Origin of the sequence: Curtobacterium sp. MCPF17_011, assembly GCF_003234145.1 — a bacterium.
Lineage (GTDB): Bacteria > Actinomycetota > Actinomycetes > Actinomycetales > Microbacteriaceae > Curtobacterium.
On the sequence record NZ_QKSK01000008.1, the window covers coordinates 55568 to 168801 of the forward strand.

A 113234-nucleotide genomic window follows, 5' to 3' on the forward strand; every position below is an offset into this window, starting at 1 on the left:
AACGCCATGGCCACCTCGGTGGCCACGGGTGCCCTCAAGCCCCGCACCGCCGTCCTCATCTCCGCCGTGCTCAACCTGGTCGGCGCGTTCCTCTCCACCGAGGTCGCGAAGACCGTCTCGCAGGGGATCATCCGCGAGGGCCAGGACGGCATCCACATCTCGCCGACGATGATCTTCGCGGGGCTCGTCGGCGCCGTGCTCTGGAACCTGGCGACGTGGTACTTCGGCCTGCCGTCGTCGTCCACGCACGCGCTGTTCGGTGGGCTGATCGGAGCGTCGATCATCGGTGCCGGGCTGCAGTCGGTCGACTGGGCCACGGTGGTCTCGAAGGTCGTGCTGCCGGCGCTGCTCTCCCCCGTCATCGCGGGCGTGATCGCCCTCGTCGCCACCTTCGTGGCCTACCGGCTGACGAAGAACGCCACGACGCACGGTGCCGCGACGGGCTTCCGGCACGGGCAGACGATCTCGGCGTCGCTGGTGTCGCTCGCGCACGGGACGAACGACGCGCAGAAGACGATGGGCGTCATCACGCTGACCCTGATCGCCGCGGGCTACCAGGGGCCGAGCACCGGCCCGGAGCTCTGGGTCATCCTGGCCTGTGGGCTCGCGATCGCCCTCGGCACGTACATGGGCGGCTGGCGGATCATGCAGACCGTCGGCAAGAAGATCTCCGACGTGCAGTCGCCGCAGGGCTTTGCGGCGGAGACGAGCTCGGCCGCGACGATCCTGGTGTCCTCGCACCTCGGCTTCGCGCTCTCGACCACGCACGTGACGAGCGGGTCGGTCATCGGCTCGGGCCTCGGCAAGAAGCTGGCGGACGTGCACTGGGGCGTCGTCGGCAAGATCGTGATCGCCTGGGTCATCACACTGCCGTCCGCCGCCGTCGTGGGCGGTCTCGCCACCTGGTTGGCCTCCACCTCGTCGATCGGCCTGGTCGTCGTGGCGCTGCTCGCCCTGGTCGGCGGGCTGACCTTCTTCGTGCTGGCCCGCCGCAAGCCGATCAGTGCGGACGACGTCCACGAGGGCACCACGGAGCGCGAGCCCGTGGCCGCCGGGAACCGAGGGAGGAACCGATGAGCATCGACTTCACCGCCATCGGCACCGTCGCGGGGGTCGGCTTCGTCGCCGCCGTCGGCGTGGTGCTGCTCTACACGCTCGGACTGCGGCTGCTCGGGACCGGCCAGCCCGCCGACTCCGGCGGCGAGCGCACGCAGTACTCCGAGGAGACACCGCGCTCCGGCACGACCCCGCCGGCGGCGTACCTCGGCGCGGGCGTGTGCTTCGCGGTGTGCATCGCGGCCGTCCTCACCGGCATCTGGATGACGATCCCGCAGTTCCACTGAGCGCCGGTACCCGTCCGAGACGCCGCGCCGGCGCCGCCCGCCCGGGGCCGCGCCTGCGATGATCGCCGGGTGACCCACCACCGCATCGACACCACTCCCGACACCGCCGTCGACGTGCTCACCGCCGAACGCAGACCGGTGCTGACCGTCGCTCCGGGCGACACCGTCACGGTGCACACCCTCAGCGCCGCCGGCTACACCGAACGCCTGCCGGCGCCGGGGGTCGAGGTCCCGACGCTCATCCCCTCCCGCCGCGGCCACTGCCTGCTCGGTCCGATCGCGGTCGCCGGTGCACGGCCCGGTCAGGTGCTCGCGATCCGGTTCGACGACCTGGTGCCGGACGACTGGGGCTACACCGGCTCGGGCGGCGTCGACACCCCGCTCAACCGCGCCCTCGGCCTGGCCGACCCGTCGACGCGCGGCCCGCTCCTGTGGGACGTCGACCCGACCGCTGGCACCGCACACAACCAACTCGGGCTCGGCGTGCGGACGGCCCCGTTCCTCGGCCTCGTCGGGCTCCCACCGGAGGCCACGGGCGAGCACTCCACGATCCCGCCGCGACCCCTCGGTGGCGGGAACATCGACTGTCGCGAGCTCGTCGCCGGAGCCACCCTGTACCTGCCGGTGAAGGTCCCGGAGGCGCTGCTCTCGCTCGGTGACGGCCACGCGGCACAGGGTGACGGCGAGGTCTCCGGCACCGCGGTCGAGTGCGGCATGACGACCACGATGACGCTGACGCTGCTGGACGACGTACCGGTCGCGGGCATCCACGCCGACACCCCTGCGGGACGCATCACGTTCGGGTTCGACGCGGACCTCAACGCCGCGACCACGACGGCCCTCGACCGGATGGTCGACTGGGTCGCCGGCTCGTACGGCATCACACGCGCCGAGGCGCTCGGCATGGCGAGCGTCGCGGTGAGCATGCGCGTCACCCAGATCGCGAACCGCACCTGGGGTGTGCACGCGCTGCTCCCGCGCGACGCGGTCCTGACGCGGTAGGCCGACCGGGTCGACCGGATGACGGACGGGAGGCCCGGCGGACGTGAGCGGGTCTGCTCACGTCCGCCGGGCCTCCCGTCCGGTCCCCGCGTCGCGCGGGTGCGCGGGTCAGTGCGCGGAGTACCCGCCGTCGACCAGGTGGTAGCTGCCGCTGATGAACGACGCCTGGTCGCTGAGCAGGAACAGGACGAGCGCGGCGACCTCGGCGTCGGTGCCGAGGCGTCCGGCGGCGTGCTGCGCCTCGAGCCCGGCGAGCTCGTCGCCGCTCAGCGAGGAGCGGACGAGCGGGGTGTCGATGAAGCCCGGGCCGACCGCGTTCGTGCGGACACCCTTGGCGGTGTACTCGAGCGCGGCGACCTTGGTGAGGCCGACGAGGGCGTGCTTCGACGCCACGGAGGCGGCGTTGTCCGCGATGCCGACGGAGTCGAGCACCGACGACATGTTCACGATCGCGCCGCCACCCGCCGCGAGGATCGCGGGGATCTCGTAGCGCAGCCCGGAGAAGACACCGTCGAGGTCGACGGCGCGGACGCGGTCCCACGCCTCGACGTCGTACTCGCCGATGGGCTGCGGCGCGGCGCCGATGCCGGCGTTGTCGACGGCGAGGTGCAGTGCCCCGTAGGTGTCGACGGCGAACCGGACCGCGCGCTCGTTGTCCGCGGCGATCGCCGAGTCGGCGGCGACGGCGGCTGCGGTGCCACCGGCCTGCTCGATCTCGGCGGCGACTCGCTCGGCGGTCCCCTGCCTGATGTCCGTGACGACGACGGAGGCTCCCGCCGCCGCGAGCTCCTTCGCGATCGACTCGCCGATGCTGCTGCCACCACCGGTGACGATGGCGACCTTGCCCCTCGAACCCGTTCATCCGTCCTGCTCCTCCCGTGCCTTCCTGCCCGTGTCGATTGGACGACACCCGTTGCCCAGAGCCCCGCTGTACGCCCGTCACGCCAGGGGTCGAGCGGACGTCGGACCGCGGATCTCCGCGTGGTCGGGTCAGGATGATTCGTTCGCTGAACTAATGAGTTAGGCTGATGACTCGTGACCGTCATCGACCCGCTCCCCACCACGACCCGTCGTCGCCGATCGCCCGATCCCTCTCTCGCCAGCGACGTCCGGATCGCCGTGAACCGGTTGTCGCGGACACTGCGGGCGCAGAAGGCCGACACGACCGTCAGCGATGCCCAGTTCTCCGCGCTCGCCCTGCTGCACCGCGAGGGCGCGATGACCCTCGCCGACCTCAGTCGTCACGAGGGCGTCACCCCGCCCTCGATGACGAAGACCGTCACCGCACTGATCGACCGCGGCCTGCTCACCAAGGACGACCACGGCGACGACCGCCGGAAGGTCCTGCTCTGCCCGACCGCCGACGGCGACGGCCTGGTCGTCGAGACCCGGCAGCGACGCGACGGCTGGCTCACCCCGCGTCTCGCTGCCCTCACCCCGGCGGAACGGAAGACGCTCACCGCCGCCACCGACATCCTCCGGAGGCTCGCCGCCCAGTGAGTGCCATGTTCCGGTCCCTCTCGGGACGCAACTACCGCATCTGGTTCGCCGGTGCCCTCGTGTCGAACATCGGCACGTGGATGCAGCGCACCGCCCAGGACTGGCTCGTCCTCACCCAGCTGACCCACGACGACGCCGTGGCCGTCGGGGTCACCATGGCGCTGCAGTTCGGTCCACAGCTGGTCCTGCTGCCCTGGACCGGCCTGGTCGCCGACCGCTTCGACCGACGCCGGATGCTCATGCTCACGCAGGGGCTGATGGGGTTGCTCGGCCTCGGGCTCGCCGTGATGGTCCTGACCGACACCGCGACGCTCTGGTCCCTCTACGGGTTCGCGCTCGCACTCGGCGTGGTCGCCGCGTTCGACACCCCGGTCCGCCAGGCATTCGTCTCCGACGTCGTGACGGGCGAGCAGGTCTCGAACGCCGTCGCGTTGAACTCGGCGTCGTTCAACGCCGCCCGGCTCATCGGACCCGCGGTCGCCGGTGTCCTCATCGCGGCGATCGGGTCCGGCTGGGTGTTCGTCATCAACGCGGGGTCGTTCCTCGCCGTGCTCCTCGCACTGCGGTTCGTCGACCCGCGACAGCTCGCCGACCGGGCGCGGCCCCCACGCGGCAAGGGACAGCTCGTCGCGGGCTTCCGGTACGTCCGGACCCGGCCGGACATCATCGTGGTGCTCTGCATGATCTTCGTCGTCGGGACGTTCGGTGTGAACTTCCCGATCTTCACCTCCACGATGGCACGCGTCGAGTTCCACCGCGGCGCGGGCGAGTTCGGGCTCCTCAACTCCGTGATGGCGGTCGGGTCGGTCCTCGGCGCGCTGCTCTCGGCGCGTCGGGAGGTCCCACGGATGCGCACGTTGACCATCGCGGCCGGCGGGTTCGGCCTCGCCTGCACCGCCGCGGCCGTCGCACCGACGTACTGGACCTTCGCGGTCCTGCTCGCCTTCGTCGGGCTGGCGTCCCTGACGTTCATGACCACCGCGAACGCCCTCGTGCAGACCACCACCGCGCCGGCGATGCGCGGCCGCGTGATGGCCCTCTACATGGCGGTCTTCGCCGGCGGGACACCGCTCGGCGCCCCGATCGTCGGCGCGGTCGCCGACGCCTGGGGCCCGCGCTGGGCGATCGGGGTCGGCGCCGCCTCGGGCTTCGTCGCCCTGGCGGTCGCCCTCGTGTGGCTCGTCCGGTTCCAACACGTCCGTCTGCGGTACGACGCTGACAACCGCCTGCACCTGGCCGTCACGCGGTCACTGCCCGTGGTCACCCCGGCGCCCGGCACCCGCGCAGCACGGGCAGCGGTGCGGCGTGACCTGGAGCACGACGAAGCGGTCGTGGAGCGCTCGAGCGCGGTCTGAGCCGAGGCGGCTCCGGGGATCCTGACCGTGACCGCTGCGTCAGTGCGCCGGTTCGGGCGCGGTGAACACCCGGCGGTCGAGCGCAGCCGTGATCGTCATCGCCGCTGCCGCCAGCCGGGAGCCCGCCGACCGTGCAGCGTCCACCGCGGTCTCCGGCGTCACCGTCTCGAGTTCGGCACGTGCCTCGCCGAACGCCCGGACCTCCGCCGCCAGGTGCACCCCGACCAGGTCGTCCAGGCACCCCTCACTGCGACGGGCCAGGAACAGCAGCGACCGGGGGCTGTGCTCGTCGAGCAGGAGGAACGTGGCCGCATCCGCGGTGGTGCTGCCGTGCCGGAACTCCCGGTGGAAGGCCTCGCCCGCTCCGCAGGCCCGCAGCGCGGTGGACCAGGAGGTCGCCGATCCGGGGTCGAGCAGGTCCGAGGCGAGCATCCGCGCGGTCACGGTCAGCCGGGTCAGCGACCGGCCGAGCGTGAAGAACTCCCACACCTCGTCGCGGCTGACGTCCCCGTCGACCACGCCGACCGCCAGGGCGCTGCGCTCGCGCACCCAGCCGAGGAACTCGTGCGCCTTCTCGCCGACGACCTTGCGGGGCAGCCGGGAGCGCGTCGTGTTGAGGCAGTCCCACAACTCGGTGGACACGACATCCCGGGCACGACGGGCGTCGTCCCGAGCGACGGCGACGGCTGCAGCGATCGAGGCCGGTTCGTGGCGGTCCAGGGCCAGGGCGTCGAGGGTCGCCGAGGGGCTGAGGTCCGTGTCCGGCATCACCGCCGCACCGACCACCGCCCGGAGGTCCCGACCGAGCCCCGGGTCGTCGTCGGTCGAGGGATCCCGCCGGGCCAGGTGCACGTCGAGCAGGCGCGCGACGACATCCGTCCGCTCGACCGCGCCCCCGACACTGTGGACGCTCCTGGCGAGTCGGTTCAGCACGGCGACACCTGCATGCGCTGAACCTACTGACGGCTCGTTGCCGGGGTGTTTCCGAGCCGCGTCACCGGTGTTGCGGGGGACACCGTCTGATGACTCCCTGGACGCTGAGCGTGCAACGCATCACGCTCGCTAGACAAACTAACTAGAGCGTCTAGCATTGCCCGTATGACTTCCGAGGTGACGACAGCAGCCCCGGGGTTCTGGTACGGCGAGGACTCCCGGGTCGACGCAGTGGACGTGTTGAACGCCCTGCGTCGCTACCGCACTGCCGAGAGCTCAGCCCAGCGTCGCGTGCGTGAAGAACTCGGGATCGGTGAGAACGCGTTGACGGCCCTGCGGGTGCTCGTCGACGCCGAGACCTCGGGGCGCACGGTCAACTCGAAGGAACTCGCGGAGCGCCTGGGCATCACCGCGGCGTCCACCTCGGCGCTCGTCGACCGCCTCGTCCGCTCCGGTCACGTCGAGCGGCACGCGGACCCGGCCGACCGTCGGGGTGTCATCCTCACCGCGACGGGCAAGTCGATGCGCCGGGCACTCGCCGTGATCGGTGACCTGGACTCCCGCGCCGTCGAGGTCGCGCAGCACCTGCCGCCCGAGGACATGGCCGTCGTCGTCGCGTTCCTGCAGCAGATGGCCGGCGCGGTCGACGAGACCGACGGCGACGAGTACTGACCGAGCGCCCGGCGTACGCTGACACGATGCGCGAGCCCGAGGACGACATGCCCGCCTCCGAACTCGACGCACGCGCGCGTGCGGACGCTGCACTCCGGCGGATCCGCGACGGGGCCGACCCCACTCGGGAGGCCTTCGACCTGGCGAACACGCTGAACGACGAGTCGGTCAGCCGGTTCGCTCGTCGCCTTCGGGACGTGTTCCGCCGGTCCTGACGAGCGGTCAGAACGCGGTGCCGACCGCCGCAATGTCGTCGCCGCCGTGCCCGGCAGCGCTGGCGTCCGCGTAGACCCGGCCGAGGGCGTCCAGCAGGGTCGTGTCGACGTCCGAGTCGCGCGCGGCGTCGGTGATCAGGCCGATGTCCTTCCGGAGGCCGTCGAGCGCGAACTGTGCCGGGAACTCCCCCGAGATCATGGCCGCGCCCTTGGTGTGGGCGTAGGCCGAGTCGCTGGCGGAGCCGTCGATCGCGTCGAGGAACAGCTGCGGGTCGAGCCCGAGCGCGCGGGCGATCGCCAACGACTGACCGGTCGCGGCGGTGATCGAGGCGATCCAGGCGTTCGCGGCCAGCTTCAACGCCGTGCCCTGACCGACCTGGTCCCCGGCACGGACGACCTTGGCACTGACGGCATCCAGCACCGGCTCGACGACCGAAACCGGGTCGTCCGCACCGGCGACGAGCATGGTCAGCTTGCCCTGCTCTGCCGGTGCCTTGGTGCCGAGCATCATCGCCTCGACCAGGGTGATGCCGTACTTCTGGGCGAGCTGCACGACGGTCTCGGTGCCGGCGACACCGATGGTCGACGCCTGCACCCACACGGCGTCCTGCGGAGCGTCCCCGGCAGCGTGCTCGAGGACGTCGACCACCGCGTCGGTGTCGAACAGGGTCAGCAGGACGACCTGTGCCTGCGACACGGCGTCGGCAGCGTCGGCGGCCACCGCTGCCCCGGACTCGGCGAGCGGCCGTGCACGCTCCTCGGTCCGGTTCCACACCGTGACGTCGTGCCCAGCACGGAGCAGCGACTGTGCGACGCCTGCTCCCATCGCTCCGGTTCCCAACACCGACACGCGCACCGTGGTCTCCTCACCGTGTGGCTCCCTGCCACGACGAACTCGACGGTACGCGGCTCCCCGGGGTGCTGGCGCAGCGCCGGCCAGGTCGTGGACGACGGCGGCCTGACCCCCGTCCGTGCAGGAGGAGTGTCAGCGGAGGAGCCCCCGTGCGGAGAGCCACGGCTCCGGGTCGACCGGGTGGCCGCCGAGGATCACCTCGAAGTGCAGGTGTGGTCCGGTGGAGACCCCGGTGCTGCCCACTGCGCCGAGGTGTTCCCCCACGCTGACCGACTGCCCGGGTCGCACACCGATGACCGACAGGTGTCCGTAGCGGGTCTCGGTGCCGTCCGGGTGTCGGAGCAGCACCTGGTTGCCGTAGCCGCCCAGCACCCCCGCGGACACGACCGTGCCGGACATCACCGCGAACACGGGCGTCCCGGTCGCCGCGGCGAAGTCGGTGCCCTGGTGCCTCGTGGAGCAGGCAACACAGCCGGCGACGTTCCGCCCACCGAAGTTCCCCGCCGACGGGATGGTGCCGGCGACCGGGCGGGCCGCCGCCTGGGTGGACCCGGGCAGTCGGGTGAGGACCACCCCGTCCGTGGTCCGTCCGACGACGGTGAAGTCCGAACGCGTCAGGGCGTCCGGCGAGGTGCCGACCACGCGGAAGTCCTGGGACCGCGGAGCCGGTACGACCACCACGGTCGGCGCGGCGACGGCCGACTGCGGGGCTGCCTCCGTGACGAGCAGACAGGTCGTGATCGCGACCGACGTCACCGCCAGCCTGCGCCGCCCCCACCAGTGGTCACGGACGTCCTGCACGGCGGAGACGGCCGAGGCGTGGACGAGGGCGACGGTGAGCGAGACACGTGGCCGGAGCGGTCGCCGGGTCACGGCCGAGCCGGACAGCCGGACCACGGAGGACCGGGCGGCGCGGAGCGACCCACCCCGGGCGGCGGCGACCTGAGCGGCCTCTTCGGCAGCCCGACGTGCTCGGCGGGATCCGTACTGGATCGGGGACGTCGGGCTGGCCAGGGACGTCGGGCTGGCCAGTGACGTCGGGCTGGCCAGGGACGTCGACCCGGTCGAGGACACGTCGCGGAACGCCCGATCAGACCCGGACGACACCGGTGGCGACGATCCGCTCGACCTCGACCGCGACGGCGTCGACCACCGCGCGGGTGACAGCGTCGACGACCGCCTCGACCAGGGGGAGCTGCTCGCGGCAGACGACGTGCTCGCGTGCGAGCGAGGCTCGGAGGCTGGCGGGGATCCCGTCGATGACCTCCACGAGGTCAGCGGGGACGACGGCAGCGGCGGGGGCGACGGGAGCCTCCGGAGCCTCGGCCGGCTCCGGAGCGGGGGCGTCGAGCGGTGATGCGGGCGTGCTGGCGACCGACACGGCAGCGCTCGCCATGGTGAGGCCGGCGGGAGCGTCCAGACGAGCGGTCGGTGCTGGTCCGGAGCGCTCGCTCCGCCGGGCGATCGCGTCGAAGAGGGGCGTCGAGGACATGGTGGGCCTTTCCCTGGAGGAGTTCGGGTGACCCGCCGATGCTGATCCGGACGAGCCGGATCGAGCATAGTATTTGTATTTCACATCCGCAATAGCGCTCTCAGTCGGGCTGCCCGTCCCCGCGGTCGTCGTGCTGCAGCATCCGCTTCACCCGCTCGACGATGGTCGCCGGCGGCTCGTTGTACACGCCGGCAGGCTCCTGTCCGCTGAGGGCCTGGATCGCCGCGGTCACCGCGTCGGTCGCCTGCCGCCGTGCGCGACCCGAGGTCGCGGCACCGAAGCCGGAGAGGTCGATCGGCTCGCCGAACTCGATCCGCACCCGAGCGAGCCTGGGCAGGCGCGACCCGACTGGCTGCACGTCCTCGGTCCCGGTGAGCGCGACCGGGACGACCGGGGCTCCGCTCGTCAGGGCGAGCCAGGCGACACCGGTCCGCCCCTTGTAGAGACGACCGTCGAGCGACCGGGTGCCCTCGGGGTAGATCGCGAACGCCTCACCCGCCTGGAGACGGGCGAGACCGAGGTCGAGGGCCTGCTGCGCTGCGGCTCCCGCGCCCCGCTCGACGCCGATCGCGCCGATCCCCGAGAAGAACGCCCGCGAGAGCGCACCCCGGAAGCCCGTCCCGGTGAAGTACTCCTGCTTCGCGAGGAACGACACCTTCCGTGGCGCCAGCAGCGTGATCGTCGGCGAGTCGACGAAGGACCGGTGGTTGCTCGCGAGGATCACCGGACCGCGCTTCGGGACGTTCTTCCGGCCGACCACCTCAGGCCGCCACAGCAGTCGTGCGAGGGGCGCCACCACGGCGCGCCCGAGCACGGTGGCGGACTTCGTCGAACCGGTCACACGGCCTCCTGTCGGACGGGAGTTCCCGAGTGTAACGACGGGCCCGGGGGCAGCATGCCCCGAGCGGCATGGGTCAGACCATGGCCGCCACGACGTCCAGGACGGCCCGACCGTAGGACTCGAGCTTCGCCGCACCGACGCCGGAGATCTCGGACAGTTCGTCGAGGTCGGACGGCTTCACGGCGGCGATCCCGCGCAGGGTGGCGTCGTTGAACACCACGTACGCGGGCACCCCCTGCTCGCGGGCCTGCCCGGCACGCCACTGCCGCAGGGACTCGAAGAGCGGCATGGCTTCCTGCGGCATGTCCGACACCACGGCAGAGCGCCGACTCCGACCGGCACGCGGGGCCTTCACCGGGTCGCGGCGCATCCGGACCTCGACCCGTCCGGCCAGGACCTCGGCGCTCGTCGGGCTGAGGACGAGCGTGCCGTACCCGTCACCGGACACGGCGACGTACCCCTGCGCGAGCAGCTGCCGGGCGACGGCCTTCCAGTCGGCGTCGGACAGGTCCTGGCCGATCCCGAACGTCGCGAGGGAGTCGTGTCCGAGCTCGGTCACGCGGGGCGACTGCTTGCCGGTGAGGATGTCCACCAGGTGGGCGACGCCGTAGCGCTGCCCACGCTCACGGTCGAGCCGCACGATGGTCGAGAGCAGCTTCTGCGCGGGCACCGTGCCGTCCCACGACTCTGGCGGGGCCAGGCACGTGTCGCAGTTGCCGCACGCGGACGACTCCTGCCCGAAGTACGCGAGCAGGCGCACTCGACGGCACTCGATCGTCTCGCAGAGCGCGAGCATGGCGTCGAGGTGCGCGCTGAGCTGCCGGCGGTGTGCGGCGTCGCCCTCGGACTGGTCGATCATCCGCCGCTGCTGCACGACGTCGTTCAGTCCGTACGCCAGCCACGCGGTGGCGGGCAGGCCGTCGCGCCCGGCACGTCCGGTCTCCTGGTAGTAGCCCTCCACCGACTTCGGCATGTCGAGGTGCGCGACGAAGCGGACGTCGGGCTTGTCGATGCCCATGCCGAACGCGATCGTGGCGACCATGACGATGCCGTCCTCGCGGAGGAACTGCGCCTGGTTGCGCTCGCGCACCCGGGCGTCGAGACCGGCGTGGTACGGCAGCGCGGCAATGCCCTGCTGCACGAGCGCGGCGGCGGTCCGTTCGACCGAGTTGCGGGACAGGCAGTAGACGATGCCCGCGTCACCGCTGTGCTCGGTGCGGATGAAGGTCAGGAGCTGCTGCAGCGCCCCGGTCTTCGGCTCGATCCGGTACTGGATGTTCGGTCGGTCGAAGTCGGCGACGAAGTGCGCGGCGTCGTCGAGTCCGAGCCGGGCGGAGATCTCGCGGTGGGTCTGCGGGGTCGCCGTCGCCGTCAGGGCGATCCGGGGGACGTCCGGCCAGCGCTCGTGGAGCACGCTGAGTTCCAGGTAGTCCGGACGGAAGTCGTGCCCCCACTGCGCCACACAGTGCGCTTCGTCGATCGCGAAGAGTGCTATCCGGGCCCGGTCGAGCAGGGAGCGGGTGGACTCGATCTTCAGTCGCTCGGGAGCCAGGTAGAGCATGTCGACCTGGCCGGTGACGACGTCACGCTCGACCCGGGCACGCTCGTCCGGAGCCTGCGTGGAGTTGAGGAAGGCGGCCCGGACACCGTTGGCGGCGAGGGCGTCGACCTGGTCCTGCATGAGGGCGATCAGCGGCGAGACGACCACCCCGATGCCGTCGCGGACGAGGGACGGGACCTGGTAGCAGAGGGACTTGCCGCCACCGGTCGGCATGAGGACGAGGGCGTCGCCGCCGGCGACCACGCGGTCGATGATCCGGGCCTGTTCGCCGCGGAACGCGTCGTACCCCCACACCCGGTGGAGCACGTCGAGGGCAGCAGACCGGGAGCCTGCCGACTCGACGCCGGGCACAGCGACACCAGTCGAACTCATGCAAGGAGCCTACGGCCGCGGGCCGACACCACCGGACTTCTCCACAGGCGCACCGACACCCGCCAGCACCGGGTCGCCGGACGTGCCCGTCTCGTCGCTGCGGGCGGGCGCGATCGACCAGCCCGCGCCTCCCGGCCGGAGCCACTGGCGGCCACCCGCCCAGAGCGGCGTGCGCCCGCGGAACCGCGGCGCCTCCTGACCCGGGAACCGGCGGTCCAGCCGCCGCCAGTGCGCCATCAGCTCGACGAGCCCCCAGTACCCGACCGAGGTCGCGAGCGTCACGACGAAGCCCTGCCACGTGCCCTGCGCCCCCTCGCCGGTGAGGTCCACCTTCGACCACCCTGGCGCCTGCAGCACGAAGATCATGATGTTGTTGAGTGCGTGCTGGAGGACCGTCGCCTCGAGCCCCCCGGTCCGCAGCACGATGATCGCGGCGACCAGGCCGAACGAGCCGACGTCGAGGATGCCCCAGATGTTGTAGCCGTTCGGCACGTGCAGGACGGCGAACAGCACGGTCGACACCGCGACCGCGACGACCGCGCCGACGGCGCGGACCGGGATCCAGGAGCCGATCGTCTGCATGAGGAACCCGCGGAAGACGTACTCCTCGGCCGCGGCCTGGAACGGCACGAGCAGGACCACCAGCAGGATCGTCAGGGTCAGCGTCTGCAGCGTCACGGTCGACTGCCCGAGTTCAGCGGTGTTCCAGTGCAGGCCGCCATCGAACGCCAGGTACCCGAGGCCCTGGACCGCGAACATCACGATCGCGAGCACCAGGAGGGGCAGCAGGCACCAGCCGAGCCATCCCCAACGGATCCTGGTGCGCACCGACGACAGGAGCCCGTACGGACCGAGTCGGGCGATCTTCGCGGACAGCATGACCGCCGGCAGGAGCACCACGAGCGACACCAGCGTCAGCGACAGGACCAGCGGATCGGTCGGGTCGAGCGCGCCGGCGGACAGCTTCTCCGTCAGGTCGGTGAGCCCGGCCTGTCCGCGCTGCGCGCCGATCGGCACGAAGTACGCGATCGCGATGACGAACTGCGACGCCAGGTAGAAGCCGAGGAACACCGCCACCGCGACCAGTGGCCGCCACCACCGCCAGTTCGCATCGACACGGGGCAACCGGTGGTAGGGAACGCTCACGCCGTGCAGAGTACCGGTGCGGGCAGGATGGGACCCGTGATCACCGTCTTGCTCGGCCTCGGCGGCGCCCTCGTCTACGGCGCCGCCGACTTCCTCGGTGGGCTCGCGTCGCGCCGGGTCCGACCCGTGACCGTCGCGGCCGTCGCGGCCCTGGTCGGCCTGGTGCCGCTGCTGGTCGGCTTCGCGGTCCTCGGCGGGCGGTTCTCCGGACCGGCCACGGTCGCCGGCGTGGTGGCCGGGGTCTCCGGCGGGGTCGGCGTGCTCCTCCTCTACGCGGCGCTCGCGATCGGACCGATGAGCGTGCTGTCCCCGCTCACCGCCGTGTTCTCCGCGGTCGTCCCGGTCGTCGTCGCCCTGTTCCGAGGCACCGTGCTGTCACCGCTCGGGGTGGTCGCGCTCGTCGTGGCGGTGGTCGCGGTGGCGCTCGTCGCGGCCGTGCCCGATCCGGGAGGCGCTCGACTCACCCTCCGCGGTGTGGTCACCGCTGCGGTGGCCGGGTGCGGCTTCGGCGGTGTCGTCCTCGGCTACGACGCCGCACCCGCGGACTCCGGCGTCGCCACCCTGCTGGTCGCGCGGACGCTGCAGGTGGTGCTGCTCGGCACGGCGGCGCTGGTCACGCTGTGGATCCGGAAGGGAGGCTCGCCCGCCGTCACGACGACCACCGACGTCCGCCCCGCGGCCGGTCGGGTACGACCTCCGCGTGCCCTGGTGCTCGTGCTCGTCGGGTGCGGTGTGCTCGACGCGATGGCGAACGTGTTCATCCAGGCGGGGCTGCACTCGAGCGACGACCCCTCGACGCTGCCGGTGATCAGCGTCCTCAACGCGCTGTACCCGATCGGCACGGTGGTGCTCGCCGGCATCGTGCTCCGCGAACGGCTCACCGCACTGCAGACCACGGGGATCGGGCTGGCGTTCGCGGCGTCGGTCGGGCTCGCGCTGTCCTGACGGACCGGTTCCGCGCGATCCCGCCTGACCGTCCGCCTGCGGATCGGCTCAGGCCAGGTCGTCGCGGATCAGGCGTTTGCCCAGCGACACGGTGTGGTCGTCGGCGTACCCCAGCGACTCGTAGAACGCGATCACCCGCTCGTTCCCGGCGCGCACCTGCAGGTTGAGCTTGGGGCAGCCGAGGTCGGTGAGCAGCCGCTCGAACTCGCCCATCAGTCGCCGACCGAGTCCGCTGCCCTGCCGGTCCGGCGACACCGCCAGGTAGTTGACCCAGCCCCGGTGCCCGTCGAAACCGGCCATGCCGGCGGCGACCACGGCCTCCCGGTCGGTCGCCACCAGGAACAGCTCGGGCTGCACGGTGGCCTTCCGCGCGATGTCACGGCGTGGGTCGTTCCACGGACGGACCAGGCCGCAGGCCTCCCAGAGCGCGACGACGGCCTCGGTGTCGGCGGGGCGGAACGGACGGATGACGGACTCCATCTGCGCAACGGTACCGAGCATCCCGCCGTGGATCAGACGCCGATGCCGGACGGAGTTGTGGAAGGTGCCCGCAGCACGCCGTCGTCGTGGTCTGATAGACCTACTGCGCCGACCTCATCGATCCGGAGCCCCTGTGACCTCTCACGACACGCTGCCGTCGCGGCGCGATGCCCGCGACGACGACGGCACCGGACAGCCCCGACGTCGGCGTCCACGCCAGACCGTCGGCGGGACGCTCGTCGCCCTGCTCGCCGAGCTCCTGATCATCGCGGGTGCCGGGACCGGGCTCTACGTGATCTGGACCGCGTGGTGGACCGACGTCGTCGCGGTGAACGAGCAGACGAAGCTCGTGCAGACGCTCGACCAGCAGGAAACGAAGAAGGTCGTCGGCACCGAGCGCCGTGACGCAGCCCCCGTGCTCAGCGAACCGCCGGGGCTCTCCACGGTGTTCGGGACGATGCAGATCCCGCGCTTCGGCACCGACTACAACCGGCCCATCGGTGAGGGCACCGACCGCGAACAGGTCCTCAACACCATCGGCCTCGGCCACTACCAGGACACCGCGATGCCCGGCGCCGAGGGCAACTTCGCCGTCGCCGGCCACCGCGTCACCTACGGCAAGCCCCTGAACCAGATCGCCGACCTGAAGTCCGGCGATCCCATCGTCGTCCGGGTCACGGACGCGAAGACCAAGTTCGACGTCTGGTACGTCTACAAGGTCACCGACAGTCAGATCGTCACGCCCGACCACATCGAGACGATCGCACCGGTCCCGAACAAGCCCGGCGTGGAACCCTCCGCCGAGGACCGCTGGCTCACCCTCACCGCCTGCCACCCGATGTGGTCCGCCGCCCAGCGGTACGTCGTGCACGCGAAGATGGACTACTGGATGCAGGCGTCCGACGGCACGCCGAAGGAACTGACGGAGGCCGCCAAGTGATCTTCCCCCTCGTCTGGCGCGTGCTGCCCGGCCCCACCGCCGTGAAGGTGTTGGAGCTCCTCGTGCTCCTCGTCGCCATCGTCTTCGTGCTCTTCACGTGGGTCTTCCCGTGGATCGCGGCCGACATCCTGCCGCCGCCCGACGGGACCGTGGACGCGACACCGCACCCCTGACGCCCCCGCGGGTGCTCCGGTCAGACCGTGGTCGTGACGCGTGAGCCACCCTCGGGGGTCCGACGCACCGCGATGCGCTCCGGGATCCGCTGCTTGAGCTCCTCGACGTGACTGACGATGCCGACCTGGCGTCCGCCGGCGGTCAGGCGGGACAGCTGCCCGATGACGTCATCGAGGGTCTCCGGGTCGAGGGTGCCGAAGCCCTCGTCGACGAACAGCGTGCCGAGCGACACCCCGCCGGCCTCGGCCTGCACGACGTCGGCGAGCCCGAGCGCCAGGCAGAGCGAGAACGTGAAGGTCTCGCCGCCGGACAGGCTCCGCGGGTCCCGCGTGCTGTCGGTCAGGTGGTCGCGGACGGCCAGCGCCAGCCCGGTCCGGCGAGCCCGGGTGCCGGACTCCCGCTCGTCGGAGGTCTCGAGGGTGAACCGACCGGCGAGCATCGCCCGAAGTCGGTCGTTGGCCGCGGCGACGACGTCCTCGAACCGGCGCATCAGCACGTAGGTGCCGAGCGTGATGCCGGTCGGGTTGACGTGGCCAGCGGCGGCGGCGATGTCGGCGAGGCGGACCACGGCCCGGCTCTCGGCGCTCGTGGTCGCTCGCGCGTGCACGGCCCGGGCCAGGCCGGTGGCGCACTCGTCGGCTGAGCTCGCTCGGTCGGCTGCGGCCGCGGCGGCCCGGGTGGCGTCGTCGAGGGCGACGGCAGCGGCGTCCCGTGCGCCCTGCGCGGCGTCCCGGTCGAGCACGGTACCCGGGCCCGTCCCCGTCGACGAGTCGGCGGCGGCAGCGACCACCGCGGGCTCGGCGAGCCCGGCCTCCACCACGGCCTGCTCGCGGTCCGCCGCGGCGACGATCCCGCGCAACCGGTCGGCGTCGGTCCGGCTGAGCGCGGCCGCGCGGGCAGCGGTGACGTCGGTGAAGCCCTGGGCCTGCAGTGCGGCGTCGACCTCGGCCTTGCGGTCGGCGACCTCGCGCTCGGCGGCGGTCACGCGGTCGTCGAGGTCGGCCACCGTGCGGAGGACCGTCGCAGCGGCGGCGACCCGAGCGTCGACCTCGGCGAGGGTGGAGCCGTCGCGGGCGTCGATCTCTGCCGCGGCCCGCGCCTCGGTCCCCGCACCCGCCGCGACGGCCTGCTCGAGCACGAGGCGGACGCTGCGCCGGGCCTCGTCGACACGGGCCCGGTCCTCGTCCAGGCGGGACCGGTCGCCCTCGATCCGGTCGGCGAGCAGTCGGCTCCGGGTGACCAGGTCCGTGTGGTCGTCCTCGAGCGCGCGGGTCGCGCGGTCGTGGGCCTGCAACCGTCGCTCGTGCTCCTGGACCGCGGCGGCCGCAGCACGGGCGGTGGCCAGTCGCGCGTCGGCGTCGGTGCGCTGCCGGGCGACCGAGTCGTCGTCGTGCTCACCGACGGCCTCGGTCAGCCGGAGGAGTTCCGCCCGGGCGACGGCGTGGTCGGCGGTCGCAGCCGCGAGGCCCCGCTCGGCGTCGGCGCGTGCCGCGGCGGCGACGTCGATCTGTTCGGCGCTCGGGTGGTCGTCCTGCGGCCGGGCCACGGCCGGGTGCTCGATGGCACCGCACACCGGGCAGGGGTCCCCGGCGACGAGCGCTGCACCGAGTTCGCCGGCGAGCCCGGCGATGCGTCGGGCGCGCAGGTCGTTCTCGGTGGCGAGGGCGGCAGCGGCCGTCGTGGCGGCCTCCGTCACCGCGGCGGCCAGGTCTGAGGTCCGTCCGGACGCGACCCGGTGTGCGGCGAGCAGGACGGCCAGCTCCTGCGCCGTCTCCACCGCACGCGCGGCGGCGGGCGCGTCGGCAACGGCTCCCGCGGCCCGTCCGGCGGCCAGGACGATCTCGGCACGCTCGTCCGGGCGCACCCCGAGCGCGGTGGCGGCCTCGGCGAGTCGGGTCTGCGTCCGCTCGAGGTCGGTGGTGGCCGTCCGCACGGCGGAGACCCGCTGGTCGATGGACTGCTCGAGGTCGACCGGGTGCCGGACCTCGGACCGGACCGCCGCGAGCCGGTCATGCGTTTCCCGCGGAGTGGGATCGGTGACCTCGTGCCGGTCGCGCACGGCGGAGCGTTCCCCGACCAGCGCGGTCAGGCGGTCCTCGGCTGCGGCGGCTCCGTCCGCGACGGCGACGACCACCGCGGCGTGGTCGGCGAGGCCCAGGGCGGTGCGGTGTCCGGCGACCGCCGCGGCGTCGGCGGCGAGGGCCTCCTGACGGGCGAGCAGTGCGCGTCGTCGGTCGACGGCGGCGAGCCGCGTGGTCACGTCGTGCAGGTGGGCGACGGCGTGTTCGGCATCGGCCCGGGCACGCGTCCGCGCCTGCTCGAGCTCGGTCGCCGTCCGGTGCAGCGTGGCGACCACGTCGGTGGCGGTGGACTCGTCGGCATCGTCGTCCCCGGACGCTTGCCGGAACCGCCCGAGGGCGTCCCGTACCCGGGCGTCGGCTGCCTCGACCTCCGCGACGGCCGTGCGGCGCCGGGCGGCGAGCTCGTCGGCGGTCCGGTCGTAGATCGCGGTGCCGAACAGCGACTGCAGGAGTTTCCGGCGGTCTTCGCCGGGGGCGCGGAGGAACCGCGCGAACTCCCCCTGCGGCAGGACCACGGTCTGCAGGAACTGGTCCCGGTTCAGCCCGACCACGCGGGCGATCTCGACGCCGATCTCCGGCGCCCGGTGCGACATCGGCTCGCCGACCAGGTCGGACGGGTCGGCCAGCCGGAGGAGTTGCGCCGAGGACTGCTGCCGGATCGTGCCGGTCCCCCGCTGCTTCGGGCGGTCGTACGGCGGGGTGCGGCGGACGCGGTACACCCCGGCGCTCGTCTCGAAGACCAGGTCGACGAAGGGCTCCACCCTGGGGTCGGCGTGCTGGCTGTGCAGGCGGTCGGTGCTGGCGTCGCTGCCGGCGAGCCCGCCGTAGAGGGCGTAGACGACGGCGTCGATGATGGTCGACTTGCCGGAACCCGTCGGCCCCTCGAGCAGGAACACCCCCGAGGCGGCGAGGGACGCGAAGTCGATCGACACCAGGTCCGGGTAGGGACCGACAGCGCGGAGTTCCAGGCGGTGCAGGTACATCAGCGCGCCCCCTGCTCGGCGAGCGCGGCGGCCGCGGACTCGTACGCGTCGCGGAGGATCGCGAGCTCGACCTCGTCCGGCGCACCACCCGTCGCGTAGGTGACGAAGTCGGCGGCGACCTCCACCGGGTCGCTCGTCGCACTGACCGTCCGCGCAGCCGAGCGCTCCGGGGCGACCGCGGGCTCGTGCGTGATCGCGAGCGCGTGCGGGAAGCGGTCCTTCACGCGGGCGTACAACCGCTCCGGGTGCACGGTGTCGGTGACAGCGACCCGGACCCAGGCGTCGACGTGTTCGGCGAAGGCCCCGGACTCGATCTGCCCGATGCTGCCGCGGACGTCCACGAGCCGTCGGGGCACCGGGGTCGGCAGGAGGTCCACCGTCACGGACCCGTCCGCTGCCAGCTCGACGAGGGTCACGGACTTGGTGTGGTTCCGCTCGCCGAACGAGAACGCCAGCGGCGAGCCCGCGTACCGGATGCGGTCCCCCGTACCGACCCGCTGTGGTCCGTGCAGGTGTCCGAGGGCGACGTAGTCGATGCCGTCGAAGGTGGACTCGGCGACCCGGTCGACCCCACCGACCCGGATGTCCTGCTCGCTGTCGCTGGCCAGGGCTCCACCGACGAAGGCATGCGCGACGACGACCGAACGCGTGCCCGGGCGACCGGCGAGGTCGGCTCGGACCAGGTCCGTCGCGGCCCCGACGACCGCCTGGTGCGAGCGGGCGAGTGGCTCGTCCGGCACCGGGGCGAGCGCGTAGCGGACCATGTCGGGCTGCAGGTAGGCCAGGCCGTACACGGCGACCGGGCCACCCCCGTCGGCGGCGTCCACCAGCACCGGTTCCGCCAGTCGGGACGGCTCGGCGAGGATCCGCACGCGGTCGCTCATCACGCCGGCGCCGAACCCGAGTCGGACGGCGGAGTCGTGGTTGCCGGGCGTCACGACGACCGTCGCCGTCTCGGACAGGCGTTCGAGCACACGCGAGAGCATCCGGACCGCCTCCACCGGCGGGATGGCCCGGTCGTAGACGTCACCGGCGACCACGACCAGGTCGACCGCGCGCTCGCGGACCACCTGCACGAGGTGGTCGAGGAACGCCGCCTGGTGCTCGAGCAGGTCCGCCCCGAGCAGCGTGCGTCCGAGGTGCCAGTCGCCCGTGTGCAGGATCCGCATGCGAGCCACGGTAACGGCCGCCGGGGACATCGCCGGGCGCCCCCTCCTGTTGGGGGTGGAACGCACAGGCACGAAGGCGCAGCATGATGACCACGGCGACTGTCCCGAGTCGCCCGTCGACCGTCCACCGCGGTCCCTGGCGAGAAGAGCGACACCCCCGCATGCGCGACTCCCGAGCGCCCGTCCCCATCGTGCCTGAAGTACTGCCCGACGCGCTGCCCGATCCGCTGTCCGGTGCCCTGCCGGTGCCCGTGAGCCCGGACGTGCAGCCCACCCCGCCGGTCCCCGCCGCCGCCGAGGACGACCTCGCCGACCTCATGGTCGCGTTCCGCTCGTTCCAGATGCACCACGCCCGTGTGCTCGCCCGCGAGAGCGCCGCGCGCGGACTCAACGCGACCGACACCCGCTTCGTGCTCTTCCTGGCCGCCACCGGCACGGGCGTCACCCCGAAGCAGGCCGGCGAGCACCTGGAACTGTCCACGGGCGCGATGACCTCGCTGATCGACCGGCTCGAGCGGCACGGGCACATCCGCCGTGGGCCGAACCCGGACGACCGCCGCAGTCTGCTGCTCCGCCTCACCCCGTCCGGCGCCGCGGTCGCGCAGCAGATCGGTGGCGTCTACTCGGCGGCTGCCCGGGAGGTCGTCGCCCCCGCTGACCGCGCCCGCCTCGCCACCCAGTTCACGCTCCTCGGCGAAGCCCTCGCCCGCCACTCCCGAGCCGCCAGCCTCTGACCGAGGTGCGGCGTACGGTCGGACTCATGACCACTCCCGCCGAACTCCTCGTCGAAGCGTTCTCCCGCGTACCCGAGACCGTCGGACGTGCCGTCGACGGCCTGTCGGAAGACCAGCTCGCCTCCCGCCCGGCCGCCGGTGCCAACACGCTCGCCTGGCTCGCCTGGCACATCGCCCGCGGTCAGGACTCGCAGATCGCCGCTCTCGCCGGCACCGAACAGGTCTGGACGGCCGACGGCTGGGTCGAGCGCTTCGGCCTGCCGTTCCCCGCCGAGGCGCTCGGGTACGGCATGTCCCGTGACGACGTCGGCCGTGTCCGCGCGTCGGCCGAGCTCCTGACCGGGTACCTCGGCGCGGTGCACGAGCGCACCGTCGCCTACCTGCACACCCTGTCGCCCGAGGACTTCGAGACCGTCGTCGACGAGGCCTGGGATCCGCCGGTGACCGTCGGCGTGCGCCTGGTCAGCATCCTCGACGACTGCGTCCAGCACGCCGGACAGGCGGGCTACGCGCGCGGCGTGCTGTTCTTCAACCGCTGACACGACGGACGGGAGGCACGGTACCAGCTGGTACCGTCCCTCCAGGCACGGCCGCCACGCCGCTGGCGCGTCGTGTCGGAACCGGCTGGTGGGGCCCACCTCCCGTCCGTCGAGTGGTCGTTCCGGACGCCGCGTCGTGGTCGAGACGCCGCCGTTCCCGGCGGCGTCTCACGAGTTCGGCGGTGTCTCGCAGAGACGCCGGCGTCTCACGAGCTCAGCGCGCGGCGAGCTCCGCGAGGATGCGGTCGCCGGGACCGCTCTCGACGAGGTCGGCCTGGATCTCGGCGTGCTCGAGGATGCCCTCGATCTTCCGGCGACGGCTGCGCGGGACGATGGTGACGACCGTGCCCTCCTTGCCGGCACGACCGGTACGACCGGAGCGGTGCATGTACGCCTTGTAGTCGTCCGGCGCGTCGGCCTGCACGACGAGCGAGATGTCGTCGACGTGGATACCGCGCGCCGCGACGTCCGTGGCGACGAGCACGTTCACCCGGCCGCTGGTGAGCAGCGACAGGTTGCGCGTGCGGCGTGACTGGTTGAGGTCACCGTGCAGCGAGGTCGCGCGGATGCCGGCGTCCTCGAACTGCTCGGCGAGACGCTCGGCGTAGGCGCGGGTGCGGGCGAAGACGATGGTCTTGCCCTCGCCGGCGACGAGCTCCTCGAGGACGCGGTCCTTGTCGCGCTGCTCGACCACGAGCACGCGGTGGTCGATGGTCGAGGACGCCTGATCCTCACCCGCGACCTCGTGGACGCTCGGCTCGTGCAGGAACTGCTCGACGAGCGCGGCGACCTGGGTGTCGAGCGTCGCGCTGAACAGCAGCTTCTGGGCGCGGTTGCCCTGCGGGGTGACCTCGGCCGTGGCGCGGAGGATCTCCTGCACCGGCTCGAGGAACCCGAGGTCGCACATGTGGTCGGCCTCGTCGAGGACGGAGATGACGACCTCACTGAGGTCGAGCTTCCCCTTGTTCAGGAGGTCCTGCACACGACCCGGCGTGCCGACGATGATGTCGACGCCACGCTCGAGAGCACCCTCCTGACGGCCGTACGGGACGCCGCCGTAGATCTGCGTCGTGAAGAGGCCCACCGAGCGGGCGATCGGCTGCACGGTGCGGTCGATCTGCAGGGCGAGTTCGCGGGTCGGCGCGAGGATGAGCGCACGCGGAGCGCGGCCCATCTTCCGCTTCATGCCGCCGCCGTGCTCCATGAGCTTCTCGACGAGCGGGGCGCCGAACGCGATGGTCTTGCCGGAGCCCGTGCGACCGCGGCCGAGGACGTCCTTGCCGGCGAGCACGTCGGGGATCGTCGCCGCCTGGATCGGGAACGGGCTCGCTGCGCCGAGCTCGGCCAGGGCACGGGAGATGTTCCCGCCGATGCCGAGATCGCCGAAGGTCACACCGTCGACGTCGGCGGCGATGGTCGCCTCGGCCTGCAGCTTCTCGAGCTTGACGTCGTCCGCGGGGACGAACGGGGTGCGCTCGGTCGAGCGGTCGGAGCTGCGCGGGGCGCGCTCGTCACGGTCGAAACGGCGCGGCGCACGGTCGTCCTCACGACGAGGGGCGCGGTCGTTGCGGTCGAACGAACGGGGTGCACGCTCGTCACGGTCGAAGCGACGCGGACGGTCGTCGCTGTCACGACGAGGGGCACGGTCGTTGCGGTCGAACGAACGGGGTGCACGCTCGTCACGGTCGAAGCGACGCGGGGCACGGTCGTTGTCGTCACGACGAGGGGCACGGTCGTTGCGGTCGAACGAACGGGGTGCGCGCTCGTCACGGTCGAAACGACGCGGCGCACGGTCGTTGTCGTCACGACGAGGGGCACGGTCGTTCCGGTCGAACGAACGCGGCGCGCGCTCGTCACGGTCGAAACGACGCGGCGCACGGTCGTTGTCGTCACGACGAGGGGCACGGTCGTTGCGGTCGAACGAACGCGGGGCACGGTCGTCGCCGCGTGCGGGACGGCCCGCACCGCGGGGTTCCCACGCCGGACGGCTGCCGCGGCTGTCACGCGGCTCCCAGTTCGGGCGCTCGCCCGACGAGGGACGGGAGCGACGCTCTTCGGCGTCCCAGCGCTGCTTCTGGCGCGGCGCGGTGGGCTCGGGGGCTCGGAAGCCGCGGTGCTTGGCACTGCGAGCGGCAGGGGTGCCGTTCGGGTGACGAGCGCGGTCGGAACGGTCGGCGCGGGAGTTCGCGCCCTTGTCGTACGGGGCCATGTGTTCTTTCCGGGGTGCAGACGTACCACGCGGCCCGGCAGCGACATCGGCGGGGGCGGTTCGTGGAGAGGGGGTTCATCCCGTCGTCGATCGACGTGATTCCAGCCCTCGAACTACACAACACCCAAACACGTCCGCGGCTCGCGAGCCACGGTGTCGAAGGCCGACCGAGGGAGTCTACGCGAACCGGCCTCGGGAAGCCAGCCCCGGACCTCCAGGCCGGTGCCGGCCCACCGAGCGGACGAGCGGACGAGCGGTCAGGACTCGGCGAGCCGCTGTCGCTGCTCGGCGACGTCGAAGTCGGCGGCGGGCCACGAGAGGTGCATGTCCTCCAGGGCGCGGAGCAGGAGCTGCTGCACGGCGAGACGGGCGTACCACTTGCGGTTCGCCGGGACGACGTACCAGGGCGCCTGCTCGCTCGACGTCCGGTCGAAGACGACCTGGTACGCCTGCTGGTAGTCGTCCCAGCGCAGACGCTCGTCGATGTCGCCCGGGTTGAACTTCCAGTGCTTGTCCGGCCGGTCCAGGCGGTCGCCGAGGCGCTCGCGCTGCTCGTCCTTCGAGATGTGCAGCATGACCTTGACGATCGTGGTGCCCTGCTCGGCCAGGCGGGACTCGAAGTCCACGATCGCCCCGTACCGACGCTCGATCTCGGCCGGTTCCGCCAGCCCGCGGACGCGCTGGATGAGGACGTCCTCGTAGTGGGAGCGGTCGAACACCCCGAGCTGTCCGGCGTTCGGCAGCTGTCGTTCGATGCGCCAGAGGAAGTCGCGCTCGCGCTCCTCGGCTGTCGGGGCCCCGAAGCCCGCGTAGTGCACACCGTTCGGGTCCACCGCGCCGACGACGTGCGAGACGATGCCGCCCTTGCCCGCGGTGTCCATCGCCTGCAGGACGAGCAGCACGCGCCGCTGGTCGCCGGCCGTTGCCGCTGCCCAGAGCCGCTCCTGCAGGGCCGCGAGCCGGGAGGCGCCGGCGGCCAAGGCCTCGAGCCCGTCGATCTTGCGGCCGGGGAAGCCCGGTGTGCCGTCGGGGTCGACGGTGTCGAGTCGGAATCCGGGACCGACGCGGAGGAGCGGTTCCGGATCGGCGTTCCAGGACTTCTGACGGGTCACGGGATCCTCCTGCGGGTGTGACCACCATCCTGGCACCCCGGCCGGCCCCTGTACCGTGGCTCGCGATGAAGTCCGGCCGTCGTCTCCTGCTCGCGCTCGTCGCCGCGGTCGCGGTCGTCGGCGCCGCCGCGTCCTGCAGTGCGGACGGCACGGGCGACCGGAACTCGACGGTGACCGCGGGGCCGGTCATCTACCCCCTGTCGTTGCGGTACCACGGCATCGACGTCGTGCAGGACGTCCCCTACGGGCAGGACCCGCTCCAGCAACTCGACGTCTGCCTGCCCGCCGACAGCCCACCGGAGAGCACCGCCACTCCGACGGCGACCCCGACCGCTGCGCCGACGGAGGCCCCGGACCGTGTCGACGTCGGCACACGTCCGGCGGTGATGATGATCCACGGCGGCAGCTGGTCACACGGTGACAAGGCGACCGCCGCGTACCGCTCGGTGTGCCAGTACCTGGCCTCCGAGGGCTTCGTGACCTTCAACGTGGACTACCGCCTGGCACCGACGGACCCCTTCCCCGCCGGACTCGACGACGTCCGTCGGGCACTCGACTTCGTGTTCCGCGAGACCACGCTGCGGACGTACGACGTCGACCCCGGACGCGTCGGGGTGTTCGGCGGCAGCGCCGGCGGGAACCTCGCCGCGATGCTCGCCGTGCAGGACCACGAGTCCAGCGCGTACGCCGAGGGCTACCGGATCCGGGCGGTCGTCGACCTCAGCGGCCCGACCGACCTGACGGCCCGCTCGACCGGACCGGACGGGGTCGCCGCGGCGTTCCAACGGAAGCAGCTGCTCTACCTCGGCTGTACGTCCTACCGAGCCTGCCAGGCGGCCGAGCGGGCCTCGCCGGAGTACCACGTGACGAAGGCGACGGCGCCGTTCTTCATCGGGCACTCGACGGACGAGTTCATCCCGCTGTGGGAGTCGCAGCGGTTCGCGTCGACGCTGCGGTCGCACGGTGTCTCGGTGCGGTTCGTGGCGGTGCAGGGATCGGCGCACTCGATCGCGCAGCTCGACCAGGCGATGAGCCGGCGCGTGACGAACTTCCTCCGCGCCGGCCTGCGCTGACTCCCCCGGCCTGCGCTGACTCCCCCGGCCTGCGCTGACTCCCCCGGGCGGGTGGCACCCGGAGCGGGACTGCCATCGGACCGGACGGCTCGCCAGACTTCCGAGGTGACCTCCACGCCCTCCGCCCAGACGCCGGTCCACCGCGCCCCGCGTCCGTTCGCCGCGCCCCTGACCGGTGTCCGGACCTCCGTGGAGCTGCTGCTCGGGCTGTCGTTCCTGGTCGCGGTGTCGTTCGGCGGCTACGGGGCCGCGGTCGGGCAGGTGTCCGTCGTCGCGCAGCTCGGGGCGCTCGTCTTCCTCGTCACCCTGACCTGTGCGCTCGTGTCGTGGTTCCGCCCGGCCGACCGGGAGCCCAGCGAGCGCTGAGCTCCCGACCGCCAGACGGTCAGACCTGCGCTGGCGCCGACTTCCGCTCGGCCCGACGCTCGCGCGCACCCTCGACCAGGGCGTACAGCGCGGGCAGCACCACGAGCGTCAGCAGCGTGGACGACACCAGACCGCCGATGACGACGAGGGCGAGCGGCTGCGAGATGAAGCCCGACTTCCCCGTCAGCCCGATCGCCATCGGCAGCAGCGCGAAGATCGTCGCGGTCGCCGTCATGAGGATCGGCCGGAGACGACGGGTCGCGCCCTCGAGCAGGGCGTCACGGACCCGGAGTCCTCGTCGCCGGTACTGGTTGACGAGGTCGATGAGCACGATGGCGTTCGTCACGACGATGCCGATGAGCATCAGCAGACCGATCAGCGACGCGACTCCGAGCGGCACGCCGGAGATGATCTGCAGCAGCAGTGCACCGGTGAAGGCGAACGGCACCGACACCAGGAGCATCAGCGGCTGCAGCAGGCTGCGGAACGTCGCGACCATGATCACGTAGACGATCAGCACGGCGACGACGAGCGCCAGGCCGAGCTGCGAGAACGCGGACGACTGGCTGGCGGCGACACCACCGATCGACGCGGTCGCACCGCGGGGCAAGTCGAGCTCGTCGACGGCCGTGGTGACCGACTGCACGGCGGCACCGAGGTTCGACGCGTCCGGCGTCACGGTGATCGTGGCCGTCCGGGCCGCGTTCGTCGTGGTGACGGTGGTCGGGCCGTCGGACTCCTCGACCGTCGCGACGTCCGTCAGCTTGGCGGTGCCGGTGCTCGTCGGGACCGCGAGGTCGCGGAGGGCGGCGATCGTGGTCGGCGGCTCGGCGTCGGCGATGTAGACGTCGAGCGTCGCGTCGTCGATCTCGATGCTGCCGGTGTCGCGCGGTGAGACCGCTGCGGCGACGAGCCCGCCGACCTGGGTCTCGGTGAGCCCCAGGGACGCGGCCTTCGCCCTATCGACGCGGACTGCCAGGAACGGTTCCGCTGCCGACAGGTTGCTCGTCGCGGCCGTCGTGTTCTCGACCGACTGCATGGTCTTGAGGACTTTCTGCGACGCCGTCTCGAGCTGCGACTGGGTCGGCGCGGTGACGTCGACTTCGATGTCACTGCTGCCGCCGAAGCCGCCCGAGGACGCGATGGTGATCTCACCGACGTCGTCGATCCCCTTGAGCGACTTCCGCGCATCGGCCTGGATCGTCGTCTGGTCGGCGTCCGCGTCGGTCGTGACGGCGTACTGGACCGAGGCCGTGCCGCCACCACCGAAGGCCGCCTGGAGCGACTGCCCGCTCGTGCCGATGGTGGTCTGGACGGTCTCGACGCCGTCGACGTCCTGCAGCGCCCGCTCCACCTTGCGCGCGGAGTCGGACTGGACGGCGAGGCTCGAGCCGGCCTTGAGGTCCTGCGTCACGGTGAACGTGTTCTGCCCGGAGTCGCCGAGGTAGTTCGTCGTGACGAACGGCAGCGAGGCGACCGTGCCACCGAGGACGACCACGGCGAGCAGCACGACGACGACCGGCTTGCGGACCGCCCAGCTGAGCACCGGCAGGTACACACGGCGCAGGCGGTCCGAGGTGCCGGCGTCGTGCAGGTCGCCCGCCGAGGCGAGCGTCCCTTCGGAGCCCGGACGGATGGTGTCGAGGTCGGCAGCAGCCGGGTCGGAGCCCTCCGACGCGGCCGTGGCGGTGACCGTTCCCTGCTTGGCCTTGGCGGGCCGGAGCCACCAGTACGCGAGCACCGGCACGATCGTCAGCGACACGAGCAGCGAGGCGATGAGCGCCAGCGTGACCGTCACGGCGAACGGCCGGAAGAGCTCCCCGACGAGTTCCGCGACGAACGCCACCGGCAGGAACACCGCGACGGTGGTCAGGGTGGAGGCGGTGACCGCCCCGGCGACCTCGCGCACGGCAGCGAGCACCGCACGGCCGCGGTCGACGCCGGGCACCATGTGCCGTTTGATGTTCTCGATGACGACGATGGAGTCGTCGACCACGCGGCCGATCGCGATCGTCAGGGCAGCCAGCGTGATGATGTTGAGCGTGTACCCCGCAGCGCGCATGCCGATCGCGGCGAGGAGCACCGAGGTCGGGATCGAGATCGCGGTGACCAGGGTCGAGCGCCACGAGAGCAGGAACACCAGGATGACGATGACCGCGAAGCCGAGGCCGAGCAGGCCCTCTTCGGCGAGGGAGTCGATCGACTGCTGGATGTAGGGCGCCTGGTCGAAGACGACGGTGAAGCGCGGGTCGCCCTCGATCTTCTTCTCGATGCCGGGCAGCGCGTCGCGCACGGTCTTCGAGACGTCGACGGTGTTGGCCTCCTGCGTCTTCGTGATCGAGATCGTCAGGGCCTGCTCGCCGTCCACACGGCTGATCGAGGTGCGCGGGGACTCCTTGATGGCGACGGTCGCCACGTCGCCGAGCGTCGTGTCCGTGGGTGTCGCCGCGGTGGTCGCGCCACCGGTCGCCGTGCCGTCGGTCGGAGCCGTCGTCGTGGTCCCGCCGGTCGCGTCCGCACCGGTACCCGTACCGGTCGCACCAGCACCAGTCGCACCAGCACCAGTCGCACCAGTGCCCGTCGCACCGGTGGCAGCCGCGCCGGCACCGGTGGCAGCACCGGACGTGGCGCCGGCAGAGCCGGACGTCGTGCCGCCGGAGGCCGAGGAACCAGACCCCGACGACGAGCTCGTCAGCGGCAGGTCACGGATGTCCTCGAGCGACGCGATCCGCTCACCGGTCTGCACGGACAGCGTCGAACCGTCCTCGGTCAACGTGCCGCCGGGGACCAGCGTGCCGTTGTCGTCGAGCGCGTCCGAGATCGCCGTCTGGCTGAGTCCGCGGGCTGCGAGCTCGTCCTGGTCCGGCGTGATGACGACGCGACGGCCCGGGTTGCCGAAGACGTCGGCCTGCCGCACGCCGTCGAGCTTCTCGAGGTCGGGGATCGCCGAGGCCTGCAGCCGGTCGACGAGCTGCTCCTGGTTGCCGGAGGCCGAGACCGCGACCTGCAGCACCGGCAGGTCGTCGAAGGACCCGGTGACGATCTGCGTCTGCACGGAGTCGGGCAACGACAGGGCGTTCACCGCGGTCTGGATCTTGTCCTCGGCGCTGGCCAGGTTCGAGCCGTACTGGAACGAGGCCGAGACGACGCTCTGCCCGGTGGACGAGGTGGCGCTCGTCGACTCGAGGTCCGGGACGACCTGGATGGCCTGTTCGATCTTGGTCGAGACGTCGTTGGACACCACCTCTGGCGTGGCCCCGGGGTAGGCACTGACGATCGCGACCTGCGGGAACTCGACACTCGGGATGAGTTCCTGCTTCAGGCTCGACAGGGCGACGCCACCGAAGACGGCGACCACGATCGTCACGAGGGCGATGAGGGCGCGGTTCCGGAGACTGAAGACGGAGAGGAGGTGCACGTCTCGATCCTCGCAGCCGTGGCGTCAGCGCGTGCCCCGGCAGTGCACTCTGTGGACGAACGTGCAGTTTCGCGGAGGGAGTGCCGGAGCAGTGCGCCCGGCACGGCGGACGGGATCAGGCCCAGCCGACGCCCACGTACACCGCGGCGACGGCGACCGACCCGATGATCCCGGACCCGAGGGCGACCACCCGGCCGACCGGCGTCCGGGCCAGCGCCATCCCCACGACGACCACGGCGATCCCGACCACGATCTGCACGATCCACGTCGCCGAGCCGGTGGTCGCCGCCACCTGCAGCAACCCGCGGACCCCCTCGCCGATGAGGACGGCAGCGGTGGCCCCGGCCGCAGCCCCGCGCCAGCGGCCGTCGGCGGACCGTGCCGCGACGGCGACCGCGCCCGCCAGGAGCCCGGCCGGCACCGCCATCACGACCCAGAAGTTCGTGATCGACAACGTGTCGACGTAGCCGCGCAGGTTCGTGGCCGCCCAGTACCCGATGTGCATGAGCTCGAGCAGCACGACCCCGAGCGCCATCGCCAGCGCCACCGACAGCCATCCGCCACGACCCCGAGCCGGAGCACCGGCACCAGCGCCGCGGCCGACCCCCGCCGCGAGCACCAGCAGCGCCGCGACGACGAACCACGGGCCGGCCGAGTTCGACACCGTGCCGAGTCCGGGCACCGCCTGTCCGAAACTCGTCGCGACCCCGGCCAGGACCGCCCCCGTCAGCGCCATCGTGACCCGGGCGAGCGGCGGCACGCCGGCGGCGGAGCCGGACGACGTACCCGGCAGTGCGGCGGACGAGGAGGACAGGGTGCTGTTCATGGTCCCGATGCTCCCGTCCCGGCACCGGCCACCGCGTCACCCGGGAGGGCCACCCGCATCCCCCGCGAGAGTGAGAAGCGGGACGGAACGAGCGGTGGCGGAGTGGAAGCGGCTCACACCACCGCCGCCGCGGACCCCCTCGTCTCCACCGCCGCCCCGCCGACCCGCTCCCACGACCGCGCCAACGCCTCGACCAGCCGCTCCCGGTCCGCGCCGGACACGGTGAACGGCACCCGCAGCGACCGCTCGAACCCGCCTTCCGGCCCGAACACCCCGCCGGAGGCCAGCACCACCCCCTCCGACCGCGCTGCGAGCACGAGCGCACTCGACACCGGCCGCCCGAGCCCGACCCACAGCGTCAACCCGCCCGCCGGGGACGGCACGTCCCACTCCGGCAGCCGCGCCCGGAGCGCGGCCACGAGACCGTCGCGACCGTCGCGGAGGACGTGACGCCGGGCCTCCAGGACGGCCGCGGTCTGCGGGACCAGCTCACGCGCGACGAGCTGGTCGAGGACCGGCGTGCCGAGGTCACCGGTCGGTCGGGCCAGCAGCAGCCGCTGCAGCAGGTCCGGTGCGGCGCGCACCCACCCGATCCGCAGTCCGCCCCAGAAGACCTTGGCGGCGGAACCGACCATGACGACCTGTCCGGGTGCGTCGGCGGCGAGGGGTCGCGAGGGCACGCCGTCGATGCGGAGCTCCCCCATCGTCTCGTCGGCGACGACGACGGTGCCGACCGCCGCTGCGGCCTCGACCAGCAAGCGGCGCGTCGATGCGGTCATCGTCGCACCCGTGGGGTTGTGCAGTTCCGGCATGACGTAGGCGACCGTCGGGGCCGAGCGGCGGATCGTGGCGTCGAGCACCGCCTCGTCCCAGCCGCCGCGGACGTCGACGGGGACCGAGACGAGTCGGCCGCCGGCCTCGCGGAGCGCCTCGTGGGCGTGCGGGTACGTCGGTGACTCGACCAGCACGGGGTCGCCGCGGCGGACCAGCACCCGCGCGAGCAGGGCGATCGCGTGCTGCGCGCCGATGGTGACGATCACCTCGGACGATGTGGTCGGCAGTCCGCGTGCGGTGTACCGGTCGGCGATCGCGGCCCGGAGCCCGGCGTCGCCGACGGTGTCGTACCCGATCCCGGCGAGCGCCGCCGGGAGGTGCCGCATCGCCCGTTCGACGGCGTCGGCGACGCCCGGCGCGCTGCGGAGGGCGGCCTTCCGGAGGTCGAGCAGGTCCACGGGGACGGTGCCGGCCAGGTGCTCCGGATCCGGACGCCCTTCGAGCGGCAGGCGGATGATGCTCCCGGAGCCGCGGAGCGAGGTGAGGTACCCGTCCTCGCGGAGACGCGCGTAGGCGTTCGCGACGGTGGTGCGGGAGACGCCGAGGGCGGCAGCGAGACCGCGTTCGGCGGGCAGACGGGCCCCGTGCGGGATGCGTCCGTCGATGACGAGGACCCGGACGGCGTCGGCGAGCGCCTCGTAGGCGGCGGCGTCGGATCCGGCTCGCCAGTGGCGGAGCAGCAGGGCGACGGACCGGGCGCTGAGGAGGACGGGGCTCATGGGTCCACGGTAGCCCGATTGGCTCTCGCACAGCAGGCCAATCTGCGCGAGCATCGAGCCATGCCCCGCCTCACCGCCCTGACCCTGCGCTTCGTGCAGCTCGCCGTGGGCCTCTTCCTCTACGGCGCCTCGGTGGCGCTGCAGGTCCGTGCCGTCGTCGGCGTCTCGTCGTGGACGGTCCTCACGCAGGGGCTCGAGAACGTCCTGCCGTGGTCGTTCGGCGTCGTCACCGTGACCTCGAGCTTCGTGATCCTGCTGTTCTGGATCCCCCTCCGCCAGCGACTACGGATCGGCACGGTGCTCAACGTCCTGTCCGTCGGTCCGGCCGCCGACCTGGTGCTCTGGCTGGTCCCGGAACCGGGCGACTTGCTCGGTCGCGTCCTGCTGTTCGTCGCGAGCCTCGCCCTCCTGGCCGTTGCGACCGCGTGCTACATCGGCGCGGGGTTCGGGACCGGTCCGCGCGACGGCCTGATGGTCGGACTGCACGAGCGGCTCGGCTGGCCACTGTGGGTCGCGCGGACGAGCGTCGAGGTCACGGTCGTCGTCATCGGCTGGCTGCTCGGCGGGGACGTCGGCGTCGGCACCGTGGTCGCCGCGTTCGCCATCGGCCCGATGGTCCAGCCGCTCATGGCGGTCTTCCGTCGGTTCCCGTGGAGCCCCGGCGTTGGCCGAACCCCCGCCCCGCCTGTTCCTGACCCCGTGCCGAGCATCCGGCACTGACCCTGGCACCGCTCACGAGACGCGATGTATCGTGTCTGCCAGAACGCGACACATCGCGTCCGGACAGGGAGACGTCATGGCACAGGAGAAGTGGCTCATCGACGAGCCGAAGGTCATCGACACCGGGATCGTCCGCGCACTGCGGATCGGTCTGGTCGGCGGACAGGTGGACGTCGTCACGCACGACGAACCCACCGCCCGCGTGGAGATCCACCAGGTCTCCGGCAAGCCCATCAAGGTCGAGATCGAGGGCGACACCCTCACCGTCGACCACCCGCAGATGCGCTGGGACGACGTCCTCGGGTTCCTCAAGTCCTTCCGTGGCGGCGGCGCCCGAGCCGACGTCAGCATCCTGGTCCCCCGGGACGTGACGGTGAACATCGGCGTCGTCTCGGCCGGCGTCCTGCTCTCCGGTACCGAGCGCGGTGCCACCCTCAACAGCGTCTCCGGGGACGTCGTCGTCGACGGCGTGATCGGTGACGTCGTCGTCAACGCCGTCTCCGGCACGACCACGCTCCGCGACCAGGTCGGCGCCGTCGCGCTCCGCACCGTCTCGGGTGACGTCGTCGCCACCGGCGAGATCCGCCGCTTCACTGCGGACGGAGTGTCCTCGGCGGTCGTCCTCGACCTGCACGGCTCCCCCGACCAGGTGAAGGTGAACACGGTGTCCGGGTCGGTCGACGTCCGTCTCGAGCACGGCACGCCCTACACGAGCACGATCAACACCGCGACCGGCCGGCTGCAGTTCGACGACGCCGAGATCCGCGGCACCCGCGGCTCGTACACGCGGACCGACGGCGAGCTCGCCGGCTCCTACGTCGACATCCGCATCAACTCGGTCTCCGGTGACGTGGCGATCGTGCACGGCCACGCACCCGCCGCGTCCGACGCACCGACCGCGCCGACCGCCCCCGACGGGCCGCCCACGCCGACGACTCCGACAGCTCCGGCAACTCCGTCCTTCGACGAGCAGGGCGGGACCGTCGCATGAGCCCCGTCTTCGCGCACGGTCACCTGCGCCTCTACCTGCTGGTCCTGCTGGCCGACCACCCGATGCACGGGTACGAGGTCATCACCGCGCTCGGCGACCGCTTCGGCGGTACCTACGTGCCGAGCGCCGGAACCGTCTACCCACGTCTGGCGAAGCTGGAGGAGGACGGCCTGATCACCGGCACCTCCGACGGCCGCAAGACCGTCTACGCCATCACCGACGCCGGCCGCGCAGAGCTCGACGCCCGCGCGGACGAGGTCGCGCAGCTCGAGAACGGCGTCACCGACAGCGTCAAGTCGCTCGCCGACGGCGTGCGCGCGTCGGTCGGCGCCGCGATGAAGTCGCTGCGTGCGGACCTGGCGGCCGCCGCCGAACCCGGTGCCACCGGCGGGTCGTCCACCTCCGGTCCGACCGCGGTGCCGGCAGCCGGTGTCCGGTCCCTCCGCGACGCCGAGATGGCCGTCGCCGTGTTCCGGCAGCAGCTCCGTGCGGACCTCCGCCGCCGTGCCGCCCGTGGCACGCTCGACGACGCGGCCGTCCAGCGACTGCGCGACGGCCTGGAGGCCCTGCGCAAGTCGCTCTGACCGGCGCCGGACGGGGCGGGATCGATCCGGGCCTCCCGTCCGGTTCCGGTGGGTCGGCGCATCCTGTCCGTTCCTTCAGGAACACCACTCAGAACCCCTCCGATCCGCGTCTTGACGCAGATCGGAGGGGTTCGTCGCATCCTGTTCGGTCACGGCGGAATACCGTTCGGCCCTCCGGTGTTGCGTTCGCCCACCGATTGAGTAAGTTCGTCGCTCGTGACCAACGAGACCCGGTCGTTGAAAGCCCGACTGATCGGCGACCCGCTCCCCTCCGAGAAACTCGAGGGGCAGCTGCTGCCGAAGCACCTGGCGCTCCCCATCTTCGCCAGCGACCCGCTCTCCTCCGTGGCGTACGCGCCCCAGGAACTCCTGATGATCCTGCTGCTCGGCGGCATGGCGTTCCTGACGTTCGCCCCGTGGGTGGCGGCGCTCGTCGTCCTGCTGCTCGTCGTCGTCGTCGCGTCCTACCGCCAGCTCATCAAGGCGTACCCGTCCGGCGGCGGCGACTACGAGGTCGCACACCGGAACCTCGGTGAGCGCGCCGGACTCGTCGTCGCGAGCGCGCTGCTCGTCGACTACGTGATGACCGTCGCGGTGTCGGTGGCGTCGGGTGTGGACAACATCATCTCCGCGCTGCCGATGCTCAACGAGTTCCGCGTCGAACTCGCGATCCTGTTCGTCGTGCTGCTGGCGGCCGCGAACCTCCGCGGTGTCCGCGAGTCGAGCAAGGCCTTCGCGGTCCCCACCTACCTGTTCGTGGCGAGCGTCTTCGTGATGGTCGTCACCGGGCTGATCCGGGTCGCCGCCGGGAACGCGCCCGTCGCCGAGTCAGCCGCGTACACCGTGCAGAACGTCGAGCACACCACGCAGGCGGCGTTCATCCTGCTGCTCCTCCGCGCCTTCGCGTCCGGCTGTTCGGCGCTGACCGGTGTCGAGGCGATCGCGAACGGCGTGCAGGCGTTCCGCCGCCCGAAGATCAAGAACGCCCAGCAGACCCTCGTGCTCATGGGCGGCATCGCGATCGTCCTGTTCATCGGACTCATCACGCTCGCACTGGTCTCACGCGTGCACTACGCCGAGAGCGCCTGCGACCTGCAGGGCTTCGCGGACTGTGCGACCACCCCGCAGCGCTCCCTGATCGCGCAGATCGCGGCGGCGACGTTCGGCAACAACTCGGTGCTGTTCTTCGTCATCCAGGCGACGACCGCGGCGGTGCTGCTGCTCGCGGCGAACACGGCGTTCAACGGCTTCCCGCTGCTCGGCTCGATCCTGGCCCGCGACTCGTACGCCCCGAAGGCCCTGTCGACCCGCGGTGACCGCCTGATCTACTCGAACGGTGTCATCGTCCTCGCGCTCGTCGCCGCCGCGCTGCTCATCGTCTACCGGGCGAACGTCACGAGCCTGATCCAGCTCTACATCATCGGCGTCTTCGTGTCGTTCACGCTCGGGCAGAGCGGCATGGTGAAGCACTGGGTGACCCTGCTCCGCGCCGACCGTGCCGGGACCGCCGACGAGCCGGTGAACCGCGGGCAGGTGCTCCGGAGCCTGACCATCAACTCGATCGGTGCGACGTTCACCTTCGTGGTGCTCGTCATCGTCACGATCACGAAGTTCACGCACGGCGCTTGGCTGGTCTTCGTGATCATGCCCGTGCTGTTCGTGCTGATGCTCGGCGTGAACCGCTACTACCGGGACGTCTCACACGAGATCGAGGCCGACGTCGAGACCGAGTTCGGCGCGACCGGTGACCACGCGATCGTGCTCGTCAACAAGCTGCAGAAGCCGGTCCTCAAGGCCCTCGACTACGCCATCGCCGCGAAGCACGCCGGGCTCGAGGCGGTGCACGTGGCCATCGACGACGACGACGCCGCCCGACTCCGCGAACAGTGGGCCGAGCACGGCATCGAGGTCCCGCTGGTCATGGTGCCGAGCCCGTACCGCGACATCTCGATGCCGCTGATCAAGTACATCAAGGCGCACCGGCTCGAGCACGGCTCAGAGGTCGTCACCGTGTACACGCCGCTCTTCATCGTCGGCCACTGGTGGGAAGGGATGCTGCACAACCACCGCGGTCGGCGCATCCGCCGGAAGCTGCTGCTCACGCACGGCGTCACCGTCGCGCTGGTGCCGTGGCTGCTGGACTCGTCCGAGCTGCTGTACGGCAAGCGCTCCCGGCCCTTCCCCGGTCAGGACCGACGTGGCGAGCCCGTCCGGCCGCCACTGCGGCGATCCCCGCACGGCGTCTTCCGCTCGGAGGCCGAGGAGGACCGCCTGGTCCGCTCCGCCCAGCGCAACAGCCTGGAACCGCAGCGGCTCGCGCACCAGCCGTCACCGGCCTCCCGACGCGCCACCCGCCCGGCCGGCCCCGCCGAGGGCGTCGACCCCGCACTGTGCACCGGCGAGGTCCGGTCCCTGGTCGCCGCCGCGCCGCCGGTCCCCCGTCCGCACGATGACGATGCGTGACGGTACCCGGTCGTACGATGTGACCCCATGACGACCGCTCCCGAGGCCCTGCGTACCTTCGCGACCTTCGACGGACACGGCGGCAAGGTCTCGAAGCGCGTCGAGGTGCTCGACCACGAGCCTCCCGTGTCGCCCGACGGCCGCTACGACGGGCTCGTCGCCGTGCGCGGTGAGCACCCCCTCGGCGCCCTCGACGAGCGTGCCGCGGACGACTCCGCCGAGCTCGCCCGCGGGGTCGCGAGCATCGGCTGGGTCGACCCGGCCACGCTCCGCGACTGGTACCGGCCCGACCGGGTCGTGGTGAGCCTCCTGGAAGCCCGACGGTCCGGGCTCGAGCCGGGCGTCTACGCCGACTCACGGGGACGCGGTCGCGTCCGCATCGACGGCCGGGAGGCGCACCTCGCCGCCGACGGTCGGCCCGCGTTCCGCGCACTGGCCGGTCCTGCTGACGCGCCGAAGGCCGACGTGCCGCTGCCGATGGACCAGGTGGTCCGGCTCGTCGTCGTGTCGTCCGGCGTGACCGACACGTCCACCGGAGCGTCCGGGGTGGAGATCGTGACGACGCCCGTCACCCCCGTGCTGTCCCCGGGCGAGTACCCGGTGTACGCCGACGACGTCCCCGGCCTGCCGCCGTGTCCGGCGTCCGGACGGGTGCGGGTCACGGCGTCGGTCCTGCTCACCGGGTCGCTGCACCGTGTCGACCGACTCGACGAGCCCGCGAACACGCTCTGGATCGAGCGGGACGGGCGGGTCGTCCCGGTCGCGGCGAGCGACGTCGGAGGCGATCTGGTCCGGTACACGGCGACGCCCGTCTGAGTCGTCCGGTGCCCGTTGTCCGCTCACGGCCTGCGGGGGACGTCGTGCTGCGCCGTTGGTCGGGGGTGCGGCGTACGGTCCGGGGCATGAGTGATGCAGACCAGAACCAGCCGGAGACCCTCGGCGGAGAACGCCCGGACCCCTCGACCACCGCGAGCAAGGACCCCGAGCAGTGGGTCACCGGCGACGAGCCGATGACCGGCCCGCAGCGCAGCTACCTCGACACCCTCGCCCGCGAAGCCGGTGAGGAGTTGTCAGCCGACCTCACCAAGGCCGAGGCGTCGGAGCACATCGATCGCCTGCAGGAGAAGACCGGACGCGGCGCTTCTTCCTGAGCAACAGTCGTTGCGGTACGGCGGTACGGCGGTCCGCAGTTCTGCGGGCCGCCGACGTGCGTCCTGCTGACAGACCGCGGGCAGTCGCCGCGGGGCGTCGTGGGCCGGTGGCGGCCTGACCGCCGGAGCCGGGTGGAGCGCCCGACCCGCGGAGGTCAGCCGCCCACGCGTCGCCGCGCCGGACCCGCGTCGTCCAGCACCGACAGCACCTGGCGGGCGATCCGCCGGCCGGCACGGTTCGCGCCGATCGTCGACGCCTGCGGTCCGTAGCCGGCGAGGAACAGCCGCGGCTCGGCGGTGGAACGCCCGTCCTCGACGACGACCCCGCCCGCCTCGGTCCTGAGGTGCAGCGGTGCGAGGTGCCGCAGGTCCGCCCGGAAGCCCGTGGCCCAGATCACGGCGTCGGCGTGGACGTGCTCGCCCGACTCGGTCCGGACGCCGTCCTCCTCCAGCCGCGTGAACATCGGCTCAGCTCCGAGCAGCCCCCGCGCCAGTCCGCTCCGGATCCTCGGGGACACCGGCAGCCCGGTCCCGCTGACGATGCTCGGCAGTGTCCCGCCCGCCCGCGCAGCGCGGTCCTGGTCCTCGACCGCCGCCACCGCCGCGCCGATCGCCAGGGCCGGGTCCTCCGACCAGACGACGGGCCGCCGCGTGAACCACCGCGTGGCACGGGCGACGCCGTCGAGCTCGAGCAGGAACCCGATCGCACTGGTCCCGCCGCCGACGACCACGACGTCCTGCCCGGCGAAGTCCGACGCGTCGCGGTAGCCCGTCGTGTCGAGCTGTCGGCCGCGGAACTCGTCGCGGCCGGGGACCCACGGCACGAACGGGGTGCCCCACGTGCCGGAAGCGTTGACGACCACCTCGGCGCGGATCGCCCCCGCGGTGCCCTGCTCGTCACGGGTCTCGACCACCAGGGCGGCACCTCCGTCGTCGTGGCGGACCGCCGTGACGGCGAGCGGCCGGCGCACCCGGAGGTCGTGGTGCTCCTCGAAGCGGCGGTAGTACTCGGCGACGACCTCCCGGGCCGGCCGCGTCTGGTCGGCGTCGTCGAAACGGAGACCCATCTCGTGCATGCCGGGCAGGTCGTGCACCCGGTGGGCGATGCCGAGCCGCAGGGCGTCCCACCGGAACTGCCACGCGCCTCCCGTCCCCGGAGCGCGGTCCAGGACCACCAGATCGCGACCCGCGACCAGTCCCGCACGCTGCAGGTGCCAGGCGACCGAGAGTCCGGCCTGACCAGCACCGATCACGACGACGCGGACTCGTTCTGCTGCGCGGATCATCACCCTCGATTCTGCTGTGCTCGGGACGCGCCGGGCGAAGTCGGCAACGGGGTACATGGTAAAGTGGCCGACAGATTTCAAACCACGAACCGTCTGTTCTTCCCGGGTGCGCACTCGACGCCCGCCGAGACCGGACACGAGCCGACACAGAGGGGGTCACGCATGGGGCGCGGCCGTCAGAAGGCGAAGCACACCAAGGTCGCCCGGGAGCTGAAGTACTTCAGCCCGGACACCAACTACGGTGCTCTCGAACGCGAACTCTCCGTCGCACAGCAGTCGGACGAGCCCGACTACGTCGACCGGTGGGCCGACGAGTTCGGCGACGAAGGTGACCTCGAGAACCAGACGGACACGAACAAGTCCGCCTGACCTCTCGGTCGAAGACGCCGCGCGCCTCCGGGCAGCGCGGCGTTCCTCGTTGTCGGCGCGTCGCCGAGGGCGGGGCGGGGCCGGGCGGCGCCGAGGTCGCACGAACTGCCGCGCCGGCGGTCCCGAGGCGGCACATCGTGCGACCTCGGCGTCGCGCGGACGGCACGTCGTGCGACCTCGAGTACGGACGAACCTCGGCCGAACCGCGGCCGGCGCGTCAGCCCGCGTAGGACCCGACGAGCCGAACGGCCCCGCCGTCGACGCCCTTCGCACCCTGCTCGAACCCGGTCAGGTCGCGCGTGCCGATCGACACCGTGCCGACCGCCCACGCGGGCAGCCCGGCCGACCGGAGCGTCGCGGTGATCCCGTCCACCGACGCCGCCGAGACGACCGCGAACATGCCGATGCCCAGGTTCCAGGTGCCCTCGGTGTCCTCGATCGCCGTGCCGGCCAGGTCCGCGAGCACACGGAACACCGGGAGCGGCTGCCAGGTGGAACGCTCGACCTCGACCCACGAACCGACGGGCAGCACGCGCGCCAGGTTCGCCGCGATGCCGCCACCGGTGACGTGCGACAGCGAGTGCACGTCGCCCGGGTGCCCGTCGATCAACTCGAGGAGCGGGGTCGTGTAGAGGCGGGTGGGCTCGAGCAGGGCCTCGCCGACCAGGCCGCCGAGCTCCGGCAGCGTGTCGGTGTAGCCGATGCCCCGCTGGCCCAGGATGTGCCGCACGAGCGAGTAGCCGTTGGAGTGCAGCCCCGAGGACTCGATGGCGATGACCACGTCGCCGTCCTGCACCAGGTGCGCGCCGAGCTGCGAGCCCGCTTCGACCACGCCGACCGCGGCACCGGCGACGTCGTAGTCGTCCGATCCGAGCAGACCCGGGTGTTCCGCGGTCTCACCGCCGACGAGGGCGGTGCCGGTGGCCGCGCAGCCGCGGGCGATGCCGGCGACGATGTCGGCGATGCGGTTCGGGACGACCCGGCCGCAGGCGATGTAGTCCGTCATGAACAGCGGCGTCGCGCCGACCACGACGATGTCGTCGACGACCATGCCGACGAGGTCCAGCCCGATCGTGTCGTGCTTGTCGATCGCCTGCGCGATCGCGACCTTCGTGCCGACGCCGTCGGTGGAGGTGGCGAGGAGTGGCCGCTCGTAGTCCTTGAGGAACGAGACGTCGTACAGACCGGCGAAGCCGCCGACCCCGCCCAGGACGGACGCGTTGTGCGTCGCCGACACGGCGGACTTCATGAGCTCGACGGCCAGGTCACCGGCAGCGGTGTCGACGCCGGCCTCGGCGTAGGGGTTGGGCATACGTCGTCCTCCGCGGGGCATGGCAGACTTGTTCGGTACCACCCGATCCTACGGTCTGGAGCACTCCGCGCATGTGCGGCATCGTCGGCCTCGTCAACCAGGGGCCAGCAAACCAATCCATCTACGACGCACTGCTCCTGCTGCAACACCGGGGACAGGACTCCACGGGCATCGCCACGGTCGACGGTCACGTGCACCACATGCACAAGACCCGCGGTCACGTGCGCGAGGGGTTCCGCACCCGTGACATGCGTGCACTCCTCGGGACGATGGGCCTCGGCCACGTCCGGTACGCCACACGCGGAGCCGCCGCGAACGAGGAAGAGGCCCAGCCGTTCTACGTGAACGCGCCGTACGGCATCGTCCTCGTGCACAACGGCAACCTGACGAACACGCGGGAACTCACCCGCGAGCTGTTCGACATCGACCGTCGGCACCTCAACACGACCTCGGACACCGAACTGCTCGTGAACGTGCTGGCGCACGAGTTGCAGGGACAGGTCCGCGGGACCCACCTGGACCCCGGGCAGGTGTTCGACGCGGTCGAGCGCGTGCATGAGCGGGTCGAGGGGTCGTACGCCACGATCGCGACGATCGCGGGTCACGGCCTGCTGGCGTTCCGCGACCCGTACGGCATCCGGCCGCTCATCCTCGGCCACAGGTTCGACGACGCCGGCAAGAGCGAGTGGGTCGTCGCGTCCGAGTCCCTGGTGCTGGAGTCCGGCGGCTACGACATCGTCCGCGACGTCGCCCCGGGCGAGGCCGTCTTCATCGAGATGGACGGCACGATGCACGCCCGGCAGTGTGCGAAGGACCCGCGCCTGGTCCCGTGCTCGTTCGAGTACGTCTACCTGGCCCGTCCGGACTCCGTGATGAACGGCATCTCCGTCTACGACGCCCGTCTGCGCCTGGGCAACCGCCTGGCGGACACGATCGAGCAGTACGCCCCGACCGGTGACATCGACGTCGTGATGCCGATCCCGGACTCCAGCCGGCCCGCAGCGATGCAGGTCGCGCAGAAGCTCGGCATCGAGTACCGCGAGGGCTTCTACAAGAACCGCTACGTCGGCCGGACGTTCATCATGCCGGGGCAGGCGGAGCGCAAGCGATCGGTCCGTCAGAAGCTCAACGCGATGTCGTCCGAGTTCAAGGGCAAGAACATCCTGATCGTCGACGACTCGATCGTGCGCGGCACGACGAGCCGCGAGATCGTCGAGATGGCGCGGGCCGCCGGTGCGAACGAGGTCACCTTCACGAGCGCCGCGCCGCCTGTCCGGTTCCCGCACGTGTACGGCATCAACATGCCGACCCGCGCCGAGCTCATCGCCCACGACCGGAAGATCCCCGAGATCAACCGCGTCCTGGGCAGCGATCACCTGATCTACCAGGAGATCGGCGACATGCGCGACGCGATCATCGAGGGCTCCGACGTCACGGACCTCGAGATGAGCTGCTTCACCGGCGAGTACGTGACCGGCTCGGTGTCGCCGGAGTACCTCGCCTGGGTCGAGGCGAACCAGCTCAGCTGACGCCGTTGCGGACGTCCGCACGGAACGGACTGGAGGCCCGTCACCACCTGGTGACGGGCCTCCAGTCCGTTCTCGGGTCGCGTCTGCGACCGCAGCCTCAGCGCTCCGGCTGTGCCTGATCGTCGGGGGCCGGATCGGTCGCGGCCGGGGCGGCCGGGGCGTCGTGCTCCTCGAGCTCGCCGTCGACGGTCTCGGGTGCCGGGTCGACCGCCACGCGCTCGGCCGTCAGCCGGGCTGCACGGCGGGACGAGACCTGGTCGAGCACCACGGCGATGACGGCGCCGACGAGCATGCCGATCGAGATGCCGTACAGGCTGAAGTAGCCGACGAGCCCCGCGAAGCCGGTGGTCTCCTGCTGGTTCCCCCGGTCGATGCTCATCGTGAGCGCGACGACGACCACCGTCACCAAGAAGCCGAGGACTGCCCCGCCGAGGATGAAGACGCTGAAGCGGGGGGCGCGCCGGATGGTGACCTGGTCCGGGCTGGTCACCGCGTTGGGCGCCGGCACCGGGCGCTCATCGGGTCGATCGGTGTTGCTCACGTCCCCATTGTCCCCCACCTTGGGAGGAGCCACGCCCGACAGTTCGTCCGCTGGACGCGAGATGATGGTCCACTACCGAGCAGTATCGAGGACGGAGGTGCGCGATGGTCGACGGGACCGCGTCGAGCGACCGCCGTCCGACGACCGCACCCGCCCGCCTGTCCTGGCCCGTGATGACCCGGCACGAAGAGGACCGGGCCGTCGCCGTCGTCGGGGAACACCGCTGGAGCGTCGCCCTGGTCGGGACCGCCGGGCTCGGCAAGACCACCGTCGCGGCCCGGGTCACCGACCGGGTCGCCGCGCAGGAGCGTGACGCGGACCCGCTCGTCGTGCCCATCACCGCGGTCGCCTCCGGGTCCTCGATGCCCTTCGGCGCGGTGTCCGACCGTTTCGGGGACGTCCTGGGCGACGACCTGACCGAACCCGTCCCCGCCGAGGCACGCCTGCGTGACGCGGCCGAGGCGGAGGGCAGGGACCTGCTCCTGCGGGTCGACGACGCCGACCTGCTCGACACGCTCTCGGCCCGCTACGTCGCCTGGCTCGTCCGTGACCAGCACGCGCGGCTCGTCCTGACCTGCCGGGACTTCACCGCACTCGCCGAACCCCTGCGTGCGCTGTGGCAGGACGACCTGCTCGAGCGCATCGACCTGGAACCGCTCGACCTGGCCGAGACCTCGTCCCTCGTCGAGTCCGCCCTCGGGGCTCCGCTCGAACCGGCATCGGTGGAGCAGGTGCACCGTGCGACGCAGGGCAACCCGCTGTACCTGCGCGAGGTCGTCCGGGCCGGTCTGTCCTCCGGCGCGCTGGAGCACACCGCCCTCAGCTGGTACTGGCGCGGCCGGGTGACGGCGTCGCTGAGCCTGGCCGACATGTACAGCACCGAGCTCGGGGCACTGCCCGGAGACCTGCGTGACGTCGTGGAGATCGTCGCCCTGGCCGAACCGATCCCGCTGTCCCGGCTGATCGCCCTGGTGGACGGGCTCGACCTCGACCGCACGGTGGGGCTCGGCTTCGTCCGGATCGACTCGACCGACACCGGCAGTCCGGTCGCACGCTCCTCGCACCCGCTGGTCGGTGAGGTCGTCCGCGCCCTGGTGCCCGTGGCCCGACGCACGGCCCTGTTCGCCCGGGCGAACGCGTTCCGCACCGACCGTCCCGAGGGTGCGCCGTCGGCCGCCCGGCTCCGCTCGACCCTCTGGGCGCTGGAGTGCGGCATCGTGCCTCCGGTGGACCAACTGCTCGACGCGTCTCGGGTCGCCGGCGGCCTGCAGGAGCACGAGAGCGCCATCGCCCTGACGACCGCAGCCCTCAGCGCGGGGCCCGACGCCGGCCTCACCCCGACCGACCGGGTGCGGACCCACTGCCTGCGGTCCCTGGCCCACGGGTACAGCAGCGGGCGCGAGGCCGGCCGGCTCGACGCCGAAGCGGCCTGGGGTCTGGTGACCTCCGGGGTGGAGGTCGACGACGTCGCCGTGGTCGAGGCGTGCGAGACCCTCGCGAACCTCCGGCAGTTCCACGACGACGACGCTGCCGCGGCCGTCGCGCTGACCGAGGTCGCGATGCAGTTCGTGGGCCCGGAGACCGTCGAACAGCTGCGGGTCCTGCGCCTGTCGCACCTGGGCTGGGGCGGTGACTTCGCCGAGGTCCGCGAGGAGATCGAGCGCACCGGCGTCCTGCACGCCCCCGCGATCCCCCGGTCCTTCCTGCCGATCGCGGCGTGCGCCGTGGCCGCCCTGGGCACCGGCGGACGACTCGACGACGCCCTGCGGCTGGCGCAGGCGAGCCTCGCCACGGCCGCGGTGCACCTCGAGGACTCGCCGTGGAGCGTCGGTGAGATCGTCTCGGTCATGCACCAGGTGCAGGTCTGGCGCGGCGACATCGCCGAGATGGTGACCCAGGTGCCGGTCAGCCGGTCGGACCCGTTCCTCAAGTACGACTTCACCCTCGAGCTGTTCGGCATCGGCAACCAGGCCCTCGGGCAGCGCCGGTGGTCCGACGCGGTCACCGCGTTCACGGCCGCCTGCGAGCGGTACGCGGTCGACGACCCGGGAGGGTTCGCCGCCTACGCCTGGTCGCGCCTGGCGATGTCGCAGGCGTACGCGGGCATGACCGACGCCGCCGCCGAGTCCGTCGAGCGGGCGCGGACCACTCCCCTGCGGGCCATGCGGATCCTCGGCGCCCAGATCGAGATGACGATCGCCTGGACCGAGGCGCTGCTCGGCAACCCCGCCGGGCTGTACCGCGCGGACGAGCTCATCGCCCGTGGCACCGCCTCGGGCGCCTGGACGCACGTGCTCTACGGCCAGGCCCTGCACTACGCGATGGACGTCGCGGCCGGTCGGGACACCACGGCGTCGCTCGACCGCCTGCAGGATGCGGCCGGCCGGGTGGACGGCCCCCTCGCGAACGCGATCACCCAGTACGCCGACGCGCTGCGCTCGGGTGACCGCGGGTGGATCGCCAGCGTGCAGGCGGACCTCGCCGCGTGCGGGATGGCGGTGACGGCCGGCCGACGGACGCAGCCGCTGACGAAGCGCGAGTACGAGGTCGCCCAGCTCGCGGCGCAGGGGTTCTCGAACCGACGGATCGCGGAGCACCTCGGACTGTCGGTGCGGACGATCGACGCCCACATGTCGCGGGTGTTCTCGAAGTGGGACCTGCGTGCGCGGTCCGAGCTCGCCGAGATGGTCTGAGCCGACGGCTGTCCGCCGCGAGACGCCCCCGTGTGCGCGAGACGCCTCCTGATCCTGCGGCGTCTCGCCCGGTCGGCGGCGTCTCGGGGCCGTCCGGAGGATGCCGGCCGCGTCCGGGCACGACGGATCGACCGCAAGAAGTTGCGGGTTGCAGCACGACTCGCCGTCCTCGTTGACACAGTGCGCCTGGTTTCGCGTAGCGTTGCGTACGTCGCCGGGTTCGGACCCGTTCGGGTCGGGTCCGAATCCCGGCGGCTTCAGCAAGGCTAGAGAAGCAGGTGCACGGTCCACATCGGTAGGACCTACCTAATTCCCGCCGGTACCGGCCAGACGCGGCCCGTGTCTCCGCCTTCCGGCTGATGTGCTCGCGTCCCGCTGCCCGCCAGGCTCGACGGGTGCCGTTCACCATCAGCCACGCGGTCGTCGCGCTGCCGTTCCGCCGCTCCGCCCTGCCCGTCGCGGCGGTCGCGGTCGGCTCGATGGCCCCCGACGCCGTGCTCTTCGTGCCCGCGCTGCCGCCGTACGGCTTCACGCACTCGTGGCTCGGTGTCGTCACGATCGACCTCGTGGTGTCGCTGGTCGTGCTCGCCGCGTGGTGGTACCTCGTCCGGCCCGCGTGGACCCCGGTCCTCCCGTCCCGGTACCGCGCGCAGCTACCCGGCTGGGACCGGCCCGAGCGGGTCCCGCCGTCGCGGTCCCGCTCGTCGTGGTCGCCTGCGTGCTCGGGAGCGTGACGCACATCGTCTGGGACGCCCTCTCGCACCCGCACGGCTGGGTCGTCCTGCACGTGTCGGCGCTCCGGTCGGAGGTCGGCGGCCACCCGGTGTACTCCCTCGTCCAGGACGCCTCGAGTGCGGGCGGCCTGCTCCTGCTCCTCGTGCTGCTGCGGCAGTGGACGCGCCACGCGCGGACCGCCGGCGACGTGGCGGGGGTGAGGCGGGCCTCCCGGCCGGACCCCGCGGTGGTCGCACCGGACCACACCGGACGGGAGGCCCGCATCACCCCCGTCGTCGCCCTCGCCGCCGTCCTGCTGGTCGCGCTGGTCACCGCGGGGTCGGGCCTCGGCCGCGGCGGTGGCGTCGGGACGGTCGTCGTCCGCGAGGCGTTCGTCCTGCCGCCGACGGTCGCGGTGACGCTGGCCGCCGGGGCGCTCGTGCTGCTGCTGGTCCGGAGGGCGCGGGCGGCGGAACCGTCAGGGCAGGCGGACCGGCAGGAACGCGGCGAGGTCCGCCCGTGACCCGGAGGCGCTGACGCGGCGCGCGGTGTCCGGGTCGTCCCAGCGGAGCCGACCGGTCGCGAGCGCGAGCCAGGTCGTCGGGTCGGTCTCGACGACGTTCGGCGGGGTGCCGCGGGTGTGTCGAGGGCCGGGCACGGCCTGCACGGCGGCGAACGGCGGGACCCGGACCTCGACGCTGTTCCCGGGCACGTCCTCGGCCAGGCGCTGCAGGGTCCAGCGGACGGCGGTCGCGACCGAGGTGCGGTCCGTCGCACCGGCGGTCACGGCGTCCAGGGCAGCCCGGCCGACGGCGTCTTCGATCGTCCTCGGCGGCATCTCCACAGGCTAGCCGGTGCACTGCGGGCGGCGAGTCGGGCTCGGTAGGGTGATCGGGTGCGAATCCTCGTCCTCGGTTCCGGTGCCCGCGAGCACGCGATCATCACGGCCCTCCTGGCGGAGAACGCCGCGTCCCCGGACGGCGGCCACGTCATCACCGCCGCACCCGGCAACGCCGGCATCGCCGCCGACGTCGAGACGGTGTCGCTCGACCCGTCGAACGGCGCCCTCGTCGCGGAGTACGCGTTCGAGAACGACGTCGACCTGGTCGTCGTCGGCCCCGAGGCCCCGCTCATCGCCGGTGTCGCCGACCCGCTGCGCACCCGCGGCATCCCCGTCTTCGGTCCGGGCAAGGCCGCCGCGCAGCTCGAGGGCTCGAAGGCGTTCGCCAAGCGGATCATGGCCGAGGCCGGGGTCCCGACCGGACGCCCCGTGTACGCCGGCACGGTGGCCGAAGCCGCGGCGGCGCTCGACGACCTCGGAGCCCCGTACGTCGTGAAGGCCGACGGGTTGGCAGCCGGCAAGGGCGTCCTGGTGACCGAGGACCGGCAGGCGGCGCTCGACCACGCGACCTACTGGTTGCAGCACGGTCACGTCGTCGTCGAGGAGTTCCTGGACGGCGAAGAGGTGTCGCTGTTCTTCCTCAGCGACGGGCACGACGTCCGGCCGCTCTCCCCCGCACAGGACTACAAGCGCCTGGGCGACGGCGACCTCGGACCGAACACCGGTGGCATGGGCGCCTACTCGCCGCTGCCCTGGCTCGACGAGCGCTGGGGCTCCGAACAGGCCTTCGTGGACGAGGTCTCCGAGCTCGTCGCACTGCCGACCGTCCGCCGCCTCGAGCACGAGGGCACGCCGTTCGTCGGGCTGCTCTACTGCGGGCTCATCGTGACCGAGCAGGGCGTCCGCGTCATCGAGTTCAACGCCCGGTTCGGCGACCCGGAGACCCAGGTCGTCCTCCCCCGGCTGGCGACCCCGCTGAGCGGCCTGCTGCTGGCAGCGGCGACCGGGCAGCTCGGCAGCGCCCCGCGGCCGGAGTTCCGCGACCAGGCAGCGGTCACCGTCGTCCTGGCGAGCGAGGGCTACCCGGAGAACCCGGTCACCGGTCGGGTCATCACCGGGATCGACGACGCGAACGCCCGCGACGGTGTCGCCGTGCTGCACGCCGCGACCGGCACCCTCGACGGGGACCTCGTCGCCACCGGCGGACGCGTCCTGAGCGTCGTCGGGACCGGGTCCGACTTCGCCCAGGCCCGAGACCGCGCGTACGCGGGACTGCGCGACATCACCCTGCCCGGCGGCCAGTTCCGCACCGACATCGCCACGAAGGTCGTCCGATGAGCGCCGCACCCGTCGTCGAGGGCTGGCGTCACGTCTCGTCCGGCAAGGTCCGCGAACTCTACGTCCCGGCCGACACCGCCGACGTCACCAGTGCCACCGAGCTGCTGCTGCTGGCCTCGGACCGGGTCAGCGCGTACGACTTCGCGCTCGAACCGCCGATCCCCGGCAAGGGCGAACTGCTGACGCGGCTGTCCCGCTTCTGGTTCGGCCAGCTGCGCGACGTCCCGAACCACCTGCTCACGCCGAGCGGAACCACGACCCCGGTGCCCGCCGACGTCGAAGCCCGCTCCATGCACGTCATGCCGCTCCGGATGTTCCCGATCGAGTGCGTCGTCCGCGGGTACCTGGTCGGCAGCGGCTGGGCGGAGTACCAGGAGTCCGGCAGCGTCTGCGGCGTCGAGCTGCCCGCCGGCCTGTCGAACGGTGACCGCCTACCGGAACCGATCTACACCCCGGCGTACAAGGCGCCGCAGGGCGAGCACGACGAGAACATCTCCTTCGCGCGCACCGAGGAACTGGTCGGGCCGGCCGATGCTGCTGCCCTCCGTGACCTGTCGCTCGCGGTGTACTCCGACGCGGCGGCGATCGCCCTGCAGCGCGGGGTCGTCATCGCGGACACGAAGTTCGAGTTCGGCCGCGACGCCGACGGCCTCATCCGCATCGCGGACGAGGTCCTGACCAGCGACTCCAGCCGCTACTGGGACGCCGCCGCGTACGAGTCCGGTAACCGCACCGACTCCTTCGACAAGCAGATCGTCCGCGACTGGCTCAGCGCGCACTGGGACCGCACGGGCACGCCGCCGGTGCTGCCGGACGAGGTCGTCCAGCGGACGGCTGCACGGTACCGGGAGCTGATCGAGCGCCTCGGGGCCTGATGGCCGGGGCCTCAGGGCCTCGGGACCGCCGGGCCCGGGGACCGGGAGGCCGCCTGCCCGGTGTCCGACGCGGGTCAGGCGTCGCGGGAGACCACGACGACAGTCAGGTCGTCGCCCGGGTCGTGCTCGATCGCACGCCCGCGGACGCCGGCCAGGAACGTGCCGAGGTCCGGCGACTTCCGGTACAGCGCCCCGAGTCGCGACAGCGAGGCGAGAGTCGAGTCCCACAGTTCGAGCGCCCCGTCGCTGACGAGCAAGAGGGAGTCACCGGGTTCCAGGACGAGCTCCCCGACGGCACGGTCGATCCCGACAGGGTGCAGGCCGATCGGCAGGTCGACGGAGCGCAGGACGGTCTCAGTGCCGTCGGCGTGCAGGTGCAGCACGAGGCCGTGCCCGGCGTCGACGAAGTCGAGCCTGCCGGTGGTGGTGTCGAGTCGGCCGTGGAACAGCGTGGCGAACGCCTCGGCCGCGCTGAGGTCGGGCGACATCTGCTCCTCGAGCGCTGCGACCGCTGTCGTGGGGACCTCGTTGCTCCGGGCGAGCAGTGCCCCGCGCATGCCAGCGGCGAGGAGTCCGGCCGCCATGCCCTTGCCCATCACGTCCGCGACGGTCACGTCGACGGTGTCCCCGGCGACGCGCCACTCGTGGAAGTCACCGGACACGATGCCGTGCGGGATCGACGTGCCACCGATGGTCCACCCCGGCAGGTCCACGGTCCGCGGCTGCAGGCCCGACAGCACGGTACGGAGCCGGTCGTCGTCCAGGCCGGTCGCGAGTTCCCGCTCCGCCCAGACGCCGAGCTCCTCGAGCAGTGCGAGGTCGTCCGCGCTGAGGGTCCGGGGTGCCGAGTCGATGAGGCAGAGGGTGCCCACCTTGGTGGCGTCGGCTCCGACCCGGAGCGGGACCCCGGCGTAGAACCGGACGTTCGGGTCGCCGTTGACCCCCGGCAGGTCCGAGAAACGCTGGTCGTCGCGCGCGTCCGGCACCACGACGGGGCCGTCCTGCTGCAGGGTGCGGCCGCAGAACGTGTCCTGCAGCGGCGTCGATCCGGGGATCGCGGAGTCCGACTGTTGCGACTTGTGGAAGAGCAGGTCACTGCCGGCCAGGTTGAGGAACGACCCGGAGACCCCGAAGGCCTCGCGGGCGATGCGGGTGATGCGTTCGAAACGCTCCTCGGGGCCACCCTGGACCACGTCGAGGGCGGCGAGGAGTGCATCCCGCCGAGCGGCGTCAGGAGCGGGGACCGTCTGCTGCTCCACGTGCTCGGTGCTCATGCCTCCACGGTAACGCGGATACCGGACACCGCCCGCGTGCTGTTCCCAGAACGCATGCCCCCAGTGGACGGGCCACCCGGGCGTCCCGCGTAGCCTGGATCGGTGTTCCGCCGTGTCGTCCCCGTCCTCGCCCTGGTCTGTGGCGCGACCCTGGCCCTCACCGGCTGCGGCGCGCAGAACCCCACCGGGCAGGTGTCCGTCACGGTGTCGCAGAACGCCGCCGACCACCCGTACCAGGTGAAGGTGTTCCTGCCGAACGGCGAACCGTCGTCCCACCAGCAGGTCTACCCGGGCGACACCGCGGACTTCGCGGGCGTGCCCCTCGGCGAGGTCACCGTGCGGGCGGGCGACCTCTGCCCGCAGCGCGCGGAGGTCCGAGCCGACCGGGTCGCGAAGGTGACGCTGACGACGGTCGGTTGCTGAGCCTCCCGTCCGGACGCCGGCGAGCTGCTGAGCCACTGCCGAACTGCTGAGACGCCGCCGGGTCTGGCGGCGTCTCGCGCCTTCCGGGGCGTCTCGCCGCGCCGGTCGCGCCCCGCCGCTCGCGCCCTGCCGGTCGCGCCCCGACGGTCAGTCCCGGTCGGGGACCGCGTCCCACTCCGCGCCGTAGCGCGACAGCACCGACCACCGGTCCGCCGGCCAGGTGATGACGAAGGCGCGTCCGACCACGTCGTCCATCGGGACGTTGCCGTGGATCCGGGAGTCCGCCGAGTTGTAGCGGTTGTCGCCCATCACCCAGATCCGCCCCTTGGGCACCGTGATCGAGAAGTCCTCGCCCGACACCCGCTTCACGTCCTCCGGCAGCCGCACGTACGGCTCGTCGACGGCGTGCCCGTTCACGGACAGCCGGCCCTGTGCGTCGCAGCACTCCACCCGGTCACCCGGCAGGCCGATCACACGCTTGATGAGGTCCTCACCCTGCCCCGGGCTGAGCCACGCGTTCGGGTCACGGAAGACCACGACGTCACCGCGCTCCAGTGGCATCACCCCGGGCACGAGTTCGTTCACCAGCACCCGGTCGCCGACCAGGAGCGTGTTCTCCATCGACTCCGACGGGATGTAGAACGAGCGGACCAGGTACGCCTTCACCAGGAACGACGCGAGCAGGGCCGCCACCACGATGATCACCAGGTCGCGGAGGAACCGCTTGGTCGACCGGCGGCGCTCATCGGCTGCGCCTTGGATCGGTGTGTCGCTGCTCAATGGGTCGCCACGACCTTCACGAGTGAGATCGCGAGCGCGACCGCGGCGAGCACGATCCCGCCCCACAGGCCCAGGAACGACGGCTGCTTGCCGCTGAACCGCTGCAGGAACACCCCGACCAGACCGATGCGGACGACCAGGATGACGACCGCCGCGATCTGCGCCCACTCCGCTGGCAGCCGTCCGAGCCACGCGCCCGCGTAGAGCACGGCCGGGATCAGCCCGGAGGTCGCGATCGGGTTCGCGTTCCGCGTGATGACGGCGACGGTCTCGCGACGGGCGTCCTCGTCACCGGTGGCGCCGATGGAGTGCGCCACCAGGTGCGCGAGCACGTGCGCCAGGTACGTCAGGACCGCGGTCGCGAGCACCGTCAGGACCGCCGAGCCGTGCTGGATCTGCTCCGGCGAGACGGCGATCGCGACGGCGAGGACGGTGATGTTGCCGTAGATGTACGACGACATGCGGTCGCGGACGTGCTCGACCGGCAGGTCCTGGGGTCGCGGGCGGCGACCTCGGCGTTCAGGGGGCATCGGTCCATCTTGGCCCGTCCCGGCCCGGTCCGGCTGACGAGCAACCGGATGCGATGCCAAGGTGGTCAGGACCGCGCACCGCCGCACGGTCGGGATGGAGGCCCGCATGACGAACCGCAGACCACTCGCCCTGGTGACCGGGGTCGGCCGACGAGCCGGGATCGGGGCCGCGATCGCGACGCGTCTGGCCGCCGACGGGTGGGACCTCGCGATCAGCTGGTGGGGGCCGTACGACGAGCGGGTGCACGGAGGCGCCGACCCGGACGGTGTGGACGCGGTCGTCGCGGAGTGTGTGGCGGCGGGAGCTGCCGTGACGCGCCTCCCGGTCGACCTGGCCGACCCGGAGCAGGCGGCCGCACTCGTCGGCCGCGCCGAGGCCGAGGCGGGCGTGCCGGTGACGGCCGTCGTGATGTCGCACTGCGAGTCGGTGGACTCGGACTTCGCGACGACCACCGTCGAGTCGTTCGACAAGCACCTGGCCGTGAACGTCCGCGCACCGTTCCTCATCGTGCAGGCGTACGCGCGGCGACTCCGCGAGGGGGCCGACGCGCCGCTCGACCGGCGTCGGGTGATCGCGCTGACGAGTGACCACGTCGGGTTCAACCTGCCCTACGGCACGAGCAAGGGCGCGCTCGACCGGTTGATCGTGGGGGCCGCGATCGAGCTCGGGGACGTGCAGGTGAGTGCGAACACCATCAACCCGGGGCCGAACGACACGGGGTGGATGACGGACGAGATCCGACAGGCCGCGGTCGACCAGACCCCGCTCGGACGGCCGTCGATGCCCACCGACACCGCGGCGCTCGTCGGGTTCCTGTGTGGGCCGGACGGCGGATGGGTGAACGGGCAGCTGCTCAAGACGGACGGTGGCTTCAGCGCGAAGTGACGGGCGCTGTGCCGGAGTACCCGACCCAGGACTCGTTGACGTGTCACCGAACGGGGCGCAGGCTGGAGGGGTGAACTCGCAGGACCTCCTCGCCGCGGACACCGGGATGGGCGCCGTGACGCTCCGGGTCGCCGACCTCGACGCCATGACGGCCTTCTACCGGGACGGCGTGCGGCTGACGGTGCTCGTGCAGGAGGGGGCGCGGGTCGTGCTCGGGCGGCCCGTACCGGGTGGCGGCAGTGTGCCGGCTGGCGGCGCGCTCGCCGTGCCGGTCGTCGTGCTCGAGCACGAGCCCGCACTCCGGCAGGCGAGTCCCGGGCAGGCCGGACTGTTCCACACGGCCGTGGTGTTCGACGACCGAGCGGACCTCGCCGCCGCCCTGTACTCCGTCGCCACGCGGTACCCGCAGTCGTTCACCGGCAGCGCCGACCATCTCGTCAGCAACGCCTTCTACTTCACGGACCCCGAGGGCAACGGCGTCGAGCTGTACTGGGACCGCGACCGCACCGAGTGGTCGTGGACCCACGGCTCGATCGACATGGACACCGTGCCCATCGACCCGAACGCTTTCCTGCGGGAGCACCTCACCGCCGAGGCGCTCGAGCACGCCGACACCCGGCCCGGCCGCGTCGGCCACGTCCACCTGTCGGTCGGCGACGTGGCCTCGGCGAAGGCGTTCTACGTCGACACCCTCGGTTTCGCGACCACCGCGGCGATGGGCAGCCAGGCGCTGTTCGTCAGCGCTGGCGGGTACCACCACCACATGGCGATGAACACCTGGAACTCCCGAGGGGCGGGCCGACGGCAGCAGGCGCTCGGACTCGGCCTCGTCCGGATCGAGGTCCCGGCCGTCGACGACCTCGGTGCGCTGACCGCTCGGATGCAAGACGCCGGGGTGCAGACCGCTGACGACGGACGGACGGTCGCATTCGAGGACCCGTGGGCGAACCGCATCGAGGTGACCACAGCCGGGCGCGGCTGACGCGGCGGGCGCGCGCCGTGTCAGCCGGCTGATGCGCGGTGGTGCGCGCGGTGGTGCGCCGGAGATGGTCGCCGAAGCGACAGTAGTGCGGGGTCATCCTGTGCACATCTGTCGCTTTGACGACCATCTCCGGCGCGCGAGACCGCCAGCCCGTGCGCGGGTGCGGGCGCGGGTGCGGGTGCGTTGGTCCGGCCGGGAGGCACGTGTCACCACCCAGCACCCGCCCGGTCAGCGGGTGCGGAAGTAGCGGTGCAACGCTCGCTCCCGGATGAGGGGGACCGCGGCCGCGCCGCCCGCGACCGCACCGACGAGCCCGAGCCCGCAGAGGACCGCGCCACCCGCGACGATCGGCAGCCCGTCAGCGACCGGGAGGCCCCGCACCAGTACGACGGACACGGCGAGCGCCAGGGCGGTTCCGACCACACCCCACGCGAGGTGCTGGACCGCGATGCCGAGTGCCTGCGCTGCCGTGCTGACGCCGACGTGCCGGTCGGAGGCGATCGACAGGCGCCGACGGAGGACCGCCGCGCCCCCGACGACCAGTCCGAGTCCGAGTGCGGCTCCCTCGAGTACGCCCGGCGTCGGGAGCTCGCTCGGGGCGAACGCCGTTCCGGACCGCGGGTTGAGCTGGCCGAGGGTCGACCGCTCGCCCTCCTCGGAACCGGTCGCCGGCAGCAGCGTCCGCCGCACGCTCGCGAGGGCTGTCTCGTCCTCCGGCCAGATCGTCGCCCAGCAGGCGTCGAAGGGTGCGTCGTCGACAGCGGTCGGCGCCAGGACCGCGTACGCCAGGTCGGGGTCCCGGCCGTCGTCCGGGTACGAGTAGACGCCCGCCACGGGGACCGGCCCGTCCGGCGTCACGATCTGCTCGCCCGGATGGACGCCCAGCTCGTCGGCCACCTCGGGCGCGACGACGACACCCGGACCGCCGGTCGTCTCGGTGACGCTGAAGAGCGAGGTCGCCCCGCTCGTCACCTCGTAGGTCGGGATCGAGGTCCCCGGGAGCGCTGCGACCACCATGCCGTCGTCGAGCCGGCGGAGCGCCCCGGCCGCCAGGACGTCCGGCTCGTCCGCGAGCGCCGCGCACGCGCGACCGTCGATCCGTCCCGCCGCAGTGAACACCTGCGTCGCCGCCCCGGACACCACCCACTGGGCGGCAGCACGGACGTCCCCGGCGACGGTCTGGGTCCGGAGGCTGACGACACCGCCGATCAACACCGCGAGCACGACCGCGCACGCCACCGCGGAGCCCGCGCCGGTCGCCAGGTCGCGCCAGGCCTCGCGCAGTACCTCGGTCACGCGCATGGGGTGCCGGGTCCTCCCGGGGACGGTGCGAGGACTCACCGGAACGCACCGAGGTCCAGGACCTCGCCGCATGCAGACCGTGTGGCGTCGTCGTGCGTCGCGACGACGACGGTCGTGCCGGCGGCTGCGAGTTCGGCGATCACGCCGTTCACCTCTGCCGCGGTCGTCCGGTCGAGCTGGGCGGTCGGTTCGTCGACGAGCATCAGGGTCGGCGCCGCGGCCACACCCCGGGCGAGCATCAGCCGTTGCGCCTCGCCGCCGGACAGCTCACGGAAACGCGCTGTCGCTCGGGGCGCCAGGCCGAAGCGCTCGAGGATCGTCCGTGCCCGCTGCTCCGCTGCCCGCCGGCGCATCCCGTGAGCGAGCAGCGGCAGGGTCACGTGGTCGAGGGCCGTGCGCCGAGCAACACCGTGGGGGTTCTGGAACACCCAGAGCACGGCCGCGTCGTCGGGTAGCTCCACGCGTCCGGACGTCGGGGTGGTCATCCGCGCGAGGATCGCGAGCAGGGTCGACTTGCCGGAGCCGCTCGGGCCGATGAGCGCCGTCACCGTGCCGTCGTCGAAGGTCCGGTTGACGTCGTGGAACAGCCCGGTCCCGTTCGGCCACCGGTGCCCGACTCCGCGGAGGCTCACCGGCATGACCGACCGGTGTCCGGGACAACGCGGACGCGATCGAGCGGTGTCGGGACGGCCGTCGCGGGGCCGGCGGTCGCGGGTTCGGCGGTCGCGGGTTCGGCCGTCGCGGGGTCGGCGGTCGCGGGGTCGGCGGTCCCGCCCGGGTCGACGCGGATGAACGACTGCCCGAGCTCCGAGCCGACCACCTCGACCCGGACCGGATCGCCGGACACCGGCTGGACGCACGCATGGTGGTCCCGAACGTCCCAGAGCGCACTCGGGGGCACGACGCGGACCTCGAGCGGCTCGGCGAGCACCCACGACGCCGGCAGCGTCGGCACGCCGTCCGCAGAAGCAACGGTGGCGGCGTACTCCGGCAGGGCACCGATCTGCGTCAGTGCGTCCGGGTCCGTCACCACACCGTTGTCGTCGACGGCCGTGCGCAACTGCCCGACGGCGATCTCGCGTGCGCCAGCCACGGCCTCCGACGGGAGCTGCTCGATCCGGGCACCCCGCAGCTCCGCGGGCAGTTCGACGAGTGTGCCGTCGGCGTCGACCGGCGCCCCGACCACGGCGGTGCACGTCCGGACCGTCGCCTCGGCCGCCGGGATCCAGGCGAACGCCGAGCGCTCGATCGTGTCGTCCGGTACCGCCGCCCGGGGGACGTCGTGGGACAGGAGGAACGACCTCGTCGCCCGGAGCGTCCCCGGTCCGACGATGCCGTCGACCGCGATCGTCGAGCCGAGTCGGGCGAGTTCCTGTTGGAGACCGCGGACGTCCTCTCCCCGGTGTTCGAGCGTGAGGTCCCGGAACAGCGGCGTCCTGCTCGCCAACGCGATGACCGGCACGTCGTCGACCCGGGCGATCTCCGTGCCGCTGCGAAGAACCCCGCCCGTCGAACACGACGAGGACGTGACGATGCCGGTCCGGCTCGTCACCACCGATCGGGGCGCACCGGTGTCGAGCGCGAGTTGCACCTGGTGCTCGTCGGCGTCCGTCCGCTCGGTGACCGCCACGGTCTGGACCGGAGACGCCGTCCGCAGTGCCGCGGGTGGGTCGGTCGGGAGCGCCACGACCGCACCGACCGCGGCGGCGGCCGCGACGAGCAGGCTGCCGAGGCCGATGAGTGAGCCGGACACGGCTGCGCTGCGTCGCCCGCTCATCCCTGCCGCCAGAGGCTGAGCGGGTCGAGCCGACACTGCACGGCAGCAGGGTCGTAGTCGTCGAACGAGAACATGCCGGTGTCGTTCTCCGACCGCCACTTCCGCTCGGTGTAGTCCTTCCCGACGAGCCCGGACTTCTGCAGACACGCGACGGTGATCTTCGCTTCGTCCTGCTTCTCCGGGTTCCGCCGCACCTCGTTGAACAGATAGGTGATGCTCCTGTCGAATTGGTGAGAGCATCGCCGCCTCACGGCTTCGACGACGTCCATCTCAGGAAGATCGGCTCCGTCGATCCTACTGAGGCTCGAAGTTCCGTCATCGGCCACCTGCAGGTCGTAGCCAGCATCACGCATGCAGGCGCGGTCTCGGGCCTGCGCGTCCGCGAGCTCTGCTGCGGAGATCTCACCGTCTCGCAGAATCTGAGTCTCGTAGTCGCTGGCGAGTGCAAGAGATTCTCCGAATTCCTGCGCCCAGGGACCGGCGGCCGGAAGGCGCTGCGGAGTTGACGGTGCCGACGCTGGGTCCTGGGCACATCCACTCATGAGGAGCATCGACAACACCATGATCGCAATGCCGCGACCGGGCCTCCTCAGTACCACCTCAGACCCGGACCATCCCGTACTGCGTCACGTGCGCATAGCAAACCGGTTCGTACGACCAGGTGTTTGCTTTGGCGTTGTTACCGTATTTGAGGTCTTTGTTGTTGATGCGATTGAAGTGATGGGCCATTCCGCAACCCGTGTAGTTCTTCCCCCTCGTCTGGGTGATCTGCCCCCAGCACGCAGCTGCTTCGGCTTCAGTTGCCGTCGCTGTGTCGATTGCGACGCCGATACCGAGGATGGTCCCGGTGATCGCAACTGCGACCATCAACTTCGTGAGCATTTGTTTCTCCTTCCACTCCGCAAGCACCTCGTGGTAGAGTGCAACGTATTAGATTCTTGTCGTCAGGTCAACTCAAATATGACATCTTCAATGTCAGCGGGTTGTTACAAGTCGGTGAGCTCTGCGGCGGTCACGCCACCCGCCCGCGGCGCTACTGCGCCGCCCGCTCACCCCTCCTGCAACAGGCCGAGCGGGTCGAGCCGACACTGCGTCGCCTCCGGTGACCACTCCACGAAGGAGTAGTCGTAGACCTCGCGCTCGGTCCGCCAGCGCTGCTCGGTGTAGTCCCGGCCGACGACTCCTGCGCGTCGCAGACACGCCACCTGGAGCGCAGCCTCATCCCGGTGCTCCGGGTTCCGTCGGATCGCGTCGAACAGCCTCGAGATGTCGTGGTCGAACCTCCGCGAGCAGCCCCGCAGGTACGACATCACCTGTTCAATGCCCTCCCTCTGACCATGCAACGGATCGATGTCCGCCGCGCCGTCGCGGTGTTCCTCATACCGGTATCCGTGCTCCCGCATGCACACCTTCGTCCGCTCGGGCGTCTGCGCGTTCATCGGCTGTGATCACACCGTCGGCGAGCATGCCGATCTGGTACGGGCTCACCGCAGCATCAGCGAACTCCTCCGCCCACGGCCCTGCGGCCGCGAACCTCGAGGGATCCATCCGCCCCGGAGTCGGCTCGCCGCGGTCCAGAGGAGCCTGGGCACAGCCGCTCAGAATCAGGGCGCACATCGCCACCAGGGCGCACGACCGCGGTGTCACGGTTCCCGCCAGAGCCCGAGCGGATCGAGCTGGCACTGCTGCGCACGCTTGTCGTACTCGTCGAACGAGAAGACTCCGGTATCGCCCTCGGCCCGCCACTTCCGCTCGGTGTAGTCCCTCCCGACCAGACCGGCTCTCCGCAGACACGCAACGGCGATCTCTGCCTCGTCCTGCTTCTCCGGGTTCCGACGCGTCTCCTCGAAGAGCATCGTCACGTGTTCGTCGTACCGTTCCTCGCACGCGCGGAGGACCGGATCCGACCGCTTGAAGAAGTCGTCCGGGTACTTGCCGTCACGGGACGAGAGCTCGAAGCCGCCGTCCGGGTCGTACTCGATGTCCAGGCCGGACTCCCGCAGGCACTGCCGGACGTGGTGGTGCGCGTCCTCGAGCTCCGCCGCCGTGACCTCACCGTCACTGAGGATCGCCGCTTCGTACGGCGAGACCCCCTGCCGGAGTGCTTCGCGGAACTCGTCCACCCAGGGCCCACCAGCAGTCAGCGAGGCAACGGCGGAAGCAGTGGTCGCACGCGGATCCTCGGTCCGGGCACAACCCGGGAGGCCGAGCGAGACCACGGCCGCGCACGCGATGGCCGTCGCAACGCGGCCGTGCTCTCGACGTCGCATCTACCTGGCCGTCATCCCGTACGAGACGACGTTCGCCCAGCAGGCGTTCTGGACCGAGTACCGGCCCCGTCCGACCCACGCTCCGTACTTCGACTTGGCGTTCTTGATCGCGTCCCAATGACGGGCCGACCAACAGGTGTTGTTCTTGCCCTTCCAGATGCTCACCGAGCCGTAGCACGTCGCCGCCTCTGCTCCGGGCGCAGTCGCCACGTCGAGCGTCAGAGTGCCGCCGATGACCGTGCCGACGACCGCTGCGCCGAGGATCAACTTCGTGATCATCCGTCCTCCCTCCTCCGCCACGAGCCCTCTCGTGGATGACGTGACAGTAGAACGGCGGAACTCCGGAATACCACCTTTCGGTATACCACATTTTTAAGACCTCCGCCGCGTTGTTCACATCCCGGGCAGGATGGACCGATGAGCGAAGACATCCGGTGGGAGGTGGTCGAGGAGAGCGCACTGACGCTCACCGACCACGAGGCGATCGCGGCGATGCTGGCGCAGGCCTTCCCGAGCTGGTCGCACTGGTACGTCGGCGGTCGGAGCTGGGCGGGCATGCAACCCGAGCGCCGGGTGCTCGGCCGGACCGAGGACGGCGTCGTACTGGCCCACGTCGGCATCCGCCGGATGTTCGTCACGGTCGGCGGCGAGGACGTCCTGGTCGGGGACACCGGACTCGTGGGTGTCTCACCACGTCTGCAGGGCTCCGGGGTGGGTCGCGAACTGATGGAACGTGTCCACGACGTGCTCGACGGGCTCCGCGTGCCGTACGGGTTCCTCGGTGCGGGCGAGGACCGCATCCCCTTCTACGACCACATGGGCTGGCACGAGTTCCCCGAGGCGGTGGGCACCTTCAGCGCCTTCACCGCGGACGGTGCCGGGGTCGTGGAGACCGAGCAGGGCGGCTGGATGGTCCGTCCGGTGACTGCCCGCCTCGAGGACTGGCCGGAGGGTCCGATCCTCCTCAACGGCCAGCAGGTCTGAACCACCCGACCTGACGCACCCGACCGCGGTCGCCGAGCGGTCAGGAACGGTCGCACCGGGCCTCCCGGAACAACGATTCCTGACCACTCGGCGGAACTGAGCGGGGCGTCTCGACCGGTCGGCGCGCCGCCCACGCTCACCAGGCGAGCCGCCGAACACAGACGGGAGGCGCGGTGCGAGTCGATCTCGCACCGCGCCTCCCGTCTGTGTCCTGGTTGCTACGCCTCGACGGCGACCTTCTCCGGGTCCTCGTTCGAGCCGGGCGCGCTCGGCACGACGGCTGCGCGCACGCGCGCACCGAGATCGGGGTCGACGCTCGTCCAGTAGGCGAAGACCCGCTCACGGAGGTCGTCACGCGTCACCTTGGAGACGTGCCCCGCGATGTTGCCGACCAGGCGCTCGCGGGCGGCGTCGTCGAGGACCTCACGGTAGAGCGTGCCCGCCTGACCGAAGTCGTCGTCCTCCGGGTGCAGGGTCGCCGCGGAACGCTGCAGCGCTCCGTCGGACTCCCAGCCCGGGGCGTCATCGGTCGCGTTCGGGTCGGCGTGGGCACCGCCGAGCGAGTTCGGCGCGTACACCGGGACTTCGGACTTCTGGAAGTCGAAGCGCATGGCACCGTCCTTCGAGTACGAGTGCACCTCGTTCTTCGGGGCGTTGACGGGCAGCTGCGCGTGGTTCGTGCCGACGCGGTATCGCTGGGCGTCCGCGTAGCTGAAGATGCGCGCGAGGAGCATCTTGTCCGGGCTGGCTGCGATGCCGGGGACGAAGTTCGACGGCGCGAAGGTGGCCTGCTCGATCTGCGCGAAGTAGTTCTCCGGGTTGCGGTTGAGCTCCATCGTGCCGACCTCGATGAGGGGGTAGTCCGCGTGCGGCCACACCTTCGTCAGGTCGAACGGGTTGAAGCGGTAGCTCGCGGCGTCCTCGTACGGCATGACCTGCACCTTGAGGGTCCAGCGCGGGTTGTCCCCACGCTCGATCGCCTCGTACAGGTCACGGATGTGGAAGTCCGCGTCCTCGCCGGCGATGCGGTCGGCGTCAGCCTGCGTCAGGGTCGCGTGGCCCTGCTCGGTGAGGAAGTGGTACTTCACCCAGAAGCGCTCGCCCGCGGCGTTGATCCACTGGTAGGTGTGCGACCCGAAGCCGTCCATGTGGCGCCAAGACGACGGGAGACCGCGGTCGCCCATGAGCCACGTGACCTGGTGCGCGGACTCGGGCGACAGGGTCCAGAAGTCCCACTGCATGTCGTGGTTGCGCAGGTGCGAGCCCGGCAGACGCTTCTGCGAGCGGATGAAGTCGGGGAACTTGATGCCGTCGCGGATGAAGAAGACGGGGGTGTTGTTGCCGACGAGGTCGTAGTTGCCCTCTTCGGTGTAGAACTTCAGCGCGAAGCCGCGGGGGTCCCGCCAGGTGTCGGGCGAACCCTGCTCACCGGCGACGCTCGAGAAGCGGGCGAGCATCTCGGTGGTCTGGCCGGGCTGGAGGAACGCGGCCCGCGTGTACTTCGAGACGTCGTTGGTGACGGTGAAGGTACCGAACGCCCCGCCGCCCTTGGCGTGCACGACACGCTCCGGGACGCGCTCCCGGTTGAACTGGGCGAGCTTCTCGACCAGGTAGTGGTCGTGCAGGGCGATGGGGCCGTCGGCCCCCACTCCCATGGAGTGCTGGTCGCTGGAGACCGGGGCCCCGCTGTTGGTCGTGGTGGTGGGCGTGTTCTGGTCGGACACGGTTCCTCCTCAGGTGGAACGTAGGTTCGGTCAGGATGGCTCGGGTCGGTTCGCAGCGACGGCGTCGGTCTCGACACCGCTCTGCTCGGCTGCCGCACACTGCGCGCAGATGCCCCAGTAGGTGACCTCTGCGGTGGTGACGGCGAAGCCGTGGGTCTCGGACGGCGTCAGGCACGGCGCGTGGCCGACGGCGCAGTCCACGTCACCGATCGCGCCGCACATCGTGCAGACGATGTGGTGGTGGTTGTCGCCGGTCCGCCGTTCGTAGCGGGCGGGACTGCCGGCCGGCTCGATGCGACGGACGAGTCCGGCGCCGGTCAGTGCGGCGAGGACGCCGTAGACCGCCTGGTGACTGGTCGTCGGGAGTTCGGCGGCGAGCGCCGTGACCAGGTCGTCGGCGGTGGTGTGCGGCTGCGTCTCGATCGCCCGGAGGGCGGCGAGGCGTGGCGCGGTGACGCGGAGACCGGCTCCACGGAGGAGTTCGTTGTCGTCGACCATGCGGAGCCCTTCTCTTGCAGGATTCAAGACAACGCCCACTGTACACGGCGGGAGCGGCCCTTCGGGCGACACATGCGCCTCCCGGAATGCAATGTGTCACGATCCTGTCGCGATCGGCTGGACCCGACCTGGGAGGGGTGGAACGACCGGTAGCGTCCAGCCATGTCCATGCAGCAGGCCGACGCGTCGGCGAACACCGCTCAGGACGCCCGGGGGACCATCGCGCAGCGGGACCTGGTCGTCGACCTCATCCGGACGGCCTGCGTCGTCCTGGTCGTCATCGTGCACGTCACGATGGTCGGCGTCGGTTCCGACTCCTCGGGCCTGCGGGTGACGAGCCCGCTGCAGGAACTGCCCTGGTACGTGGCGGCGACCTGGATCGGCCAGGTGATGCCCCTCTTCTTCGTCGTCGGCGGCTTCGCGAGCGCCGTCGGGTGGCGCAGCACCGTTGCCCGGGGCGGCGGCGCCCGGGACTGGGTCGCGACCCGGCTCGTGCGGCTCTACGGTCCGGCGGTGCCGCTGTTCGCGGTGCTCGCGGTCGGGCTCGGCATCGCGACCGTCCTCGGTACGCCCGCGGACCTGCTCGACGAACTCGCGTTCGGCATCGGGTCACCGCTGTGGTTCCTCGCCACCTACGGCATCACGCAGTGCTGCGTGCCCCTGATGGCCCGGCTGCATGCCACCGTCCCGTGGCGCACGCTGGCGGTACTGCTGCTCCTGGCCGCGGCGGTGGACGGGGTCCGGCTCGCCACCGGGGTCGCCGAGGTCGGCCTGCTCAACCTCGGTCCGGTGTGGCTGTTCGCGCAGCAGCTCGGGTTCCTCTGGGCGGACGGCTGGTTCGCCCGGCGCTCGAAGCTCCTGCTGGCGGGCGTCGCGGTCGTCGCCTACGCCGCCCTCGTTCCGATCACCTCGGTCGGGCTGTGGGCTCCGGACATGCTGCAGGACCTCAACCCGCCGATGCTGCCGCTGGCCCTGCTCGCGGTCGGGCAGGCCTGCCTGGTCCAGGTCGTGCACGCTCCCCTGACCCGGCTGATGCGCACCCGACCCGCACAGGCCGTCGTGTTCCTGCTCGGCCGCGACGGCATGACGATCTACCTGTGGCACCTGCCGCTCTTCATCCTCCTCAACGGCATCGGGCTGCTCGTCGGGCTGCCGTTCCCCGACCCCGGCTCGCGCACCTGGTGGGCCACCCGCATCGTCGCCGTGGTCGTCCTGCTCGCCGCCACCCTCGGCGTCGCCCGGGCCGTGCGCCGCTTCGACCGTCCACTCCCCCGCCTCGTGCCCGGCGCGGACCGCCCCGCACGGCCGGTCCTCGCGGTCGCGGCGCTCTGCACGATCGGCCCGGCGTTCGCCGTGATGGAGCTGCACCTCTCGTTCCCGCTCGCGCTCCTCGGCGCGGTCGCGATCCCGGTCGGGACGTGGCTGCTGAGCAAGACCGTCGCGGCGCGGGGCGTGCGGACCATGTAGGGATCCTCATCTGCCGGAGCCGCGTCGGGCCTCCCGGCCGGAGGAAGATGACTCCCGCAGCGCGACCACCGGGAGGCACACCACGCCGTCACCCTCCGAGTTCTGGAACACCTGGCACGTCGACCCCCTGGCGGCGGTGCTCCTCGTCGTCGCCGCCGTCGCGTACGGCGCCGGACTCGTCGTGGCCCGGCGACGGGGCGTCCGCTGGCCCTGGTGGCGGACCCTGGCGTTCGTCGCCGCGCTGGCCCTGTTCGCGGTCGTGCAGTTCGGGATCGTCGGCGAGTACGACCGGCAGCTGCGGTGGGCCTTCGTCCTGCGGATCGCCGTCCTGTTCTTCGCGGTCCCCACGTTCGCCGCACTGTCCGGCCCGTTCGCGTTGCTGCGGACGGGAGGCCCGACCCGCCTCGCCGAGACCGCCGACGCCGTCCTGCGCTCACGTCCGGCGCGGCTCCTCGGCAACGCGATCGTCTCGCCACTGGTCGCCCTCGCGCTGTTCTGCGTGATGCTCACCCCGCTGGCGGCCGTGCTCCGCCAGTCCCTGGTCAGCAGCGAGGGGATCACCGTCCTCGTGCCCGTCCTCGGCTTCGGGTTGCTCGCGCCGCTGTCCGAGGTCGGGGTGCTCCGCTCCTCCGCCTTCGCCACCGCTGAGTTCCTGCTGGCGTTCGTCGAGCTCGTGCTCGACGCGGTGCCCGCGGTCGTGATGCGCGTCAACGACCACGTGCTGGACGGGGCCGGGAGGGTGGCGTTGCACGTGCCCTGGGCACCGTCGCCACTGCGGGACCAGCACCTGGCGGGCGACCTGCTCTGGTTCATCGCCGAGGTGGCCGACGTCCCCGTGCTCATCGCTCTCTTCATCCGGTGGCAGCGCTCGGACCGCCGCGAGGCCCGCGAGGTCGACGACCTGACGGACGAGCAGATGGACGCGCTGACACGGGAGCACCTGCAGCGACGGTCCTGATGGGTCGGGGCTCGCGGCTTGGCCTGAGGGGCGCGGGTCGGTCGGGTCGGTCGGGTCGGTCGGGTCGGTCGGGTCGGTCGGGTCGGTCGGGTCGGTCGGGTCGGTCGGGTCGGTCGGGTCGGTCGGGTCGGTCGGGTCGGTCGGGTCGGCGGGAGGTTCGGCCGCCTAGCGCGAGCGGGCGGAACACCAGGGTCCGAGCGCTCCGAGCCGCGCAGATCTGACCGTTCGATCCGCGCCGGGCGTCCGTCGCGCTCGAGCGGGCGGAATCCCCCGGCCCGACGACCCCGCGGAGCGCGGATCCGCCCTCTCGCCGAAGCGCGCCAGCTCGGCTGCCGCCCCCGCCGGCGAGCGGGCGGAACACCAGTGCCCTGCCCGGTCTGGAGACGCGCTTCCGCCCGCTCACCGACGAGTCGCCGCCCCGACCCGCGAGTGGGCGGAATGCCTCGGCCCCGCCCGGTCCGGAGACGCGCTTCCGCCCACTCGCCGACGTGCGTCCGTCCCGTCGCCGCCCCGACCCGCGAGCGGGCGGAATCCCCGAGTGTCGCGAGCACAGGGGGCGCGGAACCGCCCGCTCGACGTGGGGCGGGCCTCCCGGCTGGCCGGGAAGTGCGCGCGACGCGGCGAGCGGGCGGAATCCTCCGGCGCGGGCGACCCGGGAGGCGCGTTTCCGCCCGCTCGCCGCACTGCGCCCGCCTCGGCGCCGGCTCACGGGCCGCGCACCCCGCGAGCGGGCGGAAGACCCTGGTGCCGCGGACGCCAGCGGTGCACTTCCGCCCGCTCGGCGACCACGCCGGCCGACCGGGACACCCGGAGACGACCGGAGCCCCGGCCCCTCGTGCGAGGGACCGGGGCTCCGGTGGTGCGGGACGCTCAGGCTACGCCTCGACGTGCTTGCCCGGGTGCTGCCCGGCGGCGAGCTCGTCAGCGGCGGTCGCGGGTGCGGCGGCCGAGGCGTGGGCACCGACGTGCTCCCGCTCGTCATCGGCCTGCGCCGCTCCGGCGTGCGCCGCGCCGGCCTGCGCCACGTCGGCGGACCCGTCGGGCTGCGTGGCGACCGAGCCGGTCTGCTTCCAGGCGACGGTCTGCTTCGGCTTCGCCAGGAACAGGGCCGCGACGATCGCCGCGATGAGCACGACGGCCGGCAGGACGAGCGACTGCCCCATGGCTCGCGAGAACGGCTCGAGCAGGAACCCGGGCAGCGACCCGGTCTGCGCGGCACCAGCGCCGGAACCACCGGACTGCTGCGGGAACTCGGCGGTGATCCGAGCCTCCATCAGGGCGGCGATGCCGGCGGAACCGAGCACCGCACCGATCTGACGGGTGGTGTTGTAGACGCCCGAGCCGGCGCCGGCCAGACGCGGCGGCAGGTTGCGCGTGGCGGAGACGGACAGTGGTCCCCACATGCAGGCGTTGGCCAGGCCGAGCAGCGCGCTCGGCAGGAGCACCCAGCCCCAATCGGCGTTCGCGGCGATCAGCGCGCCGAACCAGAACAGCCCGCCGGAGAAGCAGGCGAGCCCGAAGGACGCCACCCAGCGCGGGTTCCAGACGTTGAGCTTCTTGCCGACGACCGGCGCGAGGCCGGCCGAGATGACCGCCTGCGGCACGAGGAGCAGCGCGGCCTGCGTCGGCGAGAAGCGCAGGACGTCCTGCGCCCACAGCATGATCGGCAGCGCGAAGGACGAGATCGCGACGCCGACCGCGGTGATGGCGATGTTCGCCAGGGTGAAGTTGCGGTCCTTGAACAGGCCGAGCGGCAACAGCGGCTCGCCCTTCTGCACGCCCTGCCAGACGACGAACGCGGCGAGCACGACGATGCCGGCGATGATCAGCGACCAGACCGAGATCGGGCCGGTGATGGTGCCCCAGTCGTAGGTCTCGCCCTCCTGGATGCCGAAGACGAGCAGGAACAGCCCGACTGCGGACAGCACGATGCCCAGGTAGTCGAAGCGGTGTCCGTGGCGCTCGAAGGACGGGACGAACTTCTGTGCGAGGACGAACGCGACGATGCCGACGGGGACGTTGACGAAGAAGATCCACTCCCAACCGAAGCCGTCGACCAGCAGGCCGCCGACGATCGGGCCGACGAGCGAGGCCACACCGGCGACCGCACCCCAGAGGCCCATGGCTGCGCCACGGTTCTGCGGCGGGAAGATGCGGGTGATGACGGACATCGTCTGCGGGGTCATCATCGCGGCGCCGAGGCCCTGCACGACGCGGGCGAGGATCAGCATCTCGATCGAGCCGGCGAGTCCGCACCAGAGGCTGGCGAGCGTGAAGACGACGAGCCCGACCTGGTAGAGCACCTTCGGCCCGAAGCGGTCACCGAGCCGACCGGTGATGAGCAGCGGGACGGCGTACGCCAGCAGGTAGGCGCTGGTGACCCAGATGACGGCGTTGATGTCGGCGTCGAGCGCCTTCGCGATGGTCGGCGTCGCGACCGAGACGATCGTCGAGTCGACGAGGATCATGAAGAAGCCGACGACGAGTGCCCAGAGCGCTGGCCACGGCTTCTTGCCGTGCTCCAGGTCGGCGGCGGTTGATGCGGATGTCATCGAGTGGTGTCCTTGCTGTTCTGTGTGGGTTCTGCGGGGACGGCCGGACCGTCCCAGGGGATGTCGCCGCGCTCCACGCGGTCAGCGATGGCGGTGAGCCACTCGAGTTGCGCGGTGAGCATGGCACGGACGTACGACACGTCGAGCCAGTAGCGCTCGGCGAGGCCCTTGGCCTGGAGGCCCGTGGCGGTCTCGTCGTACCCGTCGCGTCGGGCGTCCAGCGCGTGGATGCGAGCGCGGAGCGCGGTGACCACGTCCTCGACGGGCAGGTTGTCCATGTGGGACACCGCCAGTCCGAACTGCGGGTACTCGTCGGCCGGCTCGGCGACCATGCGTCGGAGGCCCTCCTCGAGCGCCGCGCGGCCGGCGTCGGTGATCGAGTAGGTGGTCCGTTCGGGCCGGTTGCCCGCGCGGTCGGTGCCGACGACCTCGGCGTACCCGAGGTCCGCGAGGCGGCCGACCTGGTGGTACAGCGTCCCGGGGCGCACCTTGACGTTCCGGTCCTCGCGACGCTGCAACATCGTCTGGAACATCTCGTAGGGGTGCATCGGCGCCTCGGCGAGCAGGCCGAGTGCCGCGAACGCCAATGGCGTCAGGTCGGTCACGTGGTCTCCGGTGTTCGAGAGCGAGGGTGTTCGAGAGCGACGGGTGTTCGACGCCGATTGTTCGACATCGAATAGTACGTCTCCGATGATCCATCCACAACCGCTCCGGCCGCCCCCGCGGGCCACCTAGACTGGTGACGTCCCCACCCGACCCCTGTGCTGGAGTGAACACGTGCCAACGATCGTCGTCGAGGTCATGCCGAAGGCCGAGATCCTCGACCCCCAGGGCAAGGCGGTGGGCAACGCCCTCGCCCGCCTCGGCAAGAACGACCTGACCAACGTCCGCATCGGCAAGCGATTCGAGGTGTCGGTCGACGGCCCCGTCGATGACGCCAAGCTCGCCGAGGTCCGCGAGATCGCGGTCGACGTCTTCTCGAACGCAGTCATCGAGGACGTCGTCTCCGTGAGTGTCGTCGAGTGACCGCGATGCGCATCGGGGTCATCACCTTCCCCGGCTCGCTCGACGACCGCGACGCCCAGCGCGCCGTGCGTCTCGCCGGAGCCGAGCCGGTGGCGCTCTGGCACGGTGACCACGACCTCCAGGGCGTCGACGCGATCGTCCTGCCGGGCGGGTTCTCCTACGGGGACTACCTCCGCGCGGGCGCCATCGCGGCCAAGGCCCCGATCATGGCCGAGGTCATCGACGTCGCCGGCAAGGGCATGCCCGTGCTCGGCATCTGCAACGGCTTCCAGATGCTCGCCGAGGCCCGCCTGGTCCCGGGCGCGCACACGCGGAACGCCCACCAGCAGTTCATCCGCCGCGACCAGGTGCTCCGCGTCGAGAACGCCGACACCGCCTGGACCTCCGGGTTCGACGCGCAGCAGGAGATCACCATCCCGCTGAAGAACGCCGACGGTCGGTTCGTCGCCGACGCGGACGAGATCAAGCGCATCGAGGACAACGGCCAGGTCGTGTTCCGCTACGTCGGCGTCAACCCGAACGGGTCGATCGGCGACATCGCCGGTGTCTCGAACGAGCGCGGCAACGTCGTCGGCCTGATGCCGCACCCCGAGCACGCGACGGAGCCCGGGTTCGGCCCGGACACCCGCGCGGCCATGGCCTCCGGCACGGACGGCCTGACCTTCTTCACCTCCGTGATCGAGCGCGCGCTCGTCAAGTGACCGCGACTCCAGCGCCCGCGACTCCAGTGACAGGGAACGACAACACCGTGACCACGCCCGTCCGCCCGAAGCCCGACACCGTCCAGGACGCCGCCGAGACGCCCGACAAGGAACAGCCCTACGCGGCACTCGGGCTGAAGGCCGACGAGTACGCGAAGATCCGCGAGATCCTCGGTCGTCGTCCCACGTCGGGCGAGCTCGCCATGTACTCCGTCATGTGGTCCGAGCACTGCTCCTACAAGTCGAGCAAGAACTACCTCCGGCAGTTCGGCAAGAAGGTCACGCCGGAGATGACCAAGAACCTGATGGTCGGCATGGGCGAGAACGCCGGTGTCGTCGACGTCGGTGACGGCTGGGCGGTGACCTTCAAGGTCGAGTCGCACAACCACCCTTCCTACGTCGAGCCGTACCAGGGCGCGGCCACGGGTGTCGGCGGCATCGTGCGCGACATCATCTCGATGGGTGCCCGTCCGGTCGCGGTGATGGACCAGCTGCGCTTCGGCGCGATCGACCACGAGGACACCGCACGCGTGGTGCACGGGGTCGTCGGCGGCATCTCGTTCTACGGCAACTGCCTGGGCCTGCCGAACATCGGCGGCGAGACCTACTTCGACCCGGTGTACCAGGGCAACCCGCTGGTCAACGCCCTGGCGGTCGGTGTGCTGCGGCACGAGGACCTGCACCTGGCGAACGCGTCCGGCGCGGGCAACAAGGTCGTGCTCTTCGGTGCCCGCACCGGTGGCGACGGCATCGGCGGCGCGTCGATCCTGGCGTCCGACACCTTCACCGAGGGCGGCCCGACCAAGCGTCCGGCGGTCCAGGTGGGCGACCCGTTCGCCGAGAAGGTCCTCATCGAGTGCTGCCTCGAGCTGTTCCAGAAGGAGCTCGTCGAGGGCATCCAGGACCTCGGCGCCGCGGGTATCTCCTGCGCGACGAGCGAGCTCGCGAGCAACGGTGACGGCGGGATGCACATCTCGCTCGACGACGTCCTGCTGCGCGACCCGTCGCTCACGGCAGAGGAGATCCTCATGTCGGAGAGCCAGGAGCGGATGATGGCGGTCGTCCGCCCCGACAAGCTCGACGCCTTCCTCGAGGTCGTCGGCAAGTGGGAGGTCGAGACCAGCGTGCTGGGCGAGGTCACCGGCACCGGTCGCCTCGTCATCGACTGGCAGGGCCAGGAGATCGTCAACGTCGACCCGCGCACCGTCGCGGTCGACGGCCCGGTGTACGACCGTCCGGTCAAGTACCCGACCTGGATCGACGCGCTCCAGGCCGACGGCGCCGAGTCGCTCGACCGTCCGGAGACCGGCCCTGCCCTGAAGGCGCAGTTCCTGCAGCTGCTCGGGTCGCCGAACCTCTCCGACAAGCGCTGGGTCACGAACCAGTACGACACCTACGTGCTCGGCAACACCGCGCTGTCCTTCCCCGACGACGGCGGCATGATCCGCGTCGACGAGGAGACCGGTCTCGGTGTCGCGATCGCCACGGACGCCAACGGCCGCTACTGCCAGCTCGACCCGAAGCAGGGTGCTCGACTGGCCCTGGCCGAGGCGTACCGGAACGTCGCCGTCACCGGAGCCGTCCCCGCGGCGGTCACCGACTGCCTGAACTTCGGCTCGCCGGAGAACCCCGAGGTCATGTGGCAGTTCTCCGAGGCCGTCGAGGGCCTGGCGGACGGCTGCATGGAGCTCGGCATCCCGGTGACCGGCGGCAACGTCTCGTTCTACAACCAGACCGGTGACACCCCGATCCACCCGACGCCCGTCGTCGGTGTGCTCGGCGTGATCGACGACGTCGCCAAGCGCATCCCCTCGGGGTGGCAGGACGACGGCCACAACATCTACCTGCTCGGCACCACGAATCTGGAGCTCGACGGGTCGGCCTGGGCCGGCACCGTGCACGACCACCTCGGTGGACGTCCGCCGCGGGTCGACCTGGCGCGCGAGAAGGCCCTGGCGGAGCTCATCGCCGCCGCGGCTGACGAGCAGTTGCTGACGAGCGCACACGACCTGGCGGACGGCGGCCTCGGCCAGACCCTCGCCGAGTCGGTGCTCCGCTTCGGCCTCGGTGCCCGTGTCGTGCTGGACGAGCTCGAGTCCCGCGACGGCGTCGACACCGCGACCGCGCTGTTCTCCGAGTCGACCGGCCGGGTCATCGTGACCGTCCGACGTGAGGACGACGTGCGCTTCCAGGGCCTCTGCACGGGCCGGGGGTACCCCGTCCTGCGCATCGGCGTGACCGACGCCGCTTCGGGCTCGCTCGAGGTCCAGGGTGCGTTCGAGGCGACGATCGACGAGCTCCGCGGCGCCCACGGCGCGACCCTGCCGACGCACTTCGGTGCCGTCATCCAGGAGAACGTCACCGAGGGCTACGTCGGTCGCGGGCCGCTCGACGACCACGGGTCCTTCTCGCCGCGCACGGACTCCTGACCCGGTGCCGATCGTCACGCTGCCCTTCCAGGAACTGGTCGACGGCTTCGGCCCGGTCCCGGACGGCATCGAGTTGGACGTCTGGGACGTCGAGGCTCCGTACGAACGGGCCGACGAGGTCGCCATCGCCTTCCTGCCGTTCTACTTCGGCGGGCGGCACCGGTGGCAGTTCGTGCACGACCTGCCGAACCTCGAGCTGCTGCAGCTGCCGAGCGCCGGGTACGAGTGGGCGACCCCGCACGTGCCCGGTCACGCTCATCTGGCGAACGGCCGCGGGATCCACGACGACGAGACGGCCGAGCTCGCCGTCGGGTTGGCGCTGACCTCGCTCCGTGAGATCGCCGCGTTCCAGTTCGACCGCGCCGAGCAGCGGTGGGACTCGCGGGAGACCCGTTCGCTCGCCGATCGCCGCGTCACGGTCGTCGGCTACGGCGCCATCGGGTCCGCGATCGCGACCCGGTTCGAGGCGTTCCGCACCCGGGTCACCGTCGTCGCCCGGACCGCGCGGCAGCAGGACGGCCGGCGGGTGCACGCGTTCGGCGAACTGCCGGAACTCGCGCGGACCACGGACGTCCTCGTGCTCATCGCGCCGCTCACCGACGAGACCGAGGGGCTGGTGGACGCGGACCTCCTCGCAGCGCTGCCGGACGGCGCCCTCGTGGTGAACGTCGCGCGTGGCAAGGTCGTCGACACCGACGCACTGGTGGCGGAACTCCGCTCGGGCCGGATATCGGCGGCGCTCGACGTCACCGACCCGGAACCCCTGCCTGCCGACCACGCCCTCTGGACGACGCCGAACACCGTGCTCACGCCGCACGTCGGCGGCAACACGGACCTCAGCGTCCCGCGGTCGCTCGACCTGATCCGACGCCAGGTCGCGGCGCTGGCCGAGGGGCGTCCGTTCGAGAACGTCATCGACCTGCCGGTCCCCCAGGGCTGACGGCCGCAGGGCTGACAGCCGCAGCGCCGACAGCCCCCGGACGTGCTACCCCAACGGGATGACGCACGTCGGGCTGCCGACGGCGATCTGCCCGACGGCCTCCCCCGGCACGCCGTCGTCCCCGACCGGCAGCACCGCCACCGCATCCGAGTTCTGGTTCGCGACGAGCAGGTACCCGGGCACCCTGGCGAAGTGGCGGGGCCAGGCTCCCCCGGCCGACGCTGCCCCGACGACCCGGAGCCCGTCGTCGGCCGTGTCGAGCACCACGATCTGGTCGCGGCCGCGGACGGCGACGGTGACCAGGCCGCGCTCGTCAACCTCGATGTGACTGAGGAGCGACGGGACACCGGGTCCGTCGAACACCGGGGTGGCGCAGACCTCCCGGAACGTCCCGGACTCGTCACGGCGGAGGCGGTACACCCGTCCGTCGAGCTCCCCGGCGACGACCAGATCGCCGCCCAGGTCACCGCCCGAGTCACCGCTCAGCTCGCCGCCCACCGAACCGGAGACCCAGGCCATGTGCCGCGGTCCGGCACCGGGGGTGAGGCGGTGCACGCGGAGCGGCTCGATCGACACCGAGCCCGCATCGGCCTCGATCCGGAACTCGTGCAGGGCATCGCCGCCCAGGTCGGCGACCAGCACGGTGCCGTCTGGTGTGGCGATGGACTGGTGGGCGTGTGGGCCCTCCTGGCGCTCCTCGTCGGGGCCGGTCGCGTCGGGCAGGGCCTCGGTCGCGAGTGCCGCGTCGGGCAGCGCGGCGGACACCCCGGCACCATGGCCGCCGACACCGTGCACGAGGCCACCAGCAGCAGCTCCGCCGTGCCCGACCCCGCCGGGCACGCCATAGGCCTCCGCCGCTACGAGCGAGACCGCGGTCACCGTCCCGGAGCCGTAGTTCGTGACGACGAGCGCTCCCGAGGGGTCGACCCGCACGTGGCAGGGTGCATCTCCGCCGGCGGGGGCGTCCCAGAGGTGCTCCAGAGCGGAGCCGGTGCGACGGAACGCGTGCACGCCACCGTCGACCGTCTCGGAGACGGCGTACACCCGGTCGCCGTCGACGGCGAGGAACGACGGATCGTCGAGCACCGCGACCGTCGACACGACGTCACCGTCGACGATGGAGATGCCGGTCGCGTTCCCGCCTCCGGTCGCCGTGTACGAACCGATCAGCAGGTGCAGTGGCGGCAGGGTCACAGTTCACCGACGGCGATGCGCTCGTGGTGGTGGATGACCTCCGCCACGATGAAGTTGAGGAACTTCTCGGCGAAGGCCGGGTCGAGGTGGGACTCGGCAGCGAGGGCACGCAGCCGTGCGACCTGGATCTGCTCGCGCGAGGGGTCGGCCGCCGGCATGCCCGCCGCGGCCTTGAGGTACCCGACCCGCTGCGTGTACTTGAACCGCTCCGCGAGCATGTGGATCACGGCAGCGTCGATGTTGTCGATGCTCTGCCGGATGCTCTGCAGCTCGGCCACGGCGTCGTCGTCGGTCGTCCCTCGGGCCTCGTTCATGGTCAGAGCCTACTGATCGCGGTCGTTCCCGACGAGATGTGACCGCGGGGCCGTCCCGTTGCTGGGAGGATGGTCCTCATGACGGTTCTGCTGGCGATCTCCGGTGTCTTCGCGGTCCTGGCGGGCCTGGTGCACGCGTACATCTTCTTCCTCGAGTCCCTCGCATGGACGAGCCCTCGGGTCCGACGCATCTTCAGCATCTCGAGCGACGCCGAGGCGCAGGCGACCCGCTCCCTCGCCTTCAACCAGGGCTTCTACAACCTGTTCCTGGCAATCGGCGCTGTCCTCGGTGTCGTGCTGGTGCTCGCCGGCAACGGTGCGACCGGCTGGACGCTCGTCGTCTTCTCGTGCGCGAGCATGCTCGGTGCCGCCGTCGTCCTCGCGGGCACCGGCCGCAAGTACCTGCGCTCCGCGTCGATGCAGGGCGCGTTCCCGCTGCTCGCGCTCCTGTTCGCGTTCGTGGGTTCGTCCTTCGGGTCCTGACCCGCGCCTCCCGTCCGGCACGCGCGCAGCGCCCGGCCTGGAGGCCCGCCCCACCTCCGCAGGACGCCCCGCCGCCCGACGCCCCATCGGCCCCGGCAGCGTGGCTGGCCCGGCAGCGCGGCTGGGTCCACGCACAACAGGAACCGGCCCGCACCACGACATCTCGTGGTGCGGGCCGGTTCCTGTTGTGCGGGTCCGGCTGGCGCCGCAGCCGCAGCCGCAGCCGCGCCGCGCCGCGGCCGGCGTCAGCCCAGCTTCTTCGCGAACTCGTCCGGCAGACGCTGCAGCGCCCACTCGATCGCCGCGGTCGTCCCGAGCGAGAACGCCGTGGAGACGTCCGAGTCGTCGATGACGATGGAATGCCCCGCCTCGACCGAGGGCACCTTCTGGAACAGCGGGTCCGAGGACGCCTTCGACGCGTCGACGTAGATCGGCAGCACGACGGTCAGGTCGGCGTCGAGCAGGTCGAGGTTCTCGTTCGACAGCGAGACCGAGAACTCCTTGCCGGCGGCCTCGTCGATCGCCTTCGGGATCGTGAAGCCGAGGTTCTGCATGAACGTGGCGCGGCTGTCGCGGGAGGCGTAGACGCCGAAGCCCTCCGACGTGTACGCGCCGATCGCTGCGGTCTTGCCCTGGAACTCGGGGTGCGCCTTGCGGGCGGCGGCGTAGGAGTCGTCGAGATCGCTGAGGAGCTTCTTGCCCTCGGTCTCCTTGCCGAGCGCCTTCGAGATCATGTCGACCTGCTCCGTCGTGGAGGCCAGGTAGTTCTCGCCGCCCTTCGGGATCGCGACCGTCGGGGCGATGGCGGACAGCTTGTCGTAGCGGTCCTTGTCCCCCGAGGACTTCACGTCGAGGATCACGTCGGGCTTCAGCTTGAGGATCTCCTCGTAGCTGGGCTCGAGCGTGTTGATGATCTTCGGCGCCTTGTCGTACGCACCCTTCAGCCAGGGGCCGACGCCCTCGCCACCGAAGGCGAGCCAGTCGCTGGCCCCGACAGGCTGCACGCCGAGTTCGAGCGCCGTCTCGGCGTCTCCCCAGCCGAGGGCGACGACGCGCTTGGGCGCCGAGTCGATCGTCGTGGTGCCGAGACCGGTGGAGATGGACACCGGGAACGCACCGTCGGACGAACCGGCGGAGGACGACGAGGACGAGGGGCTCGACGAGGAGCAGCCGGCCAGGACGAGCGAGGCTGCGACGACGGCACCGGCCGCGGCGAGCACGCGCCCGAGGCGACGCTTGGGGAGGGAGGTACGGATCACGAAGGGTAGCCTAACCTAAGCGCTCCTCCCCCGGGAGGCTCGTGTGACGCCCGTGGATAGGCTGCGCCCGTGGCCATGACCTTCCCCGACGCCGACCGCACCCAGCTCGCCGTGCTCGGCTCCCCGATCGCGCACTCGCTCTCCCCCACGCTGCACGCTGCGGCCTACGACGTGCTCGGGCTGCCGTTCTCGTACGGGAGGCACGAGGTCGCCTCCGGTGGGCTCGCTGCGTTCGTCTCGGGGCTGGGTCCGGAGTGGCGCGGCCTGAGCCTCACGATGCCGTTGAAGCGCGAGGTGCTGCCCTTGCTCGACCGGACGACCCCGCTCGTCGACGAGCTCGGTGTCGCCAACACCGTCGCGTTCCGTCGCGAGGGTTCGTCCATCGTGCTGGCGGGAGCGAACACCGACGTCGCCGGGATCGTCCGCCCGGTCGCCGCACTCGGTCACGTGCCGGGTGAGGCGACGGTCCTCGGCGGCGGAGCGACGGCGGCGAGCGCCCTCACCGCCTCACTCCGGCTCGGAGCCTCCCTTGTGCGGGTGTTCCTGCGCGACACCGGCAAGGCGGGTGACCTGGTGCTGCTCGCGGCCCGACTGGGGGTGACGATCGAGGTGCACGACCTGCAGGACCTCGCCTCGGCGGACCCGATGGGTTTCGTGGTGTCGACCCTGCCGGGCGGTGCTGCTGACCACCTGCCCATCGTGCCGTCCGGCCCGGACGCGGTGCTGTTCGACGTGGCGTACGAGCCGTGGCCGACCCGGGCCTCGACGGCGTGGACGGCCGCGGGCGGTCGGGTGCTGAACGGCCTCGACATGCTCAGCGAGCAGGCGATCGGGCAGATCCGCTTCTTCCTGACCGGGGACGAGGACGAGCTGCTACCGGACGAGGCCGAGGTCCGCCGGGCGATGCGCGCTGCCGTCGGCTTGCCGGAGACGATCGGCTGACGGGCGGCGCGCAGGCGTTCCCGAGACGGGCCCGTCTGCACGCGACACCGCCGAGCAGCTGAGACGCCCCCGACGTCGGAGGCGTCTCGGGCACTCGGCGGCGTCACGCACAGACGCCGGCGTCTCACACGCACCAGTGGGGGCCAGCGACCCTCAGACCACGACGCCGTCGACGTAGTACCAGTGCCCGCCCTCGCGGACGAAGTCGCTCGTCTCCTCGAGCGTCCCGCGCTCGGTGTCGGAACGCCACCACGCGCGGAACGTGACGGTGCCCGAGGAGTCGAACGGGCCTCCCGACCGGGTGCCGACGACGTCGAGCCGCGTCCAGCGCTGCCCGGGGTCCAGGTCGACCGACGCCGGCCGGGTACGTGGGTGCCAGCTGCGCAGCAGGTACTCGGGCAGGCCGAGCGCGAAGGCCGAGAACCGCGACCGCATCAGCCGCTCGGCGGTCGGTGCAGGAGCGCCGGCGTGGAGGGGGCCGCAGCACTCGTCGTAGGGGTTGCCACTCAGGCAGGGGCAGCGGTCGGTCGGCACCGCACCAGCCTAGGCAGCCCCCGCCCGCCGCCGCACGGCCTCAGGACGCCCCCGTGTGCGCGAGACGCCCCTGTCTGCGCGAGACGCCCCCGTCTGCGCGAGACGCCGCTCCGGACGTGAGACGCCGCCAGGTACGGAGGCGTCTCGGCATCAGCACGGCGTCTCGACCAGACGCCGGCGTCTCACCTCCACCCGCAGACGCCCGCACCCCCGACGCGGCCGGACCTAGTCGACGAGCGACAGCGTCACCGTGATGTTCCCACGCGTGGCGTTCGAGTACGGGCAGATGGTGTGCGCGAGTTCGACCAGCCGCTGCCGCTCAGGTCCGGCGACGCTCGGCGCGTAGACGTCGAGCTCCACCGCCAGACCGAACCCGCCCGAGCCGTTCCCGCCGATGCTGACCTCGGCGGAGACCTCGGCGCCGGCGGTGTCCAGCGTCAGCTCGCGGCCGGCGGCGTGCAGGGCGCCGAGGAAGCAAGCCGCGTACCCGGCGGCGAAGAGCTGTTCGGGGTTGGTGCCCTCGCCGCTGCCGCCCATCTCCTTCGGCGGTCGGGTGTCGAGGTCGATCCGGTCGTCCTCGGTGCGGACGTGTCCGTCGCGGCCGCCTCCGGTGGCGTGGGCGGCAGCGGTGTAGACGATGTCGAGACTCATCCGACCAGATGACCGGGAGTGGCTGGACACTCGCGGAGGGGGCCCGGGAGCGGGCTGTTCACCGGCTCGGCCCGCGCACCGCGCCGGGCGTGTCCGGCGTCAGGAGGCTCAGCCGGGCCGGTCGTGCAGGAACCGTCCCCGGTCACCGGACGGGCACGAGCCATGCGCAGCGCGAGCGGGTAGACATGGCACGTGTTCAGACTGGGGTGGCAGGTGTTGCGTGCGCGGTTCCGTGAGGACGTGTCGCTGGAGCGCTTCCGCCGGGCGGTGACGTTCGGGCTCGTCGTCGGCGTCGTGGCAGGGGTGGTGCTCGGGGTGACCGCAGCACAGACGGGATGGGCCGGCGCGGGGACGGCGCGCTCCACCGTGGTCGTCGTGTCCACCGCACTGGCAGCCGGGCTGCTGACGATGTCCTGCTTCCCCGTGAAGCAGACCGCTGACCCGCCGGCCACCATCAACGGCAGGCAGGTGCGTCCGGACACGATGCGTCTTGCGCGCGACTCCGTCCAGCGGTACCTGCGTCGACGCATGCCGCAGGTGCTCCCCGAGGACCGCGACGCCGTGCTGCAGGACACGACCCTGATGCGACGGACCCTGGTGGTCGACGTCGTCCGAGCGAGCCCCGGACTGATCGGCGTCGCACTGCTCGCGATCACGGCGCTGGTCGTGAGCGACGGGCGAGGGCTCAGCTTCATCATCGTCGCGGGGTACACCTCGCTCATGCCGACGTACGTCACCCGCCTCGGACGAGCGGAGCGGGCTCACCGGGCCGCTACTGCCCTCCCGCCGTCCGAGCTCAGGTCGACCACCCCGACCGGCCGCAACCGCTTCCCGTCGGGCTCGAAGGTCGGCCTCCCCGACGACTGACCGGACTGCGAGCACCTGCCACGGCAGCCACCTGCCACGGCAGGATGAGCACGTGGAGACCCGAGCACTCTTCGCCGCGACCGCCCAGTCGTTCGTGGACCTCGTCACCGCGCTGCCCTCCCCCGTGGCGGATCCGGCCCTCTGGTCGTCCCCCGCGCTCGGAGTCTGGGACCTCCGGGCGCTCGTCGGGCACACGAACCGTGCCCTCGTGACGGTGTCGACGTACGCCGCCACCACGATCGAGCACGGCGCGGATCCGTCCACGTCCACGTCCGGAACGGTCCTCGACGACGCGGCCGAGTACCTCCAGGCTGCGACCCGCACGGCGACCGACCCGGACGAGGTCGCTGCCCGCGGTGTCGCCGCCGGCGCAGCACTCGGCACCGACCCGGAGGCCGCGGTGACGGCCGCTCGCGACCAGGCCCTGGTTGTCCTCGCGGCGGTCCCGTCGGGCACCCGCATCTCGGTGGTCGGCGGTCTGCTCCTGCCGGTCGAGGAGTACCTGCGCACCCGCATCGTCGAGTTGGTCGTGCACGGCGGCGACGTCGCACGCGCCGCGACGGCAGCCGGTGCTCCCGTCTCGGCCTCCCCGCCGGTGGAGGCGGTGGTCGCCGCCACCCTGCTGCTCGCCGAGGCCGGGGCGCGCCGCGGCGACGGCGCGCTGCTGCTCGCCGCCCTGACCGGTCGGGGTCCCCTGCCTGCCGGCTACTCCGTGCTCTGAGCGTCGGCACCGACGACGACTGCAGCACCGGTGACGGCCCGTGCGATCCGATCGACGGCGTCGTCGACGAGGGCTCGGCGGGTCACGTCGTCGTCCTGTTCGGACTCGAACACGAACGCCGTCGCTCCACGGACCGCCCCGCAGTAGTCGACGATCCCGTGTTCGATCTGCGTCCGGATCGCCTGCTCGTAGCCGTGCCGCTCGTACGTCCCGGCAGCGTCACCGGCGACCGGCAGCAGGTGCACGGTGAGCCGCCCGAGGTTCCGACGCGTCCCACCGGCCGGGTCGACGTCGAACGCCCAACCGTTGACGAAGACGCGGTCGACCCAGCCCTTCAGGAGCGCCGGCATCGACCACCAGTAGACGGGGAACACCAGCACGAGGTGGTCGCTGGCGTCGAGGCGCTGCTGCTCGCGGACGACGTCGTCGGGGAGCGCACCGGTGCCCCGGTAGGCGTCCCGGTCCGCCGGACGGAACCGCGGGTCGAACCCCTCGGCAGCGAGGTCGACCAGCTCGACCTCGCCGGGGTACAGGGCGTCCTGCAGCTGTCGGGCGATGCCCGCGGTGAGCGAGTCCGGATCGGGGTGGGCGGTGACGATGAGGGTCTGCACGGCCGTCAGTCAAGCGGACCAGGCTGAGCCCGTACCGACGTCGGGGGGTCCGGGCACACTGGTCGCATGTGTGGCCGCTTCGTCGTCTCCGACACCACCGCTGACCTGCTCCCCGAACTCGTCGGGGAGCTCGCCGCGCGCACCGAGCACGTCGACGAGGACACCGGCGAGGTCCGCGCCGGCCTCGCGCCGAGCTGGAACGTCGCTCCGACCGACCCCGTGTACGCGGTCCGGCAGCGGCACGGGCAGCGCGAACTCCCCCGGATCAGCTGGGGCTTCGTGCCGAGCTGGGCGAAGGACTTCCAGAAGCAGCGACCGAAGCCGATCAACGCGCGCATCGAGACCGTGGCGACGAGCGGCATGTTCAAGCGTGCGTTCGCGACGAACCGGTGCATCGTGCCGGCGCAGGGCTACTACGAGTGGGTCGTGCGTGAGGACGGCAAGGAGCCGCACTTCGTCCACGAGCCCGGCGGGGCGCTCGCGATGGCCGGTGTGGTGAGCGCCTGGCCCGACCCCACGAAGCCCGAGGACGCCCCGGACAAGTGGCGGCTGTCGCTCGCGATCATCACCCGTGACGCCCATGTCGCTCCGGGCGAGGTGCACGACCGGATGCCGGCGTTCCTCACGCCCGACGGGTACGACGCCTGGCTCGGCGACGGCGCCGGTACGGGCGACCTGCTCGCCCTGCTCGACCGTGAGTCGCTCGAGGTCGCGGCGGGCCTCGAGCAGTACGAGGTCGCCCGGACGGTCAACAGCGTGCGGAACGACGGGCCGCACCTCATCGAGCCGTTGTTCTGATCGCTCCCGCTCCGTGGGTCGAGGCTCAGGGAGCAGCGCGCGAGGGACGACGACCGACCGTCAGGGCCCCGGCGTCCCGTCGAACAGCACACCCGACCAGGCCAGGAGGATCGGCCCGAGCACGACGACGAACACGCCGACCGCCACCACCACCGCGCCGACCCCCGACACGATCGCGGTGAGCAGTCCGAGGAGCCCCACGAGTCCGAGTGCCCGACGGGCGTCCCCGCCGCCCGCCACTGCGGTCGTCGCACTGGAGAACAGGGCGCTCATCGGGTCGTCAGCCATGGCCGCAGCGTAGCCCGGCTGCCCGGGGGTCAACCCCACCCGCATCCGGGAGGTGGCCGCATTCTCCGGCCGGACGGCCGCCGCGACGATGGACACATGACCTCGACGCAGCACACCACCACGATCGACACCTCGCAGCCCACCACCCGATCCGAGCGTTCTGCCCTGACCTCCGCGGTCGGCGTCCTCGGCATGGGCGTCATCGTCCTGGCCCTCGCCGGCTGCAGTGTCGTCAAGCCCTACCTGCCCGAACAGCAGGAGCACTACGACACCTACGCCGACGCCCCCTCGAAGGCGAACTCGGAGGACCTCGCCTGGTTCATGCCCGAGTGGGTGCCGGCGGATGCGAAGGACATCGACGTGCGTCTCGACACGAGCAAGCCGGGCTACGTGATCGGCTTCACCTCGGCCGATGGTGTCGACACGAGTGGGTGCGAACCGGTCGACGGTGCGAAGGGTGGCCCGGCGATGACCGCGGGCTTCCTGCCGGAGAAGCTGCCGACCACCTCGCTCGTCACCTGTGGCGACGGGCGCCTCACGACCGAGATCGACGGTCGCTGGTACGGCTGGACCCCGGTCGAGCCGGTGGAGTCCGACGGGAACGACACCCTCCGCACCGACTGACCCGCGGCACCGCACCCGGCGCAGACGGACGGGAGGCCCGGATCACGTGAGCGTTCCCGCTCACGTGATCCGGGCCTCCCGTCCGGGACGGCTGTCTGACCGCCCCCTACCGGCGCCGCCGCGGCGCCTACCGGCGCCGCCGCGGCCCGACCGGCCCGGCCGCCCCGGCCGGCCCCTCGGCCACCATCCGCCGCCGCAGCAGCAGCGCCGCCCCGGCGAGCAGCAGCGCGAGCGCCCCGAGCCCGAGTCCGGCGAGGCCCGTGCTGCCCGTGAAGGCCAGCTGCGCCACGTGGGCAACGGCCGCGATCCCGACCGGGTAGGTGACGGTGATCGTCGCGGTGACGACCTGTCCGGCGCTGTCCTGCACGGTGTAGTCGATCGCCTCGGTGCCGTGGAACCCACGTGCCGGCGTGAAGGTGACGATCCCGTCCTCGACGTGCCAGGTGCCCGCGCCGCGGACGGCGACCCGGTCGGTCATGTGCCCGGTGTCCGGGTCGACCAGGTGCAGCGTGTCGGTGTCGAAGGTGGCGCCGCCGGTGGGGCTGTCGTTGCCGAGCGGCTCGACGGTGACGGTGCGCCCGGTCCGGCCGGTGCCCCGGTCGTCGGTGGCGACGGCCTTCGCGACGACCGTGATGGTCGCGGTCGCACGGGTGGTCTGCCCGGAGGCGTCGGTCACCGTGGAGTCGAACGTGTCCCGTCCGGTGAACCCGGCGTCCGGCGTGTAGACGTACGAGCCGTCCGCCTGCACGCGGACGGTGCCGTGCGCCGCCTTCCGGGCGAGGCTCGTGGTGAGCCCGGTGCCGGAGTCGTTCCGGAGCAGCCCGTGGCGGGCGTCCACGGCGAGCGCCGTCCCGGCGATCGTGTGACCGGAGTCGTCCGTCGCGGTGATGCCGACCGTGACGGTGACGGTGGTGTCGACGGTCTGCCCGCTGGCGTCGCGAGCCGTGTACGGCACGGTGTCGGTTCCGGAGAACCCGGCGGCCGGCGTGTAGACGAACGTGCCGTCGGCCGCGATGGTCGCGGTGCCGTGGGCGGCCGTCCCGACGGAGCTGACGGTCAACTTCGTTCCGCGGTCGTTGCCGAGCACGCCGGGGCCGCGGACGGTGACGGCCGTGCCGGCGGTGGTGCGGGCGGTGTCGGCGGTCGCGGTCGGGGTGACGTCGATCGCGACCAGGGCGACGGCGGTGTTCTCCTCGGCGTCGTGGGCCGTGTAGGTGAACCAGTCGCGGCCGGACCAGTTCGCGGGCGGCGTGTACCGGTAGGAGCCGTCCTTCTCGAGTTCGACGACACCGTGCTGCGGCTGCGCGTCGAGCGATGCCCAGAGTCCGGTGCCGGAGTCATCGGACAGCACACCCCTCGCCTTGGACATCCGGACCACGCCGTTGGTCCGCGTGGTGCTCCAGTCGTCGACCGCGACGGCGCCGACCAGGACGGTGACGGTGGCCGTCGTCGTCTGCCCGGAGGCGTCGGTCGCCGTGTAGGTGAAACGGTCGGTCCCGGAGAAGCCGGCGGCCGGCGTGTAGACGAGCCCGCCGTCGGTGCCGACGGTGACGGTGCCGTGCCTGGCGTCGCCGTGTCCGGTGACGGTGAGGCCGGTGCCGGAGTCGTTGCCGGTGAGGGCGCTGCCGGCGATGGTCAGCGGGGTCCCACCGACGGTGCGCAGGACGTCGCCCGTGGCCGTCGGAGTGACCGTGACGGTGACGGATGCCGAGGCGGTGCCGCCCGTGGGGTCCACCACGGTGTACCGGAAGGTGTCGGTGCCGGAGTACCCGGCGGCGGGGACGTACGTGACGGTCCCACCTCCGGTGACGCTCACCGTTCCGTGTGCGGCCGTGCCCACACCGCTGACGCGCAGGGTGGTGCCGGAGTCGTTCGCGGTGACGGTGACGGCGACCGGGGCGTCGGCCGTGGTGGTGGCGGTGTCGTCGACGGCCTTCGGGGCGACGGTGATCGTCACGGTGCCGGTGGTGGTCCCGCCGCTGCCGTCGGTCACGGTCACGTCGAACCCGTCCGTGCCCGAGTAGCCCGGCGCCGGGGTGTACGTGTACGAGCCGTCCCCGCCGACCTCGACGCTGCCGTGGTCGGGGGTGCCGTGGCCGGTGACCTCGAGGTCGGTGCCGGTGGCGCCGGTGAGGACGCCCTGTCCGGCGGAGACGACGAGCTGGCCGTCGGCGGTGGCGCTGGCGTCGGGCGCGGCGAGCACCGGTTCCACCGTGATGGTGAGGGGGCTCGTCGCGGTGTTGCCGATCGAGTCGGCGACGGTGACCGTGACCGTGTCGGTACCGGACCAACCGGCGGCAGGCAGGTAGGTGACGGTGCCGTCGGCGTCGACCGTCGCGGTGCCGTGCGCACCGTCGGTGACGTCGGTGACGTGCAGGCCGACACCGGAGTCGTTCGCGGTCAGCGCGGCCGTGGTCACGGTGACCGGCTGGCCGGCGCTGGTGGTGCGGGCATCCTCCCCGGCGGCGGGCCGCACGGTGACGATGACGGCGCCGGTCGCCTTCTTCCCGGAGCCGTCGGTCACCGTGTAGGTGAAGCGGTCGGTGCCGGAGAACCCTTCGGCCGGCGTGTACGTGTACGAGCCGTCGGCATGCAGGTCGAGCGTGCCGTTCGTCGGGGCACGGTCGACCTTCGCGGTCAGGTCGGTGCCGCGGTCGTTGGCCAGGACGCCGTCCGCCTTCGAGACGCTGCGCGGCGAGCCGGCCGTCGCGGTCACGGTGTCTCGCATCGCCATCGGCCCGACCACGACGATGACCGTCGCGGTCGCGGACTGCCCGGAGGCGTCGGTCACCGTGTACGTGACGGTGTCCGTCCCCGAGAACCCGGGCTGCGGCGTGTAGCGGACCGTGCCGTCGGCGCCGAGGACCACGTCGCCGTGGTCGGCGCCGCCGGCCTTCGTGACGCTCAGACCGGTGCCGGAGTCGTTGCCGAGCAGCGTGGCCGCCGGGATCGACACGGGATCGCCTGCTGCGGTCCCGACGGTGTCGGCCATGGCGACCGGGAGGACCGTGACGGTCACCGTCGACAGCCCGCTCGGGCGTCCGCTCGCGTCCGTCACCCGGTAGGTGGACGTGTCCGTCCCCGAGGTCCCGGCGGCCGGCGTGTAGGTGACCCTGCCGTCCCGCTCGAGCACGGCGCTGCCGTGTGCGGGAGCCCCGACGAGCTCGGTGTGGAGGCCGACGCCGGAGTCGTTCGCCTGGACGTCGATCGTGACCGGCCAGTTCGCCGAGGTCGTCGCCCGGTCGTCCGCGGTCGTCGGGGTGACGACGAGGGTCATCGTGGCGGTCGCCGGCGTGCCGGCGGTGTCGGTCACCGTGTAGGTGAACGAGTCGTCGCCGGAGAACCCGTCGACCGGCGTGTACTTGACGGCGCCGGTGGTGTCGTCGAGGACCAGGACGCCGTGGCCCGGTTCGGTGTGCCGGGTGATGTTCAGGTCGGTGCCACGGTCGTTGCCGAGGACCCCGGTGGCGCGGGTCGTCCGGGTGAGGGTCTCCCCGGCACGGACGGTTCCGGAGTCGTCGGTCGCGACCGGGGCGACGGTGATCCGCACGGTGGCGCTGCTGGTGTTCCCGGCGGCGTCGGTCGTCGTGTAGGTGAACGAGTCGGTGCCCGAGGTGCCGTCGGCCGGCGTGATCGTGATCGAGCCGTCCGCGCCGAGCACGACGGTGGTGCGCGTGCCGTCGGTCACGGCGGTGACGGTCAGGCCGGTGCCCGCGTCGTTGCCGGTGAGGGTGCCGGAGGTGACGACGAGCGGGCTGCCGGCCGTGGTGGTGAGGCGGTCGTCCTGGGCCTTCGGCCGCACGGTGACGGTGACGGATCCGGTGGACGTGCGACCCGAGCCGTCGGTCGCCGTGTAGGTGAAGCGGTCCGTGCCGGAGAACCCGTCAGTGGGCGTGTACGTGTACGAGCCGTCGGCGTGCAGGTCGAGCGTGCCGTTCGTCGGGGCACGGTCGACCTTCGCGGTCAGGTCCGAGCCCTTGTCGTTCGCGAGCACGCCGTCGGCCTTGGTGACCGTCAGGGTCGCGCCGGCGGTGGCGGTCGCGGTGTCGCGCATGGCCATCGGGCCGACGACGACCGTGATCGTCGCGGTGGTCGTCTGCCCGGAGGCGTCGGTCACCGTGTACGTGACGGTGTCGGTCCCCGAGAACCCGGGCTCCGGCGTGTAGCTGATCGTGCCGTCCGTGCCGAGCGTCACGTCGCCGTGGGACGTGCCGACGGCCTTCGTGACCGTCAGGCCGGTGCCGGAGTCGTTGCCGAGCAGGGTCGCGGCCGGGATCGACAGCGTCTTCGTGGCCTGCGTGGCCTGGCTGTCGTCCGTCGCGACGGGCGTCACCGTGACGGTGACGGTCGCCGGGGCGGTGGTCCGGCCGGCGGCGTCGGTCACGGTGTAGGTGAAGGAGTCGGTCCCCGAGGTACCGGCGGCCGGCGTGTACTGCACCGTGCCGTCGGTGGCGACCGCGACCGTGCCGTGCGCGGGCTGGCCGACGACCGCGGTGGTCAGGCCGGTGCCGTGGTCGTTCGCCTGCACGTCGACGACGACGGGGTGGTCGGCGGGCGTCGTCGCGGTGTCGGCCGTGGCGGCGGGGCGGACGGTGATGGTCATCGTGCCGGACGTCGTCGCACCGGACTGGTCGGTCGCGGTGTAGCCGAAGCGGTCGGTGCCGGAGAAGCCCGCGGTCGGCGTGTACGTGTACGTGCCGGTCGAGGCGTCGAGCACCAGCGTGCCGTGGTCGGGCGTCGTGGAGTTCGTGATCGTCAGGGCCGTGCCGGAGTCGTTGCCCAGGACGCCCGTCGCCCGGGTGGTGGTGCTGACCGAGCTGCCGGCGTCGACCGTCGCGGTGTCGTCCGTGGCCTTCGGGGCGACGCGGACGGTGATCGTGACGGTGTCGGACTTCCCGTTGCCGTCGGTGATCGTCACGTCGAAGGTGTCCGGTCCGGAGTAGCCCGGCGCGGGAGTGTAGGTGGTGGTGCCGTCGGTGCCGACCGAGACGGTGCCGTGCCCGGGGGAGGTGTTGCCGGAGACGGTCAGGCCGGTGCCGAGGTCGTTGCCGAGCAGCCCGGGGGCGGCGACCGTCGTGGTCTGACCGGCGGTGGCGGTGATGGTGTCCGCCTTCGCGGTCGGCAGGACCGTGATGCTGACCGTGCCGGTGATCGTCGCACCGGAGGCGTCCTTCGCCGTGTACGTGAAGGAGTCCGTGCCCGAGAAGTGGTCGTCGGGCGTGTAGGCGTACGCCCCGTTGCCGGCGAGCGTCAGGGAGCCGTGGTCCGGCGTCGAGTTGCCGGCGATCGTCAGGCCGGAGCCGTGGTCGTTGGCGAGCAGGCCGCGGGCGGCGTCCGCGGTGACGGTCGAGCCGGCGTGCACGCTGAACGCGTCGTCGGTGGCGGTCGGGGTGACCGTGATCGTCACGGTGCTGGTCGAGTTCTGCCCGCTGCCGTCGGTCGCGGTGTAGTCGAACTGGTCGGTGCCCGAGGTTCCCGCCTTCGGCACGTACGAGAAGCTGCCGTCCGTGCCGGTCATCGTCAGGGTGCCGTTGGTCGGGTCGGTGTGCTTCGTGACCGCCAGACCGGTGCCCTTGTCGTTCGCCAGCACGCCGGCGGCGGGGACCGTGAGGGTGGTGTCGACCGGGGTCGAGTAGGTGTCGAACGCGGTCGAGGCGTGCACGAGCTTCAGCGTGTTCGCGAACGTGACGACGACGTCGGTGCCGTCGGTGCCCACGGCCTGCGGGAACGTGAACGCGGCGGTCTGGCCGGACCCGGATGCGACGGCGGCGCCGCTGTTGACGTCGACGGCCTTCCACGTGGTCGTGTAGTTCGCCAGGTCGGTGGTACCGACGGCGGTCTGCGTGACCGTGTACTTCTTGCCCGGCGTGGTGAGGATCGCGCCGGCCTTCTGGTCCTGCAGACCGGTGGCGCTGCCCGTGGTGCTGGCGTTGGTGCCCTTGCTCGTCGCGGTGATGCCGTCGCCGGTGATCGCGAGCCCGAACTGGTCGGTCGCCTTCCACCGCTGGTCGACGCTCGCGCGGCCGGTGACGGTGTCGGCGTAGTTGCAGGTGGCGAGGTCGCTGGCGCTGTAGTTGCCGACGACCGGGAAGCTCCGGACCTGGGCGCCCGAGGTCGGGTCGAGCTGCATGAGCGTCGTGGTCGTGGTGGTGTTCGGCGCGGTGCCGGTCGTGACCGAGTTCGAGACGTAGAGGTAGCCGTCGGACGAGAACGCGATGCCCGGGCTGTTCGTGCCGGCCGGCAGCGTGGCGATCTCGGTGGTGGTCAGCGCCGTCGCGCCCGCGGTGGTGGGGACGGTCTCGGTGTCGACGCGGTAGACCTTGTCGGCCGCGACGACGAAGAACAGGCCGCGCGAGCTGAACGCGAAGTCGCCGTTGCCGGACTTCAGGCCGTTGATCTGCCCGACCTGCCCGATCGCTTTGCCAGTCGCCGGGTCGTACGCCATCAGGGCGCCGGTGTTGTCGCCGTAGTAGTAGAAGCCGGTGACCGGGTTGACCGCACCGCGGATGACCGGGCGAACCCTGTCGGTCGTCACCGGCGCGGACGCGGTGTTCGTCTTCGGGTCGAAGGACCGCAGCGTTGCGTTCTTGCCGTTGGCGGCGGCGAACATCGCCGCGCCCTCGCGGGAGATGCCGAGGCCGTTGTTCGCCTGCTCGCCGAGGTCGGCGACGTCGACGGTCGTGCCCTTGCTGCTCCCCGACGTGATGTCGATCGCGACGACCGAGCCGGCACTGTTCGTCGCGTAGAGCGTGTTCTGGTCGCAGACGAAGTGGCTGTCCTGCGTCGCCTGCACCGCGGCCGAGGCGGGGGCGGTCGATACGACGGCGGCGGCGCTCAGGCCGGCACCGACGAGCAGCGCGGCGCCCAGCATGGCGAGCGGGCGGAGGCCGAACGTGCGGCGGGGCAGGGCAGTGCCGTGGGGAGCAGGCAGCATCAGTCACTTTCGGGTCGAGACAGCGAACCTGGCGCGCTCGAGGACCCGAGGGAATCGGAGAACGACCGTTTGCGCCGAGCTCGATCCTGACAGCCTTGTCCGCATTGATGGGGACACGAGGCGTCCCCAATAGGGGGGACCAGCCTGAAAGAATGGGGTACAGACCCCCAGACTGGGGTCGCCCAGGGCCAACGTCGAAGCCCCGCCGGTGTTCCGGCGGGGCCTCGGTCTTGCTGTTCCGGAGGTCATGCTCCGGGTCGTGCTTGGCTGCTGCGTTCGATCCCTCGTGGTCGGGTGATCGTGATCAGACGATCAGTGCCGGTCAGTCGACCGGTCGGATGACGGACGGGAGCACGATGTGCAGACGCTCGGCGAGACGCGACTGTGCGTCCTCCAGCGAGCGGAAGTCCCCGACGTACTGGCCGAACGTGTCGGACACGAAGTAGTGCCCGTCGCGCTTGTCGACCGTGCCACCGAAGTAGCCGCCGTAGTTGGCGGACCAGAGGCCGGGTTCGACCTCGGCCCACGAGAGGGAGGCGCGGGAAGGAGTGTGGGCCACCTGGGCCTCGAGGACGGCGATCGTGTCCACCGTGTCGGTGTCCAGCGTCACCTCGACCTGATGCACGTCGTGGCTGATGATCGTCATGGCCCTGCTCCTTCACGTTCTGGGGTACATCTGCTTGCGGGTCAACGCTACGGGCGACCGCCACCGGCTACCAGCGACCCCCGTTGATTCACGGGTTCTCCTGATCCGCTCGGGTATCGAAGCCCGGAAAACCGGGACGAGACGTCACGTTTCCGGGGTACAGGGGACCAACCGGGGTACTCGCAATCTGGACCGGGTCCACAGAAGGCGGGACGGGCCTCCAGTCCGACTGTCAGCCCTGCGACGGATCCGGCCTGGAGGCCCGCCCCGGTAGCGTCGCTCCCGTGACCCCCGACCGGCCCGAGCCCGACGTGCGTGACGTGACGTCGGCTGCGGTCCGGCGGATGGCCGCCTCCGGTCGTGCGCTCCGCCGACGTGGCGGCACGAGCGCCCACGCGACCGGCCGCAGCCGGCGGGTCGCCGGGGCACTGGCCGTCGCGTACGCGGTGGCGGTGGTCCTCATCGGCTTCTGGGGCACGCCCGTCGATTCGCGGGCGCAGCCGTGGATCGATCGCCTGATCGGTGCCGCCCACCGGCACGGAGCGCCGAGCTGGTTCGGCTACCCGATGATCGAGTCGCTGGCGAACGTGGCGTTCTTCGTGCCGCTGGGCTTGCTCGTGGTCCTGCTCGCCGGTGCCCGGTGGTGGTGGGCCGGTGCGGCGGCGGGCCTGCTCGTCAGCGCCACGATCGAGACCGGGCAGGCACTGTTCCTGCCGGCACGGTTCGCGACCGTCGACGACGTCGTGGCGAACACGATGGGCGCGGTCCTCGGGGCGGTGCTCGGGGTCGTGCTGCTCGCGGCGGCGGCCCGGCGACGGCGGGGCTGACGCACTCTCAACGGCCGATCTGCACCAACCTGCCCGCCGTCGCGCGACGAGCGTCAAGGTGCACGCGCCTACGGTCGGAGCATGGCCTCGACCAGCACCACGATGGAACAGCACATCGCCGTCTTCGGAGGCAGTGGCAGCGGGAAGACCGTCCTGCTCTCGTCGTTCTACGGCGCCGCCCAGGAGCCGAAGGTCCGGCGGGCCAACCGGTACGCCGTGACCGCCGAAGACCGTGCGCAGGGCCGGACCCTGCACCGCAACTACCTCGGCATGCGCGACAGCTCCACGGTCCCGAGCGCCAACCGGTTCAGCGCCTCCGCGTACCGGTTCGTCATCGAGCCGTCCGCCGACGACCTGCCGAAGGGCCGGTCGAAGCAGAAGGCGGCGAAACCCCTGGGCATCGTGTGGCACGACTACCCGGGCGAGTGGTTCGAGGAGGACCCGAGCTCGGCGGACGAAGAGGCCCGCCGGATCGAGACCTTCCGGTCCCTCCTCAGCGCGGACGTCGCCGTCGTCCTCGTCGACGGACAGCTGCTCGCCGAGAACGCCGGAGAGGAGGAGCGCTACCTGAAGGCCCTGCTCACCGACTTCCACACCGGGCTCTACGCCCTGCGCGACGACGTCCTCGAGGACGGCAAGCGCCTGACCCGCTTCCCACGCATCTGGACGATCGCACTGTCGAAGGCCGACCTGCTGCCCGACCTGGACGTCGAGGACTTCCGCGAGCTCGTCATCGGCAAGGCCGGCGGAGAGCTCGACGAGCTGCGGAGCGTGCTGCAGAGCTTCGTCGAGGACCCCGACGCGCTCGACGTCGGTGAGGACTTCCTGCTGCTGTCGTCCGCCAAGTTCGAGCCCGGCAAGATCGACGTCACCACCCGCACCGGTGTCGACCTGCTGCTGCCGATGACCGCGATGCTGCCGTTCGAGCGCTTCGCGAAGTGGGCCTCCACCCGGCAACGCGGTGCCCAGGTCGCCGAACAGCTGCTGAAGTTCGTCGGACCGGTCGTCGGGTTCCTCGGCACGTCCAAGCTCGTGAAGTCGAACCTGGTCGGCGCCGCCGTCAGCATGATCGGCGGCGGACTCGGCTCGAGGGCCGTCAGCTTCGCCGCCAAGAAGGTCGCGAAGGTGAAGGACCAGGCCGAAGCCGAACGGGAGTTCACCACCCGGGTGCTCGCACGCTTCGCCGAGGACCTGGACCGCGGAGTCGACGACCGTGTCCTGCGCCGAGGAGACGGCGCATGAACTTCATCTGGGCCACCCGAGGCCGCACGTGGGGCTTCCGCTTCCTGTCCACCGAGCAGCCCGGCCAGGACCCACTGGTCCGCTACGAGGAGGCGTTCGCCGGCGTCCGGGACGTGCCCGCCGCGATCCGGCGGCGGACCGGGATGCTCGCCGTGCGGTTCCCCGACCCCGAAGGCCGGCAGGACCGCTCCGGTCGGCCGATCCCCCACGAGTTCGTGCTGACCCCGCCGCTCAGCGACTCGGTGCGCTCGGTCGAGGACGCGGTCGCGCAGGTGTGGCCACTGGTGCGGGAGCGCTACGCGGAGGTGTGGGAGCTGCCGAAGGCGCCGGGCTCTGTGTCCGACATGTGACGATCACCCGACAAGTTCATGAGGTTCGGCGTCCGGGGCTCCCGATCGCTCCGAAGCGCAACCTAGCGGTCGTACGGTCAGCAGGTGAACCCGAATCGCAGACAGTACCGTCGTCCCTCCGCCTTCCCGTGGTGGCTGTGGGTGATCGCGCCGCTCGCCGTCATCGGCGTCGTCGCCGTCCTCCTGGTCGTGACCTGACACGCCCCACGAACGACGAAACCCCCGGAGCCTCTCGGCGCCGGGGGTTTCGTTCAGCGAGCTGAAGCTCAGACGGTCTCGCGCTGGCGACGGACCGAGCCGCGCACGACGAGCAGGCCGCCACCGAGGACGACTGCGCCACCGGCGACCCAGAGGGCCAGCGCGGAGACGGTCGAACCCGTGAAGGCGAGGGAACCGTTGGTGCCGTTGGAGCCAGCAGCAACCGCGGCGGCGTCAGCCGGCGCGATGGTGAAGGACGCGACGCCGACGACACCGGAGGTGGCGCCAGTGGCGGTCAGGTTGTAGGAACCCGAGCCACCCACGGGGAGGGTGACGCGGACGGGGAGGGAGCCGTCGGCGCCGGCGGTGTACGCCTTCGAGACGGTGGTGACCGGCAGAGCGCCGAGCGTCGCGGAGGAGACACCGGCACCGGTGATCTGCACGTTGACGGTCTCGTTGTTCTGGAACGCGCCCTCGCTGAAGTTCACGATGACGACGCCACCGGCGACGTAGTTGCCGGAGACGACAACGTTGGAGTCGGGTGCGTAACCAGCGGCGTTGGCGGCAGCCGGCGTTGCGAGCAGTGCGGCGCCAGCCAGCACGACCGCGGCGATGAGCTTCTTCATGAAGTTTCCCCTAGTGATCTGATCTGACAGACCCTGATACCAGAGCCCTGCCTCCGCAGAAGTCAATCCCCCACAGCCAGAGATGGCGAGTGCGATTGGCGAAGTTCCCTCAATGTAGCGGACTTTCACAGTTTGTTACCACCCGTTGTGCAACGAGTGCGTGAACTGCAGCTGGATCTGCTCCCAGCCTGGACCGTGGATCGGACCGCGAGGCGACCTCCTTAGGGCTCACAGCGCACGAAATCCCAGATCAGTGGATGCATTGGGCGATCAAGGAACGGATCTTGCCGCTCGATGGGAAGGCTTCACACCCGCACAGGTCAGCCAGGACCCCCCGGAGTGGGGGTCCTGCAGAACCGCGGTATGCGGCGACTCACCGATCACACCTGCACTTGGGACGGGGTCTTCTGCCCCTACAGTTCGCGATCCAGTTGCCGCCGGTCGACTCAGCCGACCGGGACCGGCTTCGCACAGTCGAACTGCAGCGGCTCGACCTTCGACTGCCGTACGCCGGGCGTGGACTCCGCCTGCACGCCGGCCTTTGCGTACTTCGCGTCGCCGAGGAACGCCACACGGAACGTGGTGCTCTGCCCTGGAGCGAGAAGTGTCTGCAGTTGCGCGACCGGGTGGTCGCCGTCCACGGTCGTCTGCAAGCCCGCCGCCTTGCCGTCCTGCGAAGCGCCGAGGTAGATGGCGTTCGCCGGTGCGTAGACCGCGACGAGCGTCTTGATCTTTCCGGGCTCGGTACCGAAGTCGCCGCCACCAGTCACGTACCGAGGCAAGCTCGTCGCCGCGTCCGCGGGAGCCGCGTTCTTGAGCGTCACTTCGACCACCGAGGTTGGCCGACCGTCCTTCCGGCACACGGAGCTGCCGACCGAGATCTTCTTGTCGAGGTAGTAGTCCATCTTCGCGGCCGTGCCGTCGTTCAGGTAGACGCCGAATTCACGAGTCTGCTTCGACGCCGTCGGCAGCGTGCCCGCCACCGCCGTCCCCGCGATCCGCTGCTGCTCGGCCTTGTCCGCGCTCCACAGGCGGACACGGCCTTCCCGCGTGCCGTCGGTCAGGGCGGTCACGAGCTTCTTCGCGTCGAACCCTCCGCTGGACACCTTGTCGAACACGGCACTCGCTGCCGAGGCGAAGAACGCGTCCTGAACAGTCGGGTCCGGGTACTTCGCATAGACGTCGCTGAGCAGCAGCTTCACGGCATTGTCCGACGTCAACGTGTCTCCGGTCGCCAGCTGCACCGCCCCGGTCGCGCGGAGGATGTAGCTGAGCGTCACGGGGTCGATCGCCAGCACCCCGTCGACCTGCTGGCCGAACTTCTGCTTCCACATCTCACGCGCGAGGGCGCCGGTCACGTCGAACCGCGGCGTCAGGTTGACGTCCTGCATGTACCGGCCGGTGATGTCGCCGTAGAGGCTCTCGGTGTCCGGCGTCAGCGGGAGGACCGGCTTGTCGTACGGCCCGAAGGACGAGCCGGCTGCCTGATCACCCAAGCTGATGGCGCCGTCCTTGGCCTGCAGGAGTGCCACTGCACCCGGGATACCGCCGCCGGCGCGGAGCTCAGCGTTGTTTTGAAACAACAGGACGTAGTTCCGATCTTCGTCATGCCCGAGCATGGCCGGAGCCAGCTGGACGACCTTGTTCGCCGTGACTGCCTGCTGCGAGACAGAACTCAGAGCGTTGCGGAGCCGGTTCACGGCGGCGGTGACCGGCGAGAGCGTCGCGGCGGTGTCGATCTTGGCTGCAGCAGAGTCGGCCCCCCTCAGGGTCGTCGTCGCTCGGGCCACGGCGGGCTGCGCGTCGACGAGGGGCTGCAGGTCGATCCGTCCGTTCTTCGGGGCGAACGCCTCGGTGTTCAGATCACCGATGACTCGAGCGACCGGGCGGACCGCTCCGGTCGCGACGTCGTCGACCACGACAGCTATCTCGCGGACAGCGCGGAGGTTCGTCCCGAAGAACGGTGTGTGCTGCGCAGCACCCCACACCGGGTCCCCCGTCAGGCTGCGCGCCGATCCCGCGTTGTCTTCCAACTCCTGCGCGGTCCGCTTCGCAGCTGCGGAGTCGCCGGTCGTGATCTGTGACTTCAGCGTGTCGACGAGACTCACCGAGCGCTCGAGGTGCTGCTTGGCCAGCAGCCCTCGGACACCGACCCAGACGACGGCGGCGAGCAACAGCAGAACGATCGCGAGGACGATCCACAGCACGACACGGGCCCCAGACCCCCGGCGTGCAGCAGTACGTCGCGACTCGGGAAGGTCGGACATGGCACCAATCCTAGGGTCGGGCATGTCCGACCTGCCTCGTCACTGCCGGATTGAGTCCACGTGGGTGCGGTACCAGGCGATGGTGCTGCGTAACCCTTCCTCAAGGCCGATGCCCGCCGTCCACCCGGCGTCCGCGAGCTTCGAGACGTCGAGGAGCTTCTGCGGGGTGCCATCGGGCTTCGACGTGTCCCAGACCGTCTCACCCTGGAACTCGACGATCGACGCGATCGTCTCGGCGATCTCCTTGATCGTCACGTCTGACCCGGTGCCGACGTTGACCTGCTCGGGCCCGTCGTAGTGCTCCATGAGGTGCAACACCGCGGCCGCCATGTCGTCGACGTGCAGGAACTCGCGCCGCGGCGAGCCCGTTCCCCAGTTCTCGACACGTTCGGCACCGGACTTCGCCGCTTCGTCGTACCGACGGATGAGCGCCGGCAGCACGTGTGAACCGGTCGGCGAGAAGTTGTCGCCGGGGCCGTAGAGGTTGGTCGGCATCGCCGAGATCCAGTGCTTGCCGTACTGCCGACGAACCGCCTGGACCTGCATGATCCCGGCGATCTTCGCGATGGCATACGCGTCGTTGGTCGGTTCCAGGTGCCCGGTGAGCAACGAGTCCTCGTGGATCGGCTGCTCTGCGAACTTCGGGTAGATGCATGACGAGCCGAGGAACATCAACCGCTCGGTGTCGTGCTCCACCGCAGCATCCATGACGTTGACCTGGATCTGCAGGTTCTCACTGAGGAAGTCGTGCGGGTAGGTGTTGTTCGCCATGATGCCGCCGACCTTGGCAGCCGCCAGGACGACGTACCGGGGCTTCTGCTCGGCGAAGAACGCGAAGACTGCGTCGCGGTCCTTCAAGTCGAGCTCTGCCGAGGTGCGGCCGACCAGGTCCGTGAAGCCTTCGGCCTCGAGCTTCCGCCACACAGCCGATCCGACCAGTCCTCGATGACCCGCGACGTAGACACGTCCGGATCGGTCGAGCGGGCCCGGCGTGAAGTCACCGTCCGACATCAGGACTCCCAACTCGCGAGGTTGACCTTGTCGATCCACGGGCGACCCTCGTGCTCGAGCGCCTCGATGTCTGCGTCGACCATGATGCGGGCGAGCTCCCCAGTGTCGACCGTCGCTTCCCAGCCGAGCTTCTCCTTGGCCTTGGACGCGTCGCCCACGAGAGCGTCGACCTCGCTCGGACGCAGGTAGCGCTCATCGAAGCGGACGTGGTCTTCCCAGTTGAGACCGGCGTGCGAGAACGCGGTCGAGAGGAAGTCCTTCACCGTGAAGTCGCCGCCGGTCGCGAGCACGAAGTCGTCCGGCTCGTCGGCCTGCAGCATCCGCCACATGCCCTCGACGTACTCAGCGGCGTAGCCCCAGTCGCGGACGGAGTCGAGGTTGCCGAGGTACACGTGGTCCTCAAGGCCCGCCTTGATACGCGCGACCGCTCGCGTGATCTTGCGCGTCACAAAGGTCTCACCCCGCCGGGGCGACTCGTGGTTGAAGAGGATGCCGTTGACCGCGAACATCCCGTACGCCTCGCGGTAGTTCCGCGTCACCCAGTAGCTGTAGACCTTCGCGGCGCCGTACGGGGAGCGCGGCCAGAACGGCGTCTCCTCGTTCTGCGGCGGCGGAGTCGCACCGAACATCTCAGACGACGACGCCTGGTAGAAGCGGGTGTGGATGCCCGACACTCGTACGGCCTCGAGCATTCGCATGGTGCCGACACCGGTCACGTCACCAGTGTGCTCCGGCTCGTCGAACGAGACCCGCACGTGCGACTGGGCGGCGAGGTTGTAGACCTCGTCCGGCTTGAGTTCGCTGAGGAGACTGACGAGACGCGCACCGTCACCGAGGTCCCCGTAGTGCAGGAACAGCTTGGCGTCCGGGTTGTGCGGGTCAACGTACAGGTGGTCGATCCTCGACGTGTTGAATGTCGAAGCGCGCCGAATCAACCCGTGCACCTCATAGCCCTTGCCAAGGAGGAGTTCGGCGAGATACGAACCGTCCTGGCCAGTGATGCCGGTGATAAATGCTTTCTTCTGCAAGGCTTTTCTTCTCCCAGTTGAATAGGCTAAATTCATCGCGAACGGAGTCGCTCGGTTTTGATCTTGTCGCGCAGGCCGTCGCTCTGGCCAGACACGACCTTCCGGATGAAGTATTTGTCGCTGCTGGCAACTTCAGGCCAGTCATCGATGTCAAAAACACGCACCAGCGTTGGATCGATCAGGTGAAGATTGGCATACCGCCAGTTGCCAGGTCCCCGATACTCCTCAAATCCCCCTGCGGGAGTCGACCGCGCGAAGCGAGTTCGCATGATCAACGACTGGTAGAACTTCTCCTCTGGGCAAAAGACCGCTTCAAAGTAACGCTCGACTTCCACCGTGACCAAATCCTCCATTGCACGCATGCACTCGGCTGTCACCGCGAAGTGAGTGCCTCCGTGCCCGATCCGCAGACCATCGGGAACCGGTGGGAGGCGTTTGCGGCTAAGCGGACCGTCCAAAAGCCGGATGATCGCGTTTCGCAGCTTCCGCAGCACCTTATTGCCGGTCTGTCGCGACAGGAGCGCCATGTCACGATGATGGGTTCGATCGATCTGCCAGAAGTACTTCGGTTCACTCTTCGCGATCTCGAAAGCCCGCAGATACTGCCGTCCCTGGTGCACCCGTAGGTGTTCTACCAGTTCCGCCAACGGACGCAGAGGAAAGTCCGAGCCAGACAACATGACCAAGTAATCGTCATCTTCGGCCACGCGAAGAGCCTCATTCACGAGCATTCGAATTGCCCGAACCTGCGAGTAACCACCCCAATTGACCTGCACGCGTTCAACGAAAGTAACGTTTCCGTAGTCACGTACTGCCGCCGCGAACTTCTCGATCCCAGCTTTGGCGTCGACGTGCACGATCACGGGGGAAGGCTGAAGGGCAGCCACAAGCTCCCGCAGGTTCTCGGCATCTTGAAAGGTGTAGACGAGGAAGATCGGCTTCATTTCAACCCTTCGCCGAAGACGTCACGTTTTCTGACCTTGATCAGGTACGAACTGCTCATCACCCTCATCGCTACGATCGATGCCATCGATTGAGGTGACGAGACCTCGTAAGCATAAGGGTCGGCGACGTCAGCGAACAGCACCCGCTGGGCTTGGCGAGGGATGGGCGAGTAGACCTTCACGACCGACGACCGCCAATGATCCCCCTGCTGCGGAGTATCCGAAGCGGTCCGAAGTCCCTGCGAGTGGCCGCGGCCCAGCTGACGAGGACCACCAAACCGCTCGCCCCCAGGACGGCACTCGGGATCGACCCGCTCAACCCTTTGGTCAGCATCGACGAGGAACCGTACATGACCAGGGCGAACGCCACCGGTTGCAGGTATCCACGAGCGACATCCACGAGCCCGATTGCACGGAGGCGCCGGGCCTGCACCAGGTGCACGATGTGGCGGACCACCGTGGCGAGGATCATCGCGAGGATCGCGAACGCATACTCCCGTCTAACCACCACCAAGAACACGCCTACCGCGCTGATGAGGAAGGCGAGCGCTTCCGCAACCCAGATCGCCCGGAAGAGCGAGGCGGACTCGAGCACCCCTGCGAACAACACCATGAGCGGCTGAAGAGCGCCGAGCAGAGCGAGCAGCGGAAGAATGGCCGCCGCTTGGCCCCAGCCTGGGCCGAGAACCACGCTGACGGCGAGCGGTCCCACTCCTGCCAGGACTGCGCCGACGGGGAGAGTCAGCCACGCCACGAGACTGAGCATGTCCAACCAGGCAGCGCGAGCAGCGGCAGTGCCGACGGCGTACCTTCGAAACTCCGGGTAGATGACCTGCATCAGAGCGTTCTGCATTTGCGAGAACGGCACTGTCGAGAGCACGTCGGCTCTGTTCCATGCTCCCAGTACTGCAGTACTGATGAACTGGCTGACGCTCCACCGAGGCGCATTTCCGGAAATGTATTGGAAGATCGAGACCGCAACGATCTTCGTACTGAACCGAACGTTTTCGGAACGCAACGACAGTCTCCCGGGTACCATCGCGCCTCGGAGCCGGCCAGCTGCCCAGATGAAGGTGCCCCACTGACCGACGATCGCCGACACCGCGAGCGATTCAGGGCTCCGGAACACTACAACGGCGCCAGCACCAACGACCATGCCCACCACGTTCGCGACGAAGGTCGCCACCGCCAGGTCCCGGAACTTCCCCTCGCGGCGGAGAAGACCGTTGCTCAAGCTCAGCATCGGCAGGATCAGAGCACTCACCGCGAGCAGCCGAACGGTGCCAGCAGCGTGAGGAGCGGCCCACAGCGCGCACCACAAGTCTGCCGTCAACAGCGTGAACAGCGCCGCGCCGACTCCGATCAGCAACGCGTAAGTGGCGAGCGGACGGGTGGACGCGCGCCCCGCGTCCGGCGCCCGTGCAGCGGTTTGCGCGAGCCCTCCGGAGCCGAGCAGATTAACGAACGCTGCGATCGAAAGCGCGACGCTGTACGCCCCGAAAACGGTCGGGTCCGCCGATCTCGACGTCAGCGCGGCGTAGCCGAGTTGCACGATGACTGTCAGGACCTGCAGTCCGTAGACCCAACTCGCACCCGCTGCGAGGCGGCGCCCGATGGAGCTCATTCGTCTTCCGGCGACAGCGCTCGAGCGAGCCGTGTCGTGTCGAGCCCGCTACTCGAATCGTATGCGAACCATCGACCGGTGTCGGGGATGCGATGCCACCATGGGACGCGCGCGATGACCGGCGCCCGTGACACCAGGGCCGCGAAGAACCCGAAAGAGCTCGGTGCCGCCACGATCAGCCTCGCTGCCGCGATGGCGACGAAGTCATGATCGCGATCACCGGAATCACTGATCCGCACCCCGAGGCCCTCCAGATCCCGTAGATCAGCAGCATCACCTGAGGTGTAGAGCCGTATCGGCATCTGTTCAAACCGGCGGACGGTTCGAATCTCCGCGACGAGACGCTCGTAATAGGACAACCCGAGCCAGCGGTCCGGATGCGTCTGGGGTCCAATGTCACCACGACGAGCGTGGATCGCGATGTAGCCGCTCCCCGACTCTGCAGTGACCAGTTCTCGTCCTAGGTAGCCACCGAGGACTGCACGCCGCAACGATGCGGCTGCCGGCGTCTGATCCCAACGCCGTTGATCGAGGGCTAACCGTCCCACCCAGGGCTGGGCGGACCTTCCGGCAGCGCCGTCCACCACCCGTTGGAGCGCAGGAAGAGCCCACGGCTCGGTCTCGAAGCCGGTCGCCGCGAGACGCCGCTGGACCACCCGACCACCCGGTGCTGGGGCAGTCATCTCCGTCAGAGCGAACAAGCCCCGTGTGTCCTTCGTGACTTCGCCGCCAAGGTAAGGAACGCCGAGGTCCTGCGCCCACAGGTATCCGGACACCCAGGTTGAAAGCTGGTGGCCGAGGTCAGGGTAGGGATCGATCCGCACCGTCAACCCGACCATGTTCGGAGGACGACGCCACTCTGTTCGTTCCACCGACGCCGAGGAAGCTCGACGCAGCTCGCGTGCCGTCCGCGAGCGCTCAGCCTTGATGGCTGCTCGGAGAGGCAAGGTCCTGAGCGGTGTGAGCCTCAATTGGTCACGTCCCGCTGCTGAGCCCAAATTGCCCGCGCAGCGGAAGGCTCGATCCATTCGGTCCGCCAGTTCAACATCTGCAGCATCAGGTCGTCCTGGCGGAACTTTGCTGCCGCGAAGCGCCTACCAGCCTCGATACGCCGAAGTCGCTCATCCTCGGACGTGCTCTCCAATACGGCTTCAATCGAGGCCATCAGCGCCTCTGGAGAAGATCCACGGAGCAAGAAGTCACCAGCTGGGCCTTCGAACAGGTCTCGGTAGCCCGGATGGTCGGTCGTGGCGTGGATCGAGCCAGCGGCGAGCGAGATCGGAAGGCGGTTCGAGAAGTAGGAGTCTTCTCCCGCAAAGTGGTCCCAGTTGGCGCTGACCCAGCCCGACGTTATCGCCTCGTCTTGTGCTTCGAAAGCAGCTGGCCCCTTCGCAGTGGGGCCTTCCCAGCCTCGTCCGTAGACCGCGAGCCGCGTACCGAAGTGCTGTTGCATCAACTCGACGAAACGGATCCGCTCGCGCCAGTTCGGAAGCCCTCGGAATCGAGGCCGATTTCGGTTCGCGACGATGACGACATCGAACGGCCGATCAGTTCGCGTCGGTCTGTTGAAATTCGCCGTCCGGTTTGGCTCGTAGGCCGAGGGCAGCCAACGGACGTCCCTGCTGCCACTCCGCCGAAAGTTCTGCGCAAAGGTCCCCTTGCCAACCGTGAAGACGACATCCGCTGCTCGGCCTGCTTCGCGGGCCTCGGAGGGAAGCGGGTGCACAAAACGTGAGTACGGATCCGCTTCGTGGTAGATGAAATCGAAACGGCACGCAGACCGCAGTGCAGCGAAGTGGCTTCTGCGGAGGCCGGTACCGACGAGGTGCTGCATCAGGATGATGTCCGGCCGGAAAGCTTCGACGCGCTTGATCAGTTTCCGTCGATGCGCCCTGGCATCCCCGCCACTCCGGACTGCGTCGAGGAGGCTGAAGACCTCGAGCGACTCAACCGCGCCCGCGCGAGCGAGCATCTCCAGCGGCTCTCGAAAGCCTATTTGCCGGAACCCTCCGAATTCGTTCGGCACATAGAAAATCCTTGGTGCGCGATCACCCACGGTTTGTCGCTTCCTCGGAGCCTCCAGCGAGCCGGACGCCAGCGTTTCGGAGCGCTGTCCAATGCTCAAGGAGGGCAGATTCGTCGAACCGCCTGCCCACGACGATGGCCGGGTTGCCGGCAACGATCGAGTTCGCCTCGACATCTCGCGTGACCACTGCGCCAGCTGCGATCACCGCACTGTCGCCGACCGTCACGCCGGAAAGGACCACGGCACCGAAGCCGATCCAGACGTCACTGCCGATCGTCGTCTCGTCGCTGAGAGCAGCCGTATTGCCCACCCACGGTGTGGCAGTGATGGGCGTACCAACGACGCGCATGTCGTGGTCCCGCCGACCCACGATGGCCGACCCGTTCGCGATGAGCACATGGTCCCCGATGGTGCCATCCACCTCGATCCTGACGTCTGATCCGATGTGCACGTTGTTGCCCACTCGCAGCGATTTCGGCGCCCATATCCTAACGCGTTCACCGAGGGCCAGCGGCGCACTCCATGTGACGGTGTGCGGAAGGCCACGATGCCGTTTGTGCCGACTGAGCCTCCTGAGGACAGCGCGGATCATTTTGCTCCTCCATGTCGCGTCGTGATCGCGCGGTAGACCTCTGCGTACTCGGCAGTACCGCGTCGAGGGTGGAAGTCGATTGTCAAGGTACTGTCGTCGCGAGACGCCGTTCGTAGCGCCTCGGCCCAAGCCGCAGGTCCTTGCTTCGACAACATCCTGACACCTGGCTCAGAGGCCGACCAGCGCAGTCCGGGCGCGTCTGCCACCACGGCGGGGAGGCCGACCACCAGAGCTTCGGCCAGCGCCACAGGCATTCCTTCGTTGAGGCTGGGCATGGCGAACACCCCGCCGCCGACCAACGCGGCCGAGGGATCTCCAGGGCCGCGGGCCAGGAGGAGCCCGGCACGCTCGAGTTGTTCCAGGATGCGCTTCTCTGAGGACTCCGCGTGTTCTTCAGAACCGACATGCGCCACGTGCAAGCGCCCCAGCAGAGCTGCTTGCAGAACGAGGTCGTGATTCTTGATCCATGAGCAATTTCCGACGATCACCACCGGCTCCAGCGTGCCGGGCGGTTGCTTACTGGCTCGAGCTCCTGCGAGTTCGAAGAAGTGGCTGTCGACCCAGTTGTAGATGACACGGACCCTTCGACCGAATCGCTTCTCGTTGAGCGCGACATCGCGGCTGGGGACGACCACCGCGTGCACCAACCGATCCGCGACCGTCGCCTGGAGCAACCTGCTCACGAACCACTTGCCTCTTGCGGCGAAGACGTTGTGCACGGTGCGGACGATCGGCAGGGTGCGATCCACGCGCTTGATGGCCAAGACGTTCTGCAGGTAGTTGCCCTCAGTATGCAGGTGGACCACGTCGGGCTGGAACTCCGAGAACACCCGCTTGAGGAAGTGTCGTCCGCGGGGGCTCCGCAGGGGTTCTCTCGTGGTCGAGACGGAGTAGCCGGCCGCTCTAATCTGAGACTCGTACGGATGATGAACTCCCACGGCGACGACATGGCCGTTCACTTCCAGATCCGCGAAACTGGCAGCACCTGACACGAGCATGCGCTCCATGCCACTTGGTCGAAGTTCGCCGAGGATGTGCAAGACCCGGAGACCAACCATCAGCGGCTCACCCTCGCACGCGAGCCACTCACGCCCGGGGCTGCTTCTTCGAGATCATTGCGAGGGAACTCCCGGTCGAGGAACGCGAAGGCAAGCGGTAGGCATGTCCACCACTGCCACGAGTAGGTCCAGCCGTACACCAGGAAGCATACGAGGATGCACGCGACGAAGACGTCGCGACCCGGCCGGAGTCCTGCAACTATGCGAGGGACGATGACCGCCAGGAAAGCGATCAGTCCGACGAGGCCCTCGCGCAGGTACACGGTGACGTACCAGTTGTGCGGAGCGAAGACCACCCACCGACCGACGCCCTCGAACCGGCCGTAGCCATGGCCGAACGGGACCCCGAACAGGATTCCCAGTGGACCGCCGCTCAAGGACTGGACGACCAAACCAATCCAGCTGGTGAGCCGGGCATCGTACGTTCCCGTGTTCGATGCAGAACCAACGAACTCAGCGACGAGGTCGCTGCTCGCCGACCTCGTTACCGCGATGGCGAACCCGACGACGAGGAAGAGGCCGGCGAGGGGTAACAAATTGCGACGGAGCGCGCTCGGCGCGCGCCAGAGGAGAACGATCGCCAGTGCGACCATCGTCAGCCAGACCGTGCGCTGTTGACTGACCGCAACGACCACCATGAATGTGACGAACAACAAAATGTACCGCTGCTGGTTCGATCGGTTCCAAAGTCGGAGGGCGAGCACCGCACACAGGACGAGCATGAAGGCCTGCGAGGAGACGAGCGGCCGACCTGTCTGACTGAGTTCGCCGCTCACGACGACAAAGTCGGCAGTGCCACCCAACCCGTAGCGTGCCACGTGATAAGCGGCCACGAGGCAGAGTCCCGCGCCCTGGACGACAACGAAGAACTTTTCGGCGAACACGACCTCCGCGCCGGTCCACTCCCTCGTCACTCCCCAGAAGATGACTCCGATCACGTAGATGAAACCACGGGCTTCGTTCACGGCGAGGCCGAGACCGTACTCCATGACGCCGCGCGCGAGCGATATCGCGAGCAGCAGGACCAGCAGGATGCTCGCGAAGACGACTGCGGGTGGGACTCGTCGGACCGCCTTCCGGACGTCCAGCAGCCCGGCGGCGAAGAGCGCGACTGCCAGTCCGTCGCCGAGCGTCACAGTCGTACCTCCGAAGGTACCGATGGCGCCGAAATTGGGGAACTCCCACGCGGTCAAGGCAAAGAGCGACACGGCCCAGTAGACGACTCGCGGGTTCAGACGGACGAGGCCGACGAGCAAGGACAGCGCGATTACACCGATGAGAAGGAAAAGCAACGTCGTCACGAGGCGAACCCTCGCCGCTGGATACCCCGTTGGAGGCTTCGCGCCCACCACAAGGCATACGACGACGTGAAGAAGAACCACCACCATCGCGGACTGTGTCGGCGGAGGTACCGCTGTAACGAGCGAGGGTTACCGGCACCCTTCTTCCCGACGTAAGCACGCCACCCGGCGCCGAGCGAAGGTTGATGCACGACGGGGTTCCTGCTGCAGTAGCCGACTGTGCCACCGGTGGCCCAGACAGGAATACCGCTGGTAGATGCCCTCATGCCGTAATCGACATCAGCGAAGGCGTGGCTGAAGCCGCCGTCAATTGGTCCGATCGCCCGCGCCACATGCACGGGCATGAGCACGACGTTTCCGTTGAAGGCATCGACACGGACCCCCTCAGTCGCATCACTCGGCGGCTGAACGAGGTCGAATGCCAGCGGGTGGAGTCCGCCTCGCCGAAGGCCTCCGTAGGTAAGCTCACCGGAGTTCTCGTCCACGGTGCTTCCCACGAGGACACCAGGGGCGAGCACGTTTGAGGCACGGATCAAGTTCTGCAGGCCCGACGGGGCGAGGTTGACGTCGTCGTTGAACCACATCAGCAAATCCTCCTCTGCAACATCATCACGACTGAGGACTGCGCGTTCCGCAGTTGCCATCGACCGAGCCCAGAAGGCGGACCCGTCTCCGCGCAGAACGTCCAGGTGCTCTACCGCAGCAAAAGCCGCTGCGATCGTGCCATCGCTAGAACCATCGTCAAAGAGGGTGACATCGAAGTCGATCGCAGCCTCCGCCGCCGCCTCTCGGAGAGAGCGCAGCGCCCTGACCGTGGTGGCTTCGCGGTTGTAACTGGCTACGATCACATGCAACTTATTCATCGGCTTCCTTGATCGCTCGTTCCAAACCACCGAGGAACCGGCTGGTCATGTCCTCCACCGAGTAACTTGCTGCAGCTTCTTGGCAACGGGTCTGCATTGCCGCCAATGCCCGCCTGTCCGCGAGCAGCGCACTCGTTTGCCGAGCCGCCTCTTCGACAGATTCCGCAACCAAGCACGTCTCCTGTGGATCGAGATACTCGTACTCCGGCGCATGCAACGATGACGAGAGCGTCACGATGGGGCGACCAGCCACGAGGCTGTCGAGAGCCACCAGGCCGACCCGGCCCGGGAGCAGCAGAACGTCGCTCTCCAGCAGCACCCGTGCTTTGCTCTCCCCGGACAGAGTGCCTCGGTAATCGATCCATGCGAACTGCTCGCACGCGGCCAACACTGAGTCACGTAACTCTCCGTCGCCGACCACGACCAATCGGAACCCGGGTTGAACATCCTTGATCAGAGTCGCGATCTCGATCAGTTCTGCGATGCGTTTACTTGCATCGAGGCCGCCTATGAACGCTGCCTGAAAAGGCACATGGTCGACAGACGGCCGGACCTCGTCTAGGTCCCGTCTGAGCTGCACCACGTCGATGCTGTTGCGCAACACTGTGGTCTTACTTCGGTCGATCCCGATACGCGCTGCCCAGTCGACGCCGGACGCAGTGTAAGCGAAGAACCATGCGGCTCGGCGCAGCAGCGCGATACTGTAGATACGTTCGAAGGACGTTGGCGTTTTGACGACGTCCTCGCCGTGTCCCCACATGGCGACCTTCCTGGCCGTTCCGGGCCAGAGGAGCAACATCGGCAGATCCAAGTTCCGACGAGCCTGCTCCACGACTATGAGATCAGCGCGACGAACCGCTTTCGGAAGCATGCGGAGCGTGATCCGACGGCCGGAGACCCGGAACTCCCGTTGCCGGATACGTCGCGACCATGGTTGCCCTTCAACTCCGTCGTTACGCTGTGCGAGGCTGCCGGCAGGAGCCCCCGCGTACACGAGTAGCTCGTCGCCGTTGGCAGCGGCGGCCGCAGCCATGGATTCGAAGAGCCGGACTCGATACGCCGGAATGTATTCCTGAACGATCGCGAAACGTCGCCCCGCCAAGTCAACCACGCTCCGTCAGGAGCGATCGCCACGCCCGGCGATAGTCGTGCACGGTGAACCGTGAATCGAAAGACTCACGCGCTCCTGCACTGAGTTCCTTCTGCAACTCGACGGAGCGAAGAATCTCCAGGCAACGATTAGAAGCTGAAACCCAGTCACTTTTCGGGAGCAGGTAGCCGTTGGTGCCGTCCTCGACGACATCGCCGATCCCGCCAACGTCGTACGCAACGACAGGCACCGCGAGGCGGAGACTTTCCAACAGGGTCAAGGGTTGAGCCTCAAACCGGTAGGTGCTCGGGAACACCAAAACCGACGACGCAGCAACGACCCGGTCTCGGTCTTCATCGAACAGCGGCCCGGCGAAACGCACTCTGGCCCGCACTTGAGGACTGAGGATTGCGCGAAGTTCGTCCGTGTACTTTGATGTCGTCGAGCCGCCGACGACCACGGCGTGCGCCTTGGGCGTTGCTGCGAGACATCGATCGGCAATTCGCATGAAGTCTTCGGCGCCCTTACCGGGGATGAGATTCGACACGAACGTCATCTGCGGGCCTTGAGCAGTCGGCTCCGCGGCCCGTTCCAGCCCGCTGACAGTATTCGGGATCACGTGCACGGCGCCGTTGAAGGAAACGACGTCCTGTTTCATTGAATCCCCGAGGACAACGACCGAACTTGCGCCGCCGAGCATCAGTCGCACGCCACGCTCCTGCAGCCGTCCCGACTCTGCGAGTTCCGAGTAACCAGACGTGTGCACGTAGGCGATGTAAGCACGACTGCTGACCCGCAGCAGCATGCTCATCAACACGTCCATCCAGAACGACGGCGTGCGGTTCGTCGTGAAAAAGACGACGGATGCCGAGCGATTACGGCCGAGCGAACGCCAGAGTCGGGTGAACAGAGAGACGGCGCTCAGGAGTTTCCGCATACTCGTGCCCCCGATCTCGTCGACCGACGTGCTGAAGCGACGATCAACGAGGGTGGTCGTCAAGCCGATCTCCGCGCACGTTTCAACAAACGTGCGGGTCATGATCGTGGAACCGTGCACGGGGGGTGGGAGTTGACTGATCACGATCACGTCTGCCGGCGCTCGCTCAGCCACGGTGCCTCCTCGCAGCGAGGAGAAGGAACCGCAGGTTCCCGAACACGTACCGTCGCCACAGCCGGCGAGGCTCCCGTCCGAACCGATACACCCATTCGAGGCCCGTTCGACGCCAGAACACCGGCGCCTCGACGACGTCTCCAGAGACGAAGTTGAACGCAGCGCCCACGGCCAGGACCACCGCAGGGTGTCCTGCTGCTATCCGGGCAACCTCATAATCTTGTTTTGGCGTACCAATGCCCACCCACACCACGTTGGCGTCAGCGTCCCGGAGCATCGCGTCGATCTGCTGGTGGTCCGGTGGCTCGAGGTCTCGGAATGGTGGACTGAAACTGCCAACGATCAACGCGTCTGGGTACTCCTTAGCGATGACAGCCTCCAGGCGCTTCAATGAACCGACCGTTCCGCCGAGCAGGAAATGCCGCACGCCGAACTCTGGCGCAGAACTCAAGATCGCTCGGAAAGCATCCGGCCCGCGCATGTGCGCAATCTGGTCGGACTGTCTTCGAGCGAGCCAGGCGAGGGGTGTCCCGTCGGCGATGTTCAGGCTGTCGGACTGGAAGACCCCGAGATACCGCTCGTCCTCGGTGAGTGCCACGGTGTATGCATTTACGAAGTGGACGGGTATACCCGATCCTTGCAGGCCGGGAGCTACACGCTGGATCAGCGCAATCACCTCGGCGGCGGGACGGGCTACCACGGGAATCCCTGCAACTTGGACACGAGGACTGCTGAGGAGACGAGCCTTCTCAGGATTGTCATCACTGGTTCGGTAACGGTCGTTCATTCAGTAAGCCCCCCGGCTTGCGGAAACGGCCTTGAACGTCTTCCAAAGGATGAGCAGGTCTCCTACCATGGACCAGTTCTCGACGTAGAACAGGTCGAGGCGTACTGAGTCCTCCCACGACAGGTCAGAACGACCGCTGACCTGCCAAAGTCCTGTCAGGCCCGGCTTGACCAGGAAGCGTCGGTGCACGTGTACGTCGTACAGGTCGACTTCACGTCGGAGCGGCGGTCGGGGGCCTACGAGCGACATCTCGCCTCGCGCGACGTTGATAAGTTGGGGTAATTCGTCCAGGCTGTACCGCCGCATGAATGCGCCGACACGGGTGACACGGGGGTCGTTCTTCATCTTGAACAGCACGTCGTTGCCCTCGGCCCGGTCCAGCTGGCTGAGCTCCTGCAGGCGGGCTTCGGCGTCGACGACCATCGACCGGAACTTGATCATCCGGAAGGTGGCACCGTTCAGGCCGACGCGTTCCTGGCGGAAGAAGACCGGCCCCGGGGACGTGGTCTTCACCAGGAGCGCCAGGACCAGCAGGACGGGCGACAGGACGATGATCAGCAGGGCGGACCCGACCAGGTCGAACGCTCGCTTGGTGTAGAGCTTCCGCCCCGAGTACGTCGGCGTCTCGACGTGGATCAGCGGCAGACCTTGGACGGGACGCGTGTGGATGCGTGGGCCGCCGATGTCGGTCAGGCTCGGAGCGAGGACCAGGTGCTGTCGGCCGGGCTCCAGCGACCAGCTGAGTTGGCGCACCCGCTCGGGCGGCAGGTCGTCGGCGCTGGTGATGACGACGGTGTCGGCACCGGTGGTGGCGAGGGCCTCGGTCAGGTCGTCGAAACCGCCGAAGCTCTGCACGGTCGTACCGGGCAGGACTCCGCGGGTCCCGGTCGACACCGCTGCGCCGACGACGCGGTAGCCGGCCTCTGGTGAGCGTCCGAGTTCGCGTGCCAGGTGCAGCACGCTGGCGGTCGAGCCGACAAGCAGGACCTTGGCGGAGTAGTTGCCGCGCTTGCGCTCGGCGACGAGCCACTGGCGCCACATCCACCGCGACAGCAACAGCACGACGATGCCGACCGGGAACGCGATGAGGATGTAGCCGCGGGCCAGGTCGACGTGGAGCAGGTAGGCAGCGATCGCGAGCACACCGAAGACGCGCACGCTGGAGTCCGCCACCAGGCGGTACTCGGTGCTGCCGACGCCGATCACGCGGTGCCCACGAGTGTCGTAGAGGGCCAGGGCGGTCATCCACACGGCGATCACGACGATGGAGATCCCCGTGTAGCTCAAGCGCAGGTCAGCCGTGTTGGTGGCCAGGTTGGAGTCGAGACCGAGCCACGCGATCTGCACGCCGAACACGACCCAGAACAGGGCGAGCAGGTCCGTGACCAGGACGCGGCGGGAGAACGACCGGCTCCACTCCTCCGTGGACCCTGTCGACGGGGAGACCCGGACTGCGCCCGCGGTCATGTCCGCCACCGGCTCACCACGTGGCTCCGCCGTCGGTCGAGACCGCGACGGTGTCGCCGGCCCAGAGCCAGACGTCGTCTCCGGATCGGTCGAGGCTGATCGGCCCCTCGGTGGCGGCGTCCGCGTCACAGCCGATCGGAGTGGTCGTCGTCGCGGGCGTCACAGCGATGGCGGGCATCGACTCGATCTGCACGCCGGCACACGTGTCGGTGCCGATGCGGGCGAGCGAGTAGTCGTTGCCGGCGTCGGCCATCGAGCGGACGCCGTCGAGTGGCACGTCCACCCAGTCTCCGGTGCCGGAACGCCACTCGAGCTGACCGTCACAGATCACCACGGAGGTCTGCTCCCCCTGGAACGCCTCGACCGGGTCGCTGCAGGGCGGCTCGGTGACACCGGTCCTCAGGACGACACCCGCGGTCGAGACGCCCGCCCCGGCTTCGCCGTCCGCGGCGGCACTCCAGGTGACGCCGTCGTTGGTGCTGGAGCGCACCGTGGGGGTGCAGTCGTCGCCCACGCCGGCCAGGACCGTCAGGTTCGCACTGGAGGCACGGATCGCCATCAGCGACGACACGTCCGTTCCCAGCGTGACCGGCTTCCAGGTCGCACCGGCGTCGAGGGTGTGCTCGAGGGTGGGTGCAGGACCGCCGCACGTGCCGTCGGTCGCGCGCCATGCCTCCTGACCGTCGACCGCGGAGAGGGACCGCCGTGAGTCGGCGGCGTCAGCGGTGGGCGTCGGCGACGAGCTCGTGCTGGAGCGGGGCGAGCTGGAGAAGGTCGGGATGGGGCCCGCCGGGTCACCGGAGTTCGGTGCAGTGCGTCCCAGCGCGAGCGTGACGAGAGCGATGTCGATGACGACCAGCACGACGATCACGATGGCGACCCAGATCAAGGTCGTTCGTGTACGCGTCGAGCCGAGGTTTCGGGTCCCCCGGCGTGCGTTCATGTCCCCCGACCTCGCTTCAGCGCTCGGCGCGACTCAGCGCGCCGAGCTTCTTCCCGCCGCGCTTCGGCGGCTTGACCTTCGGTGTGTTCTCGTCCTCTTCGAGGCCGTAGCCGTACCCGTACCCGTACCGGCCGTAGCCGTAGGCGCCCGGACCGCGGACGGGCATCATCGTGATGACGAAGCCGGCGATGGGCGCGCCCACGCTCTCGAGTGCGGCGACCGCGGCGGCGAACTGGCCCTTGTGCGTCTTGCCCGAGGCCACGGCGACGATGGCGCCGGAGGCCTTCTTCGCCAGGATCGCGGCGTCGGTGACGGGCAACAGCGGTGGGGCGTCGAACAGGACGTAGTCGAACTCGCCCTCCAGGCGTTCGATGAGGTCCTGCATGGCGCGGGAACCGAGGAGCTCGGACGGGTTCGGCGGGATCTGACCGGCCGGCAGCACGACGAGGTTGCCGCGGCCCCAGGGCTGGGCGACGTCCTCCAGCTCGGCGCGACCGATGAGCACGTCGGTGAGGCCAGCGTTGGTCTCGACCTCCATGTACTCGGCGACGCGGGGACGGCGCAGGTCCGCGTCGATCAGGATGACGCGGAACCCGGCGCTGTCGAGGGCGATCGCCAGGTTGGCGACCGTGGTGCTCTTGCCCTCGGATTGCACGGACGACGTCATCACGAAGGTGCGGGCGCCGGTGCCGATGTCCAGGAACTGCAGGTTCGTGCGGAGCGTGCGGAACGACTCGGCACGCGGGCTGCGCGGGTCGACCTGCACGATCAGCGGACGCTCCGAGGCCTTGCTGTCGAAGGCGATGCCGCCGACGACCGGCTTGTCGCTGATCTTCTCGACGTCCTGCTCGGTGCGGACACGGTTGTCCAGCGTCTCGCGGAGCACGGCGATGCCGACGCCCAGTGCGAGGCCGACCAGCAGGCCCAGGGCCACGTTGACGGGGACGTTCGGGCTGACCGGACTGCTCGGCACGTCGGCCTGCTTCACGCGGGTGAGCTTGACGCTGCTCGAACCCTTCTCGTCGGTGGCCTCGATGTCCTCGACGACGTTGGTCAGGCTCTGCGAGGTCGCGTTCGCGATGTCCGCGGCCTGGACCGGATCCGTGTCGTTGACGCTGATCGAGATCAGGGTCGTGCTCGTCGGCGCGGTCGCGGACACCATCGTCGCGAGCTGATCGGCGTTCATGTCGAGCTGGAGCTTCGAGATGACCGGCAGGAGCACGATCGGCGTCGACACCAGGTTCGAGTACGTCAGGACGCGCTGCTGGGTGAAGGTGTTGCCCTGCGCCAGGTCGCTCGCGCTGCCCGAGGTCTCCGTCGAGACGAAGACCTGCGCCGAAGCGGAGTACACCGGCTTCTTCAGCAGGGAGAAGCCAGCGGCAGCGGCAACCCCGACGAGTGCCAAGACCAGGATGAGGACCCATCCCTTACGTAGCACGGTGATGTAGTCGCGTAGTTCCACGCGGCCCGCCTTCCCCGACGATCCCGCCGCTCGCCCGTGGTCCCAACACGAGTGCCCGGGGATGTCCCGGTGTACGGCATTCAAATAGTGCCACATGATCGAGCAACGCTCGGCTGTATCGGCCGTTCTGGGCCTCCCGTCCTCTACGGTGAGCCCATGAGCACCGAGTCCGACGTGACCCACGCCGAGCCCGACACCAGTCGCCAGCGGGACCTCGTGATCCTGCTGGTCGCGCTGGGCGTGGCGGTCATCCTGGCCCGGGTCGCAGCCGGCTTCAGCACGGCGGGGAAGATCCAGCCGCCTGTGATGCAGGTCCTGGTCGCCGACTTCGCCGTCTGGCTGCCACTCGTCGCGGGCATCGTCTGGGTGTTGCGCCGATCGGCGGGCACGGCCCACGCGGCGCGCCTGCGACTGGGACTCGGCGACGCGATCTTCGCGATCGGCATCGTGATCCTGTGTCGGGTCTTCGACGTGTTCCTCGGTCTGGCGTTCACCGGCTCGACCGGTCTCGCGCCCGCGCCGACCCTCGGGACGCCGGACATCGGCCTGCTCGTCGTGTCGGCCATCGGCATCGTCCTGGTCAGTCCGTTCCTGGAAGAGGTCTTCTTCCGCGGGCTCTTCCAACGCCGGATGGCCGCTGAGCTGACACCGCGGACCCGCTTCCTTGCCGTGCTGCTCACCGCGTTCCTGTTCGCGGTCCTGCACGTCCTGCTCGGGGCCGGCGGGACCCAGCTCGAGGGCTTCCGGGTGTTCC

Annotated in this window: 109 protein-coding genes (2 of these 109 running past the window's edge); 47 read left to right on the plus strand and 62 right to left on the minus strand. The window is 70.6% G+C overall.

The features are described 5' to 3' along the window. The 3 genes from DEJ25_RS11370 to DEJ25_RS11380 all read left to right on the plus strand — a co-directional run. A protein-coding gene (locus tag DEJ25_RS11370; protein ID WP_111044738.1) for an inorganic phosphate transporter crosses the window boundary here: on the plus strand, nt 1-1077 show its 3' portion. It extends 81 nt beyond the left edge of the window; the window shows 1077 of its 1158 coding nt (coding positions 82-1158); its start codon lies beyond the left edge, outside the window; the stop codon is at nt 1075-1077. Next, entirely contained in the window at nt 1074-1343 is a 270-nt protein-coding gene (locus DEJ25_RS11375; RefSeq protein WP_110904097.1) for a hypothetical protein, read from the plus strand. Before DEJ25_RS11370 ends, DEJ25_RS11375 begins: the two co-directional genes overlap by 4 nt. 69 nt (nt 1344-1412) lie before the next feature. Then, a complete protein-coding gene (locus DEJ25_RS11380; RefSeq protein ID WP_111044739.1) occupies nt 1413-2345 on the plus strand; it encodes an acetamidase/formamidase family protein in 933 nt (310 codons plus the stop codon). A gap of 108 nt (nt 2346-2453) precedes the next feature. Here DEJ25_RS11380 and DEJ25_RS11385 read toward each other — a convergent pair whose 3' ends face one another. Further along, the gene (locus DEJ25_RS11385; protein WP_111044740.1) at nt 2454-3179 is read right to left on the minus strand and encodes an SDR family NAD(P)-dependent oxidoreductase; all 726 of its coding nucleotides are present in this window, start codon (nt 3177-3179) and stop codon (nt 2454-2456) included. Nucleotides 3180-3380: 201 nt separating this feature from the next. Between DEJ25_RS11385 and DEJ25_RS11390 the strand changes: the two genes are divergently transcribed. Both DEJ25_RS11390 and DEJ25_RS11395 read left to right on the plus strand, forming a co-directional pair. Next, nucleotides 3381-3845 (plus strand): MarR family winged helix-turn-helix transcriptional regulator, encoded by a 465-nt coding sequence (locus DEJ25_RS11390; RefSeq protein WP_111044741.1) that lies wholly within the window; start codon nt 3381-3383, stop codon nt 3843-3845. A 5-nt stretch (nt 3846-3850) separates the two neighbouring features. Next, entirely contained in the window at nt 3851-5200 is a 1350-nt protein-coding gene (locus DEJ25_RS11395) for an MFS transporter (protein WP_111044742.1), read from the plus strand. Nucleotides 5201-5239: 39 nt separating this feature from the next. Here DEJ25_RS11395 and DEJ25_RS11400 read toward each other — a convergent pair whose 3' ends face one another. Beyond that, a complete protein-coding gene (locus tag DEJ25_RS11400) occupies nt 5240-6133 on the minus strand; it encodes an alpha-E domain-containing protein (RefSeq protein ID WP_111044743.1) in 894 nt (297 codons plus the stop codon). A gap of 165 nt (nt 6134-6298) precedes the next feature. Between DEJ25_RS11400 and DEJ25_RS11405 the strand changes: the two genes are divergently transcribed. Together DEJ25_RS11405 and DEJ25_RS11410 are read left to right on the plus strand one after the other, a co-directional pair. Beyond that, complete coding sequence (locus tag DEJ25_RS11405; protein WP_110904092.1) at nt 6299-6805, plus strand: MarR family winged helix-turn-helix transcriptional regulator; 507 nt, start codon at nt 6299-6301, stop codon at nt 6803-6805. Nucleotides 6806-6831: 26 nt separating this feature from the next. Next, nucleotides 6832-7020, plus strand: coding sequence for a hypothetical protein (locus tag DEJ25_RS11410; RefSeq protein WP_110904091.1), 189 nt, complete (start codon nt 6832-6834; stop codon nt 7018-7020). A 7-nt stretch (nt 7021-7027) separates the two neighbouring features. Here the strand turns inward: DEJ25_RS11410 and DEJ25_RS11415 are convergent, their stop codons facing one another. From DEJ25_RS11415 to DEJ25_RS11440, 6 genes are all read right to left on the minus strand, one after another. Beyond that, a complete protein-coding gene (locus tag DEJ25_RS11415; RefSeq protein WP_375334557.1) occupies nt 7028-7960 on the minus strand; it encodes an NAD(P)-dependent oxidoreductase in 933 nt (310 codons plus the stop codon). Between the two features lie 45 nt (nt 7961-8005). Next, nucleotides 8006-8980 carry a M23 family metallopeptidase gene (locus tag DEJ25_RS11420; RefSeq protein ID WP_258366479.1) on the minus strand — a complete coding sequence of 325 codons (975 nt, stop codon included), beginning with the start codon at nt 8978-8980 and terminating at the stop codon, nt 8006-8008. Continuing rightward, entirely contained in the window at nt 8964-9365 is a 402-nt protein-coding gene (locus tag DEJ25_RS17045) for a hypothetical protein (protein ID WP_110904090.1), read from the minus strand. Before DEJ25_RS17045 ends, DEJ25_RS11420 begins: the two co-directional genes overlap by 17 nt. A gap of 100 nt (nt 9366-9465) precedes the next feature. Further along, entirely contained in the window at nt 9466-10206 is a 741-nt protein-coding gene (locus DEJ25_RS11430) for a 1-acyl-sn-glycerol-3-phosphate acyltransferase (RefSeq protein WP_111044744.1), read from the minus strand. 73 nt (nt 10207-10279) lie between these two features. Further along, nucleotides 10280-12139 carry a DNA helicase RecQ gene (gene recQ, locus DEJ25_RS11435; protein WP_111044745.1) on the minus strand — a complete coding sequence of 620 codons (1860 nt, stop codon included), beginning with the start codon at nt 12137-12139 and terminating at the stop codon, nt 10280-10282. Nucleotides 12140-12148: 9 nt separating this feature from the next. Beyond that, nucleotides 12149-13285, minus strand: coding sequence for a CPBP family intramembrane glutamic endopeptidase (locus DEJ25_RS11440; RefSeq protein WP_146240673.1), 1137 nt, complete (start codon nt 13283-13285; stop codon nt 12149-12151). A gap of 36 nt (nt 13286-13321) precedes the next feature. On the opposite strand from DEJ25_RS11440, the gene DEJ25_RS11445 reads away from it, so the two are divergent. Next, nucleotides 13322-14230, plus strand: a complete 909-nt coding sequence (locus tag DEJ25_RS11445) for an EamA family transporter (protein WP_111044747.1) — start codon at nt 13322-13324, stop codon at nt 14228-14230. 48 nt (nt 14231-14278) lie between these two features. Here the strand turns inward: DEJ25_RS11445 and DEJ25_RS11450 are convergent, their stop codons facing one another. Then, nucleotides 14279-14710, minus strand: coding sequence for a GNAT family acetyltransferase (locus DEJ25_RS11450; RefSeq protein ID WP_111044748.1), 432 nt, complete (start codon nt 14708-14710; stop codon nt 14279-14281). Between the two features lie 133 nt (nt 14711-14843). Between DEJ25_RS11450 and DEJ25_RS11455 the strand changes: the two genes are divergently transcribed. Together DEJ25_RS11455 and DEJ25_RS16735 are read left to right on the plus strand one after the other, a co-directional pair. Next, nucleotides 14844-15650: a class E sortase gene (locus DEJ25_RS11455; protein ID WP_258366151.1), complete on the plus strand. Its 807-nt coding sequence runs from the start codon at nt 14844-14846 to the stop codon at nt 15648-15650. Beyond that, nucleotides 15647-15823 carry a hypothetical protein gene (locus tag DEJ25_RS16735; protein WP_181421606.1) on the plus strand — a complete coding sequence of 59 codons (177 nt, stop codon included), beginning with the start codon at nt 15647-15649 and terminating at the stop codon, nt 15821-15823. The genes DEJ25_RS11455 and DEJ25_RS16735 overlap by 4 nt, the downstream gene beginning before the upstream one ends. Nucleotides 15824-15843: 20 nt before the next feature. Here the strand turns inward: DEJ25_RS16735 and DEJ25_RS11460 are convergent, their stop codons facing one another. Beyond that, nucleotides 15844-18888: an AAA family ATPase gene (locus tag DEJ25_RS11460; RefSeq protein ID WP_111044749.1), complete on the minus strand. Its 3045-nt coding sequence runs from the start codon at nt 18886-18888 to the stop codon at nt 15844-15846. Beyond that, the gene (locus DEJ25_RS11465) at nt 18888-20057 is read right to left on the minus strand and encodes an exonuclease SbcCD subunit D (RefSeq protein WP_111044750.1); all 1170 of its coding nucleotides are present in this window, start codon (nt 20055-20057) and stop codon (nt 18888-18890) included. The genes DEJ25_RS11460 and DEJ25_RS11465 overlap by 1 nt, the downstream gene beginning before the upstream one ends. Before the next feature lie 191 nt (nt 20058-20248). Here DEJ25_RS11465 and DEJ25_RS11470 point away from each other — a divergent pair, with 191 nt between their 5' ends. Together DEJ25_RS11470 and DEJ25_RS11475 are read left to right on the plus strand one after the other, a co-directional pair. Further along, nucleotides 20249-20791, plus strand: coding sequence for a MarR family winged helix-turn-helix transcriptional regulator (locus tag DEJ25_RS11470; protein WP_181427419.1), 543 nt, complete (start codon nt 20249-20251; stop codon nt 20789-20791). A 26-nt stretch (nt 20792-20817) separates the two neighbouring features. Further along, complete coding sequence (locus DEJ25_RS11475) at nt 20818-21330, plus strand: DinB family protein (protein WP_111044752.1); 513 nt, start codon at nt 20818-20820, stop codon at nt 21328-21330. A 214-nt stretch (nt 21331-21544) separates the two neighbouring features. On the opposite strand, the gene DEJ25_RS11480 is transcribed toward DEJ25_RS11475, so the two are convergent. Then, nucleotides 21545-23539 carry a DEAD/DEAH box helicase gene (locus DEJ25_RS11480; protein WP_111044753.1) on the minus strand — a complete coding sequence of 665 codons (1995 nt, stop codon included), beginning with the start codon at nt 23537-23539 and terminating at the stop codon, nt 21545-21547. A gap of 257 nt (nt 23540-23796) precedes the next feature. Continuing rightward, the gene (locus DEJ25_RS11485; protein ID WP_111044754.1) at nt 23797-24651 is read right to left on the minus strand and encodes a PPK2 family polyphosphate kinase; all 855 of its coding nucleotides are present in this window, start codon (nt 24649-24651) and stop codon (nt 23797-23799) included. A 65-nt stretch (nt 24652-24716) separates the two neighbouring features. Between DEJ25_RS11485 and DEJ25_RS11490 the strand changes: the two genes are divergently transcribed. Together DEJ25_RS11490 and DEJ25_RS11495 are read left to right on the plus strand one after the other, a co-directional pair. Continuing rightward, the gene (locus DEJ25_RS11490) at nt 24717-25724 is read left to right on the plus strand and encodes an alpha/beta hydrolase (RefSeq protein WP_110904078.1); all 1008 of its coding nucleotides are present in this window, start codon (nt 24717-24719) and stop codon (nt 25722-25724) included. 105 nt (nt 25725-25829) lie between these two features. After that, complete coding sequence (locus tag DEJ25_RS11495; protein WP_111044755.1) at nt 25830-26090, plus strand: hypothetical protein; 261 nt, start codon at nt 25830-25832, stop codon at nt 26088-26090. A gap of 19 nt (nt 26091-26109) precedes the next feature. On the opposite strand, the gene DEJ25_RS11500 is transcribed toward DEJ25_RS11495, so the two are convergent. The 3 genes from DEJ25_RS11500 to DEJ25_RS11510 all read right to left on the minus strand — a co-directional run bounded on the left by DEJ25_RS11500 (nt 26110) and on the right by DEJ25_RS11510 (nt 31887). Next, the gene (locus tag DEJ25_RS11500; protein ID WP_111044756.1) at nt 26110-29508 is read right to left on the minus strand and encodes an efflux RND transporter permease subunit; all 3399 of its coding nucleotides are present in this window, start codon (nt 29506-29508) and stop codon (nt 26110-26112) included. A gap of 115 nt (nt 29509-29623) precedes the next feature. Beyond that, nucleotides 29624-30334 (minus strand): DUF6518 family protein, encoded by a 711-nt coding sequence (locus DEJ25_RS11505; protein WP_111044757.1) that lies wholly within the window; start codon nt 30332-30334, stop codon nt 29624-29626. A gap of 113 nt (nt 30335-30447) precedes the next feature. Continuing rightward, nucleotides 30448-31887, minus strand: a complete 1440-nt coding sequence (locus DEJ25_RS11510) for a PLP-dependent aminotransferase family protein (protein ID WP_111044758.1) — start codon at nt 31885-31887, stop codon at nt 30448-30450. 60 nt (nt 31888-31947) lie between these two features. Between DEJ25_RS11510 and DEJ25_RS11515 the strand changes: the two genes are divergently transcribed. The 6 genes from DEJ25_RS11515 to DEJ25_RS11540 all read left to right on the plus strand — a co-directional run bounded on the left by DEJ25_RS11515 (nt 31948) and on the right by DEJ25_RS11540 (nt 37796). Beyond that, nucleotides 31948-32607, plus strand: coding sequence for a YitT family protein (locus DEJ25_RS11515; RefSeq protein WP_111044759.1), 660 nt, complete (start codon nt 31948-31950; stop codon nt 32605-32607). 76 nt (nt 32608-32683) lie between these two features. After that, nucleotides 32684-33598, plus strand: coding sequence for a DUF4097 family beta strand repeat-containing protein (locus DEJ25_RS11520; RefSeq protein WP_110904072.1), 915 nt, complete (start codon nt 32684-32686; stop codon nt 33596-33598). Beyond that, nucleotides 33595-34182, plus strand: coding sequence for a PadR family transcriptional regulator (locus DEJ25_RS11525; RefSeq protein WP_110904071.1), 588 nt, complete (start codon nt 33595-33597; stop codon nt 34180-34182). Before DEJ25_RS11520 ends, DEJ25_RS11525 begins: the two co-directional genes overlap by 4 nt. Nucleotides 34183-34398: 216 nt before the next feature. Continuing rightward, nucleotides 34399-36645 carry an APC family permease gene (locus DEJ25_RS11530; RefSeq protein WP_258366480.1) on the plus strand — a complete coding sequence of 749 codons (2247 nt, stop codon included), beginning with the start codon at nt 34399-34401 and terminating at the stop codon, nt 36643-36645. Nucleotides 36646-36672: 27 nt separating this feature from the next. Beyond that, complete coding sequence (locus DEJ25_RS11535) at nt 36673-37461, plus strand: hypothetical protein (RefSeq protein ID WP_111044760.1); 789 nt, start codon at nt 36673-36675, stop codon at nt 37459-37461. 86 nt (nt 37462-37547) lie between these two features. Next, nucleotides 37548-37796 (plus strand): DUF3072 domain-containing protein, encoded by a 249-nt coding sequence (locus DEJ25_RS11540; protein ID WP_110904069.1) that lies wholly within the window; start codon nt 37548-37550, stop codon nt 37794-37796. A gap of 155 nt (nt 37797-37951) precedes the next feature. Here the strand turns inward: DEJ25_RS11540 and DEJ25_RS11545 are convergent, their stop codons facing one another. After that, nucleotides 37952-39082: an NAD(P)-binding domain-containing protein gene (locus DEJ25_RS11545; RefSeq protein ID WP_110904068.1), complete on the minus strand. Its 1131-nt coding sequence runs from the start codon at nt 39080-39082 to the stop codon at nt 37952-37954. 162 nt (nt 39083-39244) lie between these two features. On the opposite strand from DEJ25_RS11545, the gene DEJ25_RS11550 reads away from it, so the two are divergent. Continuing rightward, on the plus strand, nt 39245-39451 hold the full coding sequence (locus DEJ25_RS11550; protein WP_110904067.1) for a DUF3073 domain-containing protein: 207 nt from the start codon (nt 39245-39247) through the stop codon (nt 39449-39451). Between the two features lie 217 nt (nt 39452-39668). Here the strand turns inward: DEJ25_RS11550 and purM are convergent, their stop codons facing one another. Then, on the minus strand, nt 39669-40763 hold the full coding sequence (gene purM / locus DEJ25_RS11555; protein ID WP_111044761.1) for a phosphoribosylformylglycinamidine cyclo-ligase: 1095 nt from the start codon (nt 40761-40763) through the stop codon (nt 39669-39671). 71 nt (nt 40764-40834) lie between these two features. Here purM and purF point away from each other — a divergent pair, with 71 nt between their 5' ends. Further along, complete coding sequence (gene purF, locus DEJ25_RS11560) at nt 40835-42292, plus strand: amidophosphoribosyltransferase (RefSeq protein ID WP_110904065.1); 1458 nt, start codon at nt 40835-40837, stop codon at nt 42290-42292. Nucleotides 42293-42389: 97 nt separating this feature from the next. Here purF and DEJ25_RS11565 read toward each other — a convergent pair whose 3' ends face one another. Next, on the minus strand, nt 42390-42833 hold the full coding sequence (locus DEJ25_RS11565) for a hypothetical protein (RefSeq protein WP_146240675.1): 444 nt from the start codon (nt 42831-42833) through the stop codon (nt 42390-42392). 104 nt (nt 42834-42937) lie between these two features. Here DEJ25_RS11565 and DEJ25_RS11570 point away from each other — a divergent pair, with 104 nt between their 5' ends. From DEJ25_RS11570 to DEJ25_RS11580, 3 genes are all read left to right on the plus strand, one after another. Next, nucleotides 42938-45526 carry a LuxR C-terminal-related transcriptional regulator gene (locus tag DEJ25_RS11570; protein ID WP_111044763.1) on the plus strand — a complete coding sequence of 863 codons (2589 nt, stop codon included), beginning with the start codon at nt 42938-42940 and terminating at the stop codon, nt 45524-45526. Between the two features lie 395 nt (nt 45527-45921). Next, a complete protein-coding gene (locus tag DEJ25_RS11575; RefSeq protein ID WP_181427420.1) occupies nt 45922-46260 on the plus strand; it encodes a DUF4184 family protein in 339 nt (112 codons plus the stop codon). Then, nucleotides 46257-46763 carry a DUF4184 family protein gene (locus DEJ25_RS11580; protein WP_258366481.1) on the plus strand — a complete coding sequence of 169 codons (507 nt, stop codon included), beginning with the start codon at nt 46257-46259 and terminating at the stop codon, nt 46761-46763. The genes DEJ25_RS11575 and DEJ25_RS11580 overlap by 4 nt, the downstream gene beginning before the upstream one ends. Here the strand turns inward: DEJ25_RS11580 and DEJ25_RS11585 are convergent. Beyond that, a complete protein-coding gene (locus tag DEJ25_RS11585) occupies nt 46719-47078 on the minus strand; it encodes a sterol carrier family protein (RefSeq protein ID WP_110904130.1) in 360 nt (119 codons plus the stop codon). The two genes, DEJ25_RS11580 and DEJ25_RS11585, sit on opposite strands and share 45 nt — an antisense overlap. A gap of 57 nt (nt 47079-47135) precedes the next feature. On the opposite strand from DEJ25_RS11585, the gene purD reads away from it, so the two are divergent. Together purD and DEJ25_RS11595 are read left to right on the plus strand one after the other, a co-directional pair. Next, complete coding sequence (purD, locus tag DEJ25_RS11590) at nt 47136-48419, plus strand: phosphoribosylamine--glycine ligase (protein WP_111044766.1); 1284 nt, start codon at nt 47136-47138, stop codon at nt 48417-48419. Further along, on the plus strand, nt 48416-49294 hold the full coding sequence (locus DEJ25_RS11595) for a phosphoribosylaminoimidazolesuccinocarboxamide synthase (RefSeq protein WP_111044767.1): 879 nt from the start codon (nt 48416-48418) through the stop codon (nt 49292-49294). The genes purD and DEJ25_RS11595 overlap by 4 nt, the downstream gene beginning before the upstream one ends. Nucleotides 49295-49368: 74 nt before the next feature. Here the strand turns inward: DEJ25_RS11595 and DEJ25_RS11600 are convergent, their stop codons facing one another. After that, entirely contained in the window at nt 49369-50568 is a 1200-nt protein-coding gene (locus DEJ25_RS11600) for a GAF domain-containing SpoIIE family protein phosphatase (RefSeq protein WP_111044768.1), read from the minus strand. Between the two features lie 102 nt (nt 50569-50670). Between DEJ25_RS11600 and DEJ25_RS11605 the strand changes: the two genes are divergently transcribed. Continuing rightward, the gene (locus tag DEJ25_RS11605) at nt 50671-50991 is read left to right on the plus strand and encodes a hypothetical protein (RefSeq protein WP_111044769.1); all 321 of its coding nucleotides are present in this window, start codon (nt 50671-50673) and stop codon (nt 50989-50991) included. A 147-nt stretch (nt 50992-51138) separates the two neighbouring features. Here the strand turns inward: DEJ25_RS11605 and lepB are convergent, their stop codons facing one another. Together lepB and DEJ25_RS11615 are read right to left on the minus strand one after the other, a co-directional pair. Then, the gene (gene lepB, locus DEJ25_RS11610) at nt 51139-51771 is read right to left on the minus strand and encodes a signal peptidase I (protein ID WP_258366482.1); all 633 of its coding nucleotides are present in this window, start codon (nt 51769-51771) and stop codon (nt 51139-51141) included. Then, on the minus strand, nt 51768-52301 hold the full coding sequence (locus tag DEJ25_RS11615) for a hypothetical protein (RefSeq protein ID WP_110904057.1): 534 nt from the start codon (nt 52299-52301) through the stop codon (nt 51768-51770). The genes lepB and DEJ25_RS11615 overlap by 4 nt, the downstream gene beginning before the upstream one ends. A gap of 106 nt (nt 52302-52407) precedes the next feature. Between DEJ25_RS11615 and DEJ25_RS11620 the strand changes: the two genes are divergently transcribed. Then, entirely contained in the window at nt 52408-53187 is a 780-nt protein-coding gene (locus DEJ25_RS11620; RefSeq protein WP_111044838.1) for an SDR family oxidoreductase, read from the plus strand. 106 nt (nt 53188-53293) lie between these two features. Then, nucleotides 53294-54169, plus strand: coding sequence for a VOC family protein (locus DEJ25_RS11625; RefSeq protein WP_111044839.1), 876 nt, complete (start codon nt 53294-53296; stop codon nt 54167-54169). 228 nt (nt 54170-54397) lie between these two features. On the opposite strand, the gene DEJ25_RS11630 is transcribed toward DEJ25_RS11625, so the two are convergent. The 8 genes from DEJ25_RS11630 to DEJ25_RS11665 form a co-directional block, all read right to left on the minus strand. After that, entirely contained in the window at nt 54398-55471 is a 1074-nt protein-coding gene (locus tag DEJ25_RS11630) for a hypothetical protein (RefSeq protein WP_110904055.1), read from the minus strand. A gap of 35 nt (nt 55472-55506) precedes the next feature. Continuing rightward, nucleotides 55507-56109, minus strand: a complete 603-nt coding sequence (locus DEJ25_RS11635) for an ABC transporter ATP-binding protein (RefSeq protein WP_111044771.1) — start codon at nt 56107-56109, stop codon at nt 55507-55509. Then, nucleotides 56100-57248 carry a peptidoglycan-binding protein gene (locus tag DEJ25_RS11640; protein WP_111044772.1) on the minus strand — a complete coding sequence of 383 codons (1149 nt, stop codon included), beginning with the start codon at nt 57246-57248 and terminating at the stop codon, nt 56100-56102. Before DEJ25_RS11640 ends, DEJ25_RS11635 begins: the two co-directional genes overlap by 10 nt. Beyond that, nucleotides 57245-57799 (minus strand): hypothetical protein, encoded by a 555-nt coding sequence (locus DEJ25_RS11645; protein ID WP_146240677.1) that lies wholly within the window; start codon nt 57797-57799, stop codon nt 57245-57247. The genes DEJ25_RS11640 and DEJ25_RS11645 overlap by 4 nt, the downstream gene beginning before the upstream one ends. A gap of 49 nt (nt 57800-57848) precedes the next feature. Then, nucleotides 57849-58130, minus strand: coding sequence for a hypothetical protein (locus DEJ25_RS11650; protein WP_111044774.1), 282 nt, complete (start codon nt 58128-58130; stop codon nt 57849-57851). A gap of 167 nt (nt 58131-58297) precedes the next feature. Further along, a complete protein-coding gene (locus tag DEJ25_RS11655; protein WP_111044775.1) occupies nt 58298-58687 on the minus strand; it encodes a hypothetical protein in 390 nt (129 codons plus the stop codon). A gap of 204 nt (nt 58688-58891) precedes the next feature. After that, nucleotides 58892-59371 (minus strand): hypothetical protein, encoded by a 480-nt coding sequence (locus DEJ25_RS11660; protein ID WP_111044776.1) that lies wholly within the window; start codon nt 59369-59371, stop codon nt 58892-58894. Between the two features lie 147 nt (nt 59372-59518). Beyond that, nucleotides 59519-59797 carry a hypothetical protein gene (locus tag DEJ25_RS11665; RefSeq protein WP_111044777.1) on the minus strand — a complete coding sequence of 93 codons (279 nt, stop codon included), beginning with the start codon at nt 59795-59797 and terminating at the stop codon, nt 59519-59521. Nucleotides 59798-59935: 138 nt separating this feature from the next. Between DEJ25_RS11665 and DEJ25_RS11670 the strand changes: the two genes are divergently transcribed. Beyond that, on the plus strand, nt 59936-60502 hold the full coding sequence (locus DEJ25_RS11670) for a GNAT family N-acetyltransferase (RefSeq protein ID WP_111044778.1): 567 nt from the start codon (nt 59936-59938) through the stop codon (nt 60500-60502). A 218-nt stretch (nt 60503-60720) separates the two neighbouring features. On the opposite strand, the gene DEJ25_RS11675 is transcribed toward DEJ25_RS11670, so the two are convergent. Then, nucleotides 60721-62226, minus strand: a complete 1506-nt coding sequence (locus DEJ25_RS11675) for a catalase (protein WP_111044779.1) — start codon at nt 62224-62226, stop codon at nt 60721-60723. A 30-nt stretch (nt 62227-62256) separates the two neighbouring features. Continuing rightward, a complete protein-coding gene (locus DEJ25_RS11680) occupies nt 62257-62724 on the minus strand; it encodes a Fur family transcriptional regulator (RefSeq protein ID WP_111044780.1) in 468 nt (155 codons plus the stop codon). A gap of 162 nt (nt 62725-62886) precedes the next feature. Here DEJ25_RS11680 and DEJ25_RS11685 point away from each other — a divergent pair, with 162 nt between their 5' ends. Both DEJ25_RS11685 and DEJ25_RS11690 read left to right on the plus strand, forming a co-directional pair. Further along, complete coding sequence (locus DEJ25_RS11685) at nt 62887-64191, plus strand: acyltransferase (protein WP_111044781.1); 1305 nt, start codon at nt 62887-62889, stop codon at nt 64189-64191. A gap of 136 nt (nt 64192-64327) precedes the next feature. After that, nucleotides 64328-65149 carry a cytochrome c oxidase assembly protein gene (locus DEJ25_RS11690; RefSeq protein WP_111044782.1) on the plus strand — a complete coding sequence of 274 codons (822 nt, stop codon included), beginning with the start codon at nt 64328-64330 and terminating at the stop codon, nt 65147-65149. A gap of 875 nt (nt 65150-66024) precedes the next feature. Here the strand turns inward: DEJ25_RS11690 and DEJ25_RS11695 are convergent. Continuing rightward, nucleotides 66025-67701, minus strand: coding sequence for a DHA2 family efflux MFS transporter permease subunit (locus DEJ25_RS11695; protein WP_375334556.1), 1677 nt, complete (start codon nt 67699-67701; stop codon nt 66025-66027). Continuing rightward, complete coding sequence (locus DEJ25_RS11700; RefSeq protein ID WP_258366483.1) at nt 67698-68306, minus strand: PadR family transcriptional regulator; 609 nt, start codon at nt 68304-68306, stop codon at nt 67698-67700. Before DEJ25_RS11700 ends, DEJ25_RS11695 begins: the two co-directional genes overlap by 4 nt. A gap of 172 nt (nt 68307-68478) precedes the next feature. On the opposite strand from DEJ25_RS11700, the gene purS reads away from it, so the two are divergent. The 4 genes from purS to DEJ25_RS11720 are packed head-to-tail and all read left to right on the plus strand — an operon-like array spanning nt 68479 to nt 72797. After that, nucleotides 68479-68727 carry a phosphoribosylformylglycinamidine synthase subunit PurS gene (purS, locus tag DEJ25_RS11705; RefSeq protein WP_110823495.1) on the plus strand — a complete coding sequence of 83 codons (249 nt, stop codon included), beginning with the start codon at nt 68479-68481 and terminating at the stop codon, nt 68725-68727. Between the two features lie 5 nt (nt 68728-68732). After that, the gene (gene purQ, locus DEJ25_RS11710) at nt 68733-69428 is read left to right on the plus strand and encodes a phosphoribosylformylglycinamidine synthase subunit PurQ (protein ID WP_110904124.1); all 696 of its coding nucleotides are present in this window, start codon (nt 68733-68735) and stop codon (nt 69426-69428) included. Between the two features lie 47 nt (nt 69429-69475). After that, nucleotides 69476-71857, plus strand: coding sequence for a phosphoribosylformylglycinamidine synthase subunit PurL (gene purL, locus DEJ25_RS11715; protein WP_258366484.1), 2382 nt, complete (start codon nt 69476-69478; stop codon nt 71855-71857). A gap of 4 nt (nt 71858-71861) precedes the next feature. Continuing rightward, nucleotides 71862-72797: a 2-hydroxyacid dehydrogenase gene (locus tag DEJ25_RS11720; protein WP_220033212.1), complete on the plus strand. Its 936-nt coding sequence runs from the start codon at nt 71862-71864 to the stop codon at nt 72795-72797. 45 nt (nt 72798-72842) lie between these two features. Here the strand turns inward: DEJ25_RS11720 and DEJ25_RS11725 are convergent, their stop codons facing one another. Both DEJ25_RS11725 and DEJ25_RS11730 read right to left on the minus strand, forming a co-directional pair. After that, complete coding sequence (locus DEJ25_RS11725; RefSeq protein ID WP_111044784.1) at nt 72843-73991, minus strand: beta-propeller fold lactonase family protein; 1149 nt, start codon at nt 73989-73991, stop codon at nt 72843-72845. Next, nucleotides 73988-74305 carry a chorismate mutase gene (locus DEJ25_RS11730; protein ID WP_110904041.1) on the minus strand — a complete coding sequence of 106 codons (318 nt, stop codon included), beginning with the start codon at nt 74303-74305 and terminating at the stop codon, nt 73988-73990. Before DEJ25_RS11730 ends, DEJ25_RS11725 begins: the two co-directional genes overlap by 4 nt. 78 nt (nt 74306-74383) lie before the next feature. Here DEJ25_RS11730 and DEJ25_RS11735 point away from each other — a divergent pair, with 78 nt between their 5' ends. Next, the gene (locus DEJ25_RS11735; RefSeq protein ID WP_258366485.1) at nt 74384-74788 is read left to right on the plus strand and encodes a DUF1304 domain-containing protein; all 405 of its coding nucleotides are present in this window, start codon (nt 74384-74386) and stop codon (nt 74786-74788) included. Nucleotides 74789-75033: 245 nt separating this feature from the next. Here the strand turns inward: DEJ25_RS11735 and DEJ25_RS11740 are convergent, their stop codons facing one another. Beyond that, nucleotides 75034-76047, minus strand: coding sequence for an iron-siderophore ABC transporter substrate-binding protein (locus tag DEJ25_RS11740; RefSeq protein ID WP_258366167.1), 1014 nt, complete (start codon nt 76045-76047; stop codon nt 75034-75036). 75 nt (nt 76048-76122) lie between these two features. Between DEJ25_RS11740 and DEJ25_RS11745 the strand changes: the two genes are divergently transcribed. After that, nucleotides 76123-76989 (plus strand): shikimate dehydrogenase, encoded by an 867-nt coding sequence (locus DEJ25_RS11745; protein ID WP_111044785.1) that lies wholly within the window; start codon nt 76123-76125, stop codon nt 76987-76989. A gap of 153 nt (nt 76990-77142) precedes the next feature. Here the strand turns inward: DEJ25_RS11745 and DEJ25_RS11750 are convergent, their stop codons facing one another. Both DEJ25_RS11750 and DEJ25_RS11755 read right to left on the minus strand, forming a co-directional pair. Further along, nucleotides 77143-77523, minus strand: a complete 381-nt coding sequence (locus DEJ25_RS11750) for a YchJ family protein (protein WP_110904947.1) — start codon at nt 77521-77523, stop codon at nt 77143-77145. 225 nt (nt 77524-77748) lie between these two features. Then, nucleotides 77749-78174 (minus strand): organic hydroperoxide resistance protein, encoded by a 426-nt coding sequence (locus DEJ25_RS11755; protein WP_111044786.1) that lies wholly within the window; start codon nt 78172-78174, stop codon nt 77749-77751. 192 nt (nt 78175-78366) lie between these two features. On the opposite strand from DEJ25_RS11755, the gene DEJ25_RS11760 reads away from it, so the two are divergent. Then, complete coding sequence (locus DEJ25_RS11760; RefSeq protein ID WP_111044787.1) at nt 78367-79041, plus strand: hypothetical protein; 675 nt, start codon at nt 78367-78369, stop codon at nt 79039-79041. Between the two features lie 52 nt (nt 79042-79093). Then, nucleotides 79094-79762 (plus strand): maleylpyruvate isomerase N-terminal domain-containing protein, encoded by a 669-nt coding sequence (locus DEJ25_RS11765; protein WP_181427422.1) that lies wholly within the window; start codon nt 79094-79096, stop codon nt 79760-79762. Here the strand turns inward: DEJ25_RS11765 and DEJ25_RS11770 are convergent. After that, entirely contained in the window at nt 79747-80373 is a 627-nt protein-coding gene (locus DEJ25_RS11770) for an NAD(P)H-dependent oxidoreductase (protein ID WP_111044789.1), read from the minus strand. The genes DEJ25_RS11765 and DEJ25_RS11770 overlap by 16 nt on opposite strands. A gap of 66 nt (nt 80374-80439) precedes the next feature. Between DEJ25_RS11770 and DEJ25_RS11775 the strand changes: the two genes are divergently transcribed. After that, the gene (locus DEJ25_RS11775) at nt 80440-81171 is read left to right on the plus strand and encodes an SOS response-associated peptidase (protein WP_111044790.1); all 732 of its coding nucleotides are present in this window, start codon (nt 80440-80442) and stop codon (nt 81169-81171) included. A gap of 60 nt (nt 81172-81231) precedes the next feature. Here the strand turns inward: DEJ25_RS11775 and DEJ25_RS11780 are convergent, their stop codons facing one another. Continuing rightward, nucleotides 81232-81459 carry a hypothetical protein gene (locus tag DEJ25_RS11780; protein ID WP_146240678.1) on the minus strand — a complete coding sequence of 76 codons (228 nt, stop codon included), beginning with the start codon at nt 81457-81459 and terminating at the stop codon, nt 81232-81234. Between the two features lie 96 nt (nt 81460-81555). Here DEJ25_RS11780 and DEJ25_RS11785 point away from each other — a divergent pair, with 96 nt between their 5' ends. Further along, the gene (locus DEJ25_RS11785; RefSeq protein ID WP_111044792.1) at nt 81556-82083 is read left to right on the plus strand and encodes a hypothetical protein; all 528 of its coding nucleotides are present in this window, start codon (nt 81556-81558) and stop codon (nt 82081-82083) included. 127 nt (nt 82084-82210) lie between these two features. Here DEJ25_RS11785 and DEJ25_RS11790 read toward each other — a convergent pair whose 3' ends face one another. Next, entirely contained in the window at nt 82211-89017 is a 6807-nt protein-coding gene (locus DEJ25_RS11790) for an Ig-like domain-containing protein (RefSeq protein WP_111044793.1), read from the minus strand. 322 nt (nt 89018-89339) lie between these two features. Then, nucleotides 89340-89663 carry a hypothetical protein gene (locus DEJ25_RS11795; RefSeq protein WP_110904938.1) on the minus strand — a complete coding sequence of 108 codons (324 nt, stop codon included), beginning with the start codon at nt 89661-89663 and terminating at the stop codon, nt 89340-89342. Nucleotides 89664-89947: 284 nt separating this feature from the next. Between DEJ25_RS11795 and DEJ25_RS11800 the strand changes: the two genes are divergently transcribed. The 3 genes from DEJ25_RS11800 (at nt 89948) to DEJ25_RS11810 (ending at nt 92082) form a co-directional block, all read left to right on the plus strand. Then, on the plus strand, nt 89948-90490 hold the full coding sequence (locus tag DEJ25_RS11800; RefSeq protein ID WP_111044794.1) for a VanZ family protein: 543 nt from the start codon (nt 89948-89950) through the stop codon (nt 90488-90490). Between the two features lie 81 nt (nt 90491-90571). Continuing rightward, nucleotides 90572-91732: an ATP/GTP-binding protein gene (locus DEJ25_RS11805; protein WP_111044795.1), complete on the plus strand. Its 1161-nt coding sequence runs from the start codon at nt 90572-90574 to the stop codon at nt 91730-91732. Then, nucleotides 91729-92082 (plus strand): hypothetical protein, encoded by a 354-nt coding sequence (locus DEJ25_RS11810; protein WP_111044796.1) that lies wholly within the window; start codon nt 91729-91731, stop codon nt 92080-92082. Before DEJ25_RS11805 ends, DEJ25_RS11810 begins: the two co-directional genes overlap by 4 nt. A 266-nt stretch (nt 92083-92348) precedes the next feature. Here DEJ25_RS11810 and DEJ25_RS11815 read toward each other — a convergent pair whose 3' ends face one another. From DEJ25_RS11815 to DEJ25_RS11900, 18 genes are all read right to left on the minus strand, one after another. Next, on the minus strand, nt 92349-92906 hold the full coding sequence (locus DEJ25_RS11815) for a hypothetical protein (RefSeq protein ID WP_110904933.1): 558 nt from the start codon (nt 92904-92906) through the stop codon (nt 92349-92351). A gap of 446 nt (nt 92907-93352) precedes the next feature. Beyond that, entirely contained in the window at nt 93353-95173 is a 1821-nt protein-coding gene (locus DEJ25_RS11820; RefSeq protein ID WP_181427423.1) for a DUF4012 domain-containing protein, read from the minus strand. Nucleotides 95174-95212: 39 nt separating this feature from the next. Continuing rightward, on the minus strand, nt 95213-96184 hold the full coding sequence (locus tag DEJ25_RS11825; RefSeq protein ID WP_111044798.1) for a GDP-L-fucose synthase: 972 nt from the start codon (nt 96182-96184) through the stop codon (nt 95213-95215). Continuing rightward, nucleotides 96184-97212, minus strand: a complete 1029-nt coding sequence (gene gmd, locus DEJ25_RS11830; RefSeq protein ID WP_111044799.1) for a GDP-mannose 4,6-dehydratase — start codon at nt 97210-97212, stop codon at nt 96184-96186. The genes DEJ25_RS11825 and gmd overlap by 1 nt, the downstream gene beginning before the upstream one ends. 32 nt (nt 97213-97244) lie before the next feature. After that, nucleotides 97245-98156, minus strand: coding sequence for a beta-1,6-N-acetylglucosaminyltransferase (locus DEJ25_RS11835; RefSeq protein WP_111044800.1), 912 nt, complete (start codon nt 98154-98156; stop codon nt 97245-97247). A gap of 178 nt (nt 98157-98334) precedes the next feature. Continuing rightward, a complete protein-coding gene (locus DEJ25_RS11840; protein WP_111044801.1) occupies nt 98335-99780 on the minus strand; it encodes an oligosaccharide flippase family protein in 1446 nt (481 codons plus the stop codon). Then, nucleotides 99777-100619 carry a hypothetical protein gene (locus DEJ25_RS11845; RefSeq protein WP_111044802.1) on the minus strand — a complete coding sequence of 281 codons (843 nt, stop codon included), beginning with the start codon at nt 100617-100619 and terminating at the stop codon, nt 99777-99779. The genes DEJ25_RS11840 and DEJ25_RS11845 overlap by 4 nt, the downstream gene beginning before the upstream one ends. Before the next feature lie 128 nt (nt 100620-100747). Further along, nucleotides 100748-101806, minus strand: coding sequence for a hypothetical protein (locus DEJ25_RS11850; protein WP_111044803.1), 1059 nt, complete (start codon nt 101804-101806; stop codon nt 100748-100750). A gap of 22 nt (nt 101807-101828) precedes the next feature. Beyond that, a complete protein-coding gene (locus DEJ25_RS17155) occupies nt 101829-102398 on the minus strand; it encodes a DapH/DapD/GlmU-related protein (protein ID WP_111044804.1) in 570 nt (189 codons plus the stop codon). Beyond that, the gene (locus tag DEJ25_RS11860) at nt 102395-103405 is read right to left on the minus strand and encodes a glycosyltransferase (protein ID WP_181427424.1); all 1011 of its coding nucleotides are present in this window, start codon (nt 103403-103405) and stop codon (nt 102395-102397) included. The genes DEJ25_RS17155 and DEJ25_RS11860 overlap by 4 nt, the downstream gene beginning before the upstream one ends. Before the next feature lie 50 nt (nt 103406-103455). Then, nucleotides 103456-104757 carry an O-antigen ligase gene (locus DEJ25_RS11865; RefSeq protein WP_111044806.1) on the minus strand — a complete coding sequence of 434 codons (1302 nt, stop codon included), beginning with the start codon at nt 104755-104757 and terminating at the stop codon, nt 103456-103458. Next, a complete protein-coding gene (locus DEJ25_RS11870; protein ID WP_111044807.1) occupies nt 104754-105620 on the minus strand; it encodes a glycosyltransferase family 2 protein in 867 nt (288 codons plus the stop codon). Before DEJ25_RS11870 ends, DEJ25_RS11865 begins: the two co-directional genes overlap by 4 nt. Next, a complete protein-coding gene (locus DEJ25_RS11875; RefSeq protein ID WP_111044808.1) occupies nt 105613-106731 on the minus strand; it encodes a glycosyltransferase family 4 protein in 1119 nt (372 codons plus the stop codon). Before DEJ25_RS11875 ends, DEJ25_RS11870 begins: the two co-directional genes overlap by 8 nt. Continuing rightward, on the minus strand, nt 106724-107821 hold the full coding sequence (locus DEJ25_RS11880) for a glycosyltransferase family 4 protein (protein WP_146240679.1): 1098 nt from the start codon (nt 107819-107821) through the stop codon (nt 106724-106726). Before DEJ25_RS11880 ends, DEJ25_RS11875 begins: the two co-directional genes overlap by 8 nt. After that, the gene (locus DEJ25_RS11885; protein WP_181427425.1) at nt 107814-108419 is read right to left on the minus strand and encodes a WecB/TagA/CpsF family glycosyltransferase; all 606 of its coding nucleotides are present in this window, start codon (nt 108417-108419) and stop codon (nt 107814-107816) included. The genes DEJ25_RS11880 and DEJ25_RS11885 overlap by 8 nt, the downstream gene beginning before the upstream one ends. A 189-nt stretch (nt 108420-108608) precedes the next feature. Beyond that, entirely contained in the window at nt 108609-110075 is a 1467-nt protein-coding gene (locus DEJ25_RS11890) for a sugar transferase (protein ID WP_111044840.1), read from the minus strand. Between the two features lie 13 nt (nt 110076-110088). Next, entirely contained in the window at nt 110089-110964 is an 876-nt protein-coding gene (locus tag DEJ25_RS11895) for a hypothetical protein (protein ID WP_111044811.1), read from the minus strand. A 70-nt stretch (nt 110965-111034) separates the two neighbouring features. Continuing rightward, nucleotides 111035-112480, minus strand: coding sequence for a polysaccharide biosynthesis tyrosine autokinase (locus DEJ25_RS11900; RefSeq protein ID WP_111044812.1), 1446 nt, complete (start codon nt 112478-112480; stop codon nt 111035-111037). A gap of 156 nt (nt 112481-112636) precedes the next feature. Here DEJ25_RS11900 and DEJ25_RS11905 point away from each other — a divergent pair, with 156 nt between their 5' ends. Next, on the plus strand, nt 112637-113234 hold the 5' portion of the coding sequence (locus DEJ25_RS11905; RefSeq protein ID WP_111044813.1) for a CPBP family intramembrane glutamic endopeptidase. It continues 125 nt past the right edge of the window; the window shows 598 of its 723 coding nt (coding positions 1-598); it begins with the start codon at nt 112637-112639; its stop codon lies off the right edge, out of view.

What these genes read in the sequence shown, in the direction of transcription:
- DEJ25_RS11845 (WP_111044802.1), bottom strand. Translation starts at nt 100,619, where the DNA reads ATGGTCGGGTTGACGGTGCGGATCGATCCCTACCCTGACCTCGGCCAC.
- DEJ25_RS11550 (WP_110904067.1), top strand. Translation starts at nt 39,245, where the DNA reads ATGGGGCGCGGCCGTCAGAAGGCGAAGCACACCAAGGTCGCCCGGGAG.
- DEJ25_RS11630 (WP_110904055.1), bottom strand. Translation starts at nt 55,471, where the DNA reads ATGCGCGTGACCGAGGTACTGCGCGAGGCCTGGCGCGACCTGGCGACC.
- DEJ25_RS11795 (WP_110904938.1), bottom strand. Translation starts at nt 89,663, where the DNA reads ATGACGATCATCAGCCACGACGTGCATCAGGTCGAGGTGACGCTGGAC.
- DEJ25_RS11480 (WP_111044753.1), bottom strand. Translation starts at nt 23,539, where the DNA reads ATGGCCCCGTACGACAAGGGCGCGAACTCCCGCGCCGACCGTTCCGAC.
- DEJ25_RS11375 (WP_110904097.1), top strand. Translation starts at nt 1,074, where the DNA reads ATGAGCATCGACTTCACCGCCATCGGCACCGTCGCGGGGGTCGGCTTC.
- purM (WP_111044761.1), bottom strand. Translation starts at nt 40,763, where the DNA reads ATGCCCAACCCCTACGCCGAGGCCGGCGTCGACACCGCTGCCGGTGAC.
- DEJ25_RS11805 (WP_111044795.1), top strand. Translation starts at nt 90,572, where the DNA reads ATGGCCTCGACCAGCACCACGATGGAACAGCACATCGCCGTCTTCGGA.
- DEJ25_RS11780 (WP_146240678.1), bottom strand. Translation starts at nt 81,459, where the DNA reads ATGGCTGACGACCCGATGAGCGCCCTGTTCTCCAGTGCGACGACCGCA.
- DEJ25_RS11510 (WP_111044758.1), bottom strand. Translation starts at nt 31,887, where the DNA reads ATGAGCCCCGTCCTCCTCAGCGCCCGGTCCGTCGCCCTGCTGCTCCGC.
- DEJ25_RS11395 (WP_111044742.1), top strand. Translation starts at nt 3,851, where the DNA reads ATGTTCCGGTCCCTCTCGGGACGCAACTACCGCATCTGGTTCGCCGGT.
- DEJ25_RS11825 (WP_111044798.1), bottom strand. Translation starts at nt 96,184, where the DNA reads ATGTCGGACGGTGACTTCACGCCGGGCCCGCTCGACCGATCCGGACGT.
- DEJ25_RS11615 (WP_110904057.1), bottom strand. Translation starts at nt 52,301, where the DNA reads ATGCCCCCTGAACGCCGAGGTCGCCGCCCGCGACCCCAGGACCTGCCG.
- DEJ25_RS11545 (WP_110904068.1), bottom strand. Translation starts at nt 39,082, where the DNA reads ATGATCCGCGCAGCAGAACGAGTCCGCGTCGTCGTGATCGGTGCTGGT.
- DEJ25_RS11665 (WP_111044777.1), bottom strand. Translation starts at nt 59,797, where the DNA reads ATGATCACGAAGTTGATCCTCGGCGCAGCGGTCGTCGGCACGGTCATC.
- DEJ25_RS11540 (WP_110904069.1), top strand. Translation starts at nt 37,548, where the DNA reads ATGAGTGATGCAGACCAGAACCAGCCGGAGACCCTCGGCGGAGAACGC.
- DEJ25_RS11475 (WP_111044752.1), top strand. Translation starts at nt 20,818, where the DNA reads ATGACCACTCCCGCCGAACTCCTCGTCGAAGCGTTCTCCCGCGTACCC.
- DEJ25_RS11515 (WP_111044759.1), top strand. Translation starts at nt 31,948, where the DNA reads ATGCCCCGCCTCACCGCCCTGACCCTGCGCTTCGTGCAGCTCGCCGTG.
- DEJ25_RS11570 (WP_111044763.1), top strand. Translation starts at nt 42,938, where the DNA reads ATGGTCGACGGGACCGCGTCGAGCGACCGCCGTCCGACGACCGCACCC.
- DEJ25_RS11870 (WP_111044807.1), bottom strand. Translation starts at nt 105,620, where the DNA reads ATGAATAAGTTGCATGTGATCGTAGCCAGTTACAACCGCGAAGCCACC.
- DEJ25_RS17155 (WP_111044804.1), bottom strand. Translation starts at nt 102,398, where the DNA reads ATGATCCGCGCTGTCCTCAGGAGGCTCAGTCGGCACAAACGGCATCGT.
- DEJ25_RS11465 (WP_111044750.1), bottom strand. Translation starts at nt 20,057, where the DNA reads ATGCGGATCCTGCACACGGGCGACTGGCACCTCGGACGCACGCTGCTC.
- DEJ25_RS11655 (WP_111044775.1), bottom strand. Translation starts at nt 58,687, where the DNA reads ATGAACGCGCAGACGCCCGAGCGGACGAAGGTGTGCATGCGGGAGCAC.
- DEJ25_RS11685 (WP_111044781.1), top strand. Translation starts at nt 62,887, where the DNA reads ATGTCCATGCAGCAGGCCGACGCGTCGGCGAACACCGCTCAGGACGCC.
- DEJ25_RS11745 (WP_111044785.1), top strand. Translation starts at nt 76,123, where the DNA reads ATGACCTTCCCCGACGCCGACCGCACCCAGCTCGCCGTGCTCGGCTCC.
- DEJ25_RS11505 (WP_111044757.1), bottom strand. Translation starts at nt 30,334, where the DNA reads ATGAACAGCACCCTGTCCTCCTCGTCCGCCGCACTGCCGGGTACGTCG.
- DEJ25_RS11450 (WP_111044748.1), bottom strand. Translation starts at nt 14,710, where the DNA reads ATGGAGTCCGTCATCCGTCCGTTCCGCCCCGCCGACACCGAGGCCGTC.
- DEJ25_RS11820 (WP_181427423.1), bottom strand. Translation starts at nt 95,173, where the DNA reads ATGTCCGACCTTCCCGAGTCGCGACGTACTGCTGCACGCCGGGGGTCT.
- DEJ25_RS11595 (WP_111044767.1), top strand. Translation starts at nt 48,416, where the DNA reads ATGAGCGCCGCACCCGTCGTCGAGGGCTGGCGTCACGTCTCGTCCGGC.
- DEJ25_RS11645 (WP_146240677.1), bottom strand. Translation starts at nt 57,799, where the DNA reads ATGCTCCTCATGAGTGGATGTGCCCAGGACCCAGCGTCGGCACCGTCA.
- DEJ25_RS11755 (WP_111044786.1), bottom strand. Translation starts at nt 78,174, where the DNA reads ATGAGTCTCGACATCGTCTACACCGCTGCCGCCCACGCCACCGGAGGC.
- DEJ25_RS11460 (WP_111044749.1), bottom strand. Translation starts at nt 18,888, where the DNA reads ATGTACCTGCACCGCCTGGAACTCCGCGCTGTCGGTCCCTACCCGGAC.
- DEJ25_RS11840 (WP_111044801.1), bottom strand. Translation starts at nt 99,780, where the DNA reads ATGAGCTCCATCGGGCGCCGCCTCGCAGCGGGTGCGAGTTGGGTCTAC.
- DEJ25_RS11735 (WP_258366485.1), top strand. Translation starts at nt 74,384, where the DNA reads ATGACGGTTCTGCTGGCGATCTCCGGTGTCTTCGCGGTCCTGGCGGGC.
- recQ (WP_111044745.1), bottom strand. Translation starts at nt 12,139, where the DNA reads ATGAGTTCGACTGGTGTCGCTGTGCCCGGCGTCGAGTCGGCAGGCTCC.
- DEJ25_RS11695 (WP_375334556.1), bottom strand. Translation starts at nt 67,701, where the DNA reads ATGACATCCGCATCAACCGCCGCCGACCTGGAGCACGGCAAGAAGCCG.
- purF (WP_110904065.1), top strand. Translation starts at nt 40,835, where the DNA reads ATGTGCGGCATCGTCGGCCTCGTCAACCAGGGGCCAGCAAACCAATCC.
- DEJ25_RS11520 (WP_110904072.1), top strand. Translation starts at nt 32,684, where the DNA reads ATGGCACAGGAGAAGTGGCTCATCGACGAGCCGAAGGTCATCGACACC.
- DEJ25_RS11600 (WP_111044768.1), bottom strand. Translation starts at nt 50,568, where the DNA reads ATGAGCACCGAGCACGTGGAGCAGCAGACGGTCCCCGCTCCTGACGCC.
- DEJ25_RS11785 (WP_111044792.1), top strand. Translation starts at nt 81,556, where the DNA reads ATGACCTCGACGCAGCACACCACCACGATCGACACCTCGCAGCCCACC.
- DEJ25_RS11620 (WP_111044838.1), top strand. Translation starts at nt 52,408, where the DNA reads ATGACGAACCGCAGACCACTCGCCCTGGTGACCGGGGTCGGCCGACGA.
- DEJ25_RS11410 (WP_110904091.1), top strand. Translation starts at nt 6,832, where the DNA reads ATGCGCGAGCCCGAGGACGACATGCCCGCCTCCGAACTCGACGCACGC.
- DEJ25_RS11680 (WP_111044780.1), bottom strand. Translation starts at nt 62,724, where the DNA reads ATGGTCGACGACAACGAACTCCTCCGTGGAGCCGGTCTCCGCGTCACC.
- DEJ25_RS17045 (WP_110904090.1), bottom strand. Translation starts at nt 9,365, where the DNA reads ATGTCCTCGACGCCCCTCTTCGACGCGATCGCCCGGCGGAGCGAGCGC.
- DEJ25_RS11890 (WP_111044840.1), bottom strand. Translation starts at nt 110,075, where the DNA reads ATGACCGCGGGCGCAGTCCGGGTCTCCCCGTCGACAGGGTCCACGGAG.
- DEJ25_RS11835 (WP_111044800.1), bottom strand. Translation starts at nt 98,156, where the DNA reads ATGAAGCCGATCTTCCTCGTCTACACCTTTCAAGATGCCGAGAACCTG.
- DEJ25_RS11640 (WP_111044772.1), bottom strand. Translation starts at nt 57,248, where the DNA reads ATGAGCGGGCGACGCAGCGCAGCCGTGTCCGGCTCACTCATCGGCCTC.
- DEJ25_RS11790 (WP_111044793.1), bottom strand. Translation starts at nt 89,017, where the DNA reads ATGCTGCCTGCTCCCCACGGCACTGCCCTGCCCCGCCGCACGTTCGGC.
- DEJ25_RS11635 (WP_111044771.1), bottom strand. Translation starts at nt 56,109, where the DNA reads ATGCCGGTGAGCCTCCGCGGAGTCGGGCACCGGTGGCCGAACGGGACC.
- DEJ25_RS11535 (WP_111044760.1), top strand. Translation starts at nt 36,673, where the DNA reads ATGACGACCGCTCCCGAGGCCCTGCGTACCTTCGCGACCTTCGACGGA.
- purQ (WP_110904124.1), top strand. Translation starts at nt 68,733, where the DNA reads ATGCGCATCGGGGTCATCACCTTCCCCGGCTCGCTCGACGACCGCGAC.
- DEJ25_RS11650 (WP_111044774.1), bottom strand. Translation starts at nt 58,130, where the DNA reads ATGCTCACGAAGTTGATGGTCGCAGTTGCGATCACCGGGACCATCCTC.
- DEJ25_RS11810 (WP_111044796.1), top strand. Translation starts at nt 91,729, where the DNA reads ATGAACTTCATCTGGGCCACCCGAGGCCGCACGTGGGGCTTCCGCTTC.
- DEJ25_RS11585 (WP_110904130.1), bottom strand. Translation starts at nt 47,078, where the DNA reads ATGCCGCCGAGGACGATCGAAGACGCCGTCGGCCGGGCTGCCCTGGAC.
- DEJ25_RS11625 (WP_111044839.1), top strand. Translation starts at nt 53,294, where the DNA reads ATGGGCGCCGTGACGCTCCGGGTCGCCGACCTCGACGCCATGACGGCC.
- DEJ25_RS11405 (WP_110904092.1), top strand. Translation starts at nt 6,299, where the DNA reads ATGACTTCCGAGGTGACGACAGCAGCCCCGGGGTTCTGGTACGGCGAG.
- DEJ25_RS11775 (WP_111044790.1), top strand. Translation starts at nt 80,440, where the DNA reads ATGTGTGGCCGCTTCGTCGTCTCCGACACCACCGCTGACCTGCTCCCC.
- DEJ25_RS11815 (WP_110904933.1), bottom strand. Translation starts at nt 92,906, where the DNA reads ATGAAGAAGCTCATCGCCGCGGTCGTGCTGGCTGGCGCCGCACTGCTC.
- DEJ25_RS11670 (WP_111044778.1), top strand. Translation starts at nt 59,936, where the DNA reads ATGAGCGAAGACATCCGGTGGGAGGTGGTCGAGGAGAGCGCACTGACG.
- DEJ25_RS11860 (WP_181427424.1), bottom strand. Translation starts at nt 103,405, where the DNA reads ATGGAGCGCATGCTCGTGTCAGGTGCTGCCAGTTTCGCGGATCTGGAA.
- DEJ25_RS11525 (WP_110904071.1), top strand. Translation starts at nt 33,595, where the DNA reads ATGAGCCCCGTCTTCGCGCACGGTCACCTGCGCCTCTACCTGCTGGTC.
- DEJ25_RS11730 (WP_110904041.1), bottom strand. Translation starts at nt 74,305, where the DNA reads ATGAACGAGGCCCGAGGGACGACCGACGACGACGCCGTGGCCGAGCTG.
- DEJ25_RS11490 (WP_110904078.1), top strand. Translation starts at nt 24,717, where the DNA reads ATGAAGTCCGGCCGTCGTCTCCTGCTCGCGCTCGTCGCCGCGGTCGCG.